The sequence below is a fragment of the Bacillus sp. FJAT-27986 genome (genome assembly GCF_001685035.1).
Classification (GTDB): domain Bacteria; phylum Bacillota; class Bacilli; order Bacillales; family Pradoshiaceae; genus Pradoshia.
Map to the genome: position 1 here is coordinate 1 of NZ_MAYV01000012.1, position 115,343 is coordinate 115,343.

At 37.0% G+C, this 115,343-nt stretch carries 99 protein-coding genes, 1 tRNA gene, 4 pseudogenes and 1 riboswitch (1 of these 105 running past the window's edge); of the genes and pseudogenes, 83 read left to right on the top strand and 21 right to left on the bottom strand.

Annotated features, from left to right (window positions below; all coding sequences use genetic code 11):
- The 3 genes from A8L44_RS18875 to A8L44_RS06450 form a co-directional block, all read left to right on the top strand.
- Positions 1-220: hypothetical protein (locus A8L44_RS18875; RefSeq protein ID WP_175354249.1), on the top strand; the 220-nt coding region annotated here is incomplete at its 5' end.
- A gap of 159 nt (positions 221-379) precedes the next feature.
- Positions 380-703: a hypothetical protein gene (locus A8L44_RS06445; RefSeq protein ID WP_066103349.1), complete on the top strand. Its 324-nt coding sequence runs from the start codon at positions 380-382 to the stop codon at positions 701-703.
- Between the two features lie 46 nt (positions 704-749).
- Complete coding sequence (locus A8L44_RS06450; protein WP_066103352.1) at positions 750-1,307, top strand: hypothetical protein; 558 nt, start codon at positions 750-752, stop codon at positions 1,305-1,307.
- Positions 1,308-1,778: 471 nt separating this feature from the next.
- Here A8L44_RS06450 and A8L44_RS06455 read toward each other — a convergent pair whose 3' ends face one another.
- Positions 1,779-2,981 (bottom strand): ROK family transcriptional regulator, encoded by a 1,203-nt coding sequence (locus tag A8L44_RS06455; RefSeq protein WP_066103355.1) that lies wholly within the window; start codon positions 2,979-2,981, stop codon positions 1,779-1,781.
- A 398-nt stretch (positions 2,982-3,379) separates the two neighbouring features.
- Here A8L44_RS06455 and A8L44_RS06460 point away from each other — a divergent pair, with 398 nt between their 5' ends.
- From A8L44_RS06460 to A8L44_RS06540, 16 genes are all read left to right on the top strand, one after another.
- Positions 3,380-4,639, top strand: coding sequence for a PTS sugar transporter subunit IIC (locus A8L44_RS06460; RefSeq protein ID WP_066104263.1), 1,260 nt, complete (start codon positions 3,380-3,382; stop codon positions 4,637-4,639).
- A gap of 230 nt (positions 4,640-4,869) precedes the next feature.
- Complete coding sequence (locus A8L44_RS06465; RefSeq protein WP_066103358.1) at positions 4,870-5,769, top strand: DUF7916 family protein; 900 nt, start codon at positions 4,870-4,872, stop codon at positions 5,767-5,769.
- Positions 5,770-5,932: 163 nt separating this feature from the next.
- A complete protein-coding gene (locus A8L44_RS06470; RefSeq protein ID WP_302621338.1) occupies positions 5,933-6,250 on the top strand; it encodes a PTS sugar transporter subunit IIB in 318 nt (105 codons plus the stop codon).
- Positions 6,251-6,292: 42 nt separating this feature from the next.
- On the top strand, positions 6,293-6,613 hold the full coding sequence (locus tag A8L44_RS06475) for a PTS lactose/cellobiose transporter subunit IIA (RefSeq protein ID WP_066103365.1): 321 nt from the start codon (positions 6,293-6,295) through the stop codon (positions 6,611-6,613).
- A 466-nt stretch (positions 6,614-7,079) separates the two neighbouring features.
- Positions 7,080-7,781 (top strand): NAD(P)-dependent oxidoreductase, encoded by a 702-nt coding sequence (locus A8L44_RS06480; protein ID WP_254654695.1) that lies wholly within the window; start codon positions 7,080-7,082, stop codon positions 7,779-7,781.
- 452 nt (positions 7,782-8,233) lie between these two features.
- Positions 8,234-9,406 (top strand): amino acid deaminase/aldolase, encoded by a 1,173-nt coding sequence (locus A8L44_RS06485; RefSeq protein WP_066103368.1) that lies wholly within the window; start codon positions 8,234-8,236, stop codon positions 9,404-9,406.
- A complete protein-coding gene (locus A8L44_RS06490) occupies positions 9,406-10,713 on the top strand; it encodes a D-arabinono-1,4-lactone oxidase (protein ID WP_175354263.1) in 1,308 nt (435 codons plus the stop codon). The genes A8L44_RS06485 and A8L44_RS06490 overlap by 1 nt, the downstream gene beginning before the upstream one ends.
- 773 nt (positions 10,714-11,486) lie before the next feature.
- On the top strand, positions 11,487-13,046 hold the full coding sequence (locus A8L44_RS06500) for a response regulator transcription factor (RefSeq protein ID WP_066103377.1): 1,560 nt from the start codon (positions 11,487-11,489) through the stop codon (positions 13,044-13,046).
- Positions 13,047-13,061: 15 nt separating this feature from the next.
- Positions 13,062-14,843: a sensor histidine kinase gene (locus tag A8L44_RS06505; protein WP_066103380.1), complete on the top strand. Its 1,782-nt coding sequence runs from the start codon at positions 13,062-13,064 to the stop codon at positions 14,841-14,843.
- Between the two features lie 164 nt (positions 14,844-15,007).
- Positions 15,008-16,300, top strand: coding sequence for an ABC transporter substrate-binding protein (locus A8L44_RS06510; RefSeq protein WP_066103384.1), 1,293 nt, complete (start codon positions 15,008-15,010; stop codon positions 16,298-16,300).
- Between the two features lie 275 nt (positions 16,301-16,575).
- Positions 16,576-17,391: a carbohydrate ABC transporter permease gene (locus tag A8L44_RS06515; RefSeq protein WP_077248036.1), complete on the top strand. Its 816-nt coding sequence runs from the start codon at positions 16,576-16,578 to the stop codon at positions 17,389-17,391.
- Entirely contained in the window at positions 17,384-18,208 is an 825-nt protein-coding gene (locus A8L44_RS06520; protein ID WP_066103387.1) for a carbohydrate ABC transporter permease, read from the top strand. Before A8L44_RS06515 ends, A8L44_RS06520 begins: the two co-directional genes overlap by 8 nt.
- Positions 18,209-18,477: 269 nt before the next feature.
- Positions 18,478-21,642 (top strand): beta-galactosidase subunit alpha, encoded by a 3,165-nt coding sequence (ebgA, locus tag A8L44_RS06525; protein ID WP_066103390.1) that lies wholly within the window; start codon positions 18,478-18,480, stop codon positions 21,640-21,642.
- A 76-nt stretch (positions 21,643-21,718) separates the two neighbouring features.
- A complete protein-coding gene (locus A8L44_RS06530) occupies positions 21,719-21,973 on the top strand; it encodes a hypothetical protein (protein WP_066103393.1) in 255 nt (84 codons plus the stop codon).
- Positions 21,945-23,600 (top strand): beta-N-acetylhexosaminidase, encoded by a 1,656-nt coding sequence (locus A8L44_RS06535; protein WP_066103397.1) that lies wholly within the window; start codon positions 21,945-21,947, stop codon positions 23,598-23,600. Before A8L44_RS06530 ends, A8L44_RS06535 begins: the two co-directional genes overlap by 29 nt.
- A 327-nt stretch (positions 23,601-23,927) precedes the next feature.
- Positions 23,928-25,841 carry an NAD(P)/FAD-dependent oxidoreductase gene (locus tag A8L44_RS06540; RefSeq protein WP_066103399.1) on the top strand — a complete coding sequence of 638 codons (1,914 nt, stop codon included), beginning with the start codon at positions 23,928-23,930 and terminating at the stop codon, positions 25,839-25,841.
- A 207-nt stretch (positions 25,842-26,048) separates the two neighbouring features.
- Here the strand turns inward: A8L44_RS06540 and A8L44_RS06545 are convergent, their stop codons facing one another.
- A complete protein-coding gene (locus A8L44_RS06545; protein WP_066103401.1) occupies positions 26,049-27,200 on the bottom strand; it encodes a YhgE/Pip domain-containing protein in 1,152 nt (383 codons plus the stop codon).
- Between the two features lie 129 nt (positions 27,201-27,329).
- Here A8L44_RS06545 and A8L44_RS06550 point away from each other — a divergent pair, with 129 nt between their 5' ends.
- The 3 genes from A8L44_RS06550 (at position 27,330) to A8L44_RS06560 (ending at position 29,289) form a co-directional block, all read left to right on the top strand.
- Positions 27,330-27,914, top strand: a complete 585-nt coding sequence (locus A8L44_RS06550; protein WP_066103403.1) for a TetR/AcrR family transcriptional regulator — start codon at positions 27,330-27,332, stop codon at positions 27,912-27,914.
- 117 nt (positions 27,915-28,031) lie between these two features.
- On the top strand, positions 28,032-28,610 hold the full coding sequence (locus A8L44_RS06555; protein ID WP_175354250.1) for a metal-binding protein: 579 nt from the start codon (positions 28,032-28,034) through the stop codon (positions 28,608-28,610).
- Positions 28,611-29,046: 436 nt separating this feature from the next.
- On the top strand, positions 29,047-29,289 hold the full coding sequence (locus A8L44_RS06560) for a hypothetical protein (RefSeq protein WP_066103409.1): 243 nt from the start codon (positions 29,047-29,049) through the stop codon (positions 29,287-29,289).
- A gap of 389 nt (positions 29,290-29,678) precedes the next feature.
- Here A8L44_RS06560 and A8L44_RS06565 read toward each other — a convergent pair.
- Positions 29,679-29,993, bottom strand: a pseudogene (locus tag A8L44_RS06565) (IS1595 family transposase); the annotation flags it as partial.
- 41 nt (positions 29,994-30,034) lie between these two features.
- A complete protein-coding gene (locus tag A8L44_RS06570) occupies positions 30,035-30,484 on the bottom strand; it encodes a YhcH/YjgK/YiaL family protein (RefSeq protein WP_066103412.1) in 450 nt (149 codons plus the stop codon).
- 354 nt (positions 30,485-30,838) lie between these two features.
- A riboswitch (PreQ1 riboswitch) is annotated at positions 30,839-30,885 on the top strand.
- 125 nt (positions 30,886-31,010) lie between these two features.
- Between A8L44_RS06570 and queF the strand changes: the two genes are divergently transcribed.
- From queF to A8L44_RS19165, 4 genes and pseudogenes are all read left to right on the top strand, one after another.
- Positions 31,011-31,511: a preQ(1) synthase gene (queF, locus tag A8L44_RS06575; RefSeq protein ID WP_066103416.1), complete on the top strand. Its 501-nt coding sequence runs from the start codon at positions 31,011-31,013 to the stop codon at positions 31,509-31,511.
- Between the two features lie 55 nt (positions 31,512-31,566).
- Complete coding sequence (gene queC, locus A8L44_RS06580; protein WP_066103419.1) at positions 31,567-32,238, top strand: 7-cyano-7-deazaguanine synthase QueC; 672 nt, start codon at positions 31,567-31,569, stop codon at positions 32,236-32,238.
- A complete protein-coding gene (locus A8L44_RS06585) occupies positions 32,238-32,777 on the top strand; it encodes a VUT family protein (RefSeq protein WP_066104272.1) in 540 nt (179 codons plus the stop codon). The genes queC and A8L44_RS06585 overlap by 1 nt, the downstream gene beginning before the upstream one ends.
- 50 nt (positions 32,778-32,827) lie before the next feature.
- Positions 32,828-32,988: pseudogene (locus tag A8L44_RS19165) on the top strand (IS3 family transposase); the annotation flags it as partial.
- Between the two features lie 64 nt (positions 32,989-33,052).
- Here A8L44_RS19165 and A8L44_RS06590 read toward each other — a convergent pair.
- The 4 genes from A8L44_RS06590 to A8L44_RS06605 form a co-directional block, all read right to left on the bottom strand.
- Complete coding sequence (locus A8L44_RS06590) at positions 33,053-33,763, bottom strand: hypothetical protein (RefSeq protein ID WP_066103422.1); 711 nt, start codon at positions 33,761-33,763, stop codon at positions 33,053-33,055.
- A 393-nt stretch (positions 33,764-34,156) separates the two neighbouring features.
- Positions 34,157-35,818: an FAD-dependent oxidoreductase gene (locus A8L44_RS06595; RefSeq protein WP_066103424.1), complete on the bottom strand. Its 1,662-nt coding sequence runs from the start codon at positions 35,816-35,818 to the stop codon at positions 34,157-34,159.
- A gap of 544 nt (positions 35,819-36,362) precedes the next feature.
- Positions 36,363-37,415, bottom strand: coding sequence for an SMI1/KNR4 family protein (locus tag A8L44_RS06600; RefSeq protein WP_077248010.1), 1,053 nt, complete (start codon positions 37,413-37,415; stop codon positions 36,363-36,365).
- A gap of 341 nt (positions 37,416-37,756) precedes the next feature.
- The gene (locus A8L44_RS06605; RefSeq protein ID WP_066103433.1) at positions 37,757-38,326 is read right to left on the bottom strand and encodes a biotin transporter BioY; all 570 of its coding nucleotides are present in this window, start codon (positions 38,324-38,326) and stop codon (positions 37,757-37,759) included.
- Between the two features lie 191 nt (positions 38,327-38,517).
- Between A8L44_RS06605 and A8L44_RS06610 the strand changes: the two genes are divergently transcribed.
- Positions 38,518-40,050, top strand: coding sequence for a hypothetical protein (locus A8L44_RS06610; protein ID WP_066103436.1), 1,533 nt, complete (start codon positions 38,518-38,520; stop codon positions 40,048-40,050).
- Positions 40,051-40,153: 103 nt separating this feature from the next.
- Here the strand turns inward: A8L44_RS06610 and A8L44_RS06615 are convergent, their stop codons facing one another.
- Positions 40,154-40,438, bottom strand: a complete 285-nt coding sequence (locus A8L44_RS06615) for a hypothetical protein (RefSeq protein WP_066103440.1) — start codon at positions 40,436-40,438, stop codon at positions 40,154-40,156.
- 88 nt (positions 40,439-40,526) lie between these two features.
- On the opposite strand from A8L44_RS06615, the gene helD reads away from it, so the two are divergent.
- The 8 genes from helD to A8L44_RS06655 all read left to right on the top strand — a co-directional run bounded on the left by helD (position 40,527) and on the right by A8L44_RS06655 (position 49,222).
- Positions 40,527-42,767 (top strand): RNA polymerase recycling motor HelD, encoded by a 2,241-nt coding sequence (gene helD / locus A8L44_RS06620; protein ID WP_225983576.1) that lies wholly within the window; start codon positions 40,527-40,529, stop codon positions 42,765-42,767.
- Between the two features lie 126 nt (positions 42,768-42,893).
- Positions 42,894-43,802 (top strand): ABC transporter ATP-binding protein, encoded by a 909-nt coding sequence (locus A8L44_RS06625; protein ID WP_066103443.1) that lies wholly within the window; start codon positions 42,894-42,896, stop codon positions 43,800-43,802.
- The gene (locus A8L44_RS06630) at positions 43,799-44,554 is read left to right on the top strand and encodes an ABC transporter permease (RefSeq protein WP_066103446.1); all 756 of its coding nucleotides are present in this window, start codon (positions 43,799-43,801) and stop codon (positions 44,552-44,554) included. The genes A8L44_RS06625 and A8L44_RS06630 overlap by 4 nt, the downstream gene beginning before the upstream one ends.
- A 23-nt stretch (positions 44,555-44,577) precedes the next feature.
- A complete protein-coding gene (locus tag A8L44_RS06635) occupies positions 44,578-45,483 on the top strand; it encodes a DUF1848 domain-containing protein (RefSeq protein ID WP_077248011.1) in 906 nt (301 codons plus the stop codon).
- Positions 45,484-45,530: 47 nt separating this feature from the next.
- Complete coding sequence (locus tag A8L44_RS06640) at positions 45,531-46,391, top strand: CvfB family protein (protein WP_066103450.1); 861 nt, start codon at positions 45,531-45,533, stop codon at positions 46,389-46,391.
- Positions 46,392-46,402: 11 nt separating this feature from the next.
- Complete coding sequence (locus A8L44_RS06645; protein WP_066103452.1) at positions 46,403-46,966, top strand: HAD-IA family hydrolase; 564 nt, start codon at positions 46,403-46,405, stop codon at positions 46,964-46,966.
- A 524-nt stretch (positions 46,967-47,490) separates the two neighbouring features.
- On the top strand, positions 47,491-48,114 hold the full coding sequence (locus tag A8L44_RS06650) for an ECF transporter S component (RefSeq protein ID WP_066103455.1): 624 nt from the start codon (positions 47,491-47,493) through the stop codon (positions 48,112-48,114).
- Between the two features lie 394 nt (positions 48,115-48,508).
- Positions 48,509-49,222: an AAA family ATPase gene (locus A8L44_RS06655; protein WP_066103458.1), complete on the top strand. Its 714-nt coding sequence runs from the start codon at positions 48,509-48,511 to the stop codon at positions 49,220-49,222.
- 171 nt (positions 49,223-49,393) lie between these two features.
- Here the strand turns inward: A8L44_RS06655 and A8L44_RS06660 are convergent, their stop codons facing one another.
- On the bottom strand, positions 49,394-50,986 hold the full coding sequence (locus A8L44_RS06660) for an ABC-F family ATP-binding cassette domain-containing protein (RefSeq protein ID WP_066103460.1): 1,593 nt from the start codon (positions 50,984-50,986) through the stop codon (positions 49,394-49,396).
- Between the two features lie 351 nt (positions 50,987-51,337).
- Between A8L44_RS06660 and A8L44_RS19330 the strand changes: the two genes are divergently transcribed.
- The 36 genes and pseudogenes from A8L44_RS19330 to A8L44_RS06835 all read left to right on the top strand — a co-directional run bounded on the left by A8L44_RS19330 (position 51,338) and on the right by A8L44_RS06835 (position 93,898).
- Positions 51,338-52,207, top strand: a complete 870-nt coding sequence (locus tag A8L44_RS19330) for a 3D domain-containing protein (protein ID WP_066103463.1) — start codon at positions 51,338-51,340, stop codon at positions 52,205-52,207.
- 244 nt (positions 52,208-52,451) lie between these two features.
- Positions 52,452-53,546, top strand: a complete 1,095-nt coding sequence (locus tag A8L44_RS06670; RefSeq protein WP_066103466.1) for an SEC-C metal-binding domain-containing protein — start codon at positions 52,452-52,454, stop codon at positions 53,544-53,546.
- Positions 53,547-53,721: 175 nt separating this feature from the next.
- On the top strand, positions 53,722-54,273 hold the full coding sequence (locus tag A8L44_RS06675; protein ID WP_066103469.1) for a mismatch-specific DNA-glycosylase: 552 nt from the start codon (positions 53,722-53,724) through the stop codon (positions 54,271-54,273).
- A 220-nt stretch (positions 54,274-54,493) separates the two neighbouring features.
- The gene (locus A8L44_RS06680) at positions 54,494-54,694 is read left to right on the top strand and encodes a cold-shock protein (RefSeq protein WP_066103471.1); all 201 of its coding nucleotides are present in this window, start codon (positions 54,494-54,496) and stop codon (positions 54,692-54,694) included.
- An 81-nt stretch (positions 54,695-54,775) separates the two neighbouring features.
- The gene (locus A8L44_RS06685) at positions 54,776-54,973 is read left to right on the top strand and encodes a cold-shock protein (RefSeq protein WP_066103474.1); all 198 of its coding nucleotides are present in this window, start codon (positions 54,776-54,778) and stop codon (positions 54,971-54,973) included.
- 173 nt (positions 54,974-55,146) lie between these two features.
- Positions 55,147-55,803: a GTP pyrophosphokinase gene (locus A8L44_RS06690; protein ID WP_225983575.1), complete on the top strand. Its 657-nt coding sequence runs from the start codon at positions 55,147-55,149 to the stop codon at positions 55,801-55,803.
- Between the two features lie 83 nt (positions 55,804-55,886).
- Positions 55,887-56,303 carry a CBS domain-containing protein gene (locus A8L44_RS06695; protein WP_066103476.1) on the top strand — a complete coding sequence of 139 codons (417 nt, stop codon included), beginning with the start codon at positions 55,887-55,889 and terminating at the stop codon, positions 56,301-56,303.
- 265 nt (positions 56,304-56,568) lie between these two features.
- Positions 56,569-58,878 carry an ATP-dependent DNA helicase gene (locus A8L44_RS06700; protein WP_066103477.1) on the top strand — a complete coding sequence of 770 codons (2,310 nt, stop codon included), beginning with the start codon at positions 56,569-56,571 and terminating at the stop codon, positions 58,876-58,878.
- 12 nt (positions 58,879-58,890) lie between these two features.
- Positions 58,891-59,367, top strand: a complete 477-nt coding sequence (locus tag A8L44_RS06705; RefSeq protein ID WP_066103479.1) for a dUTP diphosphatase — start codon at positions 58,891-58,893, stop codon at positions 59,365-59,367.
- A 104-nt stretch (positions 59,368-59,471) separates the two neighbouring features.
- A complete protein-coding gene (locus A8L44_RS18680) occupies positions 59,472-59,621 on the top strand; it encodes a lmo0937 family membrane protein (RefSeq protein ID WP_139063809.1) in 150 nt (49 codons plus the stop codon).
- Between the two features lie 367 nt (positions 59,622-59,988).
- A complete protein-coding gene (locus A8L44_RS06710; RefSeq protein ID WP_066103480.1) occupies positions 59,989-61,134 on the top strand; it encodes a histidine kinase N-terminal domain-containing protein in 1,146 nt (381 codons plus the stop codon).
- Between the two features lie 641 nt (positions 61,135-61,775).
- Positions 61,776-63,329: an acyl-CoA synthetase gene (locus A8L44_RS06715; RefSeq protein WP_066103481.1), complete on the top strand. Its 1,554-nt coding sequence runs from the start codon at positions 61,776-61,778 to the stop codon at positions 63,327-63,329.
- A gap of 869 nt (positions 63,330-64,198) precedes the next feature.
- Positions 64,199-65,071 (top strand): R2-like ligand-binding oxidase, encoded by an 873-nt coding sequence (locus A8L44_RS06720; RefSeq protein ID WP_066103483.1) that lies wholly within the window; start codon positions 64,199-64,201, stop codon positions 65,069-65,071.
- Between the two features lie 29 nt (positions 65,072-65,100).
- The gene (locus tag A8L44_RS06725) at positions 65,101-66,618 is read left to right on the top strand and encodes an aldehyde dehydrogenase family protein (protein WP_066103485.1); all 1,518 of its coding nucleotides are present in this window, start codon (positions 65,101-65,103) and stop codon (positions 66,616-66,618) included.
- 35 nt (positions 66,619-66,653) lie between these two features.
- A complete protein-coding gene (locus tag A8L44_RS06730; RefSeq protein ID WP_066103486.1) occupies positions 66,654-67,856 on the top strand; it encodes an iron-containing alcohol dehydrogenase in 1,203 nt (400 codons plus the stop codon).
- A 44-nt stretch (positions 67,857-67,900) separates the two neighbouring features.
- On the top strand, positions 67,901-69,418 hold the full coding sequence (locus tag A8L44_RS06735; RefSeq protein ID WP_066103488.1) for a class I adenylate-forming enzyme family protein: 1,518 nt from the start codon (positions 67,901-67,903) through the stop codon (positions 69,416-69,418).
- Between the two features lie 98 nt (positions 69,419-69,516).
- Complete coding sequence (locus A8L44_RS06740; RefSeq protein WP_254654696.1) at positions 69,517-71,658, top strand: sigma 54-interacting transcriptional regulator; 2,142 nt, start codon at positions 69,517-69,519, stop codon at positions 71,656-71,658.
- A 91-nt stretch (positions 71,659-71,749) separates the two neighbouring features.
- Positions 71,750-72,838 carry a CaiB/BaiF CoA transferase family protein gene (locus A8L44_RS06745; RefSeq protein WP_066103489.1) on the top strand — a complete coding sequence of 363 codons (1,089 nt, stop codon included), beginning with the start codon at positions 71,750-71,752 and terminating at the stop codon, positions 72,836-72,838.
- A 264-nt stretch (positions 72,839-73,102) separates the two neighbouring features.
- Positions 73,103-74,239: an acyl-CoA dehydrogenase family protein gene (locus A8L44_RS06750; protein WP_066103491.1), complete on the top strand. Its 1,137-nt coding sequence runs from the start codon at positions 73,103-73,105 to the stop codon at positions 74,237-74,239.
- Positions 74,240-74,252: 13 nt separating this feature from the next.
- The gene (locus A8L44_RS06755) at positions 74,253-75,404 is read left to right on the top strand and encodes a thiolase family protein (protein WP_066103493.1); all 1,152 of its coding nucleotides are present in this window, start codon (positions 74,253-74,255) and stop codon (positions 75,402-75,404) included.
- A gap of 48 nt (positions 75,405-75,452) precedes the next feature.
- Positions 75,453-76,223: a 3-hydroxyacyl-CoA dehydrogenase gene (locus A8L44_RS06760; RefSeq protein ID WP_066103494.1), complete on the top strand. Its 771-nt coding sequence runs from the start codon at positions 75,453-75,455 to the stop codon at positions 76,221-76,223.
- Between the two features lie 22 nt (positions 76,224-76,245).
- Positions 76,246-77,028 (top strand): enoyl-CoA hydratase/isomerase family protein, encoded by a 783-nt coding sequence (locus tag A8L44_RS06765; RefSeq protein WP_066103496.1) that lies wholly within the window; start codon positions 76,246-76,248, stop codon positions 77,026-77,028.
- 47 nt (positions 77,029-77,075) lie between these two features.
- Complete coding sequence (locus A8L44_RS06770) at positions 77,076-77,858, top strand: enoyl-CoA hydratase/isomerase family protein (RefSeq protein ID WP_066103498.1); 783 nt, start codon at positions 77,076-77,078, stop codon at positions 77,856-77,858.
- Between the two features lie 149 nt (positions 77,859-78,007).
- Positions 78,008-79,183 (top strand): acyl-CoA dehydrogenase family protein, encoded by a 1,176-nt coding sequence (locus A8L44_RS06775; protein WP_066103500.1) that lies wholly within the window; start codon positions 78,008-78,010, stop codon positions 79,181-79,183.
- 32 nt (positions 79,184-79,215) lie between these two features.
- Positions 79,216-80,409 carry a thiolase family protein gene (locus A8L44_RS06780; protein WP_066103503.1) on the top strand — a complete coding sequence of 398 codons (1,194 nt, stop codon included), beginning with the start codon at positions 79,216-79,218 and terminating at the stop codon, positions 80,407-80,409.
- A gap of 3 nt (positions 80,410-80,412) precedes the next feature.
- Entirely contained in the window at positions 80,413-81,702 is a 1,290-nt protein-coding gene (locus A8L44_RS06785) for an acetyl-CoA hydrolase/transferase family protein (RefSeq protein ID WP_066103505.1), read from the top strand.
- Positions 81,703-81,801: 99 nt separating this feature from the next.
- Positions 81,802-82,910, top strand: a pseudogene (locus A8L44_RS06790) (acyl-CoA dehydrogenase family protein).
- A 46-nt stretch (positions 82,911-82,956) separates the two neighbouring features.
- Entirely contained in the window at positions 82,957-84,129 is a 1,173-nt protein-coding gene (locus A8L44_RS06795) for an acyl-CoA dehydrogenase family protein (protein ID WP_066103508.1), read from the top strand.
- Between the two features lie 186 nt (positions 84,130-84,315).
- Positions 84,316-84,887, top strand: a pseudogene (locus tag A8L44_RS06800) (nucleotidyltransferase family protein).
- A gap of 408 nt (positions 84,888-85,295) precedes the next feature.
- Positions 85,296-86,363: a GntR family transcriptional regulator gene (locus A8L44_RS06805; protein ID WP_066103510.1), complete on the top strand. Its 1,068-nt coding sequence runs from the start codon at positions 85,296-85,298 to the stop codon at positions 86,361-86,363.
- 221 nt (positions 86,364-86,584) lie between these two features.
- On the top strand, positions 86,585-87,664 hold the full coding sequence (gene chvE / locus A8L44_RS06810; RefSeq protein WP_066103512.1) for a multiple monosaccharide ABC transporter substrate-binding protein: 1,080 nt from the start codon (positions 86,585-86,587) through the stop codon (positions 87,662-87,664).
- A 107-nt stretch (positions 87,665-87,771) separates the two neighbouring features.
- A complete protein-coding gene (chvE, locus tag A8L44_RS06815) occupies positions 87,772-88,851 on the top strand; it encodes a multiple monosaccharide ABC transporter substrate-binding protein (RefSeq protein ID WP_066103515.1) in 1,080 nt (359 codons plus the stop codon).
- 80 nt (positions 88,852-88,931) lie between these two features.
- Entirely contained in the window at positions 88,932-90,467 is a 1,536-nt protein-coding gene (mmsA, locus tag A8L44_RS06820) for a multiple monosaccharide ABC transporter ATP-binding protein (protein ID WP_066103518.1), read from the top strand.
- Entirely contained in the window at positions 90,464-91,627 is a 1,164-nt protein-coding gene (gene mmsB, locus A8L44_RS06825; RefSeq protein ID WP_066103520.1) for a multiple monosaccharide ABC transporter permease, read from the top strand. Before mmsA ends, mmsB begins: the two co-directional genes overlap by 4 nt.
- Positions 91,628-91,658: 31 nt before the next feature.
- A complete protein-coding gene (locus A8L44_RS06830; protein WP_066103523.1) occupies positions 91,659-92,642 on the top strand; it encodes an aldo/keto reductase in 984 nt (327 codons plus the stop codon).
- A 215-nt stretch (positions 92,643-92,857) separates the two neighbouring features.
- On the top strand, positions 92,858-93,898 hold the full coding sequence (locus A8L44_RS06835; protein ID WP_066103526.1) for an aldose epimerase family protein: 1,041 nt from the start codon (positions 92,858-92,860) through the stop codon (positions 93,896-93,898).
- Between the two features lie 82 nt (positions 93,899-93,980).
- Here A8L44_RS06835 and A8L44_RS06840 read toward each other — a convergent pair whose 3' ends face one another.
- Together A8L44_RS06840 and A8L44_RS06845 are read right to left on the bottom strand one after the other, a co-directional pair.
- Entirely contained in the window at positions 93,981-94,373 is a 393-nt protein-coding gene (locus tag A8L44_RS06840; RefSeq protein ID WP_066103528.1) for a DUF1648 domain-containing protein, read from the bottom strand.
- A gap of 184 nt (positions 94,374-94,557) precedes the next feature.
- On the bottom strand, positions 94,558-95,481 hold the full coding sequence (locus A8L44_RS06845) for an NAD(P)/FAD-dependent oxidoreductase (protein ID WP_066103529.1): 924 nt from the start codon (positions 95,479-95,481) through the stop codon (positions 94,558-94,560).
- 152 nt (positions 95,482-95,633) lie between these two features.
- Here A8L44_RS06845 and A8L44_RS06850 point away from each other — a divergent pair, with 152 nt between their 5' ends.
- The gene (locus tag A8L44_RS06850; RefSeq protein WP_066103531.1) at positions 95,634-96,422 is read left to right on the top strand and encodes an SDR family oxidoreductase; all 789 of its coding nucleotides are present in this window, start codon (positions 95,634-95,636) and stop codon (positions 96,420-96,422) included.
- Between the two features lie 330 nt (positions 96,423-96,752).
- Here the strand turns inward: A8L44_RS06850 and A8L44_RS06855 are convergent, their stop codons facing one another.
- On the bottom strand, positions 96,753-97,628 hold the full coding sequence (locus tag A8L44_RS06855; RefSeq protein WP_066103533.1) for a phosphatase PAP2 family protein: 876 nt from the start codon (positions 97,626-97,628) through the stop codon (positions 96,753-96,755).
- A gap of 250 nt (positions 97,629-97,878) precedes the next feature.
- On the opposite strand from A8L44_RS06855, the gene A8L44_RS06860 reads away from it, so the two are divergent.
- The 5 genes from A8L44_RS06860 (at position 97,879) to A8L44_RS06880 (ending at position 102,067) form a co-directional block, all read left to right on the top strand.
- Entirely contained in the window at positions 97,879-98,322 is a 444-nt protein-coding gene (locus A8L44_RS06860) for a hypothetical protein (protein ID WP_225983572.1), read from the top strand.
- Complete coding sequence (locus A8L44_RS06865; protein ID WP_066103535.1) at positions 98,310-98,600, top strand: YxcD family protein; 291 nt, start codon at positions 98,310-98,312, stop codon at positions 98,598-98,600. Before A8L44_RS06860 ends, A8L44_RS06865 begins: the two co-directional genes overlap by 13 nt.
- A gap of 201 nt (positions 98,601-98,801) precedes the next feature.
- Positions 98,802-99,944, top strand: coding sequence for an acyl-CoA dehydrogenase family protein (locus A8L44_RS06870; protein ID WP_066103537.1), 1,143 nt, complete (start codon positions 98,802-98,804; stop codon positions 99,942-99,944).
- A gap of 84 nt (positions 99,945-100,028) precedes the next feature.
- The gene (locus A8L44_RS06875; protein WP_066103538.1) at positions 100,029-101,648 is read left to right on the top strand and encodes a long-chain fatty acid--CoA ligase; all 1,620 of its coding nucleotides are present in this window, start codon (positions 100,029-100,031) and stop codon (positions 101,646-101,648) included.
- 164 nt (positions 101,649-101,812) lie between these two features.
- Positions 101,813-102,067: a sigma-G-dependent sporulation-specific acid-soluble spore protein CsgA gene (locus tag A8L44_RS06880; protein WP_066103540.1), complete on the top strand. Its 255-nt coding sequence runs from the start codon at positions 101,813-101,815 to the stop codon at positions 102,065-102,067.
- Positions 102,068-102,244: 177 nt separating this feature from the next.
- Here the strand turns inward: A8L44_RS06880 and A8L44_RS06885 are convergent, their stop codons facing one another.
- Positions 102,245-102,982: a cyclase family protein gene (locus tag A8L44_RS06885; protein ID WP_066103542.1), complete on the bottom strand. Its 738-nt coding sequence runs from the start codon at positions 102,980-102,982 to the stop codon at positions 102,245-102,247.
- A 424-nt stretch (positions 102,983-103,406) separates the two neighbouring features.
- Between A8L44_RS06885 and fbp the strand changes: the two genes are divergently transcribed.
- Positions 103,407-105,335 carry a fructose-1,6-bisphosphatase gene (gene fbp, locus A8L44_RS06890; protein ID WP_066103543.1) on the top strand — a complete coding sequence of 643 codons (1,929 nt, stop codon included), beginning with the start codon at positions 103,407-103,409 and terminating at the stop codon, positions 105,333-105,335.
- Positions 105,336-105,408: 73 nt separating this feature from the next.
- Here fbp and A8L44_RS06895 read toward each other — a convergent pair whose 3' ends face one another.
- Complete coding sequence (locus tag A8L44_RS06895; RefSeq protein WP_066103545.1) at positions 105,409-105,750, bottom strand: hypothetical protein; 342 nt, start codon at positions 105,748-105,750, stop codon at positions 105,409-105,411.
- A 226-nt stretch (positions 105,751-105,976) separates the two neighbouring features.
- Between A8L44_RS06895 and A8L44_RS06900 the strand changes: the two genes are divergently transcribed.
- Together A8L44_RS06900 and A8L44_RS06905 are read left to right on the top strand one after the other, a co-directional pair.
- Positions 105,977-106,555 (top strand): copper resistance CopC family protein, encoded by a 579-nt coding sequence (locus A8L44_RS06900; RefSeq protein ID WP_077248012.1) that lies wholly within the window; start codon positions 105,977-105,979, stop codon positions 106,553-106,555.
- A gap of 3 nt (positions 106,556-106,558) precedes the next feature.
- Complete coding sequence (locus A8L44_RS06905; RefSeq protein ID WP_066103546.1) at positions 106,559-107,647, top strand: copper resistance D family protein; 1,089 nt, start codon at positions 106,559-106,561, stop codon at positions 107,645-107,647.
- A 539-nt stretch (positions 107,648-108,186) separates the two neighbouring features.
- Here A8L44_RS06905 and A8L44_RS06910 read toward each other — a convergent pair.
- The 5 genes from A8L44_RS06910 to A8L44_RS06930 all read right to left on the bottom strand — a co-directional run bounded on the left by A8L44_RS06910 (position 108,187) and on the right by A8L44_RS06930 (position 111,006).
- Entirely contained in the window at positions 108,187-108,678 is a 492-nt protein-coding gene (locus tag A8L44_RS06910; RefSeq protein ID WP_066103548.1) for a hypothetical protein, read from the bottom strand.
- Between the two features lie 6 nt (positions 108,679-108,684).
- The gene (locus tag A8L44_RS06915; protein WP_066103550.1) at positions 108,685-109,101 is read right to left on the bottom strand and encodes a hypothetical protein; all 417 of its coding nucleotides are present in this window, start codon (positions 109,099-109,101) and stop codon (positions 108,685-108,687) included.
- Between the two features lie 222 nt (positions 109,102-109,323).
- A complete protein-coding gene (locus A8L44_RS06920; protein ID WP_066103552.1) occupies positions 109,324-109,923 on the bottom strand; it encodes a DUF6944 family repetitive protein in 600 nt (199 codons plus the stop codon).
- A gap of 374 nt (positions 109,924-110,297) precedes the next feature.
- Positions 110,298-110,371, bottom strand: a tRNA-Arg gene (locus A8L44_RS06925).
- A 146-nt stretch (positions 110,372-110,517) separates the two neighbouring features.
- Positions 110,518-111,006, bottom strand: a complete 489-nt coding sequence (locus tag A8L44_RS06930) for a hypothetical protein (RefSeq protein ID WP_066103554.1) — start codon at positions 111,004-111,006, stop codon at positions 110,518-110,520.
- Positions 111,007-111,824: 818 nt separating this feature from the next.
- Between A8L44_RS06930 and A8L44_RS06935 the strand changes: the two genes are divergently transcribed.
- Together A8L44_RS06935 and A8L44_RS06940 are read left to right on the top strand one after the other, a co-directional pair.
- Positions 111,825-113,132 carry a hemolysin family protein gene (locus A8L44_RS06935; protein ID WP_066103556.1) on the top strand — a complete coding sequence of 436 codons (1,308 nt, stop codon included), beginning with the start codon at positions 111,825-111,827 and terminating at the stop codon, positions 113,130-113,132.
- A 73-nt stretch (positions 113,133-113,205) separates the two neighbouring features.
- Complete coding sequence (locus tag A8L44_RS06940; protein ID WP_066103558.1) at positions 113,206-114,267, top strand: hemolysin family protein; 1,062 nt, start codon at positions 113,206-113,208, stop codon at positions 114,265-114,267.
- 78 nt (positions 114,268-114,345) lie between these two features.
- On the opposite strand, the gene A8L44_RS18885 is transcribed toward A8L44_RS06940, so the two are convergent.
- Positions 114,346-114,489 (bottom strand): hypothetical protein, encoded by a 144-nt coding sequence (locus A8L44_RS18885; RefSeq protein ID WP_175354252.1) that lies wholly within the window; start codon positions 114,487-114,489, stop codon positions 114,346-114,348.
- Between the two features lie 315 nt (positions 114,490-114,804).
- Here A8L44_RS18885 and A8L44_RS06945 point away from each other — a divergent pair, with 315 nt between their 5' ends.
- Positions 114,805-115,343, top strand: the start of a protein-coding gene (locus tag A8L44_RS06945) for a DNA topoisomerase III (RefSeq protein WP_066104290.1). Its footprint extends 1,624 nt past the window's final position; 539 of the gene's 2,163 nt are visible here — the first part of the coding sequence; its start codon is at positions 114,805-114,807; its stop codon lies off the right edge, out of view.

A 115,343-nucleotide genomic window follows, 5' to 3' on the forward strand; every position in this document is an offset into this window, starting at 1 on the left:
AAATGATCAAGATCAAAGAAATGATCAAGATCAAAGAAATGATCAAGATCAAAGAAATGATCAAGATCAAAGAAATGATCAAGATCAAAGAAATGATCAAGATCAAAGAAATGAAAACGAACAGAAAAGTGATCAAGAAACTGAACAGAAATTCCGTTTTGATCTAAAAAATGGTAACGCTTATGTTGAGAAAAGTGGTAATTCAGAATTCAAAAACTAATTTATCCAATGGTTGTATTATAAACCTTTTGCTAAATAAGTAACAGTATTGCTGGAAAACCTAGGAAACGTTAAGTTTCTTAGGTTTTTTTAGGTCCTGTATCTTTAGCCTATACAATAAGATAATACTTTCATACAAATATAAAGTGAGGTGATTTCCGTGGATGAAGGCCAAGAAAAGTTAATAAAAGATATGGTGGAAGAACAGGTTAAACAATATTTTGAGCAAATAGAAAATAATTTTTCCGCAGTATTAAAAAATGAAAATGGGAATGCAAGTGTTAAACAAAGTGGAAATGGTATTGTATATATTGATAATACTGGGATTGCCTATGCGATGATCTTATTTTATCAATATTTTATTGGAAAGAACGATGATAAGATAGATATCGATTCATTATTCATTAGATTAGATGCCTTATTAGATGAAAATCGTAAGTCATTTAAGGATTTGATTAAATCCATAAATAGTGAAGCTGATTAATTTTACGGTCCTAAGCAGACATAATGTTCTAAAAAGGAGGAGGGGGATGAATAAACAATTAATTGATTCAATTAAACCTGGACACATTTATGTCCTTTACTTTAAAAACGGAAAAAAAATAATATTGAAAATAACACATGTTAATAGTCGGAATGGATCTGTAAGAGGTTACGATTGTTTTGGTATGCAAATGATACTTTGTATTCATTGTATATTTGGATTCGGAACATTAGCATCGTTTCCTAGGTTATGTCCTAAAATGGAAAAAAACAAAGGAATTCAAGATGTGAATGTGACACACAAATCAAATAAATCTTATGATGAATCACCATTAGAAAGTGAAAGAGTCATTGTACCCAATCCACCTTTAGATATTAAAGGCGAGAAAACAGCGGATGTAGATTTAATACAAGAACAAAATAATCCTTTGAGTTCAATAAAATATTCAAATAACAACAATCCTCAATCTATCCATAATTTGCCGAATAATATTAAACATGAGTCGATTATTGCAAAAGAAAGAAATACATTACTGTCTATAAAAATCATCAGTATTAATGGTAATTCAAGTATAGAAAAAAGTGGTGGATCAATTGCTGATTAAGATTGTATAATAATTTGTGAAGAGTTCGTTACCGCATATTGAAATTTTCATCAGACACCCACAAATGTTTGTTATGTTTATCTCATTTAGAGAAGAATAGACCAAGTCTTTCTCTTAAAATCCCTCATATAACGAATTTATGACGAATTCAATTATTTAGAAAAACAATAAAAGTATCATCTCAGATTGGTTATCAGGGTATCCACAGGGGAGTGACTTGCCAAAAAGGTAAGTCATTTTTATTTTAAAAAATACTCCTATACATTTATTAAAAGAGGCTGGGACAAAAGGTTTCCAGTAACTAAAAAAGCCGAACTATTATTAAATGCAGTGTTAGCATTATTTATAATAGTTCGGCTTTTTCTATTTAGATTAATAAAAATCCAATACATCATTCGGCTTTAGACATAATAAATTTAGTTATGTCCCAGCCTCTTTAATTAAGTATGAGCTACTTCTAATCTTTTCTTACTAGCTTTTTATTTTACCCTTTAACAAAAAGTTGGAGATAGCGAAACTGCATGCTCCAAGAGCGCCATTTATATCGGAATATTGTTTAAATGCAATGTCCCAAGTATGGCTGAGGGGAAGTAGAATGTTATTTTGATTTAAATAATGGCTAAGCAGATTGTTTAATACGGGTTCGTTAAATAGCTCTCCGTGTAAAATGATTTTATTTGTATCAATCAACATCGGTAAATTATTGATTGTAATAGACAGGTATTTAATGGCGTTATTAAGGATGTTGGTGACTCCTTCATCCCCCATTTTATAAGCACTTAAAATGGTTTCAATTGTGATGCTATGTTTATCTGGGGTTAATTGCCCCAAAAAAGTTGTATTCGAACTCTCATAAAGTATGCGGGATTTTTTTATAATCCAAGCCTCACTAGCGTATGTCTGCAAGCAGCCCCTTTTTCCACACTCACATAGTTCTCCGTCTGGGTGAACAATCGTATGACCTATTTCGCCTACCAAAAATTTGTTTTCTCCATAAGTATGTCCCTCATAAATATAAGAACAGAACATCCCTCTACTGACATGAAAGAAAATGAAATTATCATCTATATGATTCTTGCTGAATAGTCTCTCCGCGTTGGCCATACAATGAACATTATTTTTAAAGTAGATTGGTAATTCTACATTTTCCAGTAGAAGTCCTAGATTAAAGTTTTTCCAGTGTGTATTGTTGCTGTAAATGGTCTTACTTTTATCATTAAAATGTCCAGGCAATGCAATTCCGACGGCCTTTGGCTGATAGCTGTGATGACAATGAATAAAATGATTTAACTCCTCTATAAAATGAGCTTCTGTTAAAGCATCATTTTTATTTCCTGCATTAAACTTAATTACCTTCTCAGCATAGATTTTTCCGATATTATCACTTAGGCAAAACGAAAAATATTTTTCAGATAATTCACATCCAATATAAAAACTGTGATGTGCGGCAATATCTAAAAGAATCCGTTTACGTCCCGATTTATTATTTTCAGAAGAGTCTTCTCCTAATTCATAAATTAGGTTTTCTTTAAGTAAAGATCCAGTTATCTCACTAACTGTAGCAGGGGTAATACCTGTATGATTTGAAATCTCTATTCGTGAGATAGGACCATGGACATAAATTTTATCTAAAATTTTAGTACGCAGTTCTCTTTGTTTAGTTGTGAGTGTCATGATAATCTCCGTTCTTATTCTTATCTTAATTAATTATAAATTATAATTAATTTACTATTTAAAATCAATTTTCAAAAAACTTTTTCTTCCTTTATATATGGAAAGGTAAATGTGCGAAGTAAAAAAATACTAATACTATCAATAAATTGAAAATTCTTGATTGACAAAAGCGCTTTCATTAATTAGTGTTAAGATAGTTAATTATATTTTATTATTATTTAAATGATAAAAATAAGGTATTTTTATAGTCTTTGATAATAATTTATAAATAAAGGAAGATATTTTGATTTTCAAAGGAGGCTAAGAACGATACAAGGATTACTTATAAGATTAAAAGCATTCTATAAATGTAATTCATTTGGATATGAACCTTGAGGAGGAATTAAACAGTGAGCAAAATGAATGAACTGTTGGAAAATAAAATGATGCCCATTGCTGGAAAATTAGGTAGTAATAAATTTCTGATTGCTATACGAGATGGTATTACGTTTGCAATGCCGTTAATTATTATTGGCTCACTTTTTATGATTATAGCTAGTTTCCCGGTGCCAGGTTGGGAAGCATGGTTGGGTAAGATGGGAATCGCAGACTTTTTATGGAAAGGCACTGACAGTAGTTTTGGGTTAATTGGTTTAATAGCCAGTTTTGGGATTGCTTATAGTTTAACAAGGCAGTTTAATGTAGACGGAATCGGTTCAGGCATTATCTCATTGTCTGCATTTATTATTGCAACTCCATTTATTTCTTCTGATGCTGGAGCTGGAATGCCAATTGCTTATATGGGAGCGAAAGGTTTATTTATTGCTATAATTATGGGTTTGCTTAATGGCTATATATATCAATGGTTCATTAATCGTAATATTCAGATTAAACTTCCGGAAAGCGTTCCGCCAGCTGTAGCCAGAAGCTTCAGTGCCATTATTCCGGGTGCAGTAATTATAACGATGTGGTTAATTATTTATTCTATTCTAAGTACGTTTGATTTACCAAATGTACATGACATTGCGCAAGTCATCTTAGGTAAACCATTAGGGTTATTGGGAAATAACGTTTTTGGTACAATCATCGTGGTAGGTCTCAATAGTTTATTCTGGTTTGTTGGTATCCATGGAGGTAATGTAGTTAACTCAGTTATGCAGCCTGTATGGATTGCCAACTTAGATGAAAATCGTGTGGCTTATCAAGCTGGTCAAGAATTACAAAATATTATTACACTACCCTTTATGGATAACTTCGTCTATATTGGCGGGGGCGGAGCTACGATTGGTTTAGTTTTAGTTCTCGGATATTTAGCACGTAAAAAGAAAACGAGCAAACAAACAAAAGCATTGGCACCGATTACCGTTGTACCAGGTTTATTTAATATTAATGAACCGACTATGTTTGGTATACCAGTAGTATTGAATGTAATGTTGTTCATTCCATTTATTCTTGCTCCAATGATAAATGTAGTGGTCACGTATTTAGCAATGGCCTCGGGTTTAGTACCGTTAACTAGAGCAGCAGCCTCCTGGACAATGCCTCCAATATTCAGTGGATTTTTAGTTACAGGTGATATAAGCGGGGCGATTTTGCAGATTGTTTTAATAATACTGGATATCTTACTTTACTTGCCATTCGTTTTAGCTGTTGAAAAGCGTTTCAAATCGCAAGAATAGTTTGACTATATAAAGTTACTGAACTACTAATTTATCTTTTGATTTGTTCTCAATGAAACTAAAAAATATAGGGATCAAATGATAGTTCCAATGCAAATAATGATTCTTGATTAATTAAGAATGAAAACATACTCTGGGCTACCACTATTAATGAAGAGATTGAAGTGTAAAAGTATGAATGAGCAGGATTAGTGGATTAGTTCAAAAAAGCAATGAAGGGGACTTTAAAAATGAAAAAACGATTAATCAGTGCAAATGCATCAGAAATATTGGAAATGACTGCAGTAGAGTTGAAGCAAAGTATTAAAGCATGCGAAGGACGCGTTATTATGTCTGAAAATGTTGCGGTTCGTGAACCTTATATTGAAGATATTACAAATGCAGAAATTGCCCGCTCGTTTGGAGCAGACTTAATTCTCTTGAATGGTGTTGATGTGCTTTCGCCACATATTGCAGGATTAGAAAACGAAGAAGGTTCATTCGTAGAGGCACTTCACCGATTGGTCGGCCGTCCTATTGGTGTTAATCTAGAGCCAGTGGACAATTCAGCGAATATGGCAGAAGAAAGATTAATCATTTCAAAAGGTCGTCAAGCTAATCTAGAAACCATACAGGAAATTGAAAAATTAGGACTTGATTTTGTATGTTTTACAGGAAATCCTGGCACGGGTGTAACAAATGAACAGATCCAAAAAACGATACAGCTTGCTAAAGAACATTTCTCGGGATTAATTATCGCAGGAAAAATGCATGGAGCAGGAGTGGATGAGCCAGTTGCAGATGCAGAAGTGGTGAAAGGTTATATTGATTCAGGTGCAGATATTATTTTAGTTCCTGCAGTGGGGACTGTTCCAGGCTTTGATGATGAAGAACTAAAGAAGATTGTAAAAAGTGCCCATCAACATGGTGCCCTTGTTTTATCTGCTATTGGTACAAGCCAAGAAAGTTCTGATGAAGACACGGTTAAACAAATTGCTATCCGGAATAAAATTTGTGGGGTGGATATTCAACATATCGGTGACGCGGGGTACGCCGGTCTTGCTCCTGTAGAAAATATATTTGCGATGAGTAAAGCTATTCGTGGTATTCGGCATACAGTCTCTATGGTTGCTCGTTCTATCAATAGGTAAGGCTCATATACTTAGTTTACTAGACAATAGAGGCATAAGCCCAATGCCTTGCCTGCTATAGTTCGTTATTTTCATTGGAAGAAATTTGCGTGAACAGATATTTATATATCCTTATTAACTGACATCTTTAAACTAAAGAATGAAATCAAAGGAGGAACTAACAGTGAAAACTATTATGTTAGTATGTGCAGCAGGAATGAGTACAAGTTTATTAGTGACAAAAATGCAAAAGGCAGCAGAAGTGCGTGGAATCCAAGCTGATATTTTTGCCCAATCAGCACAAGAAATGGAATTTACTCTCGAACAGAAAAATGTAGATGTATTGTTATTAGGACCTCAAGTGAAATATATGCAAAATCAAATTGAATCAAAACTGGTCGGGAAAAACATTCCTGTAGCAGCAATTAATATGCAATATTACGGTATGATGAATGGTGAAAAGGTCCTTGATCAAGCACTGCAAATAATTGAAAACAAGTGATAAAAGGATAGCTGTTAATGGAAGGCGAGAAGGGGGGATACTATGTCATTAGAAGCAAATGATTACTATACTGTGGCGTTTAAGATTATTAGTAACGTAGGTGCGGCTAAAAGCTTAGTAATGGAAGCGCTTTATGCGGCGAAAGAAGGAAAATATGAATTAGCAGAAGAAAAGTTAGCTGAATCAAAACATTTCTTTGTAGAAGGTCATAAAACGCACGCCTCTTTAATTCAAAGAGAGGCAAATGGAGAAAAGCTTGAGTTCTCGCTTATATTTATGCATGCGGAAGACCAGATAATGAGTGTTGATACGATTACAATTCTAGTTACAGAAATGATTGAACTATATAAGCGTACAGCATAGAAGATGTGGACTGCTTACAAATTTGCATACATTTAAAATAGCTGAAATACACATAGCCACAAAAAGGGGCTATGTGTATTTCGGCTTATATTTAGTTACGGTTTTTTTAAACCCAGTTTGTATAAAAGATTTCTTCTAAATCACATCGTTCCCAGATATGGACACTAGAGTAGTGCGGAAATAGGCTGGCACTGGATGTTCTAGTCCGATTATTATCGTAGTAGATTAAAGGAGTACTAAATATGGAAAGAATCCCTAATTGAATACCCTAGTATACGATTTTACGCTAGTCATTTTGAGCTATTCTACTATAATGAACGTCACTGATAAAGAATTGTTTTTATAAGTAGTGAAAATTGATAAAACCAACAGATAATTATATGATTATATTAAATAGTCAATCAAGTGTAAGTAGGTATGTTTAATACAGAGAACAATCCATAGTTTTCCTTAGAATGACTCAGGAATGGATAAAAGTATTGGTCCAAGAAATGTGCAGTGGGCATTCTGGGAATGTTGGGATGATAATAAGAAAGGGTGGTGGATTGTTATGAAAATTATCGTGTTTGGTGCAACAGGTGGTGTAGGTCAATCTGTTGTGCGTCAAGGAGTTGAGGCTGGTTTTGAGGTGACGGCGTTTGTACGTACTCCGGCCAAGCTAGACTTTTCCCATGAAAATTTAAAGATTATACAAGGAAATGCTTTTAATCTAGCGGAAGTAACAGAAGCGATTGCAGGTCATGATGCTGTTATATCTTGCTTAGGCTCGAATCAAGGGATGAAAAAATCAACCGAGCTTCAAGAGATGATAAAAAATATTGTTACTGGTATGAAGGAGCAACATGTAGAGCGGATTATCTACACTGCATCTGCGGGAGTCCATAAAGAATTAACAGGGCTAAGTGGTAAATTGGTCATGAGAATGCTTAAGAATCCTCTAATTGATCATCGGGCTGCAGTTGAATATATTCAATCACATGGATTGAACTACACCATTGTTCGACCGATGGGGCTAACGAATCATCCCTTTACAGGAAAGTATAGAGAATCTGCAACAAGTGTACCAGAGAAATCAAGATCAATACCGCGTGCTGACGTCGCACATTTTATCTTAAAAGCATTAAAGGATAGCCGTTATGAACATACGTCAATCGGCATCTCTACTTGAGTTCCAAAACACGTTCGTTTTAACAAACTGAGAGGGTCAGGGTGTTAATCTTAAACTACTCAGTACTGTGTATATTATTAACTATTACTTTAATGGGAGATTCAAAAATTCCCGCTAGATACATTACAGCAACTGCATTATAAGTAAGAGCGGTCTGTATAGTAGCTAGTAAATAAGGGTCTCCCCTTTGATGGGTATGTTTGTTTATTAAAACTTCCTATATTAAGTCTAAAGCCATTGATGAGTTCACTATATCAATGGCTTTTTTAACTCCATGAAAAAGTATTGGTAACACCGTTAAAAAACATCTACCGCTATAATATAAGATAAACTTTTTATGCGTTTATCTTTCCTTGAAAACGTAATTGTTATAATAAGTCTGAATATTTTGAATAAGTTCTATTTTTAATCATGCTCCTCGTTTATTATGAGAATGAGAGGTGGTGGTGTTAGTGGTGCTATATGAATTATCAAAGGAGTTATCTTATCCAGCCCTTTTGCTGGATTTAGATGCTTTAGATCAAAATTGCAGGAGAATCGCTGAAAAAGCAAATGGAAAAACGATCAGAATTGCTACTAAATCGATACGGTCTATTCCAGTTTTAAAAAGAATTCTCCAATCCAATCCTGTCTATAAAGGAGTAATGTGTTATAGCCCCTATGAAGCTATTTTTCTTGCAGAACAAGGCATTGAGGATATCCTGATAGGTTATCCATGCTGGGATTCCAAACCTCTTAGCAAAATAGCTGAACTAAATGGAAAAGGTCATCAAATTACCTGTATGGTCGATTCCTTTGAACAGATTAAACATTTAAATGCGATTACTAAGGAAGCAAACGGATTTTTTTATTTATGCATCGATATTGATATGAGCACCACATTTGGTAATCTCCATTTTGGAGTAAGACGTTCCCCATTAAAAACAGAAGAAGGCGTGATTCAGCTAGTACGAATTATACAGGAATATCCATCGCTAAAGCTTCTGGGAATCATGGGTTATGAAGCACAAATAGCTGGGGTAGGTGATCATTTGCCATCTCAGAGGCTTAAAAATATGGCTGTTGCTTTTATGAAAAAGAAATCAATTGATAAAATCAAACGGCGAAGGGAGAGGATTGTTCAATCTCTTAAGAGTGAGGGTGTACAATTAGTATTTGTTAATGGAGGAGGAACGGGAAGTCTTGAAACTACATCAAAAGAAGAGGCTGTTACGGAACTGACAGCGGGATCAGGTTTCTATGCTCCTTTGTTGTTTGATTATTACCGAAATTTTCGCTTCACACCTGCCTTATATTTCGCATTGCCAGTCGTTAGAAAACCAACTCCAAATATTTATACTTGTCTTGGAGGTGGATATGTCTCATCTGGAGTGCATGGTCAGGATAAGGTGCCATTGCCTATTTACCCGCCGGGTGGTAAATTATTGTCATTTGAAGGAGCTGGGGAGGTGCAAACCCCTGTTTATTATGAAAAGGAAACGTTGGAAATTGGAGATGTCATTATCTTCAGGGCAGCGAAAGCTGGAGAAATTTGTGAACGGTTTAATGAAATCATTTGTCTTGCTAATCAACAAATCGTTGATCGATTTCTTACCTATCGGGGGGAAGGGAAATGCTTTCTGTAATGAAGACGATACAAGGCAAACGATGGAGAAATTGGTCTCAAACATGTGAAAGTATCCCAGAAAAAATCCTGTATCCTTCCTCAATTGAGGAGATTACTTCAATCATTAAAGAAGCGTCGAAACAAGAGAAAAGAATCAGAGTTGTTGGAGCTGGGCATTCATTTACGAGTTTAGTAAAAACGGATGATTGGCTCATATCTCTTGATTTACTTAGTGGAATTGAACAACTCGATGAGGCAGCCAGTACAGTTACCATCCTGGGTGGTACCCGGTTATTTCAATTAGGAGAAGTGCTTGGACAAGAAGGATATTCTCAGGAAAATTTAGGCGACATCAATGTCCAAAGTATTGCGGGTGCTATTTCAACCGGAACGCATGGAACTGGACTGAAGTTTGGTAATATTCCAACCCAAGTAGTAGAAATCGTCATTGTTACAGCATCTGGAGATGTTCTTACCGTCTCCGAGGAACAAAATCCTCAATACTTCAAGGCTTGTCTCATATCGCTTGGAGTTCTTGGAATCATTGTAAAAGTAAAACTGAAGATAATTAAAACACTTATATATGAATACAGAAGTGAAAGAAAAGAATATCCACTTTTTGAGCAACAGCTTGAATGCTATATCAATGAAAACCGTCACTTTGAATTTTTTCTATTCCCATATTCAGATTGTGTACAAGTTAAAACGATGAATATTACGAATCGTAAACCAAAGGGTTTATTCTTTCATAACTTAAAAAATCTCATTTTTGAAAACTATTTATTTTTTGTACTGTCAGAGGTATGTCGTGTGTTACCAAGGAGCAGTCAAACCATAAGCAGAATATCTGCAAAGGCCGTAGGAACAACAACCATTACGGCAAAAAGCTATGAGATTTTTGCTAGTCCAAGACTTGTGAAGTTCAGGGAAATGGAATATTGTATTCCACTTCATTACTTTAAGCCGGCCATTCAAGAGATTCGGAAGTGTATTGAAGTAAAGAAGCATAAGGTTCATTTTCCGATAGAATGCAGGACGGTCAAGGCAGACGACATTTGGTTTAGTCCTTCTTATCAGAGAGATTCCGCCTATATTGCTTTCCATATGTATAAAGGCATGCCATATGAAGAATATTTTCAAGAGATGGAAGCGATTATGCGGAAGTATGAAGGAAGACCACATTGGGGTAAAATGCATAGCCTAGGTAAAAAAGAATTATATTCCTGCTACCCCAAACTGCCGGATTTTCAAGCCATAAGGTATGAACTTGACCCGCAAGGAATTTTCCTAAACGACTATATTAAAAAGATAATTATTGATGAATAAGAGAATAGCCTTACTATAATCTAAATCTTCTTTACAAGTGAAATGGCGGCCAGATGTTCAGCAAGAGGAGGGTACGGAATCAGTGGTATGCTCCCTACCGCTACTAAGTATAGTTGCCTATCAAGTGAAATCTTCAACACCTATCAAACAGAAAAAAAGCTGGAGTCCGATTCGATGTTATCGGATCGGGCTGTTTCGTTTGCTATATTGCTGCTATTCTTGTATGTTCCTCAATTACTCGGAAGTTTCCACTTTATTTGGAACAATAGAGTCCCCGTTGTAATGCAAAAAGGAGTGCCTTTCCAAAATATCGAAATAAGTATGTTATCAGACAAACACTAAGACCCTAATAACAACCTGCTTAAATGTTTTTTTCACGAGTGGTTTTGACTTATTTTTCCATGAATTGACAAAAACTACATTTTAGACTGCCTGTCGAACTTTATTATGCCGCTGATATCACTCAAGGTAATTTCGAATCAATAAAAGCATTTCAGCAATAAAAAGAGACTTATCATACAGAGAACCAGAATTTATAATTTAAGGTATAATACGGAAACTTCTATTCCATCAGAGGCAGCTATTTGAAGCGTCCTACCTAACTAGGATAAGTTACTCCTTTGTTCTTAAAAAGGTATAAAATATACAACTTCATTAAGCTATTTCTGTAGGAATTATCATAGAAGATATGGTAGCAACAACTAATGTTACTACTTAAAAGCTTATAAATAATAAATTGAACGATTAAAGTTGTCAGCATTTGGAGGTAGATTATGGTAAAAGACGATGGAATTTGCAGAATACTGATTGTAGATGATGAAATACTAATTAGACAGGGAATTAAGCATTATTTAGATTGGGAGTCTGAAGGTTTTCAAATCGTTGGAGAAGCTTCAAATGGTCAGGAAGCATTGGAAATGATAGAAGTTTTGAGTCCGCACATCATTATTACAGACATCGTCATGCCTATCATGAATGGAGAAGAATTAACACGAGTCGTTAAAGAAAAATATCCCCAAATAGAGGTCATTATCCTGAGCAGTTATGGCGAATTTGACTATGTACGCTCGGCCTTTCAATGTGGAGTGGTTGATTATATTTTAAAACCAAAACTCGAGGCGCAAAGTCTATTAAAAGTTTTAAAAACCGCTGTTAAAAGAATACCAGGTTTTCAATCAAGGGAAAAGGAACTGAATGTAAGTCTATCTATCGATCAAATTATCAACAGGTTAGTTTTAGGGTATGATGTACATTTTGATTCAAAACAGATTATTAGAGCTTTTCCTTACAGTCATTACAGTTTATTGGGTGTGGACTTAAAAAAACACCCATCCAAGGGTGCTGCTGAATTTTTAATTCAAGTCAAAACTAAGGTTGAAAACGTATTCAACAAAAAGATAAGCGAGGTCTCTTACTATTCTTTTAACTATGATCCGCATATCATTGTATTTCTTTTGAATACAGATCAAGATCATATGACAAGAGTTAAGGATGTTGCTAATCAATTGGCAGCTTCACAGGTCGCATGTGGTTTTGCTTTAACGGAGGGATTCCAAAGTTTTGGTCAATTAGGAGGAATTTTAAAGAACAGCCTTCTAAAACTGTTAAACTATCGCTTTTATTTTCCTGATATCTTAGTTCTAACTGAACGATCTTTACCTAAGACTGTACATAGGAGTGAAAAATTCAATCTGGATTGGTTTACAGAAGAGTTCGGAAATAAGCACTTTGATTCGTCTTTTCACTATTTAAGGAATCATGCCCTAAAATTATCTAATTGTTTTTTTGTGGATGTTTTCGAGTATAAATCATTTATCAGTAACATCATATTTAACATTACAATCCTCCTTGGCAATATGAATTATGATATCAAAGAGCTTGAACAAAGCAGGTACTCGTTTTTCAAGCTCATTGATGAAGCACATTCTGCAAATGAGACAATTAAACTTTTGGATTGTTTTATTGAGGAAGCGAATAAATGCATATTCTTAATGGAAAATCGAGCAGAGAATATCACTATGAAGAAGTTTATGGACTACATTAAGAGTCATTATGCAGAGCCGCTTACCTTAACCGATGTGGCTACTTATTTTCATTTTAATCCTTCTTATATTTCAAGCTATTTTACAACTCATAATCATGAAGGATTTATAGATTCTTTGAATAGAATTCGGATTGAAGAGGCATGTAAGCTACTCCTTAACGAAACAGCTACTATCGCAGAAATAAGTGAAATGGTCGGTTTCTCGGAGCATAGCTATTTTTGCAAAGTATTTAAAAAAATAAAGGGGATGTCCCCTAGTCAATACAAAAGAAAACAATTTATAGGATAAGGGACGTGATTAAATATGAGACTTATACCCGAGCGATTTAAACACCACACTTTATTTATTACGATTTCCCTTATCACCTTCACCATTATCATTCTTGTTTCTGTGACGATTACATGGACAACAATTCGCATGTCGGAGGAATTCTTTTTTGAAAAATTCAGTATTACGAATGCGAAAATAATAAACGAAATAAAAGAACGCTTTGAGTCTTTTCATTATTCTATTGTCATTGCGTCAAATAATATTTTACAAAGCGGCACAATTAAGACCAACCTAACTGAGGAGCAAACGAATGCTCAAAAAATGATCTCATTTTATACGATGGGGGAATATATTAAACAAATTCAATCGAATATTGAAGCTTACGAGCTTGAAATCATCGTTAAAGGAGAAAATGGGGTTACCTTAACGACCAATCGTACCCACTGGCCGATATCTGATCAGGAGCTTAATGAAAGTATCTTAACAAGCAATACATTTAAAGAACCGAAACGGCTTCTGTATCAATATGATGAACGTAAGAGCGAAACGAGAAGTATTGAGGATAGAAGGTATGTTGTAGCTACAAAAGCGTTAATGGATCGACTTTCCGGTACTGTTTATGGCTCCATGTATTTTTCTTATAGGGAAAGTGAATTCAAAAAGGTCTATTCCAACTATACTAGCCCTGGGAATGATATTTTCATTATTGATAAATCAGGGAGGATTGTTTCCAGTAACCAGTCTCAATTTATTGGGCAAAAGGAAGTGGAACTCCTTCGGTATGCGAAAGAGAGTAAAAACAACTCAAATAATTATATGATTGGTAGTTTTAAAGGGAAGGATCAGGTCATTTTTGTAGAAGCACTTCCCTCTTTTGATATGTATTTATTTAATATTATTGATAAAGAAAAGACATTTGGAAATTTAATTGATAAGAGAAAAATTGTATTGATCTCGCTAGGGATTGTTTTGATAGGTCTGGTCAGTATATTTTTCGTATCAAAAAGATTGACTAATTCTTTATCAAGACTTGTTAGACAGATTGAAAATGCGCCAAAATCTAAATTTCGTCAAAACGTGGCTGTTTTAGGTACATATGAAACGAGGCAAATCGGAAATGCTTTTAATTCCATGCTGGATGAGCTGCATGAATATGTTGAGCAGTTAATGCTGTCGCAAAAACAGAAACGGAATGCGGAGCTGGCAGCCCTGCAGCGACAAATCAATCCACATTTCTTGTACAATACATTAGCTTCCATTAAATTTATGGTTCAGCAAGACCGCAAGGAAGATACGGAAGCTATGATTACTGCTTTGATTTCCTTACTTCAAAATACAATAGGCAATGTGAATGAAACGGTTACTGTTAAACAGGAACTGGATAATTTGAAAAACTATGTCTTCATTAATCAAAAACGTTATGGAAATAAAATACATGTAAGCTATATGGTTTCGCCAGATTGTATGGATTTTCATCTGCCTAAGCTAATTCTTCAACCTTTTATGGAAAATTCATTTTTCCATGGGTTCAATCGTAAAGCGGGGGGATCTATCCATGTCCTTATTTGGCAGGAAGAGAACAACCTGATTTGTGAAGTAGTAGATAATGGTGACGGAATAGCGGATGAGCAAGGTGAAAATCTTCCTAATCAAACGTACAAACGACAGCTTTTCTCAGGAATCGGTGTTAGGAATGTTCATGAGCGTATTCAACTTATATATGGAGAAGAATATGGAGTAACCATTTCCAGCAAACAGGGAGAAGGAACAAAGGTACGGATTATCATTCCTTCTCATATGGAACAAAAATCGTAATAAAATCTAAAGATATTCCAAATTCCCAAAAATGAATACGCTTTCAATTGGCAAAAATAATACAAGTTTACGAAAATATCTTCCTATCGAGTTGTAGCAAAGGGGTGCTAACATAATACATGTAGGATTGATAACGCTTACAATTAGAGATGGAGGGGATGTCAATGAATAAGATTTTTGCATTATTGTTAGCCAGTATTCTTTTGTTATCAGCTTGTTCTTCTGAATCAAAAACGAACGAAGAGGCTTCCGACACAGAAAAGGGTAGCAATGAATTAACGGTATGGACTTGGGATCCAAATTTCAACGTGAAAGCTATCGATATGGCAAAGGACTATTATAATAAGGAAAATTCCGAGCTTAGTTTAAAAATCATTGAAAATGCACAAGCAGACATTGTCCAAAAACTTAATACCAGCTTAAGCTCCGGTACAACTAAAGGAATGCCGAATATTGTCTTAATTGAGGATTATCGTGCGCAAAGCTTTCTTAAAGCGTATCCAGATGCATTCTTCGATTTATCAAAATATTATAAAGCGGAAGATTTTGCAGAATACAAACTTGCTCCTACCAGTTTAGAAGATAAGCATTATGGTATTCCATTTGATTCAGGAGTATCTGGATTTTATGTAAGAACAGATTATTTAGAGAAAGCAGGCTACACTGTTGAAGATTTGCAGGGTATAGACTGGAACAAATATATAGAAATAGGCAAAAAAGTTAAAGAAGCCACTGGCAAATCTATGATTTCAATGGATCCTAAAGATCTTGGTCTTATTCGTCAAATGATTCAGACGAGCGGTTCATGGTATTTGAAGGAAGATGGCGTTACCCCGAACTTGGCAGACAATGAGTATCTTAAAGAAGCATTTCAAACTTACAAAGAGATTGTAGAAGCAGATATATCAAAACCGGTTTCCGACTGGGGTCAATATCTTGCTTCCTTTAATAGCGGTGAAACAGCATCCATTCTAACAGGTAACTGGATGACAGCCTCAGTAAAGCAGGAAGTATCTCAAAAAGGTAAGTGGGCAATTGTTCCTTTCCCTAAACAATCTGGTAATGCAAATTCTGTTAATGCTACTAACCTTGGCGGAAGCTCTTGGTATGTTCTTGATATTCCGGGCAAAGAGAAGGCTGCAGATTTGTTGGCAAAAACTTTCGGTTCGAACGTTAATTTTTATCAGGATCTAAATAAAGAGATTGGTGCAATTGGTACGTATAAGCCTGCTGCAGAAGGTGAGGCTTATAAAGCAGCAGATGAATTCTTTGACGGTCAGAAAATCACAGAAGATTTTTCTAAATGGGTGGCTGAAATACCACAAGTAAACTATGGTGCGCACACGTATGTAATTGAAGATATATTAGCAGTGGGAATGCAGGATTTCTTAAAAGGAAAAGAACTTGATAAAGTCTTGAATGACGCACAAACACAAGCAGAACAGCAAATTAAATAATAGGTTGGTCTCTGCTAATCTAGCAAATGAAAATTCAAGCCTCGGGAAATTGCCGGCTTCTCCTATAAGAATAGGAGCTACTTTGATCAACAGGCGCGTTTCCCGAGTTTTTTATCAATCTAGTAAGGAGTTGATGTATATTGTTCCCGGCTAAAACCAAACAAAGTTATCATACGAACACAACCGGCCAGAATGTAATACCCCAAAAAAACAGTCGGAAGCATCGGGTGAAAAATGCAACGATTGGATGGTCTTTTGTCGTACTGGCAGTCATCATGATTTGCACATTTACTTTCTATCCAATGATTCAGGCATTTATAATGTCTTTACAATCTGGCACGGGTACAAATCTTTCCTTTGTCGGATTGGACAATTATGCACGTTTATTTAAGGATCCTACTTTTTTGACAACAGTAAAAAATACGGTGATCTATCTCATTATTCAGGTCCCGATTATGATTATTTTTGCTTTGTTTATATCGGTTTTACTGAACAATCCGAAATTAAAGTATCGGGGATTATTTCGAACAGCCATATTCTTACCATGTGTAACGTCACTTGTTGCCTATTCTGTTATTTTTAAATATTTATTTTCTATGGATGGCATTGTAAACACCATGTTAATGAAATTAGCTCTTATCTCTGAACCAATCCAGTGGTTGACTGATCCCTTTTGGGCAAAAATAACGATTATTATTGCCATCACTTGGAGATGGACTGGTTATAATATGATCTTCTACTTATCTGCTCTGCAAAATATTGATTATTCTATTTATGAATCAGCAAAAATTGACGGGGCATCCTCATTTCAACAGTTTTTTAAAATAACCATACCATTACTAAAACCAATTATTTTGTTTACGTCCATTATCTCAACAATAGGGACACTTCAATTGTTTGATGAAGTCATGAATATTACACAAGGCGGACCTGGGAATGCAACGATGACCATTTCTCAGTATATTTATAATCTGTCATTTAAATATACCCCTGACTTCGGTTATGCAGCCACCGTCTCGTATGCAATTGTGATTATGATTGTATTCTTCTCCATCCTTCAATTTAAAATGGCAGGTGATAAAAATGAGTAAACTTAAAAGTATTTTTAACTATACTTTTTTAAGCATAGTCTCCGTTATTTCCATCTTTCCATTTATATGGATGGTAGTCAGTTCGACTAATAAGTCGGTGGATGTAACAAAGGGTCGGTTATTACCAGGGAGTCATCTGGTGGAAAATATTCGAAGTTTGCTGAATACCACCGATCTTGTATCTGTATTAAGTAATTCTATTAAAATAGCAGTTATTACAACAGTGCTTTCCTTGTTGATTGCCTCTTTGGCTGGTTATGGATTTGAAATTTTCAGAAGCAAAATGAAGGACTATGTTTTTAATTTCTTATTACTTTCCATGATGATTCCTTTTGCTGCTTTAATGGTTCCGTTATTTCGGATGTTTGGAACTATTTCCGAAGCTACTCCAATGGTGGGTATTGATACACTTGCTGCAGTTATTTTACCAACAAGTGTAACAGCCTTTCTGATATTTTTCTTCCGCCAAAGTACAAAGATGTTCCCAAGGGAAATTATTGAGGCTGGCCGAATTGATGGATTATCGGAGCTAGGGGTTTTCCTTAGGATTTATATTCCAACAATGAAAACAACATATGCTGCAGCCGCCATTATTACTTTTATGGCAAGCTGGAACAATTACATATGGCCGCTTGTAGTGCTCCAGTCACCAGAGAACCATACCTTGCCGTTGTTAATATCAAATCTTGGGTCAGGATATTCTCCAGACTTTGGAGTGATTATGACAACGATTGTTATTGCAACGCTGCCAACTGCACTGATATTCTTCCTTCTCCAAAAACATTTCGTTGCCGGCATGATGGGGTCAGTGAAGTAGTTGATTTTCGAGTATTCAAAAAGGAATTGGATAAAAGGCTGAGAAACAAGTTGTTCTTCATCATTCATGCAACTCTAAAATGGCTGACTTAATGAGATTATACTCAGTTTCTATAAGCGATTTCACGCTTTTACTGGACGAATAAACTTTTCGTTTTCGTTTAATTTGCTAACTGCTGATGAACTTAATGGCGAATGAATGATGAGAAAATACAGAGCAATCAAAAAGTAAGTAAGTATTCGATTATGTAGAAAGAAGGGTGAAGAGTTATGAAAAAAGAGTCGTACGATTGGGAAAACTTATCTGTTCTTCATGTGAATCGTTTGCAAGAGAGGGCTTACTTCTTTCCTTATACCAGTGAGTCATCCGCATTGACTTACGACAGAGGAAAAGCTGAGGAGGTTAAGGTGTTAAATGGCGTATGGAAATTCCACTACGCTGAGAATCCGTCTTTGACACCGAAGCAATTCATTGAAGAATCATATGATACTAGTCAGTGGGATGATCTGCAAGTTCCATCAAACTGGCAGATGCATGGATATGGAAGGCCTCATTATACAAATGTACAATATCCATTTCCAGTAGACCCGCCTCATGTTCCAACTGAAAATCCAACAGGCTCTTATAGACGTGAGTTTACCGTTCCAAGTGATTGGGCAGATCAAGCAATTATCCTACGATTTGAAGGTGTGGATAGTGCCTTTCATGTTTGGGTAAACGGCAAGGAAGTTGGCTATAGCCAGGGCAGCCGTCTTCCAAGTGAATTTGATATTACCAAGTTGGTTCATGAAGGAAAAAATGTAATAGCTGTTCAGGTTTATCAATGGTCTGAGGCGAGTTATATCGAGGACCAGGATATGTGGTGGCTCAGCGGTATATATAGAGACGTTTATTTGCTTGTAAGACCAAAGGCGCATGTCAGAGATTATTTTATCAAAACAACTCTCGATGAAAACTACGAAAATGGCGAATTAGAAATTGAAACCTATATATTAAACCAAAAGAATAATCCGATAACTAATTATCAGCTTGAAATAAAATTAGTAAACCATTTATATGAAGAAGTTGAAATAAGAGATTTAAAAAATATTACGATTGATGTGATGGATGAAGCAAAAATATCTTCTGTTATCCCGATTGACAATCCGAATAAATGGTCGGCTGAGAATCCCTACCTTTATCATCTGCTTCTTACCCTGAAAGATGAGAAAGGGAATGTGATAGAAGTCATCCCAACTAAAGTCGGTTTCCGAACAGTAGAAGTAAAAGATGGAGTTTTGCTAGTAAATGGGATAGCGGTCATGTTTAAGGGGGTCAATCGCCACGATCATCATCCTGATCTTGGACGAGCTGTTCCGATGGATTCGATGATTGAGGATATCCAACTGATGAAACTTCACAATATAAATGCGGTAAGGACATCCCATTATCCCAATGATCCACGTTTCTATGATTTATGTGACATTTATGGATTGTATGTCATCGATGAGGCGGATTTAGAATGCCATGGATTTGAGGAGATAAATAACTATAATCAAATCAGTGATGACTCAGCTTGGGAAGAGGCCTACGTGGATCGGATGAAACGGATGGTTGAACGGGATAAGAATCATGCTTCCATTGTTATGTGGTCGCTGGGGAATGAATCAGGATTTGGTCGAAATCACGTAGCGATGGCTGAATGGTCCAAAGCAAAAGATCCAACAAGACCTATTCACTATGAAGGTGAATGCCGTTTCATTATGGAAGAAGGCGAAAATATACCGACCAGGGATCCAATTGCTTCAGATGTCCACACAACTATGTACACACCAGTCGAGATCATGGACGAATTAGGGAAGAGAGACGACCTGAATAAGCCACATATTCTTTGTGAATATGCTCATGCGATGGGGAATGGACCTGGAGGATTTAAAGAATATTGGGAAACCTTCTATAAATATAGAAGATTGCAGGGAGGTTTCGTCTGGGAATGGATTGACCAAGGGATTAGACAGATAAATGATAATGGGGAAGAGTACTTTGCCTATGGTGGAGATTTTGGCGAAACACCGCATGATTCCAACTTTGTCATTGATGGCCTAATCAGGCCTGACCGGACACCATCACCTGCGTTAATAGAATACAAGAAGGTGATTGAGCCAGTTAAGGCAGAAGCAGTTGATTTAGAGAAAGGGATAATTGAAATTACTAACCGATATGATTTTATTCCTTTAGATCATCTGCAATTATCATGGTCTATTATATGTGATGATCAAATTCTTGATCAGGGGATGCAATCTGTTGAAGGTATTCAAGCAGGTGAATCAAAGTGCATTACTATACCGTTTACGCTACCTACTATTATAAGGGATCACACTGATTACTGGTTAAATGTAAATTTCCGGACGACTGTAGATACCTTATGGGCTAAAGCAGGTCATGAAATAGCATGGGAGCAATTTAAACTTCCAGTTTTAGCGACAGTAACTGAAAATAATACCTCGTTTTCTTATCCTATAGCGGTTAAAGAGTGTGATCGGTTGATTACGGTATCTGGAGATCATTTTGAATTTGCCTTTAGTAAAATCTTTGGCGTCATAGATTCATGGACTGTTGAGGGAATGAAGGTTTTTGGATCAGGGCCGAAATTGAATGTATGGCGGGCACCGACAGATAATGACAAGCTGGCTATTCATAAAGGTATAAGTTCAAAGGAAGTATGGCAAAAATATGGTCTGCACTGGATGCAGCATAGAATCACTGATGTAACGTATGATGTTTCATCTGATAAGAAGAGCGTGGATATTCATGTCACTGTCCGAATTGCGCCGCCAAGAATTGCTTGGGGGATCAACACCACATACACCTATACCATTTTAGGCAGCGGCGATGTTTTTCTGAAGGTAAAAGGTGAACCTTATGGAGAACTGCCGGAAACGATGCCGAGAATTGGGTTAACGATGAAACTGCCAAAAACGTTGGAGAATGTCAGCTGGTACGGCCGGGGTCCTGGAGAAGCTTATGCAGACAGCCGGATGGCCAATAAAGTAGGAGTATGGTCCAGTGATGTTGAAGGGTTATATACACCTTATGTCTGGCCGCAAGAAAATGGAAACCGTCATCAGGTTAAATGGGTATCATTAACGGATACAAACGGTTTTGGTCTTTTAGCGGTCGGTGAACCAGAAATAGATTTCAGTGCCCACTACTATACTGCTGAAAATTTTGAAAGAGCTAACCATACGTATGACTTGAAAAAACAGGATTTTATTACCTTTAATTTGGATTATAAACAACACGGTCTTGGCTCTTCCAGCTGTGGTCCAGATGTACTGGAAAAATATCGTTTAAGACCTGAAGCTTTTGAATTTAAAGTGCGTTTCAGGCCGTATAACAAATTTCAATTTTCGCCAATCGAACTGAGCAAGGTTTTGATTCAAAACAATAACTAAAAAAAGCAGCGAAATCCCGTGAGAGTACGTACGCTCATTAGGATTTCGCTGATTTTGAATAGAGGTGGAGGTAGCCATGCAAATACAATTAATTGGGTTGGATGAGCAATTGGATTCAGCTTCTCAGGAAATCTTAAATCTATTAAACATCAAGCAATCAGACAATGGGATTCCCATTTTAGTGGAATCTTCAGAATCTGGAATTCACGTTCAATATGATGGTAAAAGTGGAACGATTGCCTATCAAGAACCGTGCCAATTCTTCCGTGCACTAGGCCTATTGATAGAAGGGATGAAAAAGGATGAGCTCTTCGGAGAAACCAGTTTATAATTCCCTTGGGGTCTTAATTGACTGCTCCAGAAATGCCGTTTTAAAAGTCGAAACCTTTCAAAAGTTGATCAAACATTTGGCCTTAATGGGGTATTCTTCTGTGCAGCTATATACTGAAGACACGTATGAGATAAAAGAGTATCCGTATTTTGGCTATATGCGTGGCCGTTATTCGGGAGAACAATTAAAAAGTATGGATCTGTATGCAAGCAGCTTCGGAATCGAGCTGATTCCCTGTATTCAAACGCTGGCACATTTGGGTACAGCATTAAAATGGGAGACATTTTCCGATATCGTGGATTGTGATGATATCCTGCTTATTGATGAAGAGAAAACGTACGATTTGATTGATGCAATGTTCAGGACTATGTCCAAACATATTTCCAGCAGAAAAATCAATATTGGAATGGATGAGGCCCATATGGTCGGGCTTGGCAAGTATCTGGATAAACATGGTTTTCGGGACCGGTCGACTTTGTTGCTTAAGCATTTTGCCCGCTTGATGGAAATTGCCAGAAAGTACAGCTATGAGCCGATGATGTGGAGTGATATGTTTTTCCGGTTGGCGAGTTCGGGAGAGTATTACGATACCGAAAGCCCAATTCGAGAGGATGTTATAGAAATGATCCCAGATGACATATCATTAGTTTATTGGGATTACTATTCGGTTGAGTCGGAAAAATATGATGGTATGTTGAAAAAACATAAACAACTCAGTAACAACATAATTTTTGCTGGCGGCGCTTGGAAATGGACTGGCTTTTCCTCAAATAATCATTTTAGTCATCATGCAGGTGAAATTGCTCATAAAAGCTGCCTTCGTAATGGAGTTAAAGATGTATTTATTACAGCCTGGGGTGATAACGGCGCGGAAGCATCAATTTATTCCATACTTCCGACCTTACAGCTTTGGGCAGAGCTTTGTTATACGGATAATGCTGAAACAAGCCGCCTGGAGGAGCGCTTTACCACATGTGTCGGAGGGAATTACTCTGATTTTATGAGCTTGGATATGACGATGATGGTACCTGGTAATAAATTGCCGAATAACCATTCAATTAACCCGGCTAAGTATCTATTGTATCAAGATGTATTATTCGGGTTATTTGATAGACATGTGATACCTAATGAGTATGCTTCGCACTTTCAAAACTGTGCAGATCGTTTTAAAAAGTGTATCAATAGAAATCCCGATTGGCAGGCATTGTTTCTGACACAGTATTCCTTAAGCAGTTTATTAGCAATTAAGTGTGAGGCAGGGATAAACATTCGGCAAGCCTATCATAATCAAAATCGTGAAATTATGGAGGACTATTGTAATACCTTCTTACCTGAAATGAAAAAGTTAGCAGAGGAATTCATGAAAGCTTATCAAACGCAGTGGATGGAAGAGAATAAAATATTCGGTCTTGATGTATTCGATCTTCGGATGGGCGGCCTGCTGCAGCGGATTCAATCCGCCATTAACCGGCTCAATGACTACCTTAAAGGCAGGATAAACGAGTTGGAAGAATTAGAACAAGAGATTCTCTATTTTGATGGCCGGGAAAAAGATGAAGAAACAAGCGCTATCAGTGCTAACTTATGGCATACAATTGCAACACCTTCTGTTATAGCAGGAATATAGCATATCTTTATCCGATTTAAAGTTATATAGAAATGAATAAACAATATAAGAAATCATAATATGTTCTAAAACCTGTGTAAACAGCAGTCACGCAGAGTATGACTGCTGTTTTTTTCACAAACCGTACAAATAAAGCGTTTAAATCACATTGATTAAATTTATAGAAAAATTTACAATAATTGTATGGATGGTACTTATCTTTAAAATCCAGTCATCATTCTTTATGTGAAATATATCACATAAAATTATCTAATAATATATGAAAGCAAGGGACGCTTCTGGCATGGTTTTGATCGAATTCGTCCCTTTTAATGAGGTGGCCACAAAATGTTGGTATTAGAACCTATTAAAGTCGGAAATTTGGAACTGAAAAACAGATTTGTTATGGTTCCAATGGGAGCAGAACTCGGAAATTTTGATCCAAGAACAGTAGATTACTATGTTACCAGAGCAAAGGGCGGAGCATCGATGGTGATGACAACCGTTATTGCAACAGAAGCTATCGATGGCCATACCCCTGCATCCACATTGACAGAAGAAAGTTTTGCAGGCTTTAAAGAGCTAGTGGATAGGGCCCATGAATTTGATTGTAAAATCTGCCTTCAAGTGGTGCCCGGAATTGGATTAGGTGGTATAGGAGAGGGCAGGCTAAAGCCTGCTTCAGCATCAGCTTTACCATTGTATCCCGGTGCTAATATAACCTTTGAAGAATTGACGATTGATGAAATTAAGTTTATACAAGGTGAAATCTCGAGAACAGTAAAATTAGCGAAGAGAGCAGGAGCAGACGCCATTGAAATCCATGCTTATGGCGGGTACCTGACAGATAAATTCATGACCAAACGATGGAATATCCGCCAGGATGAATATGGCGGAAACTTTGAAAACAGGATGAGATTTTTAACAGAAATAATCGATGTCATCAAGGAAGACCTTGGAAGTGACTTCCCTCTCCTTGTTAAATTTACCCCGGATCATTTCTTGCCAGTAGAAGAAGGGTACAGGGGAATTGAAGAAGGAATAGAGATTGCCAAACTATTAGAAAGCAAGGGTGTCCATGCATTACATGTTGACGCTGGCTGTCATGATAATTGGTACATAGCAATGCCACCTATTTACCAGCAGGATATGGTTCCACAAATGATTTCATCTGCTAAAATTAAGGCTGTCACGTCTTTGCCAGTTCTTTCAAATGGGCGCCTGGGTGACATTGAAAAGGCTGAAGCTGCACTTCGAAATGGTTGGATTGATATCGCGGGAGTTGGAAGAGAGTTTTTGGCAGACCCAAATTTTCCAAAGAAAGTGATGGAAAATAGAACGGACGAAATCAGACATTGCATTTATTGTAATGAAGGCTGTATTGCTACCGTTGCTGCTGGTAAGAGCATAAACTGCGCCGTCAATCCTCTTACGGGCTATGAGGGATTGAAAGAATTGAAAGCAGCAGATGAATCGAAGCGGGTTCTAGTGATAGGTGCTGGTCCTGGCGGCTGTCAAGCTGCCATAACAGCTGCAGAAGCAGGTCATGATGTGGAAATATGGGAGAAAAAAGCCTATCTAGGAGGGAACTTTCATAATGCCTGTATGCCTCCGTTTAAGCGGGATGGAATGAAAATTCTCGATTATTATCGGACAAAACTTGACCGGTTAAATATCTCGATTAGGTATTGTAAAGAGGCAACGGAAGAAGCGATATTATCCTATAAAGCAGATTTGGTGGTTCATGCTACCGGTGGCAATCCTATAATGCCAAGTGCAATCAAGGGACTGAATAAGAGCCATGTTTACACAGCAACAGACGTTCTGCAAAATCAAGCTCTTCTTGGAAAAAAGATATCGGTTATTGGCGGCGGGCTAGTCGGCTGTGAAACCGCAGTTGTGCTTGCAAATAAAGGAATGCAGATCACTATTATCGAAATGGCTGAAAAAATGTTACCTGAACCTTTATTTATACAAAATGCAATGATGTTAAACCAGCTTTTGCAGCACCCAAATATCACGTTTAAAACATCTGCTAAAGTAACAGAAGTACTAGATCAAGCCGTAGAAATTGAGGTAAACGGCAATAAAGAATGGATTGATTGTGATAGCGTTGTGGTAGCAGCAGGATTTTCGCCTAACAATCATCTATATCACTCTTTAAAAAATAAAACGAATATTGTTAACGTTGGTGATAGCGTGAAGGTTAGAAAAGTACTTGATGCAGTACACGAAGCATATGATGCGGTCTTAAATTTGTAGAATTATAATAAAAAGCTGAGACAAATCTACGAATGAACAAAAAAGCCGGCAGAATTTTACGAGGAGTAAAAATCTGCCGGCTTTGATTTTGAATCTAGTGATGTCCCTGCCTCTATTCAGCTTTATTTATATAAGAGCGCAGATCCAGTTGGAATGACTGAAGTCGAATATTTATAATGTTGTCAGAGCACATCATTATAAATAAGCTTATTTAGCATTAGTTTTTTTTGCACGCACTGGTTTAAAAATAGATAGAACATACATCACTAACCCTGCAATACCAATTCCTAAAATGGTGTTGAATGATTGGCCGGTGTAGAAGCCGCTGCCGAAGTAGAAAATTTCACGTAAACCTTCAGAGGCAAAGCGGATAGGAACCCAAGGGCGAATGAAGTTTACAAAGAAATCAGGAAGCATTTCTTGTGGTGTCATTAAAACACCCATACCTAACAGCATTACAACCATGAATAAGGTAATGGCTGGTTTACCGATCCATGCAGTTACTCCGGAGACTAATAAAAAGAAACAGAAGGCTGCAAACGATACGAACGAACCAACCAAGAAGTAGCTAGGCATATTAATACCAGCGATTAAACCAAGCGTTGCAACGGTAAAACCAGAGAATAGGGCAATAATTATGCCGAATAATGCTTGACCTCCCATTAGGTGTAACGCTTGTTTCCGAGTTAATAATTCTTTTTTCAAAATGTTTGAAGAAGCTAAAAATACTATGAAACCACCGATTAACGCACCTACCCAAGCAGGAACTGCCATTAAGGTTGGAGCACTTCCGTTTGCAGTTGAGGCTGTAACGGCATTGAATACTTTTTCTTCAGAAACAATCGGATTCACAAGTACAGCTGCCTTGTTAGACTCGATTTGTTGACCGTCCATTTGCGCAATAAAATTTGAAGAATATTGGTTGTTTAATTGGGTAATTAAAGCAGTTAAAGCAGTCTTAGCATAGTTCGCACCAGTTATGTTATAACCTTGGTTAATATATACCTGTAAAGTTGCTGGAGAGTTGTTAGTCAGCGCATTTTGCAATGTATCATTATAACCTTCAGGAATGACTAATGCAGCATAATACTGTTTATCATCAAATAAATCTTCAATATCTTCTTCTTTTTCATTTGTAAAAGCTAACATTGGTTCTTCGCCGTCAGTGCCTTTACTCATTTGTTCAACTGCCGATTTCACGGCATCTACATGTACGCCTTCATCATTTACTATAAGTGCAACTGGTAAATTTCTTACTTGTGGGTTACCTTGAGCAAATAAATTTAATGAGAATAACGCAATAATTAAAATTACTGCAATAGGAGCAGCCCAAGCTAATTTTTCTTTAAATAATCTCAATCAATTTCTTCCTTTCTTAATAAACAACATATTGTTCAGTAATATTTATTCATTTTATAATCAAGGTATAAACAGAAGCAATGAACAAAAGTGAACAGCTTGTTCATTTTTAGAAATAGAGGGATTTTTGTGAGTATTTATGAAGAAAAAAACCGTAAAACTAAACAACTAATTCAAATGTCATTTTTGCAAATTTTAGAGAATAAGCCGTTTGAACAAATTACGATCGGGGATATAACAAAAACCGCACAAATTAATCGAGGAACTTTTTATTTACACTATCAAGATAAATTCGATTTGCTTGATCAAATAGAACAACAATTGTTTAGAGATTTAGGAAATCATATTGACGAATTACAATCTCGCTACTCTTCCATACATACATTTGAAAATGGACAAGAGCAAATAGCTGCTTCTCTATTTAGTTCAATTAAAATGCATGCACCAATATTAAAAATTTTCTTAAGCAATCATGGTAGAGCAGGTTTTCATATTAGATTCAGGGATGCCTTTTCAGAAAAAGTACGTTTGAATTTAGAGAAAAATGATAGCATTAATGCAAGGTTAAAGGCCCCTATGGAATATTTTTTATCTTTTATCACATCTGCTTTTTTAGGATTAGTCGAACAATGGGTTCAAAATGGTTTAGACAAAACACCAGAAGAAATGACAGCTCTATATATTGATATTATTTCTTTTATTCAAAAGAAGTAATGCGACTTTTGAATCTGGGAAAATTCATTCTACAATTCTGAATCATGCCTAGATAAAAAACCAAAATTATTGGCTTTTTTGTTTTTTCGACGACGAACAGAAGAGCGAACACTTGTTTTGAGCGAAAATGTGTTCCCAGCTCTGATTATCCCCTATAATGGAAAACAATGGCTGGTTCAGGAGAACCGTCATAAAAGAACAAAACGGAGGATTAGGGTGGCAAACGGGAAAGCGCATAAGAAAATAAACCTAGTATTTTTAGCTATTGGAATTGGGGCCGTATTGATCAGTTCTCAACAATATGTGCATGGGATTTCCGTGATTATAGGATATCTCTTCGGCACTTATTGGATGAACCCTGATTTGGATATAAAAAGCAATCCGTATCGGAGGTGGGGATTCTTACGGTTCATGTGGATTCCCTACCAAAAATTTAAGCATCGCTCCATCTGGACACATGGGTATGTGATTGGAGATATCATCAGATATCTGTATGTGATGGCTTGGATCATGCTGGGAGCAGGAGCGATGAGTATCCTGACAGATGTGCCATATGGAATTTATATCAATCATTTAGAGGAATTCGTTATTCAACATAAGTTGTCTTTCTTATCCTTTATTGTCGGGAATATGCTTTCATCTACCGCACACATTTTGACCGACCATGCTTCAACCACTTTCAAAAAGGTCTTTTAGCCAAAATCCAAATCCCTTTTCTGCTAGGAGAAAAGGGATTTTTAGCATTTCAAGATGGCTTGTCGTTCGTCAAACTTCAATATGTTCTCTCAAATCGAAGCCATTTTAAATACTCTTCGTCTTAAAAATAGGCTGTTTTCGTAAAGATTGTTGCTTTATAAAAAAGGTTGATTTATATCCATTTTATGGTACGGTTAGATTATAGTAGCTTATTGAACAAACGGGGCAGGTTAGCGAAAAAAGGACTTATATTATTTTTAAAGACATATATATAATAATGGTTTTACATACCACCGGGAAAATAAACGACATATATAAAGACATCAAGCTTGACCAAGGCATTATAATTAAGTTCAAGAAAGAATGTCCTCAAAGAGAATATATTTATACAAAATGGCTTGTAAGCTATTTTGTCGAACGATTAGGGGGTAATATGGTGAGTGAAATAGATAAACGCAACAGATTAAAGGAAGAGCCATTCAATTACCAAATAACGAAAAAAGGGACAGTGATCATCTATTACGAAGGCAAGCAAATCAAAATTGTAAAGGATGGGAAGGCTGCGCAACTTATAGAAAAATTAAATGCAGCAGAAGATATAATGGAAGTACAGCTTTTATTAGCTAAAATTACAGGGAACTTTAAACACGGCAACGAAAAAAACGGTAAAAATAAATAAACAAATTCATTCCTCGGAGATTTGGCTATAAAAGACGCTGCTAGAAATTTATAAATAAGGATCTTTTATATATCAATGTTGATTATACAAAGACAGGATGGCAGTGAAAGACGGGCGATTCCTGCCCGAGCAGTGGGACAGGTTAGATCCCAAATTATTAAACAGTGGCGTTCATCATAGAAAGATTAATGCTTTTTTGTGGTTGAATATCTTGTTGAAGTAAAGGGGCAGGTTCGTATTATATAGTTCAGCCAGAACTTTCTGGTTGAACTTTTTTCATTTGAATTTAATCTATCAGTAGCCAGGGTAGAACGTAAGGGGCAGTGGGACAAATGATCCCGTCCGCTAAACTGTTCACCCCCTACTTGTAGAAATATGTTTGAGGCTGGTTCATCTCTACCTCCACGCTTCTTAGCCTTTCTATCAATTACTTCTCGGCCTTTGAAAGACTCTTTGAAAAAGGTCTCATCGATTTCGATAATTCCTTTTAAAGTTTGAAATCCCAATGAACGAAGGGCAAAAAGCACCTTATGTCGCCAGTAAAATGCGGTAGACAAATGGATTTTTAGTCTTTTGGCAATCTTCGGCAAGGTGTAACCCTCAACTATTAAATGAAAGAAAGTAGACCACTTTCCAAGATAACGAGTGCCAGATATAGGAGTGTTAGTTAGGTCGTTGAAAAACTTTCCGCAATCACGACAAAGATTAAGAGAGGCAAAATCATGAATTGATGTTGCCTCTTCCATTAATCACACAATACTTTTACTACTGCTTTTTTTACAGTTTGCGGTTGTTGCACACAAACACCTGGCATATGAGCATCTTGGGGCATAAACACAGCAAAACATCCTTCTTTCACGATAAGATGATTACCCTCGCCATTCAAGAACATAACATCATTTTCTTTTTGTTCCTCTACGACTTCTGTATCTTCCTTATTTGTATAAACCATTCTTTCCTCGCCTTTAATGACGTATTGGATATCCGTATATGAGTAATGAGCTTCCAGGCGACAGTCTTCAATGAGCTTTGTTTCATACTCTTGAATCATTACGAAGACCTTGTCATTTTCAATTTCATACTTTCCTACCGGCAAGGCTTGCAAATCATTTTCCATTAAAAAAGCGAAGGCTTTCTTTAATCTAGGATGCACTCCATCATATAATGGAGCATTTGATAACTGATCGATAATCATATATGTTTCCTCCGATACGTAATATAAGTATATAAAATAGTAACATAACCAGTAATAGCGATACAAGAACTTGTATACAAGTCTGGTTCGTATGATATGAAAAACCGAAGGAGAAAGAAATAATTGAGTTTGATTAATAAACCATCAAACCTTTAGATAATAGTCATCTGGCCATTTATTTGTGTAAAATTGCCAAAATACTTTTATCGTCTAACTTGTGTTTATCATTTTTAGCTCAGCTCCATATTTTATGAAACACCCGTGATTCAACTTACATCTGTTAACTTTTTTCCTTTTATAACCATTATCGGGTGTGATATGATAAGATGTAATTAAAATAATATCTGAAGATTTTCAGGAGAGGTTCATAGCGGATACCCTCTATAAAAAACTATGGATACATGTCATTCTCGCCATGTCCATATATTGGACGTGGCTTTTTTGACTTTCTAAGTAGTTATTTTTATAGAAAAAGAGTATGGCCCTCCTTGGAATGATTAGATATCTAATTCAAGGAGGGTTATTTATGTCTGGTCGACAACAAACAGAAGGATTAGAGGATTTAACGTTATTGGGAAATCAAAATGTGAAGTATGCATTTAATTATGCACCTGAAGTATTAGAGTCTGTAGATAATTTACATTCAGACCGTGATTACTTTGTTAAGTTTAATTGCCCTGAGTTTACAAGTCTTTGCCCAATTACGCAGCAACCGGATTTTGCGACCATGTATATTTCGTATATTCCAAATAAAAAAATTGTAGAAAGTAAGTCACTAAAATTATATTTATTTAGTTTCCGCAATCATGGAGACTTCCACGAAGACTGTGTCAATATCATTATGAATGACTTAATTAAACTGCTGGATCCTCGTTATATCGAGGTATGGGGCAAATTTACTCCACGCGGGGGTATATCAATCGACCCTTGGTGTAACTATGGCCGTGCAGGTACGAAATATGAAGAAATCGCAAATCATCGCTTAATGAATCACGATTTATATCCCGAAAAAATTGATAATCGCTAACTGAGTGTTACCACAATTCGTTAAAATCCTTTTATCTTGGGAGGGGGGAAAGATCATGAAGCAAGAAAAAGCATTAGTCGTGTTTAGCGGCGGACAAGATAGTACTACATGCTTGTTCTGGGCAATGAAAAATTTTGGAGAGGTAGAGGTTGTGACATTTAATTATGGGCAACGACATGCATTAGAAATTGAATGTGCAAAACAAATCGCTAATGAATTAAACGTCCATCATCATATTTTAGATATGTCATTACTTAATCAACTTGCTCCGAATGCATTAACACGCGCTGATATTGAGGTGAAGGATGGTGCGGAAGGAGAGTTGCCATCAACGTTTGTACCGGGTCGCAATTTATTATTTTTATCTTTTGCAGGTGTATTAGCGAGACAAATTGGTGCAAAGCATATTATTACAGGTGTTTGTGAAACAGATTTTAGCGGATATCCAGATTGTCGTGATATTTTTATAAAATCATTTAATGTCACAATCAATTTATCAATGGAAGAAGCCTTTGTTATACACACACCTTTAATGTGGTTGAACAAAGCAGAAACATGGTCCTTAGCAGATGAATTAGGTGCATTTGATTTTGTGAAAGAAAAGACCTTAACGTGTTATCACGGTATTAAAGCGGACGGCTGTGGTGAATGTCCCGCTTGTAAGCTGCGTCTGCAAGGAATGCACACATATTTACATACCAAACAGCATATAGGAGGATCAATATGATACGCATTCTATTCTATTTAGTATCAATTGTAACGGCAAATGTACTGACAGCGCGCTTTGCTCCATTAGAATTTTGGATATTCATTATTCCAATGGGATCGTTCTTAATTGGTGCAACCTTTATCTTCCGTGATTTGGTTCAAAATAAACTTGGTCGTAAGAGGACCTATGGTTTTATTTTCTTAGCTTTAGTATTATCAGCAACTGCATCTTATTTATTAGGAGATACTCTAATTATCGTCGCAGCCTCTGCGCTATCATTCTTAATCGCAGAAACAACAGATACAGAAATTTATACACGTTTAAAACTTCCGATGGCTTGGCGTGTCTTTTATAGTGGAATGGTTGGTGGTTTATTAGATTCAGTTGTGTTCGTCATTGTAGGACTAAGCCCATTAGGAGCTGGATATATTCCTTGGTCAGCTGTACCAGCTGCAATTATTGGTCAGATTATCGTGAAAACGGTTATGCAAATGATTGGTGCATATCTATTAGGGCAAGGGTTGTCTTATAAAGAAAAATATCTGGCGAAAGTATAAAAAAGTACAATAAACAAAAAGAACTATCAAATGGCTTTTCCGATACGGTTAAGGGCTTATTGAAGTCCGAGCTTCTTTTTCTCCGGGAATTTAAGAGTTTGGAGTATTTTGAGAAAGAAATGGCGGACTATATCCATTATTACAATCACAAAAACAAATGAAGGCGAAATTAAAAGACCTGAGTCCAGTTGAATACAGAACTCAGGTCTTGAAGCAGCCTAATTATATATGTCTAAATTTCTTGAATCAGATCACACGGGAACCGCTTTTATTTCTTAATGTTTACAGGAAATCACTTTTACACTTTTGACTTTTCCTTTTACCGCTTCTGGCAGATATTCATACGTTTCAAATGGCTTTGGTTGGCCTTTTTTCAAGCTGTCCGCATAGCCTGACAAGACTGCGACCATTTGGTTATTTTCATCTAGTAAAACGGCTGCATAGGATGCATCAAACTCTTCATCTGTCGAATTCACAAGTTTGCCTGTTACTGTGTACATTTTGTACTCATCTTCTTTTAATACAGGGTTTTCCACATTAACACCGACATATTCCTCAGATGCCTTGTCATACTCAGGCACGCAATACACTTTGGCGATGTTCTCTTGTTTGATAGGTTCTTCAATAAAGAGGGTATTCGAAATATAGGTTTTCTCCCCTGGATTGACAATGTGCGGGTAACTGCTTCCGCCCATTTGGGCACCTAATACATTTCCGTCTTTGTCTTCTGCCGCTAAGTCAGAAGAATACAACACTGCTGGGATGTTGCTGGTATTTTCCAGTTCGGCATAGTAGTAAATGGTCGTGTCATCACCGGTTTCGATATAATATTTTTCTTGGGTGAATTCCAAGTTGACTTCCTGCTGATCGTTTTCTTGAACGTTAGTGGTGGTAGAAGTTGTTTCATTGTTTGTGTCTTTTGTTGCGTTCGAACAAGCCGTCAACAACAACGCTCCAAACATAATAATGAAAAATCGCTTCATCACTGTTGTGCACTCCTTTGGTGAAATTAGGATCTTATTATAGCATGGAAGGGAGAGGTATTTTACTGTAATTTCCATTTACAAATAATTTCCAGTTAGAGATGTTGCGTTAATGAAGAACGAAGGAGGAGAACAACATGAATATATTTTTTGAGAACTGGCATATGAATTTCCAAATAATCTAAAAAAACGTGAATGAAGCACTGAGTAAAAAAGAACAAGTATCTGGTTGTTCTTTTTGTCTGTATTACCATGGAACGGTCTTTAGTACGGTTAACCATTTTAAAAATGGAGGTATTTTTCCTTTTGTATAAAAGAAGAAAGATATTGATAGAAATAACAAAAGCATAAGAACTTTAGCTGTTCAAATGCTTTTGTCTGGGTTTAAAAAGTCTCTTATTTTTTATCCTTACAGTGCATGGAAGCTACGTAACCAAAGGTCATACCTGGTCCTAATGTTGCTCCTGGCCCAGGGTAAGAATGCCCCATAATGGATGATGAGCAGTTACCACAAGCGTATACATTATCAAATACAGTGCCGTCTTCTTTGACAACCCTTGCTAATTCGTCTGTAACTACCCCGCCTTTAGTGCCGATATCCCCTGGGTAGACTTTCATTGCATAGTAGGGGGCCTCATTGATTTCAAGTAAATTTGGATTTGGCAAAGAAGGATCGCCGTAATATCGATCATGTGGCGTTTCACCTCTATGGAAATCTAAATCCTTACCATTTCGAGCAAATTCATTGAATCTGTTCATTGTTTTAACTAAATTTCCTTTTGGGATATTTAATTTATTTTCTAGTTCTTCGACTGTGTTCCCTTTCAAAACAACATCATTGTCATAGTATGCTTGAGGGAAATCTTGCCCAGGGAAGAGGCCGGTAAAGATATATCTTTTCTTAGCCCTTGCATCTAAAATAATCCAGGAAGTGATGGCTTTACCGTCTGTTTTTTCATTATGTTCATACATTTTATCAACGAATTCATGATATGGAGTCGGTTCATTAATATATCGATTTCCGTCTTGGTCAACGATAATCATATTCGGCAAGCCTCTATCCGCTACTAAGAAAAATGGCATACCCAAATGATTAATGACAGTAGGTGCACCCCAAACTCTGTCCATTAAACCAAACTTCGCATTCAATTTTGCGAAAGGCTCAATAATATCACCAGTTTGACCTTTTGGTGAGCTTGTCCAACTCACATCTTGTGGACTTGGAAGATATTTATCTCTCTTTTCTTGATCCCGAGAAAATCCACCTGATCCAAAAATTAAGCCTTTATTGATTTTGATTGTTACTTGTTTACCGTTTTCGTTTACGATTAGGCCTGTTACTTTATCGTTTTCGTAAATAAAATCAACAAATGGTGAATCAAGCCAAATTTCACCGTTTAAATCTTTGTAAGTTAGAGCCAATCGAGCTATTAAAGCTCTACCTAATGCGGCATAATCTTTTTTGAATAATTTATGCTTAATTAATCGCCATCCAAGTGTTAAAGAAGCTCTTTTTCCTGCCCAGGACCTGGTGATCATATTCACTTTAACGAAATCCTGTCCTGTCATAACGAAACCTTTTGTATCCATAGCAGGAGGGAGAAGCTTGCTCTTCCAATCTTCTAATTTATTTAAATCAATTACTTTGGGCTCGATCGACCGGCCAATCCCTTTTCCACCCGGATGTGTCGGGTAATAGTCAGAGTAATTATTTGCATAGGAGAATCTCATATGTGGGCTTAAATTATGCATATAATCCAGCATTTCGATCCCTTTTTTCAAATAGGTTTCTTTAATTGTATCACTTACTAAATCACCTACAGTGGAATCTAAATATAATTTAGCCTCTTCAAAACTATCGGCTACACCAGCCTCAACTAAATATCTGTTATTCGGAACCCATACACCGCCGCCTGATAAAGCAGAAGCTCCTCCAAAATGCTTTTCCTTTTCAATTAGCAGTGTACTTAATCCCTCTTTTTTTGCAGTAATGGCGGCAGAAAAACCTGTTGCTCCAGAACCGACTACTACTACATCATATTCGTAATCCCAACCCATTAAAAAATCCCCCTTTGAGTAGTATCTGCGCAAAATAACAAAACCCCTAAATAGAAACCATTAAATATTCAGACAATTAAATTTTACAGTATTTAGAACAGATTATACAATAATATTTGGAAATATTTATTAAATATCAATCAGTAGAAGGACTGAATTGACCCATACTTAATAAATGAGATAAGCATAGAGAGTGAAACGAGAGTTTATTGTAGAAAAATATATAATGTTACACCTGGTATTTAAGAATAATTTAACGAACAATGCCATTCCAATAGGGTGGAAGGTTAGTTTACCAATGGATGCTCAAAAGAAAATAATAGTTGTTATTGAGTTGGCACTTTGAAAATTACAAAATGGTAGATAAATAAGAATTGATGAAGATTAGATAAAGGAGGATCTCTGGATATGTTTTATCGTCTAGATATGTGAAGGGAAATAATCCAAAATAATCAGATCCCGATCAACTTTAGAGGTCAGGATCTTTTTATAGGTTAGAGTGCTCTAATTAGTACACTGTAATTTTTTCTTTTCTTAAAAAAGCTTATATTATCTTAACTTCTACCCAAGCATCGGTAAGAGGGATTCCCCCCAATGTTGCCTCTTTAAAGAATTGTTCTATTGAATCGAATGACTGATCTGCACCAGTGAGACTTTCCAATATCCATTTATTATCTTTCTGTATAACATGGTAGCTATTGTCTTTATACATAAAGCTGGATACGACATTGTAACCATAATCAGTATTTTCTCTTACCATTTCCATCTTTAAATCTTCTATAGAGTAATTAATTTTTTCTGTAATCATATCAGCATAGCTTCTCACATCAGAATCTGTATCATTTTTAAATAGTTCAATGAATTTCTTTAAGGTATCTTCACTAAATTGGTAAGTATAATCATTCCAAATTTTATTAGCTATAGAGATCCTTAAATCATCATCAGGATGTTCGCTCAATTGTAATAACTTTTCGCCATACCAATCTAAATCTGCTTCCTCATCAATAGTATCAAATTGGATAATTTCAGAAAGTGTTTCAGCATCATCTTGTTCGATTAACGATTCAAAGTCTTCCTTACTATATGTCACAATAGAATAGTCTTCGTCATCTGGTAATTCTATTTCCACTACATATAAGTTTTCTAGAAAATCGTCAAAGTTTCTAGCGAGTGTTATTACTTGTGAAATCTCATCATTATTATCTACGTACACAATTGGCGGATTTGAAGAAGTATGCCGATAATCAAAGGCCAGCCAGTAATGACCATCACCATTAAACAAAACAAGGCCTTTAGGCATTTTCCATTCTTCTATTAATTCTTCACTATCTAGTATTCCTCCATTTTTGCCAATTCCATCGAGGTATTCTACTTCTATGAATAAATCGTCAAATACTTCATGCTTGGGAGCGGGATGAGCATTGTAGATGATACTCCCGCCGTTTTGATCTTTTAATAATTTTATGTAGGATTCTGGAAGTTTAACACCCAGCTTTTTTTCGGCCATTTCAATAATTGAATCAGTGACCGGTAGTGGTTTGTAACCTACATCTTTATCCCATATGCTGCTTTTCAAAATCTCTTCACCTAATTTCATATAAATTATTGCTCAATATATAATTCTACAAAGTTCCATTTAATCCTTTACATATATTGGTTGATGGATAATCTTTTGTGTGACTTTAAATAAAATTTGTTTTTAAGAAAAAATGAAAGGAGGATAGAGGAAATGTTGACTAGTGGGCACTCAAATAGGGTGCCTTTTATTTGGTTTTACAGCACGAATTATATAGTTTTGCATATTTTCTATGGAGTATCTAGTTGCTTTTATGATAACTAGTAGAAATATAATCAGTAATAGAGAAGCTGATAAAAACATACTTTATATCGGCTTACAGATAATACCTTCCCAATATAGCAAAAGATACTCCACCTAATTCAAAGGGAGGAGTATCTTTTAGCTTGAGCTGGTAATAGTTTAGCAGAGTTCAAGCGCTGCCTTATAGTGATGCCGAACCATGCGGCTAGGAATGCTTTAATGATGCCGACTGGTAAAAAAGGATAAATACCTGTTACTAAAGCTTCCTGCCAGGTAAGTGCTGCAAATAGTTTTAACCAAACGCATCCAACGGTTAAGGTGATACACATACCGATTAGGTTTGCGAAAAAAGCTTGACTGTATGTATAGGATGTTTTTTCTAACCATAGCCCAATCAGAAAGGCTGTCGGAATGAATCCGATTAAGTAACCGCCCGTTGGTCCAAATAAAATACCTAATCCGCTTGTGAATTGAGAGAATACAGGTAAGCCTATAAGACCGAGTGTTAAATAGACTAATACTGTAATCGTACTGTGTCTGGATCCCAAGATGGTTGCCACAATCCCAACGGCTAATGTTTGTCCTGTAATAGGAATGAGAGGCAAAGGAATGGTGATTTGGGCTAACAGACAGATGATGGATGCACACATTGCTGTGAGAACTAGCTTTTTCGTTTTATTATGAGCCATAGACAGTCACCTCAATCGAAAATAAGTAAACTAATTTAAGTAATAGGTTAACATATTTTGTGGAGATTTAACAAGATTTCTATAAATTAAAATTTAAACAATTGTAATTTATAGAAAATTCTACCAAATCAAACTAATATAGTGATATTATTTAAATGAGTATAAAGATCTAGAGATTAAGGGGGATTCATTTGAGTAAGAAGGCCATAATTATACCAATTATTACAGGTTTTATCATGTTGCTGCTTTATTATGTGTACAATGTAAGACTGGAAACAACTCTGCCTGATGATGGGTGGGGAAGATCAAGCAATTTGAAAGCATCATCAAAATATCCAATGGAATATTACAGTTATCAAATAGATGATGAGTTACACATTTTTATGCCGGATGAGACAGATGTTTCTCACAAAGTATTGGATCAAAATTTCAACATGTTAAAAGAAGAATCTATCCAAGCCGAAGTGGCGCCGGCAGAACCAATTTGGGCGTCCGAGGGTCAGCTGATTTATATGGATGATGATAAGTTAACCATCAACCAAGAGGGAACGGATCAGGTAATCGCTCAAGACATTACTTCTTTTTCACCTACCCAAGCTGGAGTTCTCTTTTGGAATAAGAATGAACTAAAAGAATATAATGCAGGTACAGGTCAAACAAAGCTTATACATACATATGATCAACCTATTTACACAGGATTGCAGGCTAAAAATGGTAAGTCCTTTTTAGTAGGACTTCAAATATCTGATTCCGAGGTTCATTTTTATTCATTGTATAATGGAAAATTAAAAGAGCTGCTCGAGCATTCAGCAACTGGCGGGGAAACAATTGAGAATATCATCTATGATGCCGGAGACAAAAAAGCTACAGCTATTATCGAAAAGTATTCGATGGCACAGGGACAAAGGGCCTATCAAGCGTTGGAGTTAAGCTTTGATTTAGCTACTTCAAAAGTTGAAAAAAATGAGAAGTATACTTTTTATGATGAGAAGAATGGGAGTGAGTTAGATAATCCTCGCTATTTGCAGATTTCCTACCAGGATGATAAGCCGGCAATTTTATTTGTTGCTGAGGGCAGTCGAGTTGCAAAGCGTTCTGGGTATAATGTTTACTATGCCACGCAGCAAAAAGGAGCCTGGGTAGCTGAGAGGAGAAGTAATACGGAAGACACACCTGCCAGACCTCAATGGCTTGATCAGAATTATATAACTTGGCAAACGTTTGATGGGAAGGAATATGTGTTGAACGGCACAACGGATGATGATCGATATATCGAATCTTCACAAAAAATAACCAAAGAAGATTATACCTCCGCTCTATATTATTCTATTTCTGGCATATTCAGCGGCTTTTTTATGCTAGTGCTTGGACTGGTATGGGTTGTTCCTCCATTGGTCTTTTACGGAATCCTGTCGTTTATCAAGAGTGATATTTTCGAAAGGAATGAACGCAGTTGGGTAGAGCCGGTGGGAATTCTGCTCTATATCGGTACTATGATCTATATGCTGAATGAGGTCTTATCAGAAAGGTCATTCTTTGCGGCTCCATCATATTTAAACTTCGATGGTAGCTTGATTATTTGGCCTTTAATCATCAGTATTGTTACGTATATGATCTATCGCTGGGTGATGAAGGAAGATACAGGTTTATTTGCTGGATTATTTTACTACATAGGCTATAATTTATTAGTTATGACCTGTTTATTTGGGCCATACTTATTGTGAATAACGTTAAGAAGAATACCAGGCAATCATGAAACGATTGTCTGGTTATTTTGTCGTATCGGGTGTATGAATATAACGTTACCTGCAAAATCCCAAAATCAATTTAGTAAGAGATTTCACTGCTCGGTTTATATAAATCAATATAATGGATGGGTAAATCACTAGTGAATGTAATTATTCGTTTAAATATCTTAAAATGAGTGAAAAATTCATCAAATAAGAGAGTTTCCTGTGAATTAAAGTCATACACGGACAAAAATTGTTCCATTATTTCACACGTCTCCGGGTCATTCAATATTCCATGAACTTCAAGCGGCACTTCAAATTTTAAATAAAGATGATCTAACCCAAAATCAGAAAAGACCAAAGCAATTTGATTTCTGTACATGATTCCACCTCCAATAAGCAGTATGGTGATTTGTTTAGTCTTTCAAACAGGAATTCTTGAAATATATAAAGAAAGGATAGGTGAAAGAGTGATAAGTAGTATAAATCAGGAGATTGAAGAGGAGAAACAACGGCTCGAATTTATAAAAAAATACATGCAGGTTGTCATTGATACAGCTGAAACAAACAAAGAACAATTTATGGAAAAAATGAAGGACATTTTTAAAGATGAAGACTGGGTAGAGAGTGCGGGGTATTCGCAGCTTTTAACGAGTGCAAGCTTCTATCAGCTATCAAGGTCCGAACTGGAAAGTTTAATTAAGGCATTACCTAAACCATATTTTGCGCGGGTTGATTTCACTTCTCGTGAGGCTGGCGGAATGGAGAAGCTTTATTTTGGAAAGACATCCTTATTCCAACGTGACAATCAGGAGCAATTGATCATCGATTGGCGTTCACCTATTGCTAATTTATACTATGAAGGCCGGTTGGGAGAAGTGAGTTACACATCAGAAGGTGAAACTTATGACGGTACCATTAGTCTAAAAAGGCAATTCATCATTGAGGATGGAGAGTTGCTTGACATACGGGATATCGATGTTACGACGGTGGATGAATTATTGCAGGAGTCTCTTGCCGGCAGTTCTGCCAATCGATTAACAGAGATTGTTGCAACGATTCAGGAGGAGCAGAATCAAATCATACGAGCGGATTTAAATAAACCTATTATTGTGCAGGGAGCTGCAGGAAGTGGGAAGACAACTATTGCTTTGCACCGTATTTCATATTTTTTGTATCACTATAAAGATGTATTCCAGCCTGAGCAATTATTAATTTTAGCACCAAGCTTTTTATTCCTTGATTATATTTCAGAGGCACTCCCGGAACTCGGTGTTGAGAAAGTAAGGCAAATGACCTTTCAGGGATATGTGGAAGAGGTGCTGGGGAAGAAAATTAAATTGACAGAGGATACTAAGCTTCGTGACATCCTCAAGGATCAACAATTCGTTCACATCTCAAGCATCAAAGGTTCCTCTCTATTTCAAGGGGTGCTTGACCATTATGTTGAAGAAATAAAAACCAGTTTAATGGTGCATGAAGACTTTCGGGTTGATAAGTTTAAATTGTATACAGCAAAACAGTTTAATCATCTTTTATACAATGAGTATACATATTTGCCGCTTTATAAACGAATCGAGAAACTAAAAAAAGTCCTTCAAAATCAAGTACGTTTGAATAAAGATAAAATGCTGAAAAAAGTAGTTCAGCATTATGAGGTCAGAATTGACAGGGCCTTAAACTGGAAGGGTGATGAGAAAAAGCGGAAGCAATACATTTCGCTGGCTTTGGATAAAAAAGAGGCGAGGATCAATGATCTGAAAATGGAAATCAAAAAAGCCGTCCAGGATTATATGAGCTATTTTGATAAGAGAGATATATGGACACTTTATAAAGAATTATACAGCGACCCGGACAGGCTGGTTCAATACTCAGATCATAAACTCAGTAAAAAAGAGGCGTTAGAGCTTTGCGAAAGCAGTCAGAATATCTTTTCTAAGAAAAAATATGAGCTTGAGGACTTGGGCCCTATTCTGTATTTATATGCAAAAATTTATGGAGTTAAGCCGGAGAAAAAGGCAAAGAATGTAGTGATTGATGAGGCGCAGGATTATAGCTTTTTGCAGCTTCAAGGGCTTAAAACAGCTTTGGAAACAGATATGTTTACCCTTGTCGGTGATTTGGCGCAGGGCATCCATTCTTACCGGGGAATAACCGACTGGCAGGAAGTAAGAAAATCCATTTTTCCAAGAGCCATTTATCGAGAGCTGAAAAAGAGTTACCGAACAACCGTCGAGATTATGAATGAAGCCAATCAATTATTAAAACGGCTATCCACTTCATTTCCGGAGGTTGAACCAATCATTCGACATGGCAAACCACCTGTATTTTTAGAGATCACATCTGATGAGGAATGGGCTGAACAGATGTCTAATCAAGTAAGGAAGTTAAAGGAAGAAAAATTCAATACTTTCGCGATTATTACAAAGACTGAGGAAGATGCAGCGATTGTAAATTCCATTCTTAAACAGCATACTGAGCTAGACCTCTATTTACTTGAAGAAACGACATCTATTCCAAAGGATAAAATAGTAATTGTACCGTCGTACTTAGCGAAGGGATTGGAGTTTGATGCTGTATTTGCTGTCACATATAATGAAGTATACTCGGATAACCATGAGATCGATATTAAACTATTGTATGTTGTAATGACCAGAGCTCTTCACCGACTGATACTAATGGGGAAACAGAAGAGGGCATTTATTCTCTAACATTTGTTGGAGAAAATGTCCCTTTTTCTATTTGTTTTGGAAAACACGTTTACCGTATATAGGTAAGCGGTTGTAAGTAGTGTAAAATAGATAAGTAGATTGGATTAGGGAGGTAAGGCAGGGAGAATGAGAAATACAGTTTTAGAAGTCAAATCAATCAGCAAACAAATAGCTGGTTCTGATATCCTTAAAAATATCAGCTTTGAAATAGAAGAAGGCGAAATTTTCGGCTTAATTGGACCCAATGGTGCTGGAAAAACGACCTTAATTCGAGTGATTTGCGGACTTATGAAGAAAAATGCCGGCCAGATTAGAATCATGAATCACGAGGTAGGAACGTCTTTTGTTGACGCCATCAAACATGTAGGAGCTATTATTGAAAATCCAGCCTTTTACGATTATTTAACTGGGTGGCAAAATTTAGAATTATACGCTAATTTATATTCGAATATATCATCTGATAGAATAGAAGAAGTTGTTGAATTAGTCAACCTGACAGAAAGAATCGATGACAAGGTACATACATATTCGTTAGGAATGAAACAGAGATTAGGAGTCGCCCAGGCCATTTTGCACAAACCGAAGATTTTGATTTTGGACGAGCCAACAAACGGGTTGGATCCAGAAGGAATGCGTGACTTACGCAATCATCTTCTCTATTTGGCCAAAGAAGAGAATATATCGATTCTCATTTCCACTCATCTATTATCTGAGGTTGAAATGCTTTGTGATCGAATTGGCATCATAAAAGCGGGTGAATTATTGGAGATCACAAATGTAAAAATGGATCATCATGTGCTTATTATTGAGGTGGATGATATCCAACATGCTCTGGCTGTATTAGATGCAAATTATGAGGTTATTTCATATAAGGGAAATCTTATTCGCTTATCAGTTGAGAAAAAGGATATCCCGATGCTTAATGAAATGCTGGTTCTGAATAAAGTGAGCGTGTATCAGCTTGCTTATGACCAAAATCAGTTGGAAGACACCTTTTTACAGACGATTTCAGCGAGGGAGGTTGGAATTTCGTGAGGTCATTACTTTATAACGAACACTATAAAATGACAAATAACAAAATGGTCAGATACTCCTTTCTGGTGATGCCTTTGTTGATTTGTTTATTACCATTCTTTTTTACAAAACTGATTAAAGGAACAGACGGAAATGTGATTGACTTTATGTCTGTGCTATCCAACTTCCTAATCATCACGATATTTCTAGCGATTGGTTTGGCGGGGAGTATACTGGCTAATGAATTTCAAACAGGAACAATTAAACTGTTATTGATCCGTCCGAGAACAAGGTCAATGGTCTTATTTGCCAAATGGCTTACGATTCAATTGTATGGTATATATTTATTAACCACTACATTTATCTTTTCCTGGCTTATTGGAGGAATCATTTACGGCTTTGGAGCGGGCTATGGGCTTATGTTTCAAAAGTTATTGTTAACGTATGGAATTACGTTTTTGGAATTGATGCTGATTTCAACCTTTACATATGCAGTATCTGTCGTATTTAAAAATAGTGCCTTTGCAATTGGGTTTGGAATAGCTGCGTTACTTGGCGGGAAGTTTGTAACGGAAATTGCAGAGTTGCTGGAGCTGTCCCTTGGCAAGATTTTGCTCTTTGCCAATACACAGTGGGACCAATACTTATTCGGTAATACACCTATCCTGTCTGGAATGTCACCAGGCTTTTCGATCATCATCCTTATCATGCATTTCATTTTCTTTTATGGTGTTGCTTGGTTTTTCTTTGCAAAAAGGGATATAACAGTATAAAGTAAAGGCCTGAAAGGGTGAGAATGATGATTATTAGTGCCAGCAGGAGAACAGATATACCTGCGTTTTACTCTGAGTGGTTTATGAATCGAATCAGAGAAGGCTATTATATGAAGGTGAATCCTTTTAATCGTCATCAAACAAAGAAGGTGTCACTTTTGCCGGTAGATGTGGATGCAATTTGTTTTTGGACAAAGAATCCAAAACCGATGAATCCCTATATTCCTGAATTGGTGGAGATGGGCTACCGTTTAATGTTTCAATATACTCTAAATGACTATCCAAAAGAGATTGAGCCAGGGATGCCAAGTTTATCTAACAGAATGAAAGAGTTCCAGTATATATCTGATTTAATCGGGCAGGAGAAAGTAATCTGGCGATACGATCCCATTGTGTTAAGCAATAAAACGAATGTGGAGTATCATATCGAGCGATTTACTCATATAGCAAAACAATTATCCGGGTTTACTACGCGTGTAGTGATTAGTTTTCAAGATTTTTATACGAAGACAAAAGGTAGACTTGCTAATCTGGAAAAGGTGGAGGGCTATCAATTCGATGACTGGCTTGACCCTAACAATCGGTCAGCTTTAAATGCATTGACCCGTACCATTGGTTCAGTTTGCAAGCAATATGGAATGGTACCAGAGACTTGTTCGGAGATTATTGACTTGGATACACACGGAATCAAACATGGCGCGTGTATTGATAAAAACTTTATTGAAGAAGTATTTAACCTGCAATTATCCGGTAAAAAGGATAAATACCAACGGGCTGAATGTGGGTGCATGGAGGCAGAAGAGATGGGTTCATATGATACATGCCCATTTGGCTGCGTATATTGCTATGCGGTAAGAAGTCCGAAGCTGGTGCAGACAAATAGACAAAAACATGATCCAACTAGTCCTTATTTACTGATAAACGAGTAAAATAATGATATACTTAAGGATCGTATAAAGGAAGCGGTGAAGAGTTAATGAGTTATTTACAACCAGGTATTAAAGCAACATTAACAGTGGAAAGAGAGGTTTCATTCGGATACTTTCTTTCTAATGGTGAAGAAGATGTTTTGCTTCACACACATGAAATCGTTGGTGATCTTGAAATAGGGCAAGAAATAGAGGTTTTCTTATTTAACGATAAAGAAGGCCGATTGACAGCCTCCATGAAATTGCCAACCATTACTGAAGGTGATTATGATTGGGTTCCGGTCGTGGATGTTCATCCAAGCCACGGGGTTTTCCTTGATATCGGACTTCAAAAGGATTTATTGATCTCCAGTGACGATTTACCAAAATTAAAAAGCCTATGGCCAGAAGTAGGAGACCAGCTTTATGTTACATTAAAAGTCGACAATAGAGGCAGAATGTTTGGTCGTCTTGCTACTGAAACCGTTGTACAGGAATTAAGCGAGCATGCTCCTGAATCAATAAAAAATAAAGATTTTGAGGGAAGAGCTTACCGTTTATTAAAAGTAGGCACCTTTATTTTAACAACAGAAGGGTACCGCTGTTTCATTCATGAGAGTGAACGTGCGAATGAACCAAGGCTGGGTGAATTGGTCAAGGGCAGAATTATTGAAGTTAAGCCTGATGGCAGTACAAACGGCTCGTTGCTGCCACGTACGCATGAACGCCTTGATGAAGATGCGGAAGCAATCTTTACTTATCTTGAAAGCCGCGGGGGCAGCATGCCTTATTGGGATAAATCGAATCCGGAGTCTATCCAAAAACGTTTTGGTATGAGTAAAGCAGCTTTTAAACGTGCACTCGGCCGACTAATGAAGGATCGCAGAATTACACAAGAGGATGGCTGGACGAAGATAACGAAACAATAAGGGGAATGGATATGAATATACTTTGGGACTTTGACGGCACTTTATTTGATACCTATCCCGGTTATGCGAGAATGGTCAAAAGTGCAGTGGAGACACCTCTTTCGGAGGAAGAAATCTTTTCCTTGCTAAAGGTGTCGTTTGGCCATGCGTTCAACGAACTTAAGCTAACCGAAGAACAAATTAAACATATTCATATACTTGAAAGGCAGTTAAAGCCCTTGGATTTCAAACCGTTTCCGGGAGTGAAGAATGTGCTGGAGGCAGCGGATTTAAATGTAATCATGACGCATAAATACCGTGAAGGTGCCGAGAGTATTTTAAAAGCAAACGGAATGGATCAATATTTCACAGAAATAGTAGCCATTGATGACGGATATCCAAAAAAACCTCATCCAGCAAGCTATCAGTACCTGCACGATAAGTACCGTATTGATCTCGCGGTTGGGGATAGGGAGTTAGATATTTTACCTGCCAAAAGTATTGGAATCAAAACCTGCTTATTTCAGAATGATACGCCAGGTGCGGATTATTATGTTAATAGCTATGAAACGTTTTTTGAGATTGTTAAAAGATAAGTTAAGTTCAACAGGTGGAGAGAGAACAAATTGTTCTTTCCCACCTGTTTTGCTTTTTATGGATAGATTATAACGAATCCCTTGCTGGAAATAGATTTTTAACATATATACTTTACTAATAAGATTGCTGGATTAGGAGAAAAGAATAGATATGAGGTTAAATAGCCATTAATAGAGCCGTTATTCAGAATAATAGAGCCAATTTTAGTGATAATAGAGCCGATTCTGACTAGAATTCAGCCGAATTCAGCAATAATTGAGCGAATCAGTAAGGAAATAGAGCGGATTAGTTTTCCATTGGATATTTTCTCAATCTTTAGGATGTATAGCGATAAATGAACATCCCATGAGTACAATTATGTAATTCAGTATCTGTAAGGGTTATTTCACATATTTAAGATTTACATTAAATTTTGAATCCTCAAAGCGAAATATCTTTACATACCAAATAATTTATCCTTATAATTTAATTTACTAATCAAAAGATAATTTAAAGAAATTTGATTACTGAAGGAGTTAGAAAGTTGAAAATAAAAGACTTTACTTTAACAGCCATTTTTTTATCTATTATTCTATTATTTGCGTTTACACCATTTGGTTTTATTCATTTAGGTGTAATTAAAGCAACCTTAATTCATATTCCAATTATTATTGCCTCTATTATTTTAGGCCCAAAGATAGGTGCGTTATTGGGATTAGTATTTGGATTTACTAGTATTGCTGTAAATACGATTACTCCGACATTATTATCATTTGCTTTTTCACCAGCAATTCCCGTATTAGGAACAGATCAAGGAAGTTTTTGGGCGTTATTTATTGCCATTGTTCCAAGAGTAATGATTGGATTTATACCTTACTATATTTTTAAAGCATTTCGTAATGCTATAACAAAGAAAAATTCGCTTCAAAAACCTGCTTTATTTATTACAGCTTTAGTGTCCACTTTTATGCATACATTCTTGGTTATGGGTTCTATTACCTTTCTATTTCAGGATGCCTATGCAGAGGCTATTAACGCTGGCAGTACAAGTGCCATTTATAAAGCTGTTTTAACTGTGTTTTTTACAAATGGACTTGCCGAAGCACTCCTTGCCGGGATGGTAACGATGGCGGTAGTTCCGCCTTTATTAAAGATTTCGAGAAGATAAACTCATGTCACTATTTCTGAATATCAATTAAGAAATGTCAAACTCACATATTAATTTGAACGCCATTTTGAATATCAATATTCAAAATGGCGTTTTTTATAGTTGCTGTTTGGATTGAACTTATTATCAAGTGTTATAGAAGTTACTAAGTATAGAGTAATTTCAAGGAAAATAAGCAGTACGTGTCGTCTATAATCAATTTTTCCAACTACGCGGCTTTATACTATTTTCGTGGGATTAAATTGTGAAAAGTAATGATATTTTGTATATAATTGTTAAATAAAGCGATCCGATTTGATTGTCGAATGCTATGCATGGTTTATTGTCTTTTTCATTCAGTTAAAGGGACGTTTTATTCGAAAAAAAGTAAAAAAGGAAATCGTAGGTGATAGTGTTGTTCTTAAAGAGAATTCAACTTGAGCATGAAAACATACCTTCTTATAATGAGTATCCTTTCTCTATTCCTTCAATAAAGAATCTTCACCAATTGAATTTGAAAATCAATGTTACATTTTTTGTTGGGGAAAACGGTTCAGGAAAATCTACACTTCTAGAAGCAATTGCTGATAAATGTCAGTTTAATACAGCAGGTGGAGGGCGGAATAATACTTATAATGTTCATGCTTCAGAATCCGCACTTGGCGAATATATAAGGCTTTCGTGGCTTCCTAAAGTCACAGACGGTTTTTTTCTTAGAGCAGAGTCATTTTATAATTTTGCTTCTCATATTGATGAAGTAAAAGCTTATAATGCCTATGGCGGACGTTCTTTGCATCAACAATCTCATGGCGAGTCTTTTTTGTCCCTCTTTTTAAACCGATTTAAAGGGAGAGCCATCTATTTATTAGATGAACCAGAAGCTGCCTTATCACCCCAGCGACAACTTTCATTTTTGAAAATCTTACATGATTTAGTCACTGCAGGGGACAGTCAATTTATAATCGCTACACATTCTCCAATTCTTTTAGGATATCCCAACGCCACAATTCTAAGTTTTGATAACGATACAATTAAAGAGATAGATTATGAAATGACAGATCACTATCAAATAACGAATTACTTTTTACAAAATAGACACAAGTTTTTGCGAGAGATATTAGAAGATTAATCATCCAGAAGACACCGTATGTAGTCGTTTGATTAAGATTAAGGCTTTAATTATGGAGAAAATACAGAAGGATTTAAGCTGTTTTGTAATTTTTTATATTTAACAAGGCACTAATCCAAATTATAAGAAAAAGACTATCAGTTAAAATTCACTGATAGTCTTTTGCATTCATTACTTTTTAACTGTCTCTAAATACTCATCATACGTCATTTGTTTGTCGATGATGCCATCTGGAGTAATTTCGATAATACGGTTTGCAATCGTTTGGATAAACTGGTGGTCATGAGATGTGAAGATCATGGCACCTTTGAAATTAATCATACCGTTATTGACTGCTGTGATGGATTCCAAGTCTAGATGGTTCGTCGGTTCATCCAAAAGAAGAACATTTGCTCCGCTGAGCATCATTTTGGATAGCATACAACGAACTTTTTCGCCACCGGAAAGAACAGACGGTTTCTTCATTACTTCTTCACCAGAGAAGAGCATTCTTCCGAGGAAACCGCGAAGGAATGATTCGCTTTCATCCTGTGGAGAGAATTGACGAAGCCAATCCACTAGAGTTTGCTCGTTTCCTTCAAAGAACTCAGAGTTGTCTTTAGGGAAGTAGGATTGTGAAGTTGTAACTCCCCATTTGAATGTTCCTTCATCAGCTTCCATTTCACCCATTAGGATTTTAAATAGAGCTGTTTTGGCATTATCATTTTGACCAACTAAAGCGATTTTGTCGTCTTTATTCATAATAAAGCTAACATTGTTCAGTACCTTTTCTCCATCAATCGTTTTGGATAGACCTTCTACACGCAGAAGATCATTACCAATTTCGCGCTCTGGAGTGAAGTGTACATATGGATAACGGCGGGATGAAGGTCTAATATCATCGAGCGTAATCTTTTCCAATAATTTTTTACGGGAAGTGGCCTGTTTAGATTTAGAAGCATTAGCACTGAAACGGGCAACGAATGCTTGTAATTCCTTAATCTTTTCTTCCTTTTTCTTATTGGACTCAGCTGTTAATTTTTGTGCCAATTGGCTGGACTCATACCAGAAATCATAGTTTCCGACATACAATTGGATTTTTCCGAAATCAAGGTCTGCAATATGTGTACATACTTTATTCAAGAAATGACGGTCATGGGATACAACAATTACCGTATTCTCAAAGTTGATTAAAAATTCTTCAAGCCATTGAATAGCTTTGATATCAAGGTGGTTGGTAGGCTCATCGAGTAATAATACGTCCGGTTTGCCAAATAAAGCTTGTGCAAGCAATACTTTTACTTTTTCTCCACCATCTAGCTCAGCCATCTTTTTGTTGTGTAATTCTTCTGGTATCCCTAACCCTTTAAGTAGGATTGCTGCATCAGGTTCTGCTTCCCAACCATTCAGTTCAGCAAATTCACCTTCAAGTTCTGCTGCTCTCATACCATCTTCGTCGGAGAAGTTTTCCTTCATATAAATAGCATCTTTTTCTTTCATAACTTCATAAAGTCGGGCATGTCCCATAATAACTACTTGAATCACTTCAATATCTTCATATTCGAAGTGGTTTTGCTTTAAGACTGTAAGGCGCTCTCCAGGGCCAAGGCTGACAGTTCCAGATTGAGGCTCTAGCTCACCTGATAAGATTTTAAGAAAAGTAGATTTTCCGGCACCGTTGGCGCCAATTAATCCATAGCAGTTTCCAGGTGTAAATTTAATATTTACATCTTCGAACAATTTTCGGTCTCCAAAGCGAAGACCTACGTTATTTACAGTAATCATGTATTTCATTTCCTCCGTTTGCTGGTATCTAGCAAATTATATCACCACATGTACACATTTTGAAAGAGAAGTGCTAACATTCTCGTGTTTTAGTCAGAAAACAGCACTTTGGCGATGGTAATTTGTGTAAAACAGCTTCTTCGATAGCTATAAAGACAAAAAATCCAGTACTAACAGAATCAATAGATAAAGCGCTTACTGATATACTTTTCTGTAAATTTGTTACATTAACGTAATATTAGTGACATATATGTAATAGGTTTAACATCTATTTGTTCTTAACAACTATTTTAGTTAGCTGGTAGGATAATGTCTGAAATTCATTCGGTCAAAATAAAGGAGGTTAGCCCGATGAATCAATTGATTATTGCAGTATTAATCTCAACATCACTTGCGGGAGTCATACAAGGTGGCTTCGTTTCCTCATCAAATAATAATAAAACTCAACATATAGATCAGCAGCCAACAGCTGAAGTAAGTCAAGTAGTGAAAGATGATTTGACTGATTTTATGTTTATAGATATGCCTGAAAAAAAGACAAGCTCTACAATCATTCAGAATGATAAAGAGTTTGAGCATACTTCATATGAATCTATTAATTCAAGCATTAAAGATACAGAAATGAACATACAATCATCTGCTAACGCTGCTGCCGATGCAACAGATCGAGTCGAAACGAAAGACGTGCAATCGACTGAACGTAGAACAGACTTATCTAAGATAGAAAAGGCTGTAAAGACGGAAAAGACTCAGGAAAATAAGGTTATTAAAACACCTGCAGTTGAAGATAAAGATGAGGTAAAAGAAACATCTGTAAAATCACCAATTGAAGAAGAGGTAAATAAAAATACAGAAACTGCCGTAACTTCTGAAGTTGAAGAAGTAGATGAAGAAATAAATACATCTGCTGAAAACTCTGAGCAGGATGAGAAAATCATTACTGTTAAGGCAACAGCTTATACCGCGGATTGTGAAGGTGGAACTGGTGTCACATACACTGGTATAGATCTTAAAGCTAATCCTAATCAAAAAGTAATTGCTGTTGACCCATCTGTAATTCCACTGGGCACAAAAGTTTATGTGGAAGGGTACGGACATGCAATTGCCGGAGATATTGGAGGAGCAATTAAAGGTAATAAAATTGATGTTTTTATTCCATCACAAAGTGAAGCGGAAGACTGGGGTATTAAAACAGTTGATGTGAAAATTTTGGAAGACTGATAGGTTTTTTGATTGGTCATGAAAAGCAATCCAAGCACGCTGGATTGCTTTTTCCTTTCTATTCTAGTAAAAGAGGGGTAGTATCAATACCATATGTTTTAGTCAATTACATAAGTGTATAGAAGGAATTTAAAATTTAGGAATAGAGCGACAGTTTATTTTTTTCGTGATTTGTAGTAAAATTTAATTCTTTGACGGGGAATTATTATATTTTTAGTTTTTGAATCAATATGGAGGAATTCTGATGACAACTGCAACTGTAGATGAATATAATTTAGAGAGTTTGCTGGATTCATTAAAGATGGATGCTTTAAAGAATATCCGCAGAAATCTAAATTTAAAAAACATGAGTTCATTAAGAAAAAAAGAATTGGTAGCAGCACTGGCTGAGAAAATACCAGCTTCTGTCCCTGAGAAGGTTCAAATGATGGATCTTCATCAATACACAGCTATTGTAGCGATGTTGACAAAAAGCGGGATTATGCCAATCGAACAAATTGGACTTGAAAATGTATTTTACTTATCAAGTATCGGATATATCCACCCTTCCAAAGTGGAAGATCAACCAGTGGTTGTAATGCCGACTGAAGTAATGAAACAATTTTACAATTTAAATCCAAAAGAAATCATGACTGTCATTAACCGTAATCAAAAAGTGACAAACATTCTTTTTGGGTTAATTCGTTATTATGGATTTATAGAGGTTGAAAAAGCTCATAAATTGATTGAAGGATATATCCAGGAAGAAGTGGATATTGAATGGTTGCACAATTACATTCGATATTTGGAAGATTTCTATGGAGATTTCCGTCTAGATGATGAATATATTATTCATGATACTATCAAGGAATTAGATGGATTTAAACAGGCTCAGGCAAGCAGAGTAGGCTTGAAATACTACCATATTCCTGCTGAAACTATGGTAAACGTGAACCGGTACGAGCCATTTGAAAGAACAGAGCAAATGGTTGAATTCATTCACTATTTATCAGATACGTATTCTTTGAAACAAGAAGAAGCAGCAGAATTGGCAGACCGTTTTATCTTTAAAGTTCAATTCGGAGAATCCTTGCCTGATGTGGTGAAATGGTTTGGAGAACAAATTGAATTTGAGTCAGAAAAAGATATTAATGCACTGGTTGAAAAAATGGTTACTGTCGTAAACAATACAAGACTATGGATTTTAAAAGGTCACACACCTTCTGAATTATCCTCTCCATCTGCTAGTAAACCTGCAGCTTCTGCTCCAGTTCTAAAAACTCAACCAAAAGTAGGCAGAAATGAACCTTGCCCATGCGGCAGCGGCAAAAAATATAAAAAATGCTGCGGTAAAGCTTAATCTCATACAGGTAACTTGTGAACATGGTGTGTACCTCGTGGCGTTTGCTACGGGGGATATGCCGTGTTTTTTATTTTTAACAAAGAAGTAGATGTAAGAACAGTCATAAGTTGATTACTTTATCATCATTCTTAAATGCGTTATAATCATCCAAAATAGAGCGAGGAGGGTATGAATGGAGGATTTTGAATCTTTAACATTGCCAACCTATATCAAGCCTGGATTGGATATTGTATTTTGTGGGATTAATCCTGGCAGAATTTCTGCTCTAAAAGGGTATCATTTTGCGAATCCAGCGAATTTGTTTTGGAAGGGTTTGTATTTGGGTGGCATTACGCCGTATCAGTTTAAACCTGAGGAGACGGCAAAGCTCTTGGACTATGGTTACGGAATAACTGATATTGTCGGCAGGGCAACAAGATCTTCTTCTGATTTGAAAAAAGATGAATTTATAGAGGGTGCGGCTGACCTAAGGAATTTAATCACTCAATACAAGCCTAAATGTTTATGCTTCATTGGGATTACTGCCTTCCGCTATGCAACAAACCGTCTTAAAGGCAAAGTAGAACCAGGTCTTCAGGACGGCTTGTTTTTTGCTACACCTGATTGGGAAGGCTGCTATATCTTTGTTGTTCCATCTACAAGCGGGGTAAATGCCCATTATACGAGAGAAGAACGAATAGACTATTTCCGGCAATTATATGAGTGGAATAAATCTCAAAAATAAATAGGTATAATATCTGCTGACAGAGGCATGATATGGTTAGAAAGTTCAGCAGATTATTGACATTTCTGAAAATGTGCCGTATTATAAGGTATAATGTTTATCTTTATAAAATTGACCGTAAATAGACATTCACTTATTATAAAGTGTTCTCTTTTTTACAGAGCGGTACTTTTTATAATAGGTGAATCTTTATTTATCACACATTTTTGGAGGTAACAAAATGAAAAACGGTAAAGTAAAATGGTTTAATGCAGAAAAAGGTTTCGGATTCATTGAAGTTGAAGGCGAAAATGATGTATTCGTACATTTCTCCGCTATTCAAGGCGAAGGTTTCAAATCTCTAGAAGAAGGCCAAAGCGTACAGTTCGACGTAACAGAAGGCGCTCGCGGACCTCAAGCTGAAAACGTAATTAAGCTTTAAGAAGTATGCGAATAAAGGCTATCCCAGGTATGGATAGTCTTTTACTACATAATTAACTTCTAAAAGAAAGGTGTGCCGGTTATGTATAATCGAAAAAATGTTGAGGAAATAATCCCTGAAGAAACGAAGGTGTGGGAATGTACTTCTGATGATTGTAACGGTTGGGTACGTGACAATTTCAAAGCTACAGCAACACCTAAGTGTCCATTATGTGGTAGTGAGATGACAGAAGGAATTAAAATGCTTCAAGCGATTAATAATCCTAGACGGAACGATTAAGCCGTCCAGCTTTCTCACAGAAACAGACCATTGAATATGTGGTCTGTTTTTTTTTGTCTTGTTTTTTATTTTGTGAATTTAACAGTATTTTCAATAGATCAAAATGAAACCATTTATTCGTCTTAATCGTATGTAGGGGTATGTAAACACTACAGAAAAGAGGTATCCCAACTGTGAATTTGCCTTATGAACAAGAATTAAATGAATGGAAAGAATTTTTAATTGGCTATAAGTTTGCATTAAGTGAAATGAATACAAAACTGGAAATATTAAATCAGGAATTTGAATTGATTCACAATTACAATCCAATCGAACATATTAAATCGAGAATGAAAAGTCCACAGAGTATTATGAAAAAATTAAAACGAAAAAACCTAGATATTACGGTTGAAAATGCACAGCAGAATGTCCGTGATATAGCCGGGATTCGTATTTCCTGTTCGTTTACGACGGATATTTATGCGATTGTTGATGCCCTTGGAAAACAGGATGATATACATATTATTGAGATTAAAGATTATATTAAAAACCCTAAGTCAAACGGGTATAGGAGCCTTCATTTGATTACGGAAATACCAGTGTTTTTTTCGAACTGTAAAAAATGGATGCCGGTGGAAATACAAATTAGAACCATTGCCATGGACTTTTGGGCGAGCCTGGAACATAAAATTTATTATAAATTCTCTAAGGATGTACCTGAGCATCTACTCCAAGAATTAAAAGGGTCTGCCGATATGATTGCAGAATTGGACGATAAAATGCTCAGAATTAATGAAGAAGTTCAGATATATAAAGATATTGATAAATTAATGAGTGAAACCAAACTTTAATTAACCTCCTTCTTCCATTAAAAAAATGTGTCAAAAAGGTAAAAAAGGGGAAGATAGAGGTAAAAGGAAGTGAGGTATAGCTCATGACGATGTTAAGAGAAATTATGACCACAAATGTAGACTATGTTACACCGCTTGATAATGTATATGAGGTTGCTTTGAAAATGAAAGAAGATAATGTAGGAATCATTCCTGTCTGTGAGGATAATACATTGATTGGCATCATTACGGACCGCGATCTGGTTGTGGACGGAATTGCTGAAAAACGGCCAGGTTCAACTAGGGTAACAGATGTGATGCATCAAAATGTTGTGACTGCAAACCCTGATACAACAGAGGAGGAAGCAGCTGCACTAATGGCTCAACATCAAATTAGGCGTCTGCCTGTCCTGGAAAACGGTAAACTTGTTGGAATTGTATCCTTAGGTGATTTGGCCGTAAGCTATACCGGTAATGACGAAGCCGGTGAAGCTTTGCAGGATATTTCAGAAGAAAATTAAGAAAAAGCCGAGTATATATATTCTTCATAAAAGCGGAAATTAGAAATATCCATATTAAGTGATTATGTGACAAGGCAATCAAACAAAACAGGGTATTCTCAAAATCTGAGAATACCCTGTTTTAGTTACTATTAAGGGTGAAGCAAAGAGATTTCAATAGTCCCTACTTTATATGAATGATGTTCTTTCAATTTCATTTAAGTAAGAACATCTGTACCCTATATGGTATGATAATGGTACTATGACGCAGGTTGGGTGAGTGTACATGTTAGGTGAGTATCATATATCCATTAGACAGTTAGTTGAATATGTTTATCGGGGCGGCGATTTGGACGGACGTTTTCGCACGGCCAGTTCTATGATTGAGGGGACAAGAATTCATCAAAGAAGACAAGCAGAATATGAGGAGAACGATGAAAAAGAGGTACCTCTTAATCTGATAATGGAATACGGGGATATTCTTTATGAGATTGAAGGAAGATGTGATGGTATTTTACATAGGCGAGAAGGAACAGTCATTGAGGAAATTAAATCAACCTCTGGAGCTCTTGATGGGATTGATGAAAATACATACCCTGTACACTGGGCTCAGGCAATGTGTTATGGCTATATATACTGTTTGAATGAAGGTCTGAAACATATTGATATACAATTGACTTACGTACAAATATTGACTAATCAAACAGCCTCGTTTCGCAAAACCCTAACATTTAAAGAATTAGAACAATTTCTAACTCAAGTACTCGAAAACTTTACACCATTTGCAATCCTGCAATTAAAGATACGGAGAGAAAAGCTCAATTCAGCAGAAAAAATCGAATTTCCGTTCGGAAATTTTAGAAAGGGACAGCGAAAGCTCATAGGAGCAGCCTGGAAAACCATTTCTGAACGAAAAAAATTATTCGCATTGGCGCCAACTGGCATTGGAAAGACCATTTCTTTTATATTTCCATCCATAAAAATGATGGGAGAAATAGACCATAAGATTGAACGATTTTTCTATTTAACAGCCAAAACAATTACGAGGCAAGTGGCTGAGGATACACTAAACATCTTAATTGGCAAAGGTTTAAAAGTGAAAACTGTTACCCTTACAGCTAAGGATAAAATGTGTCCTGATTGCACCTCTGGCCAATGTATATATGGGGAGGGGCATTATGACCGAATTAATGCTGCTGTTTTGGATATTTTAGAAAATGAATGGTTAATGGATAGAGAAACAATTCTGGAATACGCTCAGCGCCACCGAGTATGTCCTTTTGAATATTCGATTGAATTAGCATACCTGGCAGACATTGTGATTTGCGATTATAATTATATTTTTGATCCACGAGTATTCTTGAAACGACTATCTGATGAGCAAAAGAAACGAACTGTAATTCTGGTTGATGAAGCGCATAATCTGGTGGAACGCGGCCGGGAAATGTTTTCTGCAGAGTTGGAAAAGAAAGCATTTCTAGATATAAAAAGGGCGTACGGCCAATTGAATCCAGAGCTATCAAATGCAGCTAAAGTAATTAATGCATTATTGATTCAGCAAAGGAAGAAATTGGGCGAAAGGAAATCAGCTGCTTATTCGGAAAAGCCGGACGAGTTGCTGGATGCACTGGAAGATTTCGTACTTCATGCCGGTGCTCAATTAACCAGGTATGGAGAAAATCATACGTCAAATGAAATTGATTTATTAGAAACCTTTTTTCAATCACAGAATTTCCTACGGATAGCTAAGTATTATAATGAGCATTATACGACGCATGTAATAAAGGGAAGCAATAATGTATACTTAAAGCTGTTTTGTTTGGATCCTGCTTTAAATTTGCAAAAGATGACGAAGGGATTTGCTTCCACTCTATTCTTCTCGGCTACATTGACGCCAATTGGCTATTACATGGATGCATTAGGAAGTGGTGATGGGGATTATCGGATTCAAATCGGTTCACCATTTTCCCCAGATCAGTTGGATATAGCAATACAGCCGCTTTCTACAAGATTCCATGATCGCTCAGTATCTAGTGTTCAAATTGCCAGAACCATTCATGCAATTACAAAAAACAGAGGTAATTTTTTAGTGTTTTTCCCGTCCTACCAATTTTTAAGAATGGTTATGGACGAACTGGAGGAATTTGAGGAACCTTCTAAAATTCTGATACAAAATCAAGGAATGAGTGAGCAGGAAAGAGAAGATTTTCTGTCAGCCTTTGAAGAGAACCTAGATATTCCTGTAATTGGCTTTACAGTATTAGGCGGAATCTTTTCTGAAGGAATCGACCTGGTTGGCAATAGATTGAGTGGGGTTATCATAATTGGAGTTGGATTGCCTCAATTAAATGAAGAAAGAAACTTAATTCGCGACTATTATCACTCAAAAAGTAAAAATGGATTTGATTACGCGTATGTTTATCCGGGGATGAACAAAGTATTGCAGGCTGCAGGTCGATTAATTCGCAGTGAACAGGATACAGGTACGCTTACTTTAATAGATGATCGATTTTTAACCGATAAATATCAATCTTTGTTTCCTGAAATGTGGAGTCAGTTTAAAATTATTAATAGTTACAAGGATATTGTTACATAAAAGGAGATTTATATGAAAGAGCAAAAAGTAAGAGGATTCGAAGTTGTTAATTCTGCGTATATCAAGGTTCAAATGACGGAGGATGAAGTCAAGCTCCCAATGCGCGGAGATGCCGGATCAGCAGGATATGATTTTTTTTCAAACGAAACCATTACATTGAATGTTGGAGGAAAGCATCTGTTTTGGACTAACGTCAAAGCCTATATGCAGCAAAATGAATTATTGGAGATACATATCAGAAGTAGTTTGGGAGTGAAATATGGGCTAGTTCTATCAAATGGGACAGGCATTATTGATTCTTCCTACTATGGAAACCCTGAAAATGATGGGAATATTGGTATTTCCATTACTAATCGCGGAGAAGCTCCGGTTCTTGTAAAAAAAGGGGACAGGATTGCACAGGGTATTTTTAAACAGTATCTATTAGCAGATGAGGATCAAGTACTACATGCAAGCAGAACCGGTGGATTTGGTTCAACCAAACGCTGATTGGTACGGTAATAAATTGTTATTAATAATCGCTTTTGTTTTAAATCTTTTCAAATGGGTAAAAATAGGTAAATGAAACCCTTATTGGAAGAGAGATGATTCAAATGCTTTGGACATTAGTTGGAATCTTATTGGCTATATGGTTATTAGGTCTTATATTTAAAATTGGCGGAGCAATTATCCATGTTTTCTTAATAGTGGCTGCGTTAGTACTTGTTTATAATATTATTAAAAACAGAATTTCGCAAAGGTGAATAGGCAGATCTAAAACTAAAGAAATCACATTAACTATATCAGCCAATTAATTGAGGACTATATAAGGACATTGCTTCCTATATATAGTCCTTTTTAGATGGACAGAATTGAGTATGTTTCGTTACTCGAGTTGTTTTTTGATTATCATTAAACATCTGACCTTATTTTTTACCTCTTTACATAGACGATAAAGCAAAGAAAAGTATATTTTAAGCGAAAAAATGGAATTACACGAAAGTAATCATTTTACATGAATATTACAATATTCTCAATCTGGAGATGTTTTAAAGTTAGTAAAGGATATCAGGTGTATTTGTCGAATATAGAACATACATGTAAAGCTAAGTGAAATGGTGGTCTAATGGAATGGAGCCAATTTTATTAAAGCAAAGTGAATATCAACAGCTGATTGAGGATTTATTGATTAAAGAAGAGGCGAGTTTATTTCAGGAGTATTTAGATTCGATTAAGGCGCCGAATAAAGAGGATTATCTAGAATCTTTGAAACAACCGCGTAAGATTATGTTTATGCAATTGATTGACACGATAAACGGGAAAATATCTGAAAGCCAAATTAAGGAAATGGCGGCAAGCACAGCCGTTGAGCGAATGGATGATATTAATATAGGAGATGTCTTATATAATATCAATCAGGGGCGCAGAATATTTGTGAATTTTGTGCTGAAGATGGATATACCGTCTTATGTACTACAAAGTACAGTTAATAATATCAATAGACAATTTGACACATTCAGCTATGAAATGGTTTCGACATGTATACACTTAAAAAATCAAGTCATTGATCAGAAGACTACGTTCATCAATGAAAACCATAAGGATAAATTAGCACTGCTCGGCCAAATATCATCAAGCTTTGTGCATGAATTCCGTAATCCGCTTACTGCTGTAATGGGCTTTAATAAGATTTTGAGAAAAGAATTTCCGGATATGAAATACTTGGATATCATGGAATATGAGCTTAATCAATTAAATTTTCGCATTAGCCAATTTTTGCACACATCAAAGGCTGAATTCAATGAAGAGATTATCATGGATATATCAATCAGAGATCTGATTGAAGAGATTAAACAATTAAGCTATGCGAACATTATCGACACCAATGTTAAGGTTGAAATCGATGTTCCGGAAGATTTAATTATAAAGGCAAGCAGAAATGGATTGAAGCAGGTTGCCCTTAATCTGTTTGTTAACTCAATTGATGCCTTGAAAAATCAGCCGCCTCAGCGTGTGATTAAAGTAAAATCCACAATTAAGAACAATCAATTAGTGATAAGTTTGTCCAATAATGGGCCAATGATTGCAAATGATATTATTGAGTCGATCTTTGAGCCATTTTTCACTACGAAGGAATTAGGTACGGGTATTGGCCTGTATGTATGCAAAAAAATTATTGATAGTTATAATGGAGACTTATTATGCACATCCAATCCAGAATGGACGGAATTCAGTATTTATCTGCCCGATTCTATCATTATCAATCCTCCGCAGTGAGTTCTATTTAAGAGCTCTTTATTGTTCGGATTCGTTTTTCAAATTTGATATGGGTCATTTACATTTATTCGGTTAGTAATTAAAAATACCTCTAAAAGCAGTCCGGAGAGGCTGACAGGGCTGTATGAATGACTCAGGATCAATACGCTGTTTATTTGTATATGTAATAGAAATTAAGCAGCACTTACCCAATATGGGCAGGTGCTGTTTATTATGTTCTAAAAGGAAAAAGAGCAAGAGAATACTCATATAAATTGGCCCACAGGAACAGCAGAAGGAGTTTATCATGGCGCTCGGATTTAGATTCTTTTAAGGCACGTCGTTTTACACAATGGACAGTATAGAATACGAGAAATTCATTATTTTTCCATCAGATTCCATTATCATTATAAAAATAGACGTGGATAAATGTGTTAGACTATCAAACACCTGTAATCATTGATGTGTGTGATTTGAAGACATGAATAATTGAACATTAGCGTGTGATTGCCAAAATACAGATTGGCATCATAATTGCATTATTGTAAGTGATGGCAAAATACAATGGATGCTTGCCAATTCCCCATAGAGGATGATTTCATATTGAACCATTTAAGTGATTTTGTTCAAATAAATTAAAGTTTAAATATGGAGGGATTTATGTGACGACATCTAATTTGGATTTATCCAGATCATTGTTGATCGGAGAGTATCTACGCAGGTCAGCACACACAGCTCATGAGAGAGAGGCATACATATTTGGCAGTGAGAGACGGACCTATCGTGAGGCAGAGAAAAGAGCAACCCACTTAGCGGGTTGGTTGCAGGAAAATGGAATAGGATATCAGGATAAGGTTGGATTTATGCTCTTGAATGGACTTCCTTTTATTGATGTTTTCTTTGCCACCTCATTGGTGGGAGCATTGGGAGTTCCAATAAATTTTCGCCTCACAAAAGATGAGCTAGCATATATCATAGGGCAATCTGAGTGTAAAATATTATTTGTTGATCACGTTTTTTTACCTGTGATTGAGTCGATACGATCACAAATTCAGCTTGTAGACAGTATAGTTATCGTGAATGGAGATTCTTCCTCTTCCCATATACCATATGAGACAATATATGACCGCTCCTCAACGTATCGCCCATGCAATTCATTATCGGGTGATGATGGTGCGCTTATTATTTATACTTCAGGTACAACTGGGCGTCCAAAAGGAGCAGTTTTAACTCATCAAAATATGTGCATGAATGGGATGAACCAAGTCGTCACAGCAGGACTTAGCTCGAATTTTAAGCAATTATTAGTTGCTCCCTTATTTCACATTGCTGCTCTATCAACTCTTTTATACCCCATTAATGGAACTACCGTGATTCATTCACAATTCAACCCCGAAGCAGTACTTCAAACCATCGAGAAAGAGCGAATTAATTTTATCTTTTTAGCACCGACCATGTGGCATATGCTTGTAGAATTCCCTTCGATTGAAGACTATGATCTAACATCATTAGAAAGGTGTGCCGCTGGGAGTGCACCCTGTTCTCTATTATTGAAAGAGAAGATAACAAAATATTTTCCAAATGGGAAACTGCGCGATCCTTTTGGACAAACAGAAATGAGCCCAGTTACCACCTGTCTTCAGCCAGAGGACTCTATTAGGAAAAATTCATCCGTTGGTAAGCCGGTGGTCAACGTAGAAGTCCGGGTTGTTGATGACCATATGAATGATGTTCCGCTCGGGGATGTAGGTGAAATTGTCTACCGTGGACCAACCGTTATGAAAGAATATTATAAAAACCCAGAGGCAACAAGAGAGGCATTCCATGGAGGATGGTTTCATAGCGGGGATTTAGTTCGGATGGATGATGAAGGGTTTATTTATGTCGTTGACCGTAAAAAAGATATGATTATTAGTGGAGGAGAGAATATCTATCCAGCCGAAATCGAACAAGTCTTAAATAGGCATGCCAAAGTGGTTGAAAGTGCTGTGGTCGGTGCAGTTGATGAAAAATGGGGAGAAGTGGTTCAAGCATATATCGTTCTGAAGTCTGGTGAAACAATGACAGAGGAAGAAGTCATTCTCTTTTGCCAGAATCATTTGGCATCCTATAAAAAGCCTAAGCTGGTACATTTCGTAGATTCATTGCCAAGAAACGCAGCTGGGAAAATTGTTAAGACAGTCCTTAGAAAGGGATATTTAGAGACAGAAAAGTAGATAAGGTCAGTCATTTGAGCATGAGGCAGTGAGAGGCATATTTAGTGGCTAATCACTGCCTTTATTTATGCGACTTTGCTAGTTGAATTTTAATTTATAAGGGAGAAAAAAGGATCAACTATATGTGTCTATCGGGTAATTATCTATACTAATAGGCACGGTAGAATAATAATCGTTATAGTGGCTTAAATATAGAAGTATATCAAAAATGAAAATCTGCGCTTATTTGGCTTCTTTTCACACATACTCTCACTAATTTGATCATTACAAAGTGGTTTGGCTCAATTATGTTGAAGTTCGGCTCAATAATTAATTAAATCCGCTCTATTACTATTAATCCACGCTTTATTATTTACTTAAAGTACCTTTTAAGCTATGTATATGGATTGATTTTAAATGGGAAATCGTTTTTTCTAAATTAACAAGTCTTAATAAAAGAAGTAATGTATCACTGTTTCCAAAGAATAATAGTTTCAAAATTAAATCCTATGAATAGAAGTGTGGAAATTGATGATAGATTTATTCTATCTTTTTTTAGTTAGCTTACAAATTACAACATATTATGTATAGGTTTTAAGTTACAGTTTAAGTAAAGAAGTTCCGTCTGCAGGTCAAAAAGCCTATGATTGATATTCAAACAGCAAGGAAAAAAGGTTGTTTGGAAATCAATCATTTCTACATAAAAGCCATACTATTTTCCTGATTCTCACATGGATGGTGTGTTGGCACGGAACTTGCAATTAGTTAAGTGAAGGCTGTTCCAAGTGGATGCAACATAATGTAAGCGCTTTATTATTGGTGGGAGGAGGGAATACATACGAAAAGTATCCATGAAAATAAAACTAATTATTCTTAAAGGAGGGATACGAATGCGTGAATATGTAACTACCAAACAAATGATTAAAAAGGATTCACTCCCATATAGGCTATACCAAAAGGCAAAAAGACATGGGATATGGAATCCGGTTGATATTGACTTTAGCCAGGATAAAGAGGATTGGAAAAAGCTAAGTCCTGACCAACAGCAGGAAGTTCTGATTCAATTTGCACAGTTTATTGGCGGGGAGGAAGCTGTCTCGGAGGATATCCTGCCGATGATTATGGCTGTATCCAAAAAAGGATGGTTTGAAGAGGAATCTTACCTATCTACATTCTTATTTGAAGAAGCTAAGCATGCGGAGTTCTTTAGTTTATTTTTAGAAGAAATAGGCGTGACTGAGGATCTCAGCCATCTCCTGACATCCGGGCACAGGAAATTATTTGACGATGTCCTCCCTAAGACAATGAATAGATTACTCGTAGATCAGTCACCTGAAGCAATGCTGGATGCTGCGGTCACATACAATATCTTTGCTGAAGGTGTATTGGCGGAAACGGGATATTGGTTCTTCTATGAAGCTTTATCAAAAGCGAATTTGTTCCCTGGATTTATTGAAGGAATACGGAATGTAAAGAGGGACGAAGGACGCCATATTGGATTCGGCACATTCCTTATTCAGCGCTTGATTCATGAAAAGCCCGAGTTATTTGATCGTGTCCAAGTAAGACTTCAGGAGCTGCTTCCAATTGCCTATGAGCTGACTGCGAGGGAAGACGGGGCAAAAGTGACTAGTCTCGGTATCGAGGAAGGAAAAGCAATGGAATATGCACTGAAACAATTGAGTGCCCGGATTGAGGTACTTTCACGTGCCCAGGAGAAAACGCTGGAAGAAATTCATGAAACGGAAGTAATTTTTGAGTAAGAAAATAGGTGAAAAAGGGAGGATATGGGATGAGTACAGACGTGAAGGTTCAGGAATTTGCACAATTTATTGGGGGAGAATGGTCACCCGGATCTACGGGTGAAATGTTCGATGTCATAAATCCAGCTACTTCCGAAGTAGTTGCTAAAGTCCCTAAAGGTACATCAGCTGATGTAAATAAAGCTGTTCTCAATGCAAAGGAAGTTTATGAATCAGGTGTATGGTCAAGGAAAACACAGGCAGAAAGGTCACAAATCATGGTGAATTTTGCCGGTAAAATAAAGGAACATGCACAGGAGTTAATTTATTTGGAAGGTATCAGTACCGGAGCGACCTTACGTAAAATTGGTGGAGCAGATATTATGCAGCTCATCTTATCTCTTCAGCAAACAGCCAATATGGCCCTTGAATATGAATTTGTTCAAGCATTGCCAGTAAGGGAAGTGTTCGGGGCAAATAGAGCTCAATTGGTTCGGGAACCATTAGGCGTTGTAGCCGCGATTACACCGTTCAATTTCCCGCTTGTCTTAGCAATGTGGAAGATTGCTCCAGCCATTGCTATGGGGAATTCCATTATTGTCAAGCCGGCATCTGATACCCCGCTTGGGACATTAAAACTGGCGGAGATTGCTGTTGAAGCAGGACTTCCTAAAGGAGTTTTCAATGTCATTACCGGTTCAGGTGCAGAGATAGGCGAGGCGCTTGTGACGCATCCGGAGGTACAGAAAATTGCGTTCACAGGTTCAACTGAAACAGGAAAGAAAATAATGGAGTTAGCCTCTTCAGGTGTGAAAAAAGTTACGCTCGAGCTTGGCGGAAAGGCACCTGCAATTGTTCTTCCGGATGCTGATCTGGAAGTGGCCATACCTGGGATTTTACTTGGCGTATTCTTCCATGCCGGTCAAGTTTGTGAAGCAAGCACACGTGTCCTGGTTCATGAATCGATGTACGATATCGTCGTTGAAAAATTGGTGGCCATGACTGCAAAAATAAAATTAGGCCATCCACTTGATCCAAGTACCGGAATGGGTCCAGTCATTTCTGAGAAACAAATGAATAAGGTCCTGGGATATATAGAATCCGGATTGGAACAGGGTGCGCGTCTTGTATGCGGTGGCAAAAAAGCAGAAGGACCAGGACTAGATCAGGGTTATTTCATCGAACCAACTATTTTTGCAGATGTCACAAATGATATGAAGATAGCACAGGAAGAAATTTTTGGTCCAGTCCTCTGCGTGATGAAGTATTCAACGGTTGAGGAAGCAATTGAAATTGCCAATGATACCATTTATGGCTTGACGGCAGGTGTATGGTCTCGTGACGTCGTCAAAGCTAATGAAATAGCAACACAGCTTAAAGCAGGCACGATTTGGATTAATGAATGGCATGCGTTCAGAAATGATGCGCCATTTGGCGGTTATAAGCAAAGTGGACTTGGACGTGAACTGGGAAGCCAGGTTTTCAATGAGTATACAGAGCTGAAGAGCATCATTACAGCACTGACAACTGAAAATGAACAACGGGCAGCTTTAGGGCTGATATTCTAGCATTCTTTTAAAACTAATAGGAATGGGGAGATAAGATGAAGGTCACTTCGTATTATGAATTTATCCATCGATCAATCATTAAGAATGGGGCAGGGTCGCATATACTTATTCCAGACTTAATTCAATCATTGGGCGGTAAACGCCCGGTTCTATATTCAGATAAAGGCTTAACCCAGGCTGGATTGACGAAAAAAATCCAGCGTTTATTTGAGATGGTACCTGGTATCCAATTGGCAGGGGTATTTGATGATGTTACACAGGATGCCAAGTCCTCCAATATTAATAAAGGGCTGCAATATTACAAAGAGTGCAATGGTGATTCTTTGATTGCCATCGGCGGTGGTTCAGTTTTGGATACAGCAAAAACCATTAAATGGTGTCTTCATAAGAAAGTGAACAAGATCGAACATGCCATGAATGGAAATGTTTTAGAAGTTTGGCCAGAGGCTCAGCATATGGGTATTCCCCACATTTCGATTGCAACTACAGCCGGAACAGGTGCGGAGATATCAGGCATCTCGGTCGTCTACAATGAGCAATTAGGGGTGAAGTGTAATTTGCTCCATCCATTTATCAATTCAGATATCGCAATTCTTGATCCAGAGTTAACTGTTGGCTTACCGCCAAAAATTACGGCTTTTACTGGGTTAGATGCCTTAACCCATGCAGTCGAAGGGTATTTTTCCAATAATTCAAGTGCAATGGGAGATGCATTTGCACTCCATGCTGCTAAACTAATTAGAGCTAATTTGGAAACAGCTGTACATGAAGGCAGTAGCATCGCAGCACGTGCTACTATGCTGCAGGCGAGTGCGATGGCGATTACAAGCTTTGTCTTGGCATTTGCTGAAATGCCAATCCATAATATAGCCCATACTCTTGGTGCAAAGTATGGCATCCCACATGGTTTAGCCAATGCTGTTTTAATGCCGAGTGTTATGAAAAACTTAGCTCCTCTCTATTTACCTAAGATAAAAGAATTTGCTCAGGCGCTTGGCATTGAGAATATTGCCGATACCGAGGAAGAGTGCTTACAGCAATGTATAGAAGAAATTGAAGCACTTCGTAAAGCTGTAAACTTACCAGATGATTTTTCTGAATATAACATTGAATCTGCCGATATATCGGAACTTATATCTGCTGTCCAAAATGATCCTTCTGGTCAAACCTATCGTTTGCCAGAAGAGGTAATTGAGCAGGTTTGCCGAGAGGTTTTAGGCACAAAAGTAAGTGTTTAATAGGCGGAAATATAGATTCTATATTTTAAGGAGGTAGTTAATTTTTGAATATTGTTGAACTGCTAACGTCCACTGTGTCGCGTTTGCCCAATCAGCCCGCTATTCATTACCGGGAACAAGTGATGACTTATCTAGAGCTGAGAGATCAAATTTTCAGTGTTGCAGCCGGGTTAAAAAATAAAGGTATAACTCAGGAGACTAAAGTAGCGTTGATGATGACCAATCGACCGGAGTATATCATCACGTATTTTGCTATATTAGCAACTGGTGCAACAGTCGTGCCCATTAACCCTACTTTTAAAGAAAAAGAAACGACCTATATTATCAATGATTCGGAATCGGAATATTTAATTACGGAAGCTGCTGCATCCGCTGTCATTCAAAACTCTATGAATGACTTTAAACAGATGAAAGAAATCTATTATTTTGGAGAAGAGGAAAATCATCCATTTACTGACTGGCAGGAATTGCAGTCTCTATCTCCTATCAGCAAGGTGGCCCCTGTTCATGCGGAGGATGTCGCGCAAATCATTTATACATCCGGGACAACCGGTAATCCAAAGGGAGCCATGATTACACATGCCAACTTGAATTGGATGACAATTACGGCAGCCGTCATTAATCAATTAACGCCAAAAGACAGGGTCCTTTGTGTATTGCCTCTTTTTCATGCTTATGCCAAATTACAAGGATTCCTAGCGCCGATTGCCCACGGAAGTACGATTTATTTAGAGGAACGTTTTCATCCTGTTGATACACTTGAAAAGATATCAAACTATCAAATCTCGATATTCTTGGGCGTCCCAACTATGTATGCTTTCTTTCTTCAAAATCCAGCCATTTCAGATTTAGACTTTTCTCATCTTCGGACAGCTGGTTGTGGTGGTGCGAGTTTGCCTGCTGAGATCCTCCATAAGACCAATCAATCACTTGGTGTAGAAATATCAGAAGGATATGGTCTGACAGAAAGTACAGTTATGCTAATGACCACACCTCGAGATATGGCTAAAAAATTGAATTCTGTTGGAGTGCCTATTCCTGGCGTCGATTTGAAAATTGTTGACCCGGAAGGTGAGGAAGTAGAGTCTCACGCGGTAGGGGAGATTATTTTCAGAGGACCGAACATGATGAAGGGCTACTATAAGAAGGAAGATGATACGATTAACACGATTAAAGATGGATGGTTATATACTGGTGATTTGGCCTATTATGATGAAGATGGATACCATTTTATTGTGGACCGGAAGAAGGACATGATCATCAGAGGTGGCTTTAATATTTACCCGCGTGAGTTAGAGGAAGTATTGTACACGCACCCTGATATTTTGGAGTGTTCCGTTATTGGCAGGCCTGATCCGGTCTTTGGCGAAAAAACGGTGGCCTATGTAGCAAAGAAAAAACCAGAGTTACAGGAAGAAGAGGTAGTTTCCTATTGTAAAGAGAGACTGGCAGAGTATAAGGTTCCTGATTATATTTGTTTTATTGACCAACTACCGAAATCAGGAACAGGAAAAATGCTAAAAACTGTTTTAAAAGATTACGATAAAAATACTATTAAATAATAAATGATTTCAGTGGGGCAAAATCCTGATTCTTTATGGAGAAGGATTTTGCCGATTTTTATTCCCTTCCTATATTTAGAGGAGTTTTACACGTATTTGTGGAAAACGTATATAGAATCTTAAAGGGGGAGAAAACTATAAAGCCCGTTAAAGAAATTATGAGTCCGCTCGAACATTGTTTATCACCAACGAACACATTGATGGAAGCGCTATCTATCATGTACAAGCAAAAGTGGAATACAATCCCGGTGACAAACAGTTCAGGTAAACTGATTGGCGTATTTACAAGAAGTTCATTGTACCAAATGATTCTGACTGATGTTTCAAAAGATACGACAATCAGTGAGTATATCAAAAAAGATGTAGGAACGGTTTTGGAGGATGTGAACGCTGAACTGTTGGAAAAGTTAATATCAAAAAGCAGGGTTGGCACGGGGATTGTTGTGAACAAACAGGGTGCACCTGTAGGTATTTTTACAAAAACAAATGCGGTTATGAATTACGTGAGAGAAACGAAATTATTAAAAGAACAGCTTGAAAAAGTTTTACAAACATCCAATTTGGGAGCCATTATGACAGATGGAAAAAATCAAATTATCTTTGTGAATGAAAAAATCACTGAGATGATTGGAATCCCTTATTCATCACTCATCAATGAGAACCTCGAGATTTATATCCCTCAATTAGATCACTTTTCCGAGAAAATGGAAGCTCATTTTCCAATGGTTTTTCAATCCGAACATTATATGGTACGTCTGTCGAAGTATGATTTAGAAAATGGTAAACAGGGGTATATCACACTTTTTCAAAATGTATCTGAATTAGAGAATTTAACAAGAGAATTAAAATTTCAAAAGAAATGGAAAACCCTTTTGCAATCAGTTATCCATAATGCTTATGATGGCCTCGTCATGATTAATGAAAACGAAGAAGTTACTTTTATCAGCCCCTCGTTAATTGAGCTGTTTGATCTTTATGAACAGCAATTGGATATGAGGGAAATCGAATCGGTTTTACCACATCTTCATTTGCCGCATGTGATGAAAACGGGTGTAGCGGAAGTAAGTGAGTTTATGCAGGTTAAAGGAATAGACTATATCGTTCACCGTATACCCGTTTATCAGGATGAGCAAATTATCGGTGCCATTGGTAAAATCGTTTATCGCCAACTGCACGAAGTCCGTGAGTTATTCAAAAGTGCAGAGATAAATGATAGGAAGAATCTGAATCCTACCAAGCTTGAGAAATCAAGATTTACTTTTGATCAAATCCTGTCACACGATAAGCAAATGGATAAGCTTATGAGGAGTGGGATGAAAGCAGCCAAGGTAAAGACCACGGTATTAATTTTTGGGGAAAGCGGAACAGGTAAAGAGTTGTTTGCCCATGCCATCCATAGTGCCAGTCCATTTGGAAAGGGTCCGTTTATTACGGTGAACTGCGCAGCTATACCAGAGCATTTATTGGAGTCAGAGTTTTTTGGATATGAAGAAGGCGCTTTTACAGGCGCTAAACATAAAGGGAAGATCGGCAAATTTGATATGGCTAATGGTGGCACACTTTTTCTCGATGAGATTGGGGATATGTCCTTACCCATTCAGGCCAAGCTGCTTCGTGTCCTGCAAGAAAGAGAGTTTTACAGAGTAGGCGGAACAGAACGGATCAGTGTAAATGTCCGAATCATTGCCGCTACCAATCGTCCCTTGGAAAAAATGGTTGCTGAAGGGGAATTTAGGGAGGATTTATTTTACCGCTTGAATGTCATATCCTTCGAGATTCCTCCGTTAAGGCGGAGAAAAAAGGATATTCTCCTCCTAAGCGAAGCTTTTATTAAAGAATTTAATAAACAAAACGGGACAAGTATTACAGGGTGGAACCCATTGTTCGAGAAAGCAATATTGGAGTATGACTGGCCCGGAAATATCCGGGAATTGCGGAATGTTTGGGAGAGAGCCATGATTTTTGCAGAGGATGGCAAAGTCGGCCTAGAGGACATTCCAGAATATATTCTGCAGAAAGTTGGCTATGATTTTTTCTTGAATGAAGAGGAGGAAGATGAAACACAGCCTTTATTAGAGAAAGCGGAGCAGATGGCCATACAAAAAGCATTGGAAATGTCAGGAGGGAATAAAAGTAAGGCCTGTCTTCTGCTTGGAATCAGCCGATCTGTATTGTATGACAAGCTAAAGAAGTATGATTGGTTACTGCCTGAATCTTCCCACTTAAAACAGCAGAAATGAAGGTGTTTGAAAATCAGACATTCTTTATGGATGGGATAAATTCTATATTTTAACAGGATATGAATTAGGTGAATTTAAGGAGGAAGCGTACATGCTTAAGGGAATTAAAGTAGTTGATTTCACCCAAAACTTGCCCGGACCCTATGCAACCCTGCGGCTGGCAGATTTAGGAGCAGAAGTCATTAAAATAGAGCCTCCAACTGGAGATCATGCGCGTATGCCATTGGAGGATGATCAAAAAGAAAATTATCTTTTCCGGTGTATGAACCGAAATAAAAATAGCTTGGCCCTAGATTTGAAAAACGAAGCGGACAAAGAATTGGCGATTGAGTTGATCCGTAATTCAGACATTTTAATTGAAAGCTACCGTCCTGGTGTAATGGCTCGCTTAGGACTTGGATACGAAGATATAAAAGTCCTGCATCCATCGCTTATTTATTGCTCCTTATCCGGCTATGGTCAAAAAGGAACCATGCACCAACTAGGCAGCCATGATTTGAATTACATGGCTCTTAGCGGTGTATTAGCTCAGTTAAAGGATGGGAATGGCAGACCCATTCAACCGTCACTTACATTTGCTGATTTGATCGGTGGAACTTCAGCAACCGAAGCTATACTAGGTGCCCTCTTTCAAAGAGAACGATCAGGCAGTGGAAGCTATTTAGATATTGCTTTATTGGACACGACTGCTGCATTAATGAATTACCATGTGTTTATTGAATCAGCAACAGGCAGAAAAAACGGAATCCCTACTTTAAATGGTAATGTGATTTGTTATGGGATTTATGAAACCAAAGATCACAGGTATATGACGTTATGTGCGTTGGAGACAAAGTTTTGGAGAAATTTTTGCGCGGCAACAAGACAGGATGTATGGATAAATGCTCAATTTTCTAAGCCGACTAAGCAAAATGAAGTTTATCAGGAAATAGTTCAATTGTTTGCAAGTAAAACATTCGAGGAATGGATTCATTTCTCTATGGAAGTGGATTGCTGCATGGCGCCTGTCCTTGAAGCCGATGAGCTAAGCGAACATATCTATATGAAGGACAGAAATCTAATTCACGAGAAAGATTCATATCGATATATGGTGACTGGATTTCAATCAGGAGCATTTTCAAATGAAATAATCGGTACCTATCCAAAGCTTGGCCAGCATAATCGAACCTATCAAAAATAAACGCTAGTAAACTGCTGTGTATGAATACCGGCAGTTTTTTCTTTATAGATTGATAATTAGCGTATTTTGCTAGGCGCCGTTTAAACCAACCTGCTACAGCAAGCGACAATGGACGAAACGAGACACTAATGAATGGGAAGGTGTACAGATTTCATACAACCAATCTCACAATCTGGCGGAATACCCATTTAACAAGTTGGCATGATAATTGCATGTATATAGGGTGTACAGATATAAGACTATGAATAGAAAGGGAGTACAAATATGACCGGTTATTTAAAGGAAGAGCATCGTATTTTTCGTGAATCAGTTCGGAAATTTCTAGATAAGGAAGTGATTCCTTACTATCTTGATTGGGAGAAGGAGAAAAGCACACCTGGAGATTTGTGGAAAAAGTTGGGAGACCAAGGGTTTCTTGTACCGTGGGCAGATGAAAAATATGGTGGGTTTAATGCAGATTTTGCCTATTCAGTCATTCTTGCTGAGGAGTTTGAAAGAGTCGGAAGCGGAATTGGAGGATGTGTTTTACATAATGATATTGTTGTTCCATATTTATATGAATTCGGTACAGAAGAACAAAAACAAAAATGGATTCCAAAGTGCATTACGGGTGAATATTCAACGGCTATTGCAATGACTGAGCCGGGAACGGGATCAGATTTAGGGAATTTGCAGACAAGAGCTGTTAGAGATGGGGATCACTATATTATTAATGGGCAAAAAACGTTTATATCAAATGGGCTCAGGTCCGACTTAACCATCGTAGCCTGTAAAACAAATCCAGAAGCAGGACATAAAGGAATCAGTCTCATTGTAGTCGAAAAAGAAACACCTGGATTTATACGTGGTAAAAAGCTGAATAAAATCGGTCAGCTTGCGGGTGAAACGACTGAGTTAATTTTCGAGGATGCAAGAGTACCGGTTAGTAATTTATTAGGACAAGAAAATAAAGGCTTCTATTATTTGATGGCCAAACTTCAGCAGGAGCGGTTAATGTGTGCGATTCAGGCCTTAGCAGCAGCCGAGGAATCGTTAAAAATCACGATTGATTATGTCAAACAGCGGACTGCCTTTGGTAAATCAATCAGTGAATTTCAAAATACACAATTTAAGATTGCTGAAATGGCGACTGAGGTGGAGATAGGCCGTACATTTATCGACGGTTTAATCGTGAGGCATATGGAGGGTCAGGATATTGTCACCGAGGTGAGCATGGCTAAATGGTGGATAACCGATATGGCAAAGAGATTGGTCAGCCAATGTATGCAATTGCACGGTGGTTACGGTTTTATGGAAGAATATGCGATTGCGAGAAGATATCGGGATATAGCGGTCACCTCGATATATGCAGGTACAAATGAAATTATGAAGCAAATAATCGCTAAAAAAATTGGTTTATAAGGGGGAGAGTTATATGAGGGAGGCCGTAATTGTTGAAGCAGTCAGAACACCGGTAGGAAAGCGTAATGGAGTATTGAGCTCCATCCGCCCGGATGATTTGCTCGCAAACGTTTTAAAAGAAGTAGTAAACAGGGCAGGTGTTTCTTCTGATTTGATTGAGGATGTCATTATTGGGTGTGTATCCCAAGTGGAAGAACAAGGGTTAAATATTGCACGTTCAGCTGCCTTGATGGCTGATTTCCCCATTAAAGTACCTGGCACGACGATTGATCGACAATGCGGTTCCAGTCAACAAGCGGTTCATTTTGCCGCACAAGCCATTTTGAGTGGAGATATGGATATCGTTATAGCGGGTGGAGTGGAGAGTATGTCACGAGTGCCGATGGGTTCAACAAGAAAGCATTCACAGCCTAGTGAACAGCTGTCTTCCCGTTATGAATTAATCAATCAAGGACTATCAGCAGAAAGAATTGCTGAGAAATGGGGCTTTAGCCGCAATCAACTTGATGAATTTTCTCTATTGAGTCATCAGAGAGCTATTCAAGCCCAAAATGAGGGGCGCTTTGATCGTGAAATCGTGCCAGTGGAAGTATTGGATGATTTGGGAGCAAAGACTTTAGTTACACAGGATGAAGGCCCACGTCGGGGAACGTCTCTTGAAAAGCTGGCCACTTTGCCTACAGTTTTTAGAGAAAATGGTGTGATACACGCTGGGAATGCCAGTCAAATGAGTGACGGAGCTGCAGCCCTGTTAATCATGTCTAAGGAGAAGGCGTTGGAATTAGGCTTAAAACCAAGATTTTCGATAATTGCCCGAACGATTGTAGGATCCGATCCAACCCTGATGTTAACTGGACCGATAGAGGCGACGAGAATGGCACTTGATAGAGCAGGACTGACGATACAGGATATGGATTTATATGAAGTCATTGAAGCCTTTGCACCAGTTCCGCTCTGTTGGAAGGAAGAACTTGAAGCAAGCATGAATAAGTTAAATGTAAACGGAGGAGCGATTGCACTCGGTCATCCTCTTGGTGCAAGTGGGGCAAGGGTCATGGTTACTTTAATGCATGAACTTGAAAGAACGGGTGGACGATATGGATTACAGGCTATTTGCGAGGGTGCCGGTATGGCCAATGCAACGATTATCAAACGAATTGAATAGAACAATCAAACAGGTATGATTGAAAACTAAAAAATGGAGGTTGGTTGTATGAAGATGCAAAATATAATTGCTGTTGTAACAGGTGGAGCTTCGGGTCTGGGAGAGGCTACAGTCAAGAATATTGTGGAAAATGGCGGGAAAGTAACGATTATCGATCGCTCGGAAGATAAAGGGTTGGCATTAGCCGAATCACTCGGTCATGAAAATGTGATCTTTGTAAAAGCGGATGTAACCAGTGAGGATGAGATTCGGACTGCCATTGAGAAAAGTGTTGAAACGTTTGGGAAAATCAATACGGTCGTCAATTGTGCAGGAATTGGAGTAGGTGAAAAAGTCGTCTCTAAGGATAAAGTTCATGATCTTGGCAGATTTAAAAAAGTGATTGAGGTCAATTTGGTTGGGACATTTAATGTAATTCGTCTGGCTGCAGAACAAATGATTAAGAATGAACCTAATGAAGAAGGGGAAAGAGGTGTTGTCATTAATACAGCTTCAGTAGCAGCTTTTGATGGACAAATTGGCCAAGCAGCCTATAGTGCTTCAAAGGGTGGAATTGTTGGCATGACCTTGCCGTTGGCAAGAGATTTAGCGAGAAGCGGAGTTCGTGTTATGACGATTGCTCCGGGTTTGATTGACACACCTTTGTTTGGGGGATTACCAGAGCAGGCCAGGATGGCTCTCGGTGCGATGGTACCATTCCCGCCAAGGCTCGGATATCCCTCAGAATATGCCATGCTCGTCAAAAGTATTATTGAAAATCCAATGCTGAATGGAGAAACAATTCGCCTGGATGGGGCAATTCGTATGCAGCCAAAATAATAGATTAAGAGGAGGTAGTGCTATGTATTCATTGCTGCGTGTTGAAAAAGAGAATAATGTCGCAACGGTCGTTATTAATAATCCACCGATGAATGTTCTGAGTGAACTACTGGCAAGTGAGCTTTGTGATGCCTTTACTGAACTGAGAGATGACAATTCAGTGGTCACGGTTATTTTAACAGGGGAAGGAGACCGGGCATTTATGGCGGGAGCAGATATTAAGGAGTTCCCCAACATGATTAACCAAAGCACCGAAGCCAAAGTACAGCCCAGTAAGAAAAATGAGGTTTTTCAATTGATATCCGATTTTCCGAAGCCTACTATTGCCTATTTAAATGGAATAACACTGGGCGGTGGGTTTGAACTTGCACTTGTATGTGATCTGCGTATTGCCAAGGAGACGGCCCAACTTGGCTTGCCTGAAGTGAAGCTCGGCCTATTTCCAGGTGGAGGGGGAACGCAAAGGCTGCCCCGTTTAATTGGTTCAGCTAAAGCAAAAGAGCTGATGTTTACCGGTGATTCGATAACGGCTGAAGAAGCGCTGAAGCTCGGGATCATTAATCAAATTGCTACAGAAGAAGAAGAGATTGAAGCTGCCCGAAAACTGGCCCGAAAAATCAGCAGGCATTCTCTTCAGGCTTTAAGAAGAATCAAGCAGGCAGTCAATGAGGGAACAGACGGCCATTTACAGGATGGGCTCGAATTGGAATCAAACCTGTTCCAGGAAATCTTTACAACGGAGGATATGAAAGAGGGAGTCACTGCATTCCTTGAAAAACGCCGTCCGGTATTTACTCATCAATAAGCATTTACGTGTTTGCTATTGGGAAGAAGTCTGGGGGAATCATCTGTATGAACTATGTTGAATGGAAACGGGTCGGTGTGGAGGGGCAAATAGCCGAAATACGATTAAATAGACCCAAAGCGCTTAATGCCTTTGATACAGAGATGGCTAAAGAAATTCTTGCTGTGACTCAAATCATTTCTGAAAGTGAAGCAAGAGCGGTTTTAATCACATCGTCCAATAAGAAAGCTTTTTGTACGGGAGCAGATTTGAAGGAGCGCAATGAGCTGAATGAGGAAGAGTGGAAAAATCAGCACCAGCTATTTCGGGAAATGTTCACTGCTATAGCATCTCTTAAGCAACCGGTTATCGCGGTAGTGGATGGGTATGCACTGGCTGGAGGTTTTGAACTCGTTTTGAATTGTGATTTTTTATTTGCAGCAGATACAGCGCAGTTTGGATTGCCTGAAGTGACACGTGGAATTATGCCTGGTTGTGGCGGGACGAGATTGCTGTCAAAGCGAATACCGGTTCACCGTGCAAAGGAATGGATATGTACAGGACGGATTATGTCGGCATTGGAAGCGGACATGGATGGATTATTGAACAGGATGACCAGTTCCGCTGAATTATATGAATCAGCACTCGAATTTGCTGGGGGTATTGCCCGAAATGCCCCTATAGCTGTCCAGCAAGCAAAAGCAGCAACAGATTCCTTGGTTGTATTAAAGAATAATGAAGCAAAAATTGTAGAACAAGAGTACTATAACCGATGTTTATCAACCTCGGATCGACTTGAGGGAGTGAGAGCATTCGTCGAGAAACGATCCCCTAAGTTTATCGGTAAGTAAAATCAGGAGAGCCTGTCATTATTAAAATATGTTTCCGGTGAGCTACCTTTAAGCAAACATTAATAAATTGTATAAACAGGAGCACTTATTCTAATTTTTCTCTTGGTTAGACGTGTTAAGTAAACAATAGATGATTGGAGGTGAGGTTAGTGAAATCTGTTCCCCTGGAAGAAACAGTCCAATTTAATAAAGAGTTACGTCACAGTGTGCGTAAAGTATGTCAACGATTCTCCGGCTCTTATTGGAGAGAGTTAGACATGAGAAATGCATACCCTGAAGAGTTTGTAACTGAAATAACAAGAAATGGTTTTCTTTCAGCTTTGATTCCAGAGGAGTTTGGTGGATCCGGATTAGGGATTGCGGAGGCTTCTATTATTCTTGAAGAAATTAATCGAAGTGGAGGCAATGCTGGTGCTTGTCACGCTCAAATGTACATAATGGGGACGTTAGCCCGGCATGGAAACCAGCGACAAAAGTCAAACTATTTACCTCGTATTGCTGACGGTTCATTACGATTGCAGGCTTTTGGAGTGACAGAACCAACGACAGGTACCGATACTACTAAATTACAGACTTTTGCAGAAAGAAGAGGAAATCATTATATCGTGAATGGCCAGAAAGTATTTATTTCAAGAACAGAGCATTCTGATTTAATGATGCTGCTTGTGAGGACTACACCGGTCAGTCAAATTAAGAAAAAAACGGAAGGTTTATCTGTCCTGCTTGTTGATTTGAAGGAAGCAATAAACAATGGTATTACCATCCGTCCCATTCAGACGATGATGAACCATTCTACCACTGAATTATTTATCGAAAATTTAAAGGTACCAGCCGAAAATTTGATTGGTGAAGAAGGAAAAGGTTTTTCCTATATTTTAGATGGTATGAATGCAGAACGAATATTAATTGCGGCCGAATGTATAGGGGATGGACGATGGTTTATAGAGAAAGCAACTCAATATGCAAACGAAAGAGTCGTTTTTGATCGGCAAATTGGGGAAAATCAAGGAATTCAATTCCCGTTGGCGAAGGCACATATCCAAATAGAGGCAGCGGACTTAATGCGTAAGGAGGCATCAAGGCTATTTGATCTAGGTATAAAATGTGGGGCTGAGGCGAATATGTCAAAATTGCTTGCCGCTGATGCGTCTTGGGATGCTGCTAACACAGCACTGCAAACGTTTGGAGGATTTGGTTTTGCGGCTGAATATGATGTAGAAAGGAAATTCAGAGAAACACGCCTTTATCAAGTGGCACCAATTTCAACCAATATGATTCTTTCTTATGTAGCGGAGCATGTCTTAGGTTTGCCTAAGTCTTACTAGTATGATACTCAAGGTTGATGGGAGGATGTAGTATGAGAAATGCGGTGATTGTTGAGGCTGTTCGGACGGCGGTTGGCAAGATAGGCGGATCGTTAAAAAATGAGGAAGTGGATTATCTTGCTTCTGCCACCATAAACGGATTGATTGAACGCACAGGAGTACAGAAAGATGAGATTGATGAAGTCATTATCGGTCAGGCGAAACAAAGCACAGATCAGCCAAACCTGGCAAGATTAGCTTTATTGCGTGCCGGACTTGCAATAGAAACACCGGGTTATACGGTCCATCGCCAATGCGGATCAGGAGTGCAGGCTATTCATAATGGTGTCCAGCAAATCATGTGCGGTTTATCGGACATAGTAATTGCCGGTGGTGCTGAAAGTATGAGTCAGGCACCATTCTATTTACGTAATGCTCGTTATGGGTTTGGCACAGGTAATACGGAAATCCTTGATTCCAATACGGAAAGTCAGCCGCGTGCACAACCAATCGAGACATACGGTCATTTAACCATGGGGATGACAGCAGAAAACCTTGCCGAAAAATATTCAATCACCAGAGAAGAGCAGGATGAATTTGCGCTTTTAAGTCAAGAAAAGGCTGAACGTGCTATTTCTTCTGGCCTGTTTAATGATCAGATCATTCCATATCAGATAAAGACGAAGAAAGGGACAGAAATATTTAAAGTGGATGAACATCCAAGAAAAACGAGTATGGAGCAATTGGCGCGGCTTAAACCTGTTTTTAAGAAAAATGGGACTGTAACGGCAGGGAATTCAAGCGGACGGAATGATGGCGCGGGGTTGGTTATGCTAATGGCAGAAGAAACAGCTATTCAAAAGGGCTATAAATGTAAAGCAAAAATCATTGCTCAGGCAGTTGCCGGTGTTTCTCCAGATATTATGGGAATCGGTCCTGCACCAGCTACGAGAAAAGCACTGAAGCTAGCCGGATTGAAGTTAGAGGATATAGGGCTGATAGAATTAAACGAAGCATTCGCTGCTCAAACCTTAGCTGTGATTAAAGAAATGGATTTGGATACGAAACGATTGAATGTAAATGGCGGAGCGATTGCGCTTGGCCATCCAATCGGAGGTACTGGAGGTATTTTAATGACCAAGCTTATTCATGAAATGGAGCGCAGGGGAGAAAAATATGGATTGGTCACCTTTTGCATCGGCGGAGGTTTGGGAATATCCTCCATTGTTGAGAATCTCCAGGTTTAGGCCATGCAAGAGAAGAAAGAGTTGGATTTGGATCTTTACCGTTCACGTATCGTCACTGCAGAAAAAGCAATCTCTCTTATAGACTCCTCTCACAATGTCTTTTTGGCACCTTTTTGTAATGAACCGCAACAGCTGGTAAAGGAACTTATTCGGCAAAAGGAACGGTTTCATTTATTAAATTTATACACTTGTATTGTTGGAAGTCCCTGCTTGTATGCTGAATCGGAGGGGAATCCTCATTTTTTTATCAGGACATTCCTTGGATCTTCATTATTAAAGGGAGTTTTTCATGCAGGAAATGGTGATTATATACCTTTGAATTTATCCGAGTTACCGGTATGGGTGGAAACAAATAAAATTGATTTTGCCATGATTCAGGTTACTCCTCCCAATCAAAATGGTTATTGTAATCTGGGAATCTCAGTCGATATTATCCATTCACTTAGTAAACATGCTGGTAAAGTCATTGCTCAGGTCAATAGCAATCTTCCCAGGACATTTGGGGATTCAGAAATTCATGTATCAGAGATTGATTATTTTGTTGAATCAAATGATAGTTTATTGACGATTTCATCTGGAATTCCAAACAAAATAGAAGAGGCAATCGGTAAAAATGTTGCACAATTAATCCCTGATTATGCAACGATTCAAGTTGGGATAGGTAGAATTGCAGATGCCGTTCTTTTGGCCCTTAAGGAAAAGAAGGGATTGGGTGTTCATTCCGGTACTATAACAGACGGTGTCATGGAAATGATGAAGCGAGGAGTTATTACTAATGAAAGAAAAGAAGTGATGACTGGTAAAACGGTTTGTACCACTTTAACTGGAAGTCAGCAGTTATATAGCTTCGCCAACCTCAATAAGGATATTTGCTTATACCCAGCAGATTTTACACATAATAGCTTACAAATTTCAAAGATTACGGATTTCTATTCAATTAACTCAGCTTTGGAAGTCGATTTGACAGGACAAATAAATGCTGAGCAAATTGGCAATTATCCATTAGCTGGAGTTGGCGGCCAAATGGATTTTATTCGTGGGGCCAGACTTTCAAAAGGTGGAAAAGCTATTATTGCCCTTCCAGCGACTGCAATGGGAGGTACTAGGTCGAGAATAAAAAATACTGTATCTTCTGTTACATCCTTAAAATCAGAGATTGATTATATTGTGACAGAGTACGGAATTGCTTCCTTGTTTGGCAAATCACTTAAAGAACGAAGACAGCAAATGCTGAACATCGTACACCCGAATTTCAGAGAAAGTTTAAGTGCTAATCTTACATCACAGTTGTAGCAATAATCTTTTTTACATGGAGGGGTTTAGGTGTCAATCAAGGTGAAACAGGATCAGATAAAAAGGGCAAGACGGCCATTTTTTACTGATGAACATGAAATGTTCAGGAAATCACTCGTGAGTTTTTTACAAAAAGAAGCTGTTCCCTATTTTGAAACATGGGAAGAGGAGAGATTGATCCCTCGATCCTTTTGGGAGAAGATGGGTGAACAAGGTTTTATTTGCCCGTGGGTCAGTGTGGAGTATGGCGGAATGGGTACTGATTTTGGCTTTGCTATTATTTTAAGTGAAGAATTAGCAAAAATAGGAGCTGGTTTGACGGGCATAGGAACTCACAGCAATATCATTGTTCCTTATTTACATACATTTGGCAATGAGGAACAAAAGCATAGATTTTTGAAAAAATGCGTTAAAGGGGAACTGATTACTTCGATTGCAATGACAGAACCAGGGGCTGGATCAGATTTGGCAAGCATCCAAACGACGGCTATCCGTAAAGGTAATCAGTATATATTAAATGGTCAGAAAACATTTATTACAAATGGAATCCATTCTGATTTGATAATTGTTGCCTGTAAAACGGATCCAAAAGCTGAACCAAGACATAAAGGAATCAGTCTTATATTAGTTGAACGAGATACCCCAGGGTTTACGCGTGGGAGGAAGTTAAATAAGGTGGGAATGCACAGCCAGGATACGAGTGGGCTAATATTTGAAGATTGTATAGTGCCAGTCTCAAATCGATTAGGAGAAGAAGGAAAAGGCTTCCGCTATATGATGATGAATCTTCAGGAGGAACGGCTCTTATGCGCACGGTCGTAGCTGCTGAAGATATGCTTCAATTAACCATACAATATGTAAAAGAGAGAGATGCCTTTGGAAAGCCAATCAGCCAATTTCAGAACACTCAATTTACGCTGGCCGAAATTGCTACAGAAATAAAGTTTGGTCGGACTTTTGTCGATGATTTAATCAAAAAACATATTGATGGAAAAGAAATTGTGAAGGAAGTAAGTATGGCTAAATGGTTGACGACAGAGATGGCAAAACGTGTCTCCACCCAATGTATGCAGCTTCATGGCGGTTATGGCTATATGGAGGAATACAAAATTGCCAGACGGTATAGAGATATACCAGTCACATCCATTTTTGCAGGCTCGAATGAAATTATGAAGGTCATTATCTCTAAACAATTGGGGCTCACTTGAAAGCTGGATAGATCAAATTAAAAAGAAGAGAAGGGAGAGAACGAGTTTGGACTTTACCTTATCAGATGAAACGATAAAAATGAAAAAGATGATCAAACATTTCATTGATGAAACGGTCGATCCGAAAGCAGACTTAATCGAGAAAAATGATCATATACCTGAGGACATCATGCAGCTAAGCAGGGACATGGGTCTATTTGGTTTGAGTATTCCGGAAGGCTATGGTGGACTTGGCCTCGATATGGTTGGAAAATGTGCCATATATGAGGAGCTTGGCCGTACGCATAATGGCTATACGACCATCATTGGAGCACATACCGGTATTGGCTCTGTTGGGGTTGTTGAGATGGGAAATGATAGACAGAAGCAAAAATATTTACCCAAAATGGCAACTGGAGAATTAATTGGTGCATTTGCTTTAACAGAGCCTGAAGCTGGCTCAAATGCTGCTGCGATTAGAACGAGAGCCGTTCGAAAAGGAGACAGCTATCTTCTAAATGGGTCCAAGCATTATATAACAAATGCATCAATTGCCGGTTTATTTACCGTGATGGCTGTGACCAATCCGGCTGCAGGTCCTAAAGGAATTACTTCCTTTTTGATTGAAAAGGGTACAAAAGGAATGATTATTGGGAAAAAGGAAGAAAAAATGGGCTTGAGAGGCTCTCATTCTTTCGAAATCTTTTTTGAAGACTGCGAGGTTCCGGCAGATCATATTCTGGGGCAAGAAGGAATGGGATATGTGAATGCTCTAAAGATTCTAGCTAATGGCCGCGTAGGTCTGGCCGCTAGGAATCTTGGATCCTGTCAAAAATTATTGGAATTATCGGTCCAATATGCATTTGAACGGCACCAATTCGGAAAGCCGATTTTTGAACAGCAAATCATCCAGCACTATTTGGCTGATATGGCCTTGGACATTGAATCGCTCCGTGCATTAACCTATAAGGTTGCCTGGATGGTAGACCAAGGAAAGAATGTTGTTAAAGAAGCGGCTATGTCTAAATTGCTAGGTTCAGAAATATTTAATCGAGTAGCTGATAAAGCCGTTCAGATTCATGGAGGCCTAGGATATATGAAAGGATATCCAATCGAGCGATTTTATCGTGATGCAAGAATCACCAAAATTTATGAAGGTACTTCAGAAATCCAGAAAAATATCATTGCTGCTCAAATAAAGAAAGATTTCTATAATCATTCACAAATGATGTATATATAATTCTTATTAAGACAGACAGGCATTGATATCAAAAATAAAAATGGGCAGGATTCCAACGGATGAGTGGAATCTATTTTTTTGCTTTGAGGTGTTTTTTTAAAAGCATAAAATATTACGGCATACTGATTATATTTTTTTGTTAAAATTGGAATATATGTTCGATTGTGGAAGGTGGGTGGTTTTAAGATGTTAAAGAATGAAGCAGATGTTATTAGGTTAATTCAAAACGATGAAAAAATGATGGAGATTATAAAGGCTGTAAGCACATTAAATTTACCTGACTGGTGGATATGTGCAGGATTTATACGTTCAAAGATTTGGGATGCTTTGCACGGATTTAAAGATTGTACTGAAACACCGGATGTTGATGTTATCTATTTTGATAAATCAATAATTAATGAGGATATGGAAAAAGAATTTGAGATAAATTGATTAGTATTATGCCTAATATACCTTGGTCTGTGAAAAATGAGGCTAGAATGCATACGATTAATAACTTTTCTCCATATACTTCTTCGCAAGATGCCATATCAAAATTCCCAGAAACAGCGACAGCTCTAGGGATAAAGTTAGATCATGAGAATAAATTAATCCTTATTGCTCCATATGGATTAGATGATGTCATAAATTTAGAGGTTAAGCCAACTCCCCATTTTCGTGAGTCAAAAGAACTGGCTGTTATTTATAAGGACCGAATTTCAAAAAAGAATTGGAAGTCTATTTGGCATAAAATTGAAGTTCGCGATATATCTGATTAAGAATGATAGACTCTCATTTACGTTCCCTCTTTTTAATAGTATCTCTATAAAATCTATCATTTTGATATTTTACCGTTTATTAATCTCCTCTTTTTTTTGAAATGTAAAATTCGCAAACCATCCTGATCATTTTACATCGACTTTCCACTGTCCTATCAGCCGACCGAATTATTTTTATGGAAAATGGAAAAGTAATTGAGACAGGTACACATAGGGAACTGTTTGAGAATAAACATGGGGTATATTCAAGGTTATTTAGCAGGGAAGCTGAAATGGGCAATCAAACTGTAACTATATAACTCTACAGAATCGTAAGAATTGGATGACTCACGCCTCTAACATGTACTTACAAGTTATGGTAAACTATTCATGATTCGCGTTTGTTCATAGTGAGGGGTGATTCATATAATGAAAAAATACGAACAAGTAAAGATGGAGATTAAGAAGCTCATCGAAGAAGGCGATTATATACCCGATCAGCGTATAAGTTCTGAATATAGTTTAACTCAGCAATTTGGAGTTAGCAGACATACAGTGCGTAAAGCAATTAATGATCTTGTAAATGAAGGCTGGTTGTATACAGAGCAAGGTTCAGGCACCTTTTGTGCTGACCGGAACACAAATCAACCATCTGAAAAAACAATTGCTCTTTTGACTACATATATATCCAATTACATCTTCCCCTCCATCATTAATGGAGTTGAGTCCTATCTAAGCAGTAAAGGATATACTCTGCTCCTTTATAGTACAAATAATGATTTAAATAAAGAAAAGTTGTGTTTGGAGAATATTTCAAACAGGGGGATTGCCGGTTTAATTGTAGAACCGACTAAAAGTAATTATTATAATCCGAACCTGAAATATTATTTAAATTTAGAGAGGAAAAAAATACCATATTTAATGATTAATGCTTATTATCCAGAGCTACACCCTTATAGATTAACGGTAGATGATGAATTAGGCGCTTATATGGCAACAGAACATTTGATTAAATTGGGGCATGGACGCATTGCTGGTATTTTTAAAACGGATGACCAGCAAGGTGTTAAGAGGATGCAGGGATTTATCAAAGCGCATAGGGAGTATAGCATCCCCATCTTACCAAATATGATCCTACCTTGTACAACAATAGAAAAAGATAAAGTACTGAATGAAGAATTTATGGGTCTTCTAAATTCTGAACAAAGACCTACAGGGCTTTTCTGTTATAACGATGAAATAGCTTTGTCTGCTCTTGATGTTATTAGGGAATATGGAATTAGTGTACCTGATGATCTATCCATTGTAGGGTTCGATGACTCAAATTTAGCGACTGCATCTGAAGTGAAATTAACGACCATCAGACATCCACAATTTGAAATGGGTAGACAAGCTGCAGAAACAATTATCCAGCTGATTGAAAATAAAGTAGATGGAAATCCTTCAATCCGTTATAAACCAGAGTTAATATTACGAAATTCAACGAGAAAATTATAGGAATTTCTTTTTAAAAACCCACCAAAATGGGTTTTTTATTTTGTTCACAAATGGTTGTAAAAAATATGCAAAGGAGGATAATTTATGTAGCGTACTTGTACTAACAAGTAGTATGATATTAATGTAAGCGCATGCATTATTTTGAAAGGTTTCTATATTCATAATGTTTCGGGAATAAATTGAATGAGAGCCTTATTTTACAAAAGGGAGTGGTTAATAACATGAGGAAGTTTGTTACTGCAATGATGATGTTTGTACTGGTATTTACCTTAGCGGCATGTGGCAGCGATGAAAAATCCAGTGGGGAAGAAAAAGGGTTTGTTGGAATTGCCATGCCAACAAAGTCATCGGAGCGCTGGGTATTTGATGGAGAAAATATGGTCAAGGAATTTGAAAAGTTAGGCTACAAGACAGATCTGCAATATGGCGAAGACGTTATTGAAAATCAAATTGCCCAAATTGAAAACATGATTACTAAAGAAGTAGACATTTTAGTAGTTGCCTCTATTGATGGGGAATCTTTAACAGAAGTCCTTCAAAAAGCGGCTGATCAAGATATTAAAGTTATTTCCTATGACCGATTAATCAAAGGGACAGATAATGTGAGTTATTATGCCACATTTGATAACTTCAAGGTTGGTGTTCTACAAGCCTCCTACATTGAAGACAAGCTAGGACTTAAGGACGGCAAAGGACCTTTTAATATTGAGTTGTTTGGCGGGTCTCCAGATGATAACAATGCATACTTTTTCTATGATGGTGCAATGTCTGTCTTAAAGCCATACATAGACTCAGGGAAATTGGTTGTTAAAAGCAAACAAACAGATATGAAGCAAATTGCTACTTTGCGTTGGGATGGCGCAACTGCACAATCTCGTATGGACAACTTGCTAAGTTCACAATATTCAACTGATCGTGTAGATGCCGTTTTATCTCCATTTGATGGAATCAGTATCGGTATTATTTCTTCTCTTAAAGGGGTTGGTTATGGAACTGGAAGTAAACCATTACCAATAATTACTGGACAGGATGCTGAGTTGGCATCAGTAAAATCTATTATTGCCGGTGAGCAAACCTCAACCATCTTTAAAGATACGAGAGCATTAGCTAAAAAAGCAGTGGAGATGGCTGATGCAGTTCTAAAAGGTAAGGAAGCGGAAGTAAATGATACTGAAACATATGACAATGGAAATAAGGTTGTACCTTCTTATCTATTGGAACCGGTTTCAGTTGATAAAGAGAATTACAAAGAAATTTTAGTAGATAGCGGATATTACACAGAAGAAGAATTAAGCAAATAAAAGAAATAGTGGGTCTCGTTTTTTTCAAAGGTTTCTATATTCCAAGCTTTATGGGGCTAGCATAAATTAGAAACCTTTATTTTTATCAAAAGGGAGAGGTTCAAAACATGAGAAAATTTGTTACTGCAATGATGATGTTTGCACTGGTACTTACCTTAGCAGCATGTGGCAGCGATGAAAAATCCAGCGGTGATGAAAAAGGGTTTGTTGGAATCGCTATGCCGACAAAGTCATCAGAGCGTTGGGTATTTGATGGAGAAAATATGGTCGAAGAGTTTGAAAAGCTAGGCTACAAAACAGATCTTCAATATGGCGAAGATGTCATTGAAAATCAAATTGCCCAAATTGAAAATATGATTACTAAAGGAGTAGATATTTTAGTAGTCGCCTCTATTGATGGGGAATCATTGACAGAAGTTCTTCAAAAAGCAGCTGACCAGGATATTAAGGTTATATCCTATGACCGCTTAATTAAAGGGACAGATAATGTGAGTTATTATGCCACATTTGATAACTACAAAGTTGGTGTTTTACAAGGCTCTTATATTGAAGAAAAACTTGGTCTTAAGGACGGCAAAGGACCATTTAATATTGAATTGTTTGGCGGATCTCCAGACGATAACAACGCATACTTTTTCTATGATGGTGCAATGTCTGTTCTAAAACCATACATAGATTCTGGGAAATTGGTTGTTAAAAGTAAACAAACAGATATGAAGCAAATTGCTACTTTACGCTGGGATGGCGCAACAGCGCAAACTCGTATGGACAACTTACTAAGTTCACAATATTCATCTGATCGTGTAGATGCAGTCTTATCGCCAAATGATGCATTAGCTATTGGTATTATTTCTTCTTTAAAAGGGGTTGGTTATGGATCGGATAGCAAACCATTACCGATTATTACCGGACAAGATGCTGATTTGGCATCAGTAAAATCAATCATTGCCGGTGAACAAACCTCTTCCATCTTTAAAGATACGAGAGCATTGGCTAAAAAAGCAGTTGAAATGACAGATGCAGTTCTAAAAGGCAAGGAAGCAGAAGTAAATGACACTGAAACATATGACAATGGAAACAAGGTTGTACCATCTTATCTTTTAGAACCAGTAATAGTAGATAAAGAAAATTATAAAGAAATTTTAGTCGATAGCGGATATTACACAGAAGAAGAGCTAAGCAATTAACAGAATGGATGGCGGATGCTGTTTGATTGTAATGTAAACGGTTAAACAGCATCTAAATTTATACAGTTGAGGTGAATGGCGTGTCATCAATTTTATTAGAAATGAAAAATATCACGAAGACATTCCCTGGGGTAAAAGCTCTTGACCATGTGAATTTAAAAATTAAAGAAGGCGAAATCCACGCCCTTTGCGGAGAAAATGGAGCTGGTAAATCTACTTTAATGAAAGTATTGAGTGGAGTGTACCCACATGGCACTTATTCAGGAGATATCTTATTTAATGGAGAAGTGTGTGAATTTAAAAATATTAAGCAAAGTGAAAATCTAGGCATTGTAATTATCCATCAAGAATTGGCTTTAATCCCTTATCTATCTATCTCTGAAAATATATTTATAGGCAATGAACAAACAAAACATGGAATCATAAATTTTAATGAAACAATTGTAAAAACATTAGACTTACTGAAAATTGTTGGGTTAAATGAATCACCGAATACACCGGTTAATCAACTGGGTGTAGGAAAGCAACAATTAGTTGAAATAGCAAAGGCATTATCCAAGAAAGTGAAATTACTTATATTAGATGAACCAACTGCAGCTTTAAATGAGAATGATAGTGAAAATCTCTTAAATTTAATGCTTGAATTTAAGAAACAAGGAATGACCTCCATAATAATCTCTCATAAATTAAATGAGATTGCAAAGGTGGCCGATTCGATAACCATCCTTCGTGATGGTAAAACTATCGAAACTCTTGATATGAAAAAAGGTGTTACGGAGGACCGAATCATTAAGGGGATGGTAGGACGTGACTTAACGAATCGGTATCCTGAACACACACCAAATATTGGAGAAACCATATTAGAAGTGAAAAACTGGACGGTTCAGGATGAAAACAATTCCGATCGTAACGTGGTTGATGATGTAAGTTTCCAAATAAAAAGCGGTGAAATTATTGGCATAGCCGGATTAATGGGAGCTGGGAGAACCGAGCTGGCGATGAGTTTGTTTGGAAAGGCTTATGGTAAAAAAATCTCAGGCCAAATAATTAAAAAGGGAAAAGAACTGAAGCTGAAAAATATTACACAAGCAATCGATAATGGCATTGCTTACGTAACTGAAGACCGTAAATCATATGGACTTGTATTGGAAGAAGATATTAAAACGAATATCACATTGGCAAATCTGGGTAAAATATCTCAAAAACTAGTTGTAAATGATAATCAGGAAATTATTGAAGCAGAGCAATATCGCAAAAAAATGAATATAAAGAGCCCAAGTATCTTACAAAAAGCAATGAATCTAAGTGGAGGAAATCAACAAAAAGTCGTGTTAAGCAAGTGGATTTTTGCTGAACCGGAAATCTTGATTTTGGATGAACCAACACGTGGGATTGACGTTGGGGCAAAGTATGAAATTTATTCTATTATTAATGAATTGGCCGACAAAGGAATGGGAGTATTGGTCATTTCATCAGAACTGCCTGAGATATTAGGAATATGCGACAGAATTTATGTCATGCGTGAGGGCACATTTACCGCAGAATTTGACCGGAATGAAGCTTCACAAGAAAAAATTATGAAATACATGACCAGAACAGGGGTGGAACAGCTGTGAAAACACTGACTAGTTTATTGAAAAATAATATAAGACAGTATGGAATGGTATTGGCTCTGATCTTTATCATGGTGCTATTTCAAGTATTAACGGATGGCATATTACTAAAACCTCTTAATATTACAAATCTTATTCTGCAAAATAGTTATATTCTTGTTTTAGCAATCGGGATGTTGTTGGTCATTATATTGGGGCATATCGATCTTTCCGTTGGTTCGATTGTAGCCTTTGTTGGAGCTATGTCAGCGATATTTATGATTGAAATGAACATGCCGGTTTGGTTATCTGTCATTCTTTGTCTTATTATAGGAGCTTTAATAGGAGCTTGGCATGGATTTTGGGTTGCATTCCTTAAAATCCCAGCATTTATCGTTACACTCGCAGGGATGCTGATTTTCCGCGGACTTACTATGCTTGTTCTCAATGGGCAATCCATTGCTCCGTTTCCTGAGTCCTTCCGCCAAATGAGTACAGGGTTTATACCGGGGCTGAATAAAACAGGAGAATTAGATTTACTGACTATGATTGTCGGAGTTTTAATCTCTCTCGTACTATTATGGAGTGAATTTAGAAAGCGTAAAAAACAACAGTCTTACAATTTTGAAGTACTTCCAATGTGGTTATTTGCTTTAAAACTGGTATTTATAGTAGCAGTAATGAATATATTTGCTTATTTCCTAGCTTCATATGAAGGTATTCCTAATATTTTGGTGATTTTAGTTGTATTAATTGTTGCTTACTCATTCTTTACAAATAAAACAGTCCCTGGTCGACATTTATATGCGCTTGGCGGTAATGAAAAAGCAGCAAAATTATCAGGTATTAAAACAAAATGGCTTACCTTCTGGGTATTTGTAAACATGGGTGTATTATCTGCCTTATCAGGATTATTATTTGCAGCTCGGTTGAATGCAGCAACTCCTAAAGCGGGTAACTCTTTTGAATTGGATGCGATCGCTGCGGTCTTTATTGGCGGGGCATCCGCATATGGCGGTATAGGGACTGTTATAGGCGCTGTCGTTGGTGGTTTGGTAATGGGTGTATTAAACAATGGTATGTCGTTAATTGGCTTAGGCGTGGATTATCAACAGACAATTAAAGGACTGGTATTGTTGCTAGCTGTAGGGTTTGACGTGTATAATAAAAATAAATCATCGTAAGTTTATTTTAACAAAAAGAGGTGTTTGGAAAGTGAATTATCGCAGACTTGGCAATACCGATTTATCTGTAAGTGAGATTAGTTTTGGGACATGGGGAATTGGCGGTGATTGGGGAAAGGCTGATACCCAGGATGCTCTTCTTGGTTTAAATCGCGCTATGGAGAATGGAGTTAACTTCTTTGATACGGCGGATGTATACGGAAGTGGTAGAAGCGAAGAACTGTTAAGGGAAGCGACGAAAGGCAAAGAGGATACGATCCATATTGCTACGAAATTTTGTCGAGCCGGTGATATTCATGATCCAGATACATATTCGGAAGAGGCAATTCGGGCATATTGTGAGGGCAGTCTCAAAAGGCTTGGCCGCGAACGGATTGACCTATATCAAATTCATTGTCCGCCCTTACATATTTTAAAGAATACGGATGTATTTACTGTGCTGGATAAGCTTCAGCAGGAAGGGAAAATTCGCCATTATGGCGTGAGCGTAGAGACTGTTGAAGAAGGTTTATTCTGTCTTACCATTCCAGGTGTCAGAGCATTACAGGTCATTTTCAATATATTCCGGCAAAAACCGCTTGAAGAACTCTTCCCGACAGCTAAAAAACAGGGGGTTGGTATATTAGCCCGCGTACCACTGGCCAGTGGTTTGCTAACAGGAAAATTCAGCACCCAAACAAAATTTGAAGAAAATGATCACCGTAGCTTTAATGCAAATGGAGAAAAATTTAATGTTGGTGAAACATTTGCAGGACTTGAGTTTTCAAAAGGAGTTGAGCTTAGCAATCAGCTTTCCTGGATTGCGGATGGAAGAGGTACCATGGCTAATTCAGCTTTACGATGGATTCTGGACCATGAAGAAATTACATGTGCAATACCTGGTTTTAAAAATGCGCAACAAGTTGACCAAAATTTAAAGGCGATTCAAACTAAATCCTTTTCAAAAGAAGAGTTAGATAGGCTGCAAACGTTTTATATGAATGAAGTACATGATTATATTCGCGGACCTTATTAATGCCAGTTAAACGGGAGATTGAAACGATTAATAGATAATCAATAAAAAAGGAGCAGGTATTAGAGATTTATATATTTTCTAATGCCTGTTTATTTGCACAATTTATATCTTCTGAAATAGACTAATAATAGCGTTTTCAATCACGTTTGTTGTGAAGGAATACATACAAAATATAAAATTAGGTTACACCTCTATATGATAAGGAGAGAAAGTACATGCAAATTGAACAGAAGGTATTTGGTGAAATTGAGAATCAGGAAGTTGTGCAATTTTCAATTACTAATAAATCAGGATTTACCGTTCGTTTTATAAATTATGGTTGTGTGATTACAGATATTATTGCTCCTGACCGTGAGGGAAATATGGAGAATGTCGTATTGGGGTTTGATTGTATGGAAGATTACGAGAATCATTCACCTTATTTTGGAGCGGTTGTCGGCAGAATTGCAGGACGAATCGCAAATAGTCAGTTCACTCTTAACGGGAAGTCCTACCAGATCACTAAAAACGAGGGGGATAACCACCTGCATGGAGGGGTTAAGGGGTTTAGCCATGTTCTTTGGGATTATAAAGTAGTAGAAGAAAAGGATGCTGTTGGGGTTGAATTCAGCTATACAAGTAAAGCAGGAGAAGAAGGATTCCCTGGCAAGGTAGAGGTTACAACGACTTATTTAGTAAATGAAAACAATCAGCTTGATATTCGCTATAAAGCTACCACCGATGAAGATACGATCATCAATTTAACGAATCATACATATTTTAATTTAAGTGGTGACTTGAGCAAAACAATCAAAAATCACGAATTACAGCTCGAAAGCAGTCGATTTATTGAGCTTAAGGAAGATTCTATTCCGACTGGTCGATTAATTCCTGTCGAGGGAACACCGTTTGATTTTACGAATAGCAAGCCGATTTCTCAAGGTGTCGATAGTGGCTACAAACAAAATGAGTTAGCAGGCAATGGCTTTGACCATCCGTTCGTTTTGGATTCCAATTTTAATAGAGAAATAGAATTATACGATCCTGAGAGTGGACGTAAATTATTAGTGGAAACGGACCAACCAGCCGTTGTTATTTATACTTGCAATCAATCGGAAGGGAATTATGAAATCAGGGGTGTCCGTCCGCATCATCATATGGCTATATGTTTGGAAACACAGGGATTCCCAGATGCTATTAACCAACCTGATTTCCCTCCGGTCACACTTAAAAAAGATGATGTATATCAAGCGCATACGAGATATATTTTTAAATAAGGCTATGTTTAAAGAGAGTGATGCTTTTAATGGATTAGACGAGGACCTTTAAGATTGGGTCCTCTTTTTGTGTCTCTGCTTATTACAAAACCGATAGGATAATTCTCCAGTTAGCTATGACAAAACAAATTACAATGCCATTTTTAATTGCATTTACGAGAATTCTATTGTATTTTAACTCTTTCGATTTATCGTCATTTCGATACAAAGGTAGGTTAATATTATGCGGATCCTTTTCAATGAAATTGAATACAAACCAAATTAATAATCCGAAGAACGGAAGAGCTAAAATGCTTTTTTTCTCCCCCCAATGTGAAACATGACCGTTCGAATCGAATGTCATAGGAATACTATTGGGTATATCTGACCATCTAATCATTATGTATACAAAAATGATTATAAGTAGGATTAAAGATACTATATTAAAACTAAATTCAAATAATGTTTTTTTGTTTTCGATGGGATGCTTGACCATTTACGCCCTCCTTTTAAAATAGATAACCTAATTTTACCATATAACCAAATAAACGTAATGCAACTATACGAGAATCCTACAAAGTATTGAAAACTTTGGCAACCATTATCTTTAAATAAACAAAAAAAAGAGAGAGCGGGGTTTAATATCCGCTCTCTCTTTCTAAAATAACCAATATACTGGTCTACAACAATCCTTTTCGTTTGTATTCCATTAATCGCTTATTGATCCAAATGGCCGCCTGTGTCGCATCCCCCATGGCAATCGTGGCCTGTTCGGAGTGCGATACAATATCTCCCGCTGCCCATACATTTTTAACATTGGTTTCTTTTGTTCGTGCATCCACTTTAATATGTCTGTTATTCTCTATATGAACACCAATTTGACTGGCCAATTCTGTATGAACTTTATTGCCGCCAAAGCCGATAAAAGCTCGATCAGCTTGCAGGGATTCACCATTTTTTAAATGGACGCCTGTAAAAAAGTCCTCTGATTCTTTTGACACAGATTCTATTTCCTCTTCTAAGTACGTAATATGATGTTGGTTAAGTTTAGATAGAATGTCCGCTGAGACAGGTGTTTTCTCATGATTGATATAGGTTATAACATCCGTCCAATTTAATAAAGATACTGCAAGATTGGCACCTGGATCACCAGCACCCATCACAATAATTTTTTTATCCATCGCTTCGTAGCCATCACAATCTGTGCATATATAAATGGTGCTGCCCAAGCACTCTCTTATATTGGGGATATCAGGTATCCGATCGGTAACGCCTGTAGCCAGTAAAATAGTCTTGGTTTGATACGTTTCGTTATCAGTCGTTATCAAAAATTCATCATCTCTTTTAGATATTTGCTTCACATCAGATTTGATGAATGTAACTCCTGTTTCAGATGCTTGCTGCTGTCCTTTTTTTCGTAATTCTTCACCACTGACGCCTTCAGGCCATCCGATGATATTTCGATAATCCTTACATAAATTAGACCGTCCTGCTTCCTTAGAATCAATAACTAAACAATTAATTTGGCTTCTGCCCATTTGTATTGCCGCCTGAGTGCCGGCAATACCTCCACCTATAACAATACATTCCCAAGAATTTCTCATAGTAGTACCATTGCCTCCTGCTTAACGTCATCCCTTAGTATCAGGATGAAATAAGATATTATACCCTTCTATACCCATTCATACTGTATTTTGACAAACAATTGGTCGAAATGTAAAAATTAGATATCCGAATAAGAATGGAGGTTGAACGATTGGATCTTAAATTAGCAGGAAAAAACGCGTTAGTGGTTGCATCTAGTCAAGGTTTAGGAAAAGCTATTGCGCAAAAGTTAGTGGAAGAGGGCGCAAATGTGATGATAACTGGCAGACATGCAAACAAGTTAGAAAAAGTGGCAAATGAACTAATCCCTTTAAACAAAAAAAGCAGGGTTGTCTATTGTGAAGTTGACATTACAAGGCCTGAACAAATTAAGGACTTGGTAAGGAAAACGGTGCAAGAGTTTGGAACAATTGATATTCTACTCAATAATGCAGGAGGACCGCCGGCAGGGACATTTATGGAATTATCTGATGAGGACTGGCAAAACTCGTTTGAATTGAATTTATTAAGCTATGTTCGAATGATTCGAGAAGTGTATCCTTATATGAAAGATCAGGGTGGAAGGATTCTTAATATGGCTTCTATTTCTGTTAAGGAACCAATTCAGGGATTGCTGTTATCCAATACATTCCGCCTTGGTATTACCGGTTTAACGAAAACATTAGCATCTGAATTTGCTCAGGACCATATCTTAATAAATACGATTGCACCTGGTGTTATATCCACAGGTAGGATAACCTATTTGGATGAAAAAACAGCCGAGCGTCAAGGGTTATCCATAGATGAAGTAAAAGAAAATGCACAAAAGCAAATTCCGCTTGGCCGATACGGAGAACCAGAGGAATTTGCTAACTATGCAGTATTTCTGTTATCAATGCTCAATACGTATGTAACCGGACAAGTATTATTAGTCGATGGTGGAAAAGTGAAGGGAATTTAATTTCTATTAGAGTTTGAAAGAATACCCGTCCATTTGTAAAAGATAGAGATTGAATGAGGAGATTTATTGAAATAAATAATTGTGTATTCGCTTTATATTTTTTTTGAATTTATTCAGCATAGCAAGTGGTTATTCTAATGAATCTCTTTGGAACTTTATATGAAAACCATTAATAATTTTGAACGGCATCGTCAACAACGATGCCGCTTTTATATGGTTCCTTTTTAATAAGATTTAATCTATGATTTTTCTTTTCCTGATAAAGAAGCGGAAATTTTAGGTGTCTCTTCGAATAAGACTTTAAAGTCCTATTAGGTTGATAATTCAACATTAGTTCGCTTGCTTTTCGGATTTAATCTTTGAAGATACGGTTTTATTTTTGATGAAAAGCAGGTTGGGTGTCATTTTCCCTTCCATTCGCGCAGACTTACTTACCAATATAGAGATCAAATTGGCCATCGTAAAGGCTGTAATAGCAAGAAGTACTCCTGCAGCCATATCTGTCAGCCAGTGTATGCCAAGATAAATAGTGGAGAACATGATTATTCCCACACTGCCAGTCATAAACCATTTAAAAGGCTTATTGTTCGACTTATAGCTTAAGAATAATAAAGTCAGTGAAATCGAGTTATGCAGGCTTGGGAAACAGTTATTCAATCCTGATACATTCCGATATTGAGTCTCAAAGTCTGGATAAACTTCCGGGATTAAAAAGTGTACCTGAGAATGGACATACCATACCTCATTAACAGGTAAAAAAAGATAAAAGGGTATGGCAATAAGATAATTCAGCCCAACGGCATAAATAAATGTATAGAATAATTGCTTGTTTTGTTGGATGAAATAGAGGACAAATGATGTTGAAATCAAAGTGACAAATATAATGATGTAGAAAAAAGTTGTGATTTCTGTTAACCAAATATTATACAATAGGTTTTGGAAATTAGCCAGTAATTGCCCTTCATACTGCTGAATAATATGAGAATAGTCCCCGATATGAATAAAATTGCTCTCTATTTGCAATTCCAGTTTATTGATTAAAAGTATAGTCCCAAGTAATGCAAAATGAATCCATGATTTTTTGTTCTTTCGGCTATCCCATAAAATCTTAAATACGATGAAAGGGTTACGCTTTGATAGGATAATAACTAAAAAAACCGTCATAATCGTGATGGTGATAGCAATCGTAAACATAGATTGATACATATACAGACGTTCCCTTCCTGATTCAATATATTCATAGTGTATATATTATAACGTTTTGAATTGTAGGAATAGTAAAAAGGGTCCAATTTTTACATATTTTATTTGAATTGAATGATAAGCTTACAAATTTTATAAAAATCTATATAAATTTTGAAGAAAAATGAAAAACAATGAAACTTCTTAAAACTTGATTCGTAAATACAAATATGGGAAACTAAGCCTGACTACTAGAATTACAGGAGGAATTACTTTGTTAAAGAAAATGTTAACTGCTTTTATGTTGGTTACCTTTGTATTTGCACCGGTGGCTGAACATGCGTTTGTAGGAACTTCACACGAGGTTAGTGCAAAATCATACCGTTCAGGTAAAAAATCGTTCAATTCAAATAATAACCAATCTAATTTCAACCAAAACAATTCAACAGTTAATAAGCAAAAATCAACAACAAACAGCAATGCCAAAGCAACTAAAACAAATTCATTTAATAAAGGTGGATTCATGAAAAGTATGATGCTTGGCGGTATTGCCGGTTTATTATTCGGCGGTTTGCTAGCTAATATGGGTGCCATGGGATCCGTACTTGGTTTATTATTGAATGTACTTGCAATTTTGCTGATTGTTGCTTTAATCAAAAAAATCTTTACACGTAGTAACCGTCCACGAAAAGAGGTTGACGGAACGTGGAGACAATAAAAATTTCAGAGAATGAGATTATTAATTCACTTTGTGTTTATATCGCAGCTAAAAAGCAAGTCAATCCTGAACAAGTTGAAATTGAATTATTGTATGACGATAAATATGGGTTCTCCGCAGAAGCACATGTTAATGGAAGATCCCAAATTCTAATCACCGCAAACATGATTGAAGCACTGCGTTTTTATATTGAGCATGAGCTGAATATGGATCCATTTGCTGCAGCTATTGAACTTGAATTAGATGACGAGGAAGGCATTATTGCCTACGTTCAATAAAAGTATGAAAAGAGGCTTAGGCCTCTTTTTTTATTATTTAAAATGATTAGCTTATAATCAGTCTATTCATCAATTGACTGGGACTGTTACGTATTTTTAGAAAATTATAAAAATGTTCGTGACTTTATACATATTGGTCGCTAATATAAAAAGCATAAGAAATTATTTAAGCGCTTACATACATATAGGAGGAAATAAAAGATGCATCCTTATTTAAATGAAGAGCATGACATATTTAGAAAATCCTTTAGAAAGTTTCTAAAAAAAGAGGCGTATCCATACTATGACCAGTGGGAGAAAGAGAAACTGATTCCAAGAGAATTTTGGTCCAAGCTTGGTCAAGAGGGATATTTATGCCCGGATTTACCAGAGCAATATGGCGGCTTGGAAACGGATTGGGGTATATCAGTTGTCATTAATGAAGAACTCGAGCGCCTTGGTTCCGGTACAATCGGGATTGGTCTCCATAATGATATTGTTGTGCCGTATATTAACGCCTATGGTACGAAAGAACAAAAGGAGAAATGGCTTCCCAAATGTGTCAGCGGGGAAATCATCACAGCTATTGCCATGACAGAACCAGGTGCAGGCTCTGATCTTGCTTCCTTATCTACATACGCAGAATTAAAAGAGGACCATTATATTTTAAATGGACAGAAGACCTTCATTACGAACGGAATCCACGCAGACCTCATCATTGTAGCTTGTAAAACGGATTTACATGCTATACCCAAGCATAAAGGAATAAGCCTGCTTGTTGTCGAAAGAGATATGGAAGGCTTCTCAAGAGGACGTAAACTAGAAAAAGTGGGTATGCATTGCCAGGATACAGCGGAGCTCCTATTTGAGGATTGTATCGTACCAAAGGGAAATTTGTTGGGAGAAGCAGGGAAAGGCTTTATGTATATGATGGATAAGCTCCAGCAGGAACGGTTAATCGTAGCTATTTCAGCTCAGGTTGCTGCTGAGGATATGCTTCAGATGACGCTCGATTATGTTAAGTCAAGGAAAGCATTCGGAAAATCAATCAGTGATTTTCAAAATACGAAGTTTAAGCTGGCTGAAATCGCATCCGACATAAAAATGGGAAGAGTATTTCTTGATCAATTAATTGCAGATCATATAGCCGGGAAGAATATAGTAGCAGAAGTCTCAATGGCCAAGTGGAAATTAACAGATATGTCTAAACGCATCTCGGTTGAATGCATGCAGCTACACGGTGGATATGGCTACATGGAAGAATACAAGATTGCCAGACGATTCAGGGATACCCCGGTTGCCAGTATTTATGCCGGTACAAATGAAATTATGAAGACGATCATTGCTAAGAACCTTGGACTTTAATGGGGGAAAGTGAATTAGCATTGGACTCAAGGTCAGGTGAGATTTAAGAGTACTATATTCAATTAATAGGAGGAAGGGGTAATAATGATGATGCACGTGCCATTAACTGTACATTCTTTGCTGGAAAGAGCTGAAAAAGTATTTCCGAAGAAAGAAGTGGTATCAAGGACTCATGATAAGGTGCAGCGATTAACGTACAAAGAGATCGGTGAAAGGACAAGAAGGCTGGCGGATGTACTCCAGAAAATGAATGTATCAAGAGGTGATAAAGTCGGTACGCTGGCGTGGAATCACCATCGCCATCTCGAAGCATATTTTGCAGTACCTGGCATTGGAGCTGTTGTCCATACCATTAATATTCGTTTATCCGCAGAACATATTACCTATATTATTAATCATGCAGAAGACAAGGTACTATTGATTGATGAAGATATTGTACCCCTAATAGAAAAAATCGCCCCAGCGCTGACAACCGTCAAGGCCTATATCATTATGACGGATCAGACAGAAATACCCTCAACAAGTCTTAAACCCGCATATTCATATGAAGAACTTCTAGCAGTCGGCAACCCGAAAACTCCATTTATAAATGATTTAGATGAAAATGAAATAGCAGGAATGTGCTATACATCAGCAACAACTGGGAATCCAAAAGGTGTATTGTATTCGCACCGGGGGATTGTGCTGCATAGCTTCGCACTCGGCCTAGCAGATACAACAGCTGTTTCTGAACGTGATGTGGTCATGCCTGTTGTGCCAATGTTTCATGTGAATGCCTGGGGATTGCCATTTGCGGCCACCTGGTTTGGAGCAACTCAGGTTCTGCCTGGACCTCAATTTAATCCTAAATTATTAGCCGAATTTATCCAATCAGAAGGTGTGACAAAAACAGCTGGTGTGCCGACAATTTGGTTAGGTCTCCTGCAGGAGCTTGAAAAAGGTACATATGATACCAGCACATTGGAATTTATTTTATGCGGTGGCTCGGCTGCACCAAAAGGATTGATTAAGCAATTTGAAATTAAATATAAAATACCATTCCTACATGCTTATGGAATGACAGAAACGGCACCATTGGCAACTGTATCACGTCTGAAAAGCTATCAGTTAGACTTACCGGAAGAAGAGCTGCTCGATATTAGAGCTAAGCAAGGCTTGCTTGTACCAGGCCTGGAAATGAAAGTGGTCGGCTCTGAAGGAGAAGTGAACTGGAACGGATTGGATATGGGTGAGCTGATGTTACGGGGCAACTGGATTGCAGATGAATATTATCGTGATGAACGGACTGCTGAGGCATTTAAAGACGGATGGCTGTTGACTGGAGATATAGCAACTGTAGATGAAGAGGGCACAATCAAGCTGGTCGATCGAACAAAGGATTTAATTAAGAGCGGCGGTGAATGGATTTCATCTGTTGATCTGGAAAACGCCTTAATGGCTCATGAGGCGATATTTGAAGCAAGTGTCGTAGCCATACCGCATCCCGAATGGCAGGAAAGACCGGTCGGGTGTGTAGTTCTTAAGCCTGAATTTCATGGAAAGGTTACCGAAGAAGAGATTCAAAGCTTCCTTAAGCCGCAATTTGCAAAATGGTGGATTCCAGATGAAATCATCTTTATGGATGAAATCCCGAAAACCTCCGTTGGTAAATTTCTAAAGGCTAAATTGAGAGAAATGATTCAAGAGAGAGTATCTAATAACTAATAGTGGATAGGTAGGGGAGAAGTCTAAACCATCAAGGATATGGTTTAGGCTTTTTTATTGCGGTTGCTTTATAAATCTAAGGATGAATCGGTAAATGCTGGTATGATTTGTTCTCTCCTGTAAAGAATAAAGGAATAACTACTATTCATTAAGGAGTGTACTTTATGAACCAGTCATTAGGATATGTGAAGGAAATTTTATCAGCACATACGGAGGACAGCAAAGTTGGCAAGCATATTTATAATATGATTTCTGACGGAAATTACGACAGCGGAGAACAGTTTGTCAGAGATTTATCAGTGGGTGAAAGTCACTACCTAAATAGGGTTTTACAAAATGCCATTGCTTATTCAAACCAAGAGCAGGACGAAGAACGATCCAAGCATTTAAATGAGATTTATGAGTTGTTGTTTGTTTGAAGAATTTTTATTTCGCACGACTTCAAGATTACAAAATCAAGCTTTGCTGACATCATACGTTTCAGGGAGAAGGCAGAACGATTCAATTATTCCAGAGACACTATATAAGATTTATTTACTAAAAATTGCTCAAGAAGAAAGGAGGTGCATAGCAACTCCTTTTTTATATTTGTCCTATCAAGGCAAAATAGAGAACGAACGTACTGGGAAGCCTGACGCTTTTTCAGGTTTCGGTACGATATTAAAGATGATAGCTCCTTTAGGAGGCAACTTGTCCAGGTTTTTCATGAGTTCAATTTGATACGTATCCTGAGAAAGTACATAATATTCGCCTCTAAGTTCCCCATTTTTACGGAAGTCAATAGCTGAATCGGTGTCAAAGGTTTCATGGCCAATAGCTTTGATTCTTCGTTCTTCAAACAAAAATTTCAACGCATCATAGCCCCAGCCAGGGATATGATTATGGCCTTCCTCATCTTTGTTGGAGAAGGCCTCTTTGTCTGGCCAGCGCTTGCTCCAGTCGGTGCGCAAAGCCACAAATGTATTTGCCTCAATTGTTCCGTGTTCTGTTTCAAAATCTAAAATATCATGGATGGTGAGTGTGAAATCAGGATTCTTCGCCGCCTCTTTTGATTTGTCAATCACAATCAAGGGCAACACAAGCTCCTTTAGTTCCAATTCGTCCAAATACCGGGTGTCTGGCACGAAATGAATGGGAGGATCAATATGGGTTCCATATTGACCAGCGAACGAATAACGCTGTGCCATGAATCCGTCTTCATGAGTAAATAAAGTATCAATCTGTGCGTCATCAAACATAAAGAAATGAGGGGAATCTGGTCCAAATGTATGAGTGAGGTCCACCCACTCCTTAGATTTCAAGATATTAAGTACCTGCAACAGATTGTTTACCATCTACTCTTCCTCCATAATTTTCAATTTTCGAATAATTATTATATACTTTATCATAGAGGTGTAACGGCAACAAGCTCTCCCTTTAAAAAGAATATCAGGTATGATATTTTTTATTACTTTTGCAATAGTTAATATCATTACAGATAAGAGAATGGTTAATGAATTGAGCATGATTTTTACCAATAGTGAAATAGAATTATTCATTCTTAAAAAACTTATCCCGGTCAAAGTTATTATTGCAAACCAGTGACGGTTTTACTATTAGAAATTTAAAAAATCTGTATTCAACTATTGGTTAAATAAATTATAATTAAATTACTATATTCGCTAATTCGGGGAATTTACAAATGCATTCGCTTTCCCCTTTTATTAATTAGATCCAATCGATTAGATTGATAGAAATATCGAAAGGGGATACTTATATTTGAATTCAAAATACCTGGACTTACTCGTCCAAAAATATGATTGTGAAGAAAAAGTAGTAACAGAAATTATTAATTTGGAAGCCATCCTTAACCTACCGAAGGGGACAGAACATTTTGTCAGTGATTTACATGGGGAGTATCAAGCTTTTCAACATGTACTGAGAAACGGTTCCGGGAATGTAAAACAAAAAATCAAAGACTTGTTTCAAGATGTTTTATTAGAAAAAGAAATTAATGAATTTGCGACATTAGTTTATTATCCTGAAGAGAAATTAAAGTTAATTAAAAATCAATTTGATAATAAAGAAGAATTGAATCAATGGTATATCGTTATTATTGAGCGGATGATGAGACTTATTTCTCATGCTTCATCCAAATATACCCGTTCGAAATTAAGAAAAGCATTGCCAAAGCAGTTTGAATTTATTATCGAAGAACTGCTGTACAAAACGAATCAAGCAAATAAGGAAAAATATTATAATGAAATTGTTGAGCAAATCATCTCCTTAGGCCAAGCTGATAAACTCATAACAGGTCTTGCCTATACAACTCAGAGATTGGTTGTCGATCATCTTCATGTTGTTGGCGATATATATGACCGTGGACCTGAACCTGATAAAATCATGGAAACTCTAATCAATTATCATTCGGTTGATATTCAGTGGGGTAACCACGATGTACTTTGGCTAGGTGCTTATTCTGGTTCATTGGTTTGTCTTGCTAATATTATTCGTATTTGTGCAAGGTATGACAATCTCGATATTATTGAAGATGTGTATGGAATCAATTTGAGGCCTTTGTTAACTCTGGCTGAGAAATACTATGATGACAATCCGGCTTTCAGACCAAAGGTACATTCAGATCAGAAACTATCTAGTCATGAAAAATTACAAATAACGAAAATTCATCAAGCAATTGCGATGATTCAATTCAAACTCGAAATGCCTATAATAAAGAGACGTCCGTGCTTTAATATGTCAGATAGGCTTTTATTAGAGAAAATTGATTATGATAAAAATGAAATAACGATTTATGGGGAGACTTACCCTCTTGAAAACACTTGCTTTGCCACGGTTAATCCCGAACAGCCTGAACAGTTATTAGAGGAAGAACAGCAGGTTATGGAAAAGTTATTATTCTCAGTTCAGAATTCAGAAAAGCTCGCGAGACATATGAATTTCCTTATGAAGAAAGGAAGCCTTTATTTAAAATATAACGGGAACCTATTAATACATGGGTGTATTCCTTTAGATGAAGAAGGAAATATGGAGAAGATGACCGTCGATAATAACACCTATTCAGGTCGTGAGTTACTTGATGTTTTTGAGCAATATTTACGTTATTCTTTTGCACATCCTGAAGAGTCGGGTGATCTTGCGACGGATATGGTCTGGTATTTATGGACGGGAGAATATTCGTCACTCTTTGGAAAAAGAGAAATGACAACTTTTGAGAGGTACTTTATTAAGGACAAGTCAACCCATAAAGAAAGAAAGAATCCATACTATCATTTACGCGAGAATGAAGAAATTTGTCGCAAAATACTAGCTGATTTTGATCTGGATCCTGACACAGGTCATATCATAAATGGCCATACACCAGTTAAAGAAATAGAGGGAGAAAATCCAGTTAAGGCAAATGGAAAAATGATCGTAATTGATGGAGGTTTCTCCAAAGCATACCAATCAACTACAGGCATAGCAGGATATACATTGCTATATAATTCTTACGGTATGCAATTGGTCGCCCATAAGCATTTTAATTCAAAGGAAGATGTCTTACTTAACGGGACAGATGTTTTATCAATAAAAAGATTGGTAGATAAAGAATTAAAACGGAAAAAGGTTAGAGAAACCAATATTGGAGAGAAAATAATTCAGGAAATTTCAATATTAAATAGTTTAAGGGAATATCGCTATATGGATTGATAGCAGCTTGTACTTAAAAAACAGGAACAGTGTTCCTGTTTTTTTTGTTTCAGCAAAATCAATATGGTTAACTTTATACTTCATGTATCGGTCTTCCAAATGTGTTTATACCTATATTCTTTAATTGCTTTTCTAAATGTTCTGGCTTCACTTTCCCGTTCTCTTGGCAGTAAGTTGGATAGTAATAAGGTGAGGCGACATGTGCGTCTAAATTCAGCCACACTGTACGATAGATATTGTGTACATCTCTTACGGGTAAAAATTCTCCGCTTTCCAATTCCACATCATCATCTACACCATATTCGAACCGGCAACAAGAACATATTTCAAAAGAACCCACTTGTAACTGTTTGGAATCATAATAAGCGGGTTCATCAAGCCCTTTATGACCGCATACGGGGCAAATATATTTCATAGTTTATAATCTCCTTGTTAATTGTGTGACTTCTAAATAAAGGTAAATGACTTCTTTGTTTTCTTTATTTCCTATATTATAGTGAGGGGTTCCTTAAATTATCAAACCTATTGTAATCTATAATTTACAAATAAGTCTGAATACGCTTATCTTATTATTTGGGATACATGTAAACTTTGCAATAATTAGAATTGATTTCAAGAAATTACGAACAGGGGGAAATGTTTTGAAGAAAATTATACTAATCATCGCAGTACTGTTAATGGTTTCTTTTGTACCTGATGCTTTTGCGCATTCTCATTTAGAGAGTTCTACACCTAGTGACGGAGAAGTTATTTCAGAAGAGTTACGTGAAATAACATTAATATTTAGTGGGAAAATTGAACAAGGCAGTACTTTTAAACTATTGGATTCCAAGGAACAAGCTGTTTCAGTTGAAAATATTACGATCACGGACACTGAAATTACAGGAACAATTCCTGTTAGTTTGATAAATGGAAATTATGTTGTTGATTGGAATATTATTAGTGCAGATGGCCATCAAATGGAAGGGGAGTTTTCATTCGAGGTGAAAATTGCTGGGACTGAATCTCCACTAGCTAATAACGATGAGGAAGAACAAGTGAGTAAAAATGTAGAAAATCATGAAGGAAATCAAGATGGTTTAAATGAACAGGATTCGAATGAAAATGTTGCTAATGATCAAACAGAAAATGATATATCATCCAATCTCGTTCCTATTATTATCGGTGTTTTAATAGTCACTATTATAATCACCTTTATTGCATTAAGGAGAAAAAAATAAACAATGTCCTCTGTAATTTTTAGCGAAGTTGCCCTATATCTTTGTCTTTCCATATTAATGGGCAGTTTTATTCTATCCATTGTTCCAAACCATCATCGGCCTAGCATATCTGTAGGAAAGAAATATATGATCTTAGCTGCCATTGGTGTTGGATTATTTTCTTTTTCACCCGTACTCATTCGAATCTTGAACTTACAGCAAAGAGTAGACTGGCAGGGGAGAATACAAACGGTATTATTAACGTTCGAAATTGGCAAGGCATGGATTTTTACAACTATTGTGATGTTAATTTTACTCCTGTTTATTGCTAAATTTCACCAAAGAGAAGATTCTAAATACTCTTGGATTGGATGTATTTTAACCATTTTTTTGATTATGGGCCTTGCTTGGTCCAGTCATGCAAGTACATCGGAACAGATCATCGGTTTTTTAACTCATTTTGTGCATGTTACTGCTGTAACGGTCTGGGTTGGTATTCTATTTGTTATAAGTTGGTTCTCAAAAAATCAAGAGAATTGGCTGCAGTTTTTGCGATGGTTTACCCCAATCGCAATTAGTTGTGTCCTAGTGACAGCTGCTTCAGGAATAGTCCTTATGACATTTGTTATAGATCTATCGCAATATCCAAATTCTTGGATGGTTGATTATGGACAATTTTTATTGATAAAACATATTCTTATTATGGTACTGCTTGCCTACGCTTTCGTTAATGGCATACTCATTCGACGGAGGTTAAGGGAGGACGAAACCTTTAATCCAGTTCCCTGGGTGAAAGCCGAAAGTATAGTAGCACTACTGATTTTTTCGGCAACTGCTGCAATGAGCCAGCAATCACCGCCAAGTGCAGGTACATTGGAACATGAAGGATTATCTTTTCTATTCGAACTCTTTTATCAAGGTCAGTATTATTCAGGAATGGATGTTCAGATGAGTGTAAATTCAATCAGTATCTTACTTATTACTATTGCTTTTCTATTTTTAGCCTTGCTATTTTATGCGTTTATTAAAAAAGCTTCATCAATGATCACATTAGTGCTTAGTATCTTCTTTGTCCTTTCAAGCTATTTGGCTTTGATCATGAGTGTTAGTTAAAAGGGAATTATTATAAATTTTTCCGTAGGTTTTAAGTTAGCGATTATAAAATGAGTTTATTTTTAACAAAATGGGTGCCATTCATGAATGGATTGGCCTTTTTCTATATAAGGAATATATGTCGATGTACGGGCTACGCTGAAATTGAAAAAGCGATTAAATCGGTGATTAAACGTGAAGCAATAGAGTAACGAATAACTACAAAATATTCATAGGGTGTGGTCATCAAGCAAAAAAGATTTAATCGCTTTGCCAACTATATTTTATATTCGTTCTTACGAAACGAAAGTCAGCAGAAGCATAATGAATAGGAACGTCCTAGGCATTTATAGGACGTTTTTATTAATGAGAAATATAAAAATTATTTATGGATATATGCATACAGACTATTAATTGCAATTTACTCACAACTATGCTCAAAAACATGTGGAGCTTATTGTATGGTACTATCTGAAATTATAAAGATAAGTATATAGCTGATTCGATTGTGAGGATATAGGATATATCCCATTGAGATAAAGAAACGTGTGGAAATACATTTAATTATATCTAGCATATAAAAAATTTTGTATATGACTAACTTCATTTTTTAATGAATTAACTAACGAAAATAAAGCATTCACATCATTTTGCAATAGGGTAATCTGGTTCTCGATTTTTTTAAATTGTTTGTTTTGTTCTTCCCTATATGTTTGCTCATTCTTTTCATTTAATTCTGATTGTTTTATATCCAGAAAAGTACCGCCAATAGATACTAAATCACCAATTGTTATAGTACTTGCTCCAATTAATGCAAGGATAAAACCTAAGTTGGATTCATTGGCCTGGTCAGGGGGGGGAGAAGAATCTGCCGTATTTTCTAATTGCTCTTCTTCTTCAATTCCCTCAACTTCGCTTGCCTCAAAGCTGATGCCGAGAACTGTAAGAAGGTTACCTATTGTGACAATCATTTGGCCAAATAAATCAACCTTATCTCCAAATTCAACAGGCAAAGATTCGATAAATTGATTTTCTGAGTCCTTTTTAATCAACTCTAATCACCTACTTGATTGTAGCCTGATTTTCTCCATAACTTTTAATGTAGTTTGATTTAAATCCTCTTGAATTCTTTTTAATGATGAAAAATCTTTCTCAAGTTCTATTTCATTTAATTCAAATAAATGATCCATACTATCAGTGTTAAATACGTTGTTTAGGCAATTTAGAATCCCTTGGAAGGATGATACTAGTTGAGTATGTTCAATGACTAAAAATGAGGGAGGAATTGTATTTTCTAAACAAAGAACGCTAGTCTGTGCAACATTTACTGCATTTTTTAAATCTATATAGTATTGTTCTGGGTTTATGATTAAACCATTATCAGCAAACTGTGGATAGATTTTATTTGATATATAGACTAAGTTACCGCCGGCTAATTGAAGAGCATGCCCATATTGTTTTATAGTGTTTGCCATATCTTTTCCCCTTTGATCTATAAAGTAAGTTAAAACAATATATGCCCAAAGATTAAAGAAGTTCCAAGAGTATATAATCTGGATGCCATTGTGATTACAGATGTCTTTTTTCAAATGATTAATATATGAATTGTAATATTCCACCAAATAAAAAAGGAGTTCCAATAAATCGTCAACATGACTTTTTGGAACGCCTCTATTTATAAAGAAATGCAATTTTATCTATTTATAGTATACAACTGAATTAACGGTTTGAAATTTGGAAAGATCCGACTCACTTATTGTTTGAGCGATTGCTTGGATGATAGCACCAATAGCTTGTATCCAGCTGCCTATGGAATTGAATTGCTGTCTCTTAAGACTGGTTGATGGTAAAAATCCCGCTATTACTAACATATTAATCCCAATGGTTTGTAACAAACCTCCGAATGCATTATATAGATTAGCAAGTTTAGTGATTCTTTCCAATGAATACATAAAAGACAAAACCGTGCCCAATGCTTGTCCTTCATTTCCTATATTGAATACGGTTTGTTGTGCATTTGAATCACTAAATGGAAGGATATAACCGGCCACTTCCGCAGACAAGCCGCCCGCCTGAATTATATTACCAACTTTATTTAGTGTCAGGACGCTCTCAGTGTCAACCAGGACTGTCGTAGCCGCAAGCTGAAGATTGTAACCAATTAAATTGATATCAGATGAGGCCTTATTATCGAGTGATATAGGAGGTGTATTCCCAATAGCAGTTACAATTCTGCCAAACGCGCCTACCCACATTGCACCTGTTGTAATCTGTGTTTTGGTTTCTATTTGAATCACCAACTTAATTTGTGGTTTTAGTCATACACCATCGTATTCAAATATGTAAATTTATGTTCTGCTAAATTAAATAACGAAAAATTCATGCAGCATGGTCCTATTTCCAGAATTTCTTCAAGAAGGATGTAAATAAAAGTGATGAATATGAACTTTGTTTTTTATAATAGCGAGAAATTTGAAGGAAATGTACCTACTTATATATGTAAGCATAAAAGTAATAAGTTGGGGGGCTGCCCGACCAACCGACATTGGGACACCACTAGAAATATTTCAAAATGTATAATCTCATCTATTGTTTTCGGCAGATTATCGGCAAACGTTAGACAGCTACTTTACACACAAAAAAAAGCCTTGATAAATCAAGGCTTTTCGTACGTCCCAGAGAGGATTCGAACCTCCGACCTACAGTTTAGGAAACTGTTGCTCTATCCTGCTGAGCTACTGGGACTTATGTAAGATACTTTATAATTATAATAATTTTATTACTAAAGGTCAACTTTATAAACCAATTAATATTCTAAATTAATAAATATGGTTTTGTTTATTACGGAAAATGTTATAGGGTGTTAAATTCCATATCACTGAAATCTCGATCTATTTCAGTGATTCCTTTACCATAATAAGACCCTTTTCTTTCATTAAACATTCCAGTGCTGTTTTAAAGGTTGAGAATGCATGTAGTGAATTGGTAAAAGGTAATTGGGAAGAGACTAAGTCTTTTACAAATTCTGGTGATAATCCTACAACAAGGACTTGTATTCCCATCACTTTTAAGGAGGATATTAAGTTTCCTATATTCTCACCCATCAGTTCTAAATTATCACAATCTTTTAGAACGAAACCGGAAAAATCAAGTACAATGGAATCGATTTCTGAGTTGTTTACATAATTTAATATGATTTGAATAACCTGATCAAAGTAGGCTACTGAAACATCAAAAGTTAAAGGAACAAGTAAGGTGTCGGGTATGATGGAAGCAATCATCGGGACTGAAACTTTACGGTCCTTAGCTTCCAACTCCCTGACTTTCTCGGTTAAATCATTTATTTGCTTAAGAAGTAATTCTTTTTCGTTAGTCTCCATCTTCAACCTCGCTTATATAAAATATATACATTGACTTCAGGTATATTATTGTTTAATTCGGTAGTAACACAAGTAAATCCTTTATTTTTAAAAAAACTTCGAAATTAAACCGACTGATAAGAATACTATATATAAGGGTGGATTGTTTAGACCTAGAGTTTACATCTACACAGTATAAAAATATTTTTAGAGTACTGCTAAAGATTCTGTAGAGTTATATATTTGCATTTACGTATACAAAAAACTATAAACCCAATAATAATTTTGAAATGGATATTTTTATAGGATTATCTAAATTATAAACAAATAAAGGTTTATTGCCTTTTTATTAGGATTGTTTAGTACTCAAAGGATGTTATTTTAATAAAATATGTGAAAGTTTTTTGAACTTTTAGATGAGGTTTATTATATTTATAAGTGGTTTCATTTTATATTATCATTAGTTTTATGTTATAGTTTTTTCTAACTATATTATTCAAGGAGGCTTACTTGATAGAAGGTGAAAGGCTTAGAATGATAATCCAATGCAACAGACTCCTTTTAAAGATGTTTTTCAATAGAGAAGGATCTTCCGCTTAACTCTTCTTGAATCGTGTCCTACCATGGTAAGGAAGGATAACGATTAATTTCTACTTTTAATTATATTTTCACCCAATTTGAGAGCATATAACATTCTCGGTTTGGTCTTTTGCATGCAGAAGAGTATTTAGAGATTATAAGGATGTAACCAAAACTAATAACAAAACGTAAAAAACTATGAAACTAGTAAAAATTTTTAAAAATAATTTGGAGGTGAATCCCTCTTAAGAGGGAAATAATTGGACATAACCACGATAATCAATCTTGTTTTACTTGTAGTACTAATAGGAGCCTCAGGGTTCTTTGTAGCATCTGAGTTTGCGGTAGTAAAAATTCGGATGTCCCGTATTGATCAATTAATTTCAGAAGGAAACAAAAAAGCAGTGCTTGCGAAAAAAGTAGCAAGTGACCTTGATTACTATCTTTCTGCCTGTCAGCTTGGTATTACCGTAACCACTTTAGGACTTGGTGCACTGGGTAAACCAGCGGTGGAAGGCCTATTGTATCCTTTGTTTAATCTTTTTAATGTGTCTGATGCTGTTGCATCAGCATCGTCCTATGCGATTGCATTTATACTGGTTACTTTCTTGCATGTTGTAGTGGGGGAAATGGCACCAAAAACGCTTGCGATCCAATTTGCCGAAAAACTCACACTAATGCTTGCGCCGCCTTTATATTGGTTTGGCAGAGTGCTGTCACCATTCATTAAAGCTTTGAATGGGACATCGAGAGTCATTCTTCGTGCATTTGGAGTCAAACCTGCTGGACATGAAGAGGCATATTCTGAGGAAGAACTAAAGATTATTATGACTCAAAGCTTTCAGGGCGGGGAAATTGATCAAACGGAATTGGAATACATGGAAAACGTGTTTTCATTTGATGAACGTGTTGCCAAGGATATTATGGTTCCAAGAACTGAATTGGTTACGCTCGATTTGAATATGAATTATGACGAAATCGTGAGTATTATTGATGAACATAACTACACACGTTATCCGGTTGTTGAAGATGGGGATAAAGACAAGATTGTCGGTGTAGTAAATGTGAAAAAAATGCTGACTCATATTGCTGCCAAAAGAGAACGTAAACTTGAAGAATTTGTTAGAGACTTGCCTTATGTTCTTGAAGCAACCCATATACAGGATGCACTGTTGAAAATGCAACAGGAACGGGTACATATGGCTTTAGTCATTGATGAATACGGAGGCACTTCAGGAATTCTTACGATGGAAGATGTTCTGGAAGAAATTGTGGGAGAAATCCGCGATGAGTTTGACGCTGATGAAGTGGCCGATATCCGTAAAGTCGGAGAAAACCAATATATGATTAATGGACGAGTCCTTTTGAGTGAGATGGAGGAACTGTTTGGTTTAGAGTTTGAGGACAGTGAAGATATAGATACAGTTGGAGGCTGGATTCAATATCAAAAAATTGATACTGTTCAAAATGGAGACTCATTGGAGCATGGTAAGCATCTATGGGCTGTAAAGGAAATGGATAACCACCAAATTAAACAAGTATTGTTTACTCAAAATGTCAAGAAATAATCAAATGAAAATATTGGAACAACAAATTTTTTTACTATTCTTGGAGGTGAATCCCCCTTTTTGGGGGAAATAATTGGACGGATCAATCGCTTTAAATTTATTTTTAGTAGCTATATTTATTGGGCTTACTGCATTCTTTGTTGGTGCTGAATTTGCCATTTTGAAGGTAAGGATGTCCAGAATTGAACAATTGATATCTGAAGGCAACAAAAAGGCGGTTCTTGCCAAAAAAGTTGCAGAAAATCTAGACTATTACCTGTCAGCATGTCAGTTGGGTATTACGGTTACAGGATTAATATTAGGTGCGTTGGGGGAACCAACAGTCGAAAAAATGCTCCATCCCGTATTTGATGAATGGGGGATCTCAGATTCAGTATCTACTGTCCTGTCCTATGTAATTGCTCTTACGATCGTCACGTTCTTGCATGTTGTTATAGGTGAACTTGCTCCTAAAACATTGGCGATCCAATTTGCAGAAAGATTATCCTTGCTTTTATCGCCGCCGCTATATTGGTTCGGAAGAGTAACAAAACCTTTTATTAATGCATTAAATGGTTCTGCGCAATTTATCCTTCGAATCTTTGGTGTACAGCCTGCTGGACATGATACAGTCCATTCGGAAGAAGAATTGAAACTAATTGTCACTCAAAGTTATGAGAGCGGAGAGATAAATCAAACTGAGCTGGCTTATCTAGAGAACATTTTTGCATTTGATGAACGTATTTTAAAAGATATTATGATTCCAAGAAATCAAATTGTCACTTTGGATAAGCAAATGTCTCTTGAAGAAATTCTTGAAACGCTTGATCGCTATGAATATACTCGCTATCCTGTTACGGAAAATAGCGATAAAGATCTTCTGGTTGGATTTATTAACACAAAAGAAATGCTGACAAATATAGCAGCAGGGCGTGAAAGACCGATTCAGGATTTTATTCATGATATGCCGCGTTTGAAATCAACTACTCATATCAAGGATGTATTATTAAAAATGCAGCAGAGTCGGGTGCACATGGCTATCGTTGTAGATGAAAAAGGCACTATAGCCGGCTTGGTCACGATGGAAGACATTTTAGAAGAAATTGTCGGAGAAATTAAAGATGAATACAATGGAGATGAACTGCCTGCAACTTAATGGCAAGTTCGTTCAATAGTATGTAGAAGGAGGAGGCTGTCCGTTGAGTCGTTTGTAAGACTTTTCGGAGCCTCTTTTTTATGCATTTAAATAGTGGAATACTGCTTGTTTTAAGTAATTATACTGAGAGTCATTGGTGTCCGAAGACCATTTAGAGCTTGATTTTAAAGACCATGAGTTAAGCAATGCCTTCTTTATTTGAGGAAGATGCTCAGTCTCCATACAAATACCTCCTTTATTTAATCTGATCTATTAGTAATGTCCTCAAAACTTTTATCTATAAAATAGCCTAAATTTCGGTAAAAAGTTAATAGTAAATAAGTTACGAAGATATATATGCTTTTTAAATATACTCTAATCAATTAAAGTTATCCATCAATTACCAGTTTAAACTTTTCAGAAACCTTGTAGTAAAATAGAAGTATCTTTAAAAAAATAATAAAAATGATACTATTAGCAAGTGGACTTTTTTAATTAGATTCTTAAGCTAAAGTAATGAACAAATTTTCATAGAAGGAGTTTGACCTGAAAATGGGAATCCCATTGATTATTGCGGAGAAACCGGATCAAGGAGTTACACTGGCATCTCCATTCTCTTTCAAAAAAAGGGACGGGTATTTAGAGATTGCTCCTAATGAAGTATTTCCGGAAGGGGCATTATGTTCATGGGCCATCGGACATTTAACCGAATTATCCTCACCGGAGAAATATAAACCGGAGTGGAAAAGATGGGCTATTGCCACATTGCCAATAATCCCTGATAAATTTACATATGAAGTAACAAAATCAAAAACGAAGCAATTTAACATTATCAAGCAATTATTGAAGCGACCAGATGTCGAATCAATTATTCATGCAGGTGATGCTGGGAGGGAGGGTGAATTAATCGTACGCAATATTATTGCGGTGAGCGGCGTTCGTAAACCGATGAAGCGTTTATGGATCTCTTCTTTAACGAAAAAATCCATATTAGAAGGATTTAACAGCCTCCGTGACAGCCAGGAAACCATACCTCTCTATCATGAAGCCTATACAAGATCGTGTGCAGATTGGCTTGTTGGCATGAATGCATCAAG

Coding starts and splice junctions, on each gene's coding strand:
- A8L44_RS06930 (WP_066103554.1), bottom strand. CDS start 111,006: ATGGAGACTAACGAAAAAGAATTACTTCTTAAGCAAATAAATGATTTA.
- A8L44_RS06475 (WP_066103365.1), top strand. CDS start 6,293: ATGTCATTAGAAGCAAATGATTACTATACTGTGGCGTTTAAGATTATT.
- A8L44_RS06540 (WP_066103399.1), top strand. CDS start 23,928: ATGTTGGTATTAGAACCTATTAAAGTCGGAAATTTGGAACTGAAAAAC.
- A8L44_RS06700 (WP_066103477.1), top strand. CDS start 56,569: ATGTTAGGTGAGTATCATATATCCATTAGACAGTTAGTTGAATATGTT.
- A8L44_RS06755 (WP_066103493.1), top strand. CDS start 74,253: ATGAGGGAGGCCGTAATTGTTGAAGCAGTCAGAACACCGGTAGGAAAG.
- A8L44_RS06905 (WP_066103546.1), top strand. CDS start 106,559: ATGTCCTCTGTAATTTTTAGCGAAGTTGCCCTATATCTTTGTCTTTCC.
- A8L44_RS06705 (WP_066103479.1), top strand. CDS start 58,891: ATGAAAGAGCAAAAAGTAAGAGGATTCGAAGTTGTTAATTCTGCGTAT.
- A8L44_RS06725 (WP_066103485.1), top strand. CDS start 65,101: ATGAGTACAGACGTGAAGGTTCAGGAATTTGCACAATTTATTGGGGGA.
- A8L44_RS06875 (WP_066103538.1), top strand. CDS start 100,029: ATGATGATGCACGTGCCATTAACTGTACATTCTTTGCTGGAAAGAGCT.
- A8L44_RS06730 (WP_066103486.1), top strand. CDS start 66,654: ATGAAGGTCACTTCGTATTATGAATTTATCCATCGATCAATCATTAAG.
- A8L44_RS06765 (WP_066103496.1), top strand. CDS start 76,246: ATGTATTCATTGCTGCGTGTTGAAAAAGAGAATAATGTCGCAACGGTC.
- A8L44_RS06515 (WP_077248036.1), top strand. CDS start 16,576: ATGATTTGCACATTTACTTTCTATCCAATGATTCAGGCATTTATAATG.
- A8L44_RS06895 (WP_066103545.1), bottom strand. CDS start 105,750: ATGAAATATATTTGCCCCGTATGCGGTCATAAAGGGCTTGATGAACCC.
- chvE (WP_066103515.1), top strand. CDS start 87,772: ATGAGAAAATTTGTTACTGCAATGATGATGTTTGCACTGGTACTTACC.
- A8L44_RS06695 (WP_066103476.1), top strand. CDS start 55,887: ATGACGATGTTAAGAGAAATTATGACCACAAATGTAGACTATGTTACA.
- A8L44_RS06680 (WP_066103471.1), top strand. CDS start 54,494: ATGAAAAACGGTAAAGTAAAATGGTTTAATGCAGAAAAAGGTTTCGGA.
- A8L44_RS06760 (WP_066103494.1), top strand. CDS start 75,453: ATGAAGATGCAAAATATAATTGCTGTTGTAACAGGTGGAGCTTCGGGT.
- A8L44_RS06880 (WP_066103540.1), top strand. CDS start 101,813: ATGAACCAGTCATTAGGATATGTGAAGGAAATTTTATCAGCACATACG.
- A8L44_RS06780 (WP_066103503.1), top strand. CDS start 79,216: ATGAGAAATGCGGTGATTGTTGAGGCTGTTCGGACGGCGGTTGGCAAG.
- A8L44_RS06685 (WP_066103474.1), top strand. CDS start 54,776: ATGTATAATCGAAAAAATGTTGAGGAAATAATCCCTGAAGAAACGAAG.
- A8L44_RS19330 (WP_066103463.1), top strand. CDS start 51,338: ATGAATCAATTGATTATTGCAGTATTAATCTCAACATCACTTGCGGGA.
- A8L44_RS06710 (WP_066103480.1), top strand. CDS start 59,989: ATGGAGCCAATTTTATTAAAGCAAAGTGAATATCAACAGCTGATTGAG.
- A8L44_RS06770 (WP_066103498.1), top strand. CDS start 77,076: ATGAACTATGTTGAATGGAAACGGGTCGGTGTGGAGGGGCAAATAGCC.
- A8L44_RS06460 (WP_066104263.1), top strand. CDS start 3,380: ATGAATGAACTGTTGGAAAATAAAATGATGCCCATTGCTGGAAAATTA.
- A8L44_RS06835 (WP_066103526.1), top strand. CDS start 92,858: ATGCAAATTGAACAGAAGGTATTTGGTGAAATTGAGAATCAGGAAGTT.
- A8L44_RS06465 (WP_066103358.1), top strand. CDS start 4,870: ATGAAAAAACGATTAATCAGTGCAAATGCATCAGAAATATTGGAAATG.
- A8L44_RS06670 (WP_066103466.1), top strand. CDS start 52,452: ATGACAACTGCAACTGTAGATGAATATAATTTAGAGAGTTTGCTGGAT.
- A8L44_RS18680 (WP_139063809.1), top strand. CDS start 59,472: ATGCTTTGGACATTAGTTGGAATCTTATTGGCTATATGGTTATTAGGT.
- A8L44_RS06720 (WP_066103483.1), top strand. CDS start 64,199: ATGCGTGAATATGTAACTACCAAACAAATGATTAAAAAGGATTCACTC.
- A8L44_RS06455 (WP_066103355.1), bottom strand. CDS start 2,981: ATGACACTCACAACTAAACAAAGAGAACTGCGTACTAAAATTTTAGAT.
- A8L44_RS06625 (WP_066103443.1), top strand. CDS start 42,894: ATGAGAAATACAGTTTTAGAAGTCAAATCAATCAGCAAACAAATAGCT.
- A8L44_RS06450 (WP_066103352.1), top strand. CDS start 750: ATGAATAAACAATTAATTGATTCAATTAAACCTGGACACATTTATGTC.
- A8L44_RS06635 (WP_077248011.1), top strand. CDS start 44,578: ATGATGATTATTAGTGCCAGCAGGAGAACAGATATACCTGCGTTTTAC.
- A8L44_RS06500 (WP_066103377.1), top strand. CDS start 11,487: ATGGTAAAAGACGATGGAATTTGCAGAATACTGATTGTAGATGATGAA.
- A8L44_RS06640 (WP_066103450.1), top strand. CDS start 45,531: ATGAGTTATTTACAACCAGGTATTAAAGCAACATTAACAGTGGAAAGA.
- A8L44_RS06805 (WP_066103510.1), top strand. CDS start 85,296: ATGAAAAAATACGAACAAGTAAAGATGGAGATTAAGAAGCTCATCGAA.
- A8L44_RS06490 (WP_175354263.1), top strand. CDS start 9,406: ATGAAGACGATACAAGGCAAACGATGGAGAAATTGGTCTCAAACATGT.
- A8L44_RS06660 (WP_066103460.1), bottom strand. CDS start 50,986: ATGATTACTGTAAATAACGTAGGTCTTCGCTTTGGAGACCGAAAATTG.
- A8L44_RS06530 (WP_066103393.1), top strand. CDS start 21,719: ATGCAAATACAATTAATTGGGTTGGATGAGCAATTGGATTCAGCTTCT.
- A8L44_RS06745 (WP_066103489.1), top strand. CDS start 71,750: ATGCTTAAGGGAATTAAAGTAGTTGATTTCACCCAAAACTTGCCCGGA.
- A8L44_RS06605 (WP_066103433.1), bottom strand. CDS start 38,326: ATGGCTCATAATAAAACGAAAAAGCTAGTTCTCACAGCAATGTGTGCA.
- A8L44_RS06870 (WP_066103537.1), top strand. CDS start 98,802: ATGCATCCTTATTTAAATGAAGAGCATGACATATTTAGAAAATCCTTT.
- A8L44_RS06840 (WP_066103528.1), bottom strand. CDS start 94,373: ATGGTCAAGCATCCCATCGAAAACAAAAAAACATTATTTGAATTTAGT.
- A8L44_RS06600 (WP_077248010.1), bottom strand. CDS start 37,415: ATGAAATTAGGTGAAGAGATTTTGAAAAGCAGCATATGGGATAAAGAT.
- A8L44_RS06615 (WP_066103440.1), bottom strand. CDS start 40,438: ATGTACAGAAATCAAATTGCTTTGGTCTTTTCTGATTTTGGGTTAGAT.
- A8L44_RS06595 (WP_066103424.1), bottom strand. CDS start 35,818: ATGGGTTGGGATTACGAATATGATGTAGTAGTAGTCGGTTCTGGAGCA.
- A8L44_RS06885 (WP_066103542.1), bottom strand. CDS start 102,982: ATGGTAAACAATCTGTTGCAGGTACTTAATATCTTGAAATCTAAGGAG.
- A8L44_RS06785 (WP_066103505.1), top strand. CDS start 80,413: ATGCAAGAGAAGAAAGAGTTGGATTTGGATCTTTACCGTTCACGTATC.
- queC (WP_066103419.1), top strand. CDS start 31,567: ATGAAGCAAGAAAAAGCATTAGTCGTGTTTAGCGGCGGACAAGATAGT.
- A8L44_RS06915 (WP_066103550.1), bottom strand. CDS start 109,101: ATGGCAAACACTATAAAACAATATGGGCATGCTCTTCAATTAGCCGGC.
- queF (WP_066103416.1), top strand. CDS start 31,011: ATGTCTGGTCGACAACAAACAGAAGGATTAGAGGATTTAACGTTATTG.
- chvE (WP_066103512.1), top strand. CDS start 86,585: ATGAGGAAGTTTGTTACTGCAATGATGATGTTTGTACTGGTATTTACC.
- A8L44_RS06535 (WP_066103397.1), top strand. CDS start 21,945: ATGAGCTCTTCGGAGAAACCAGTTTATAATTCCCTTGGGGTCTTAATT.
- A8L44_RS06645 (WP_066103452.1), top strand. CDS start 46,403: ATGAATATACTTTGGGACTTTGACGGCACTTTATTTGATACCTATCCC.
- A8L44_RS06855 (WP_066103533.1), bottom strand. CDS start 97,628: ATGTATCAATCTATGTTTACGATTGCTATCACCATCACGATTATGACG.
- A8L44_RS18885 (WP_175354252.1), bottom strand. CDS start 114,489: ATGGAGACTGAGCATCTTCCTCAAATAAAGAAGGCATTGCTTAACTCA.
- A8L44_RS06480 (WP_254654695.1), top strand. CDS start 7,080: ATGGATAAAAGTATTGGTCCAAGAAATGTGCAGTGGGCATTCTGGGAA.
- ebgA (WP_066103390.1), top strand. CDS start 18,478: ATGAAAAAAGAGTCGTACGATTGGGAAAACTTATCTGTTCTTCATGTG.
- A8L44_RS06505 (WP_066103380.1), top strand. CDS start 13,062: ATGAGACTTATACCCGAGCGATTTAAACACCACACTTTATTTATTACG.
- A8L44_RS06570 (WP_066103412.1), bottom strand. CDS start 30,484: ATGATTATCGATCAGTTATCAAATGCTCCATTATATGATGGAGTGCAT.
- A8L44_RS06845 (WP_066103529.1), bottom strand. CDS start 95,481: ATGAGAAATTCTTGGGAATGTATTGTTATAGGTGGAGGTATTGCCGGC.
- A8L44_RS06510 (WP_066103384.1), top strand. CDS start 15,008: ATGAATAAGATTTTTGCATTATTGTTAGCCAGTATTCTTTTGTTATCA.
- A8L44_RS06675 (WP_066103469.1), top strand. CDS start 53,722: ATGGAGGATTTTGAATCTTTAACATTGCCAACCTATATCAAGCCTGGA.
- A8L44_RS06520 (WP_066103387.1), top strand. CDS start 17,384: ATGAGTAAACTTAAAAGTATTTTTAACTATACTTTTTTAAGCATAGTC.
- A8L44_RS06750 (WP_066103491.1), top strand. CDS start 73,103: ATGACCGGTTATTTAAAGGAAGAGCATCGTATTTTTCGTGAATCAGTT.